The sequence below is a fragment of the Helicobacter pylori genome, from assembly GCF_016755635.1.
Taxonomy (GTDB): domain Bacteria; phylum Campylobacterota; class Campylobacteria; order Campylobacterales; family Helicobacteraceae; genus Helicobacter; species Helicobacter pylori_CQ.
Window position 1 is genome coordinate 922,744 of record NZ_CP051500.1, and the last position, 115,343, is coordinate 1,038,086.

At 39.5% G+C, this 115,343-nt stretch carries 89 protein-coding genes, 6 tRNA genes, 2 rRNA genes and 5 pseudogenes (1 of these 102 running past the window's edge); 41 read left to right on the forward strand and 61 right to left on the reverse strand.

Features of this window, described 5'->3' with window-relative positions:
- Positions 1-79 precede the first annotated feature (79 nt).
- From murJ to HG567_RS04310, 3 genes are all read left to right on the forward strand, one after another.
- Positions 80-1,540, forward strand: a complete 1,461-nt coding sequence (gene murJ, locus HG567_RS04300) for a murein biosynthesis integral membrane protein MurJ (protein ID WP_202163668.1) — start codon at positions 80-82, stop codon at positions 1,538-1,540.
- Complete coding sequence (gene cysS / locus HG567_RS04305) at positions 1,541-2,938, forward strand: cysteine--tRNA ligase (RefSeq protein WP_202163669.1); 1,398 nt, start codon at positions 1,541-1,543, stop codon at positions 2,936-2,938.
- A 285-nt stretch (positions 2,939-3,223) separates the two neighbouring features.
- Entirely contained in the window at positions 3,224-7,165 is a 3,942-nt protein-coding gene (locus tag HG567_RS04310) for a vacuolating cytotoxin autotransporter (RefSeq protein WP_202163670.1), read from the forward strand.
- A gap of 55 nt (positions 7,166-7,220) precedes the next feature.
- Here the strand turns inward: HG567_RS04310 and HG567_RS04315 are convergent, their stop codons facing one another.
- From HG567_RS04315 to HG567_RS04325, 3 genes are read right to left on the reverse strand one after another with little or no spacing between them, the layout of a single operon-like run.
- Positions 7,221-7,988, reverse strand: a complete 768-nt coding sequence (locus tag HG567_RS04315) for an ABC transporter ATP-binding protein (protein WP_000242349.1) — start codon at positions 7,986-7,988, stop codon at positions 7,221-7,223.
- Positions 7,988-8,968, reverse strand: coding sequence for a FecCD family ABC transporter permease (locus tag HG567_RS04320; RefSeq protein WP_000921461.1), 981 nt, complete (start codon positions 8,966-8,968; stop codon positions 7,988-7,990). The genes HG567_RS04315 and HG567_RS04320 overlap by 1 nt, the downstream gene beginning before the upstream one ends.
- The gene (locus tag HG567_RS04325; RefSeq protein ID WP_202163671.1) at positions 8,961-9,824 is read right to left on the reverse strand and encodes an SDR family oxidoreductase; all 864 of its coding nucleotides are present in this window, start codon (positions 9,822-9,824) and stop codon (positions 8,961-8,963) included. Before HG567_RS04325 ends, HG567_RS04320 begins: the two co-directional genes overlap by 8 nt.
- 139 nt (positions 9,825-9,963) lie before the next feature.
- Here HG567_RS04325 and HG567_RS04330 point away from each other — a divergent pair, with 139 nt between their 5' ends.
- Positions 9,964-10,488, forward strand: a complete 525-nt coding sequence (locus tag HG567_RS04330; RefSeq protein ID WP_001135623.1) for an acyl-CoA thioesterase — start codon at positions 9,964-9,966, stop codon at positions 10,486-10,488.
- A gap of 104 nt (positions 10,489-10,592) precedes the next feature.
- Here HG567_RS04330 and HG567_RS04335 read toward each other — a convergent pair.
- The 7 genes and pseudogenes from HG567_RS04335 to HG567_RS04365 form a co-directional block, all read right to left on the reverse strand.
- Positions 10,593-10,860 (reverse strand): annotated as a pseudogene (locus tag HG567_RS04335) (HP0892 family type II toxin-antitoxin system mRNA interferase toxin).
- Positions 10,847-11,158, reverse strand: coding sequence for a type II toxin-antitoxin system antitoxin (locus tag HG567_RS04340; protein WP_202163672.1), 312 nt, complete (start codon positions 11,156-11,158; stop codon positions 10,847-10,849). Before HG567_RS04340 ends, HG567_RS04335 begins: the two are co-directional and overlap by 14 nt.
- A gap of 77 nt (positions 11,159-11,235) precedes the next feature.
- Complete coding sequence (locus HG567_RS04345) at positions 11,236-11,496, reverse strand: type II toxin-antitoxin system RelE/ParE family toxin (protein WP_202163673.1); 261 nt, start codon at positions 11,494-11,496, stop codon at positions 11,236-11,238.
- Positions 11,483-11,854, reverse strand: coding sequence for a type II toxin-antitoxin system HP0895 family antitoxin (locus HG567_RS04350; RefSeq protein WP_202163674.1), 372 nt, complete (start codon positions 11,852-11,854; stop codon positions 11,483-11,485). Before HG567_RS04350 ends, HG567_RS04345 begins: the two co-directional genes overlap by 14 nt.
- A 490-nt stretch (positions 11,855-12,344) precedes the next feature.
- On the reverse strand, positions 12,345-14,570 hold the full coding sequence (babA, locus tag HG567_RS04355; protein WP_202163675.1) for a Hop family adhesin BabA: 2,226 nt from the start codon (positions 14,568-14,570) through the stop codon (positions 12,345-12,347).
- A gap of 202 nt (positions 14,571-14,772) precedes the next feature.
- A tRNA-Met gene (locus HG567_RS04360) sits at positions 14,773-14,849 on the reverse strand.
- Between the two features lie 26 nt (positions 14,850-14,875).
- Positions 14,876-14,950 (reverse strand) — tRNA-Gln (locus tag HG567_RS04365).
- On the opposite strand from HG567_RS04365, the gene HG567_RS04370 reads away from it, so the two are divergent.
- Positions 14,925-15,551, forward strand: coding sequence for a hypothetical protein (locus HG567_RS04370; protein WP_202139321.1), 627 nt, complete (start codon positions 14,925-14,927; stop codon positions 15,549-15,551). The genes HG567_RS04365 and HG567_RS04370 overlap by 26 nt on opposite strands.
- Here the strand turns inward: HG567_RS04370 and hypD are convergent.
- From hypD to pta, 7 genes and pseudogenes are all read right to left on the reverse strand, one after another.
- A complete protein-coding gene (gene hypD, locus HG567_RS04375) occupies positions 15,502-16,614 on the reverse strand; it encodes a hydrogenase formation protein HypD (protein WP_202163676.1) in 1,113 nt (370 codons plus the stop codon). The genes HG567_RS04370 and hypD overlap by 50 nt on opposite strands.
- Positions 16,615-16,619: 5 nt before the next feature.
- The gene (locus HG567_RS04380; protein ID WP_202139323.1) at positions 16,620-16,853 is read right to left on the reverse strand and encodes a HypC/HybG/HupF family hydrogenase formation chaperone; all 234 of its coding nucleotides are present in this window, start codon (positions 16,851-16,853) and stop codon (positions 16,620-16,622) included.
- On the reverse strand, positions 16,853-17,581 hold the full coding sequence (hypB, locus tag HG567_RS04385) for a hydrogenase nickel incorporation protein HypB (RefSeq protein ID WP_000003589.1): 729 nt from the start codon (positions 17,579-17,581) through the stop codon (positions 16,853-16,855). The genes HG567_RS04380 and hypB overlap by 1 nt, the downstream gene beginning before the upstream one ends.
- A 111-nt stretch (positions 17,582-17,692) precedes the next feature.
- Positions 17,693-17,821 carry a hypothetical protein gene (locus HG567_RS07885; RefSeq protein WP_079353619.1) on the reverse strand — a complete coding sequence of 43 codons (129 nt, stop codon included), beginning with the start codon at positions 17,819-17,821 and terminating at the stop codon, positions 17,693-17,695.
- Positions 17,822-17,831: 10 nt separating this feature from the next.
- Entirely contained in the window at positions 17,832-18,131 is a 300-nt protein-coding gene (locus HG567_RS04390; RefSeq protein ID WP_078304330.1) for a cupin domain-containing protein, read from the reverse strand.
- 97 nt (positions 18,132-18,228) lie between these two features.
- Positions 18,229-19,429, reverse strand: a pseudogene (locus tag HG567_RS04395) (acetate kinase).
- Between the two features lie 17 nt (positions 19,430-19,446).
- Positions 19,447-20,998 (reverse strand): annotated as a pseudogene (pta, locus tag HG567_RS04400) (phosphate acetyltransferase).
- Between the two features lie 217 nt (positions 20,999-21,215).
- On the opposite strand from pta, the gene fliK reads away from it, so the two are divergent.
- The 8 genes and pseudogenes from fliK to alpB all read left to right on the forward strand — a co-directional run bounded on the left by fliK (position 21,216) and on the right by alpB (position 33,411).
- The gene (fliK, locus tag HG567_RS04405; protein ID WP_202163677.1) at positions 21,216-22,760 is read left to right on the forward strand and encodes a flagellar hook-length control protein FliK; all 1,545 of its coding nucleotides are present in this window, start codon (positions 21,216-21,218) and stop codon (positions 22,758-22,760) included.
- A gap of 50 nt (positions 22,761-22,810) precedes the next feature.
- Positions 22,811-23,806, forward strand: coding sequence for a flagellar hook assembly protein FlgD (gene flgD, locus HG567_RS04410; RefSeq protein ID WP_202163678.1), 996 nt, complete (start codon positions 22,811-22,813; stop codon positions 23,804-23,806).
- A pseudogene (locus tag HG567_RS04415) lies at positions 23,803-25,619 on the forward strand (flagellar hook protein FlgE). The gene flgD and the pseudogene HG567_RS04415 overlap by 4 nt, the downstream one beginning before the upstream one ends.
- A gap of 51 nt (positions 25,620-25,670) precedes the next feature.
- Entirely contained in the window at positions 25,671-26,252 is a 582-nt protein-coding gene (locus HG567_RS04420) for a restriction endonuclease (protein WP_202163679.1), read from the forward strand.
- A gap of 9 nt (positions 26,253-26,261) precedes the next feature.
- The gene (locus HG567_RS04425) at positions 26,262-27,407 is read left to right on the forward strand and encodes an Eco57I restriction-modification methylase domain-containing protein (protein ID WP_202163680.1); all 1,146 of its coding nucleotides are present in this window, start codon (positions 26,262-26,264) and stop codon (positions 27,405-27,407) included.
- 8 nt (positions 27,408-27,415) lie between these two features.
- Positions 27,416-29,443: an ATP-dependent helicase gene (locus HG567_RS04430; RefSeq protein WP_202163681.1), complete on the forward strand. Its 2,028-nt coding sequence runs from the start codon at positions 27,416-27,418 to the stop codon at positions 29,441-29,443.
- 820 nt (positions 29,444-30,263) lie between these two features.
- Positions 30,264-31,817, forward strand: a complete 1,554-nt coding sequence (gene alpA / locus HG567_RS04435; protein ID WP_202163682.1) for a Hop family adhesin AlpA — start codon at positions 30,264-30,266, stop codon at positions 31,815-31,817.
- 19 nt (positions 31,818-31,836) lie between these two features.
- Positions 31,837-33,411, forward strand: a complete 1,575-nt coding sequence (gene alpB / locus HG567_RS04440; protein WP_202163683.1) for a Hop family adhesin AlpB — start codon at positions 31,837-31,839, stop codon at positions 33,409-33,411.
- A 784-nt stretch (positions 33,412-34,195) separates the two neighbouring features.
- Here the strand turns inward: alpB and hofG are convergent.
- From hofG to HG567_RS04465, 5 genes are all read right to left on the reverse strand, one after another.
- Complete coding sequence (gene hofG / locus HG567_RS04445; RefSeq protein WP_187917917.1) at positions 34,196-35,740, reverse strand: outer membrane beta-barrel protein HofG; 1,545 nt, start codon at positions 35,738-35,740, stop codon at positions 34,196-34,198.
- Between the two features lie 319 nt (positions 35,741-36,059).
- Entirely contained in the window at positions 36,060-38,501 is a 2,442-nt protein-coding gene (locus HG567_RS04450) for a TonB-dependent receptor (RefSeq protein ID WP_202163684.1), read from the reverse strand.
- A gap of 173 nt (positions 38,502-38,674) precedes the next feature.
- Positions 38,675-39,106, reverse strand: coding sequence for a Sua5 YciO YrdC YwlC family protein (locus HG567_RS04455; RefSeq protein WP_202163685.1), 432 nt, complete (start codon positions 39,104-39,106; stop codon positions 38,675-38,677).
- Between the two features lie 4 nt (positions 39,107-39,110).
- Positions 39,111-42,368 (reverse strand): carbamoyl-phosphate synthase large subunit, encoded by a 3,258-nt coding sequence (gene carB / locus HG567_RS04460; protein WP_202163686.1) that lies wholly within the window; start codon positions 42,366-42,368, stop codon positions 39,111-39,113.
- A 99-nt stretch (positions 42,369-42,467) separates the two neighbouring features.
- Complete coding sequence (locus HG567_RS04465) at positions 42,468-43,160, reverse strand: Bax inhibitor-1/YccA family protein (protein WP_001240271.1); 693 nt, start codon at positions 43,158-43,160, stop codon at positions 42,468-42,470.
- A 142-nt stretch (positions 43,161-43,302) separates the two neighbouring features.
- Here HG567_RS04465 and gap point away from each other — a divergent pair, with 142 nt between their 5' ends.
- From gap to hopJ, 3 genes are all read left to right on the forward strand, one after another.
- Positions 43,303-44,298 carry a type I glyceraldehyde-3-phosphate dehydrogenase gene (gene gap, locus HG567_RS04470; RefSeq protein WP_202139334.1) on the forward strand — a complete coding sequence of 332 codons (996 nt, stop codon included), beginning with the start codon at positions 43,303-43,305 and terminating at the stop codon, positions 44,296-44,298.
- A gap of 80 nt (positions 44,299-44,378) precedes the next feature.
- Positions 44,379-51,944, forward strand: coding sequence for a vacuolating cytotoxin domain-containing protein (locus HG567_RS04475; RefSeq protein ID WP_202163687.1), 7,566 nt, complete (start codon positions 44,379-44,381; stop codon positions 51,942-51,944).
- 51 nt (positions 51,945-51,995) lie between these two features.
- On the forward strand, positions 51,996-53,096 hold the full coding sequence (gene hopJ, locus HG567_RS04480) for a Hop family outer membrane protein HopJ/HopK (protein ID WP_202163688.1): 1,101 nt from the start codon (positions 51,996-51,998) through the stop codon (positions 53,094-53,096).
- Between the two features lie 70 nt (positions 53,097-53,166).
- Here the strand turns inward: hopJ and HG567_RS04485 are convergent, their stop codons facing one another.
- A complete protein-coding gene (locus HG567_RS04485) occupies positions 53,167-53,373 on the reverse strand; it encodes a 2-hydroxymuconate tautomerase family protein (protein ID WP_202139337.1) in 207 nt (68 codons plus the stop codon).
- A 126-nt stretch (positions 53,374-53,499) separates the two neighbouring features.
- Between HG567_RS04485 and recR the strand changes: the two genes are divergently transcribed.
- The 11 genes from recR to HG567_RS04540 all read left to right on the forward strand — a co-directional run bounded on the left by recR (position 53,500) and on the right by HG567_RS04540 (position 61,333).
- Complete coding sequence (recR, locus tag HG567_RS04490) at positions 53,500-54,081, forward strand: recombination mediator RecR (RefSeq protein ID WP_001099625.1); 582 nt, start codon at positions 53,500-53,502, stop codon at positions 54,079-54,081.
- Entirely contained in the window at positions 54,078-55,223 is a 1,146-nt protein-coding gene (gene truD, locus HG567_RS04495) for a tRNA pseudouridine(13) synthase TruD (protein WP_202139338.1), read from the forward strand. Before recR ends, truD begins: the two co-directional genes overlap by 4 nt.
- The gene (gene htpX, locus HG567_RS04500; protein ID WP_237392950.1) at positions 55,210-56,142 is read left to right on the forward strand and encodes a zinc metalloprotease HtpX; all 933 of its coding nucleotides are present in this window, start codon (positions 55,210-55,212) and stop codon (positions 56,140-56,142) included. Before truD ends, htpX begins: the two co-directional genes overlap by 14 nt.
- On the forward strand, positions 56,143-56,685 hold the full coding sequence (gene folE, locus HG567_RS04505; RefSeq protein ID WP_000426968.1) for a GTP cyclohydrolase I FolE: 543 nt from the start codon (positions 56,143-56,145) through the stop codon (positions 56,683-56,685). It begins immediately after the preceding gene.
- A 15-nt stretch (positions 56,686-56,700) separates the two neighbouring features.
- Positions 56,701-57,612, forward strand: coding sequence for a polyprenyl synthetase family protein (locus tag HG567_RS04510; protein WP_128078787.1), 912 nt, complete (start codon positions 56,701-56,703; stop codon positions 57,610-57,612).
- Entirely contained in the window at positions 57,609-58,412 is an 804-nt protein-coding gene (surE, locus tag HG567_RS04515) for a 5'/3'-nucleotidase SurE (protein WP_202163689.1), read from the forward strand. The genes HG567_RS04510 and surE overlap by 4 nt, the downstream gene beginning before the upstream one ends.
- The gene (locus HG567_RS04520; protein ID WP_000041789.1) at positions 58,409-59,068 is read left to right on the forward strand and encodes a hypothetical protein; all 660 of its coding nucleotides are present in this window, start codon (positions 58,409-58,411) and stop codon (positions 59,066-59,068) included. Before surE ends, HG567_RS04520 begins: the two co-directional genes overlap by 4 nt.
- A 1-nt stretch (position 59,069) precedes the next feature.
- The gene (locus HG567_RS04525; RefSeq protein WP_202139340.1) at positions 59,070-59,672 is read left to right on the forward strand and encodes a 6-pyruvoyl trahydropterin synthase family protein; all 603 of its coding nucleotides are present in this window, start codon (positions 59,070-59,072) and stop codon (positions 59,670-59,672) included.
- Positions 59,669-60,424, forward strand: coding sequence for a 7-carboxy-7-deazaguanine synthase QueE (locus tag HG567_RS04530; RefSeq protein WP_202139341.1), 756 nt, complete (start codon positions 59,669-59,671; stop codon positions 60,422-60,424). The genes HG567_RS04525 and HG567_RS04530 overlap by 4 nt, the downstream gene beginning before the upstream one ends.
- A 91-nt stretch (positions 60,425-60,515) precedes the next feature.
- Positions 60,516-61,001 carry a GNAT family N-acetyltransferase gene (locus HG567_RS04535; protein WP_165535356.1) on the forward strand — a complete coding sequence of 162 codons (486 nt, stop codon included), beginning with the start codon at positions 60,516-60,518 and terminating at the stop codon, positions 60,999-61,001.
- Between the two features lie 89 nt (positions 61,002-61,090).
- Positions 61,091-61,333, forward strand: coding sequence for an outer membrane beta-barrel protein (locus tag HG567_RS04540; protein WP_000478805.1), 243 nt, complete (start codon positions 61,091-61,093; stop codon positions 61,331-61,333).
- A gap of 138 nt (positions 61,334-61,471) precedes the next feature.
- Here HG567_RS04540 and HG567_RS04545 read toward each other — a convergent pair whose 3' ends face one another.
- From HG567_RS04545 to HG567_RS04580, 8 genes and pseudogenes are all read right to left on the reverse strand, one after another.
- Positions 61,472-62,881, reverse strand: a complete 1,410-nt coding sequence (locus HG567_RS04545) for an MFS transporter (protein WP_202140240.1) — start codon at positions 62,879-62,881, stop codon at positions 61,472-61,474.
- A gap of 254 nt (positions 62,882-63,135) precedes the next feature.
- Positions 63,136-64,820 (reverse strand): annotated as a pseudogene (locus HG567_RS04550) (DUF262 domain-containing protein).
- Positions 64,821-64,882: 62 nt separating this feature from the next.
- Complete coding sequence (locus HG567_RS04555) at positions 64,883-65,596, reverse strand: amino acid ABC transporter permease (protein WP_202139342.1); 714 nt, start codon at positions 65,594-65,596, stop codon at positions 64,883-64,885.
- Positions 65,580-66,350, reverse strand: coding sequence for an amino acid ABC transporter substrate-binding protein (locus HG567_RS04560; RefSeq protein ID WP_202139343.1), 771 nt, complete (start codon positions 66,348-66,350; stop codon positions 65,580-65,582). Before HG567_RS04560 ends, HG567_RS04555 begins: the two co-directional genes overlap by 17 nt.
- 67 nt (positions 66,351-66,417) lie before the next feature.
- On the reverse strand, positions 66,418-67,551 hold the full coding sequence (gene alr / locus HG567_RS04565) for an alanine racemase (protein WP_202139344.1): 1,134 nt from the start codon (positions 67,549-67,551) through the stop codon (positions 66,418-66,420).
- A 6-nt stretch (positions 67,552-67,557) separates the two neighbouring features.
- The gene (locus tag HG567_RS04570) at positions 67,558-68,910 is read right to left on the reverse strand and encodes an alanine/glycine:cation symporter family protein (RefSeq protein WP_202139345.1); all 1,353 of its coding nucleotides are present in this window, start codon (positions 68,908-68,910) and stop codon (positions 67,558-67,560) included.
- A 40-nt stretch (positions 68,911-68,950) separates the two neighbouring features.
- The gene (locus HG567_RS04575) at positions 68,951-70,183 is read right to left on the reverse strand and encodes an NAD(P)/FAD-dependent oxidoreductase (RefSeq protein ID WP_202139346.1); all 1,233 of its coding nucleotides are present in this window, start codon (positions 70,181-70,183) and stop codon (positions 68,951-68,953) included.
- A gap of 21 nt (positions 70,184-70,204) precedes the next feature.
- Positions 70,205-70,582, reverse strand: coding sequence for a RidA family protein (locus tag HG567_RS04580; protein WP_000665787.1), 378 nt, complete (start codon positions 70,580-70,582; stop codon positions 70,205-70,207).
- 315 nt (positions 70,583-70,897) lie between these two features.
- Here HG567_RS04580 and HG567_RS04585 point away from each other — a divergent pair.
- The 6 genes from HG567_RS04585 (at position 70,898) to HG567_RS04610 (ending at position 73,673) form a co-directional block, all read left to right on the forward strand.
- Positions 70,898-70,972 (forward strand) — tRNA-Gly (locus HG567_RS04585).
- Between the two features lie 41 nt (positions 70,973-71,013).
- Positions 71,014-71,100: transfer RNA gene (locus HG567_RS04590), tRNA-Leu, on the forward strand.
- Positions 71,101-71,173: 73 nt separating this feature from the next.
- Positions 71,174-71,248: transfer RNA gene (locus HG567_RS04595), tRNA-Cys, on the forward strand.
- Positions 71,249-71,295: 47 nt separating this feature from the next.
- Positions 71,296-71,383, forward strand: a tRNA-Ser gene (locus tag HG567_RS04600).
- Between the two features lie 125 nt (positions 71,384-71,508).
- Positions 71,509-72,999: a Na+/H+ antiporter NhaC family protein gene (locus HG567_RS04605; RefSeq protein WP_202139347.1), complete on the forward strand. Its 1,491-nt coding sequence runs from the start codon at positions 71,509-71,511 to the stop codon at positions 72,997-72,999.
- Positions 73,000-73,310: 311 nt separating this feature from the next.
- Positions 73,311-73,673 (forward strand): hypothetical protein, encoded by a 363-nt coding sequence (locus HG567_RS04610; RefSeq protein WP_000953831.1) that lies wholly within the window; start codon positions 73,311-73,313, stop codon positions 73,671-73,673.
- Between the two features lie 398 nt (positions 73,674-74,071).
- On the opposite strand, the gene HG567_RS04615 is transcribed toward HG567_RS04610, so the two are convergent.
- From HG567_RS04615 to accD, 3 genes are read right to left on the reverse strand one after another with little or no spacing between them, the layout of a single operon-like run.
- Positions 74,072-75,085 (reverse strand): LapA family protein, encoded by a 1,014-nt coding sequence (locus HG567_RS04615; protein WP_202139348.1) that lies wholly within the window; start codon positions 75,083-75,085, stop codon positions 74,072-74,074.
- Between the two features lie 9 nt (positions 75,086-75,094).
- Positions 75,095-75,547 carry a 23S rRNA (pseudouridine(1915)-N(3))-methyltransferase RlmH gene (rlmH, locus tag HG567_RS04620; RefSeq protein WP_001203872.1) on the reverse strand — a complete coding sequence of 151 codons (453 nt, stop codon included), beginning with the start codon at positions 75,545-75,547 and terminating at the stop codon, positions 75,095-75,097.
- A 13-nt stretch (positions 75,548-75,560) separates the two neighbouring features.
- The gene (gene accD, locus HG567_RS04625) at positions 75,561-76,430 is read right to left on the reverse strand and encodes an acetyl-CoA carboxylase, carboxyltransferase subunit beta (RefSeq protein WP_000505062.1); all 870 of its coding nucleotides are present in this window, start codon (positions 76,428-76,430) and stop codon (positions 75,561-75,563) included.
- An 80-nt stretch (positions 76,431-76,510) separates the two neighbouring features.
- Between accD and recO the strand changes: the two genes are divergently transcribed.
- A complete protein-coding gene (recO, locus tag HG567_RS04630; protein WP_202163690.1) occupies positions 76,511-77,125 on the forward strand; it encodes a recombination protein RecO in 615 nt (204 codons plus the stop codon).
- Positions 77,126-77,134: 9 nt separating this feature from the next.
- The gene (locus HG567_RS04635) at positions 77,135-77,791 is read left to right on the forward strand and encodes a CinA family protein (RefSeq protein ID WP_202163691.1); all 657 of its coding nucleotides are present in this window, start codon (positions 77,135-77,137) and stop codon (positions 77,789-77,791) included.
- A 2-nt stretch (positions 77,792-77,793) separates the two neighbouring features.
- Here the strand turns inward: HG567_RS04635 and HG567_RS04640 are convergent, their stop codons facing one another.
- The 17 genes from HG567_RS04640 to glyS all read right to left on the reverse strand — a co-directional run bounded on the left by HG567_RS04640 (position 77,794) and on the right by glyS (position 99,561).
- A complete protein-coding gene (locus HG567_RS04640) occupies positions 77,794-78,360 on the reverse strand; it encodes a hypothetical protein (RefSeq protein WP_202163692.1) in 567 nt (188 codons plus the stop codon).
- Positions 78,361-78,424: 64 nt separating this feature from the next.
- A complete protein-coding gene (gene rdxA, locus HG567_RS04645; RefSeq protein WP_202163693.1) occupies positions 78,425-79,057 on the reverse strand; it encodes an oxygen-insensitive NAD(P)H-dependent oxidoreductase RdxA in 633 nt (210 codons plus the stop codon).
- A 10-nt stretch (positions 79,058-79,067) separates the two neighbouring features.
- Positions 79,068-79,907 carry a prolipoprotein diacylglyceryl transferase gene (gene lgt, locus HG567_RS04650; RefSeq protein ID WP_202139353.1) on the reverse strand — a complete coding sequence of 280 codons (840 nt, stop codon included), beginning with the start codon at positions 79,905-79,907 and terminating at the stop codon, positions 79,068-79,070.
- Between the two features lie 9 nt (positions 79,908-79,916).
- Positions 79,917-80,645 (reverse strand): RluA family pseudouridine synthase, encoded by a 729-nt coding sequence (locus HG567_RS04655; RefSeq protein ID WP_202139354.1) that lies wholly within the window; start codon positions 80,643-80,645, stop codon positions 79,917-79,919.
- 11 nt (positions 80,646-80,656) lie between these two features.
- Positions 80,657-81,838: a lipid IV(A) 3-deoxy-D-manno-octulosonic acid transferase gene (gene waaA, locus HG567_RS04660; RefSeq protein ID WP_202139355.1), complete on the reverse strand. Its 1,182-nt coding sequence runs from the start codon at positions 81,836-81,838 to the stop codon at positions 80,657-80,659.
- Entirely contained in the window at positions 81,839-82,618 is a 780-nt protein-coding gene (locus HG567_RS04665; protein WP_202139356.1) for a zinc ribbon domain-containing protein, read from the reverse strand. It abuts the gene before it with no gap.
- A gap of 9 nt (positions 82,619-82,627) precedes the next feature.
- Positions 82,628-83,359, reverse strand: coding sequence for a GTP cyclohydrolase I (locus HG567_RS04670; protein WP_202139357.1), 732 nt, complete (start codon positions 83,357-83,359; stop codon positions 82,628-82,630).
- A gap of 1 nt (position 83,360) precedes the next feature.
- A complete protein-coding gene (gene glyQ / locus HG567_RS04675; RefSeq protein ID WP_202139358.1) occupies positions 83,361-84,257 on the reverse strand; it encodes a glycine--tRNA ligase subunit alpha in 897 nt (298 codons plus the stop codon).
- Positions 84,258-84,270: 13 nt separating this feature from the next.
- Positions 84,271-85,209, reverse strand: a complete 939-nt coding sequence (locus HG567_RS04680; RefSeq protein ID WP_000401698.1) for an NAD(P)H-dependent glycerol-3-phosphate dehydrogenase — start codon at positions 85,207-85,209, stop codon at positions 84,271-84,273.
- Between the two features lie 132 nt (positions 85,210-85,341).
- Complete coding sequence (gene acpP, locus HG567_RS07890) at positions 85,342-87,210, reverse strand: acyl carrier protein (RefSeq protein WP_202139360.1); 1,869 nt, start codon at positions 87,208-87,210, stop codon at positions 85,342-85,344.
- Positions 87,207-89,537, reverse strand: coding sequence for a dynamin family protein (locus tag HG567_RS04690; protein ID WP_202163694.1), 2,331 nt, complete (start codon positions 89,535-89,537; stop codon positions 87,207-87,209). Before HG567_RS04690 ends, acpP begins: the two co-directional genes overlap by 4 nt.
- A gap of 2 nt (positions 89,538-89,539) precedes the next feature.
- Complete coding sequence (locus HG567_RS04695; RefSeq protein ID WP_202139362.1) at positions 89,540-91,186, reverse strand: dynamin-like GTPase family protein; 1,647 nt, start codon at positions 91,184-91,186, stop codon at positions 89,540-89,542.
- 554 nt (positions 91,187-91,740) lie between these two features.
- The gene (locus HG567_RS04700; RefSeq protein ID WP_108339378.1) at positions 91,741-92,022 is read right to left on the reverse strand and encodes a DUF3240 family protein; all 282 of its coding nucleotides are present in this window, start codon (positions 92,020-92,022) and stop codon (positions 91,741-91,743) included.
- A 10-nt stretch (positions 92,023-92,032) separates the two neighbouring features.
- Positions 92,033-95,092 (reverse strand): efflux RND transporter permease subunit, encoded by a 3,060-nt coding sequence (locus HG567_RS04705; RefSeq protein WP_202164025.1) that lies wholly within the window; start codon positions 95,090-95,092, stop codon positions 92,033-92,035.
- The gene (locus tag HG567_RS04710; RefSeq protein ID WP_202139363.1) at positions 95,092-96,171 is read right to left on the reverse strand and encodes an efflux RND transporter periplasmic adaptor subunit; all 1,080 of its coding nucleotides are present in this window, start codon (positions 96,169-96,171) and stop codon (positions 95,092-95,094) included. Before HG567_RS04710 ends, HG567_RS04705 begins: the two co-directional genes overlap by 1 nt.
- Positions 96,168-97,466 carry a TolC family protein gene (locus tag HG567_RS04715; RefSeq protein WP_202163695.1) on the reverse strand — a complete coding sequence of 433 codons (1,299 nt, stop codon included), beginning with the start codon at positions 97,464-97,466 and terminating at the stop codon, positions 96,168-96,170. Before HG567_RS04715 ends, HG567_RS04710 begins: the two co-directional genes overlap by 4 nt.
- Entirely contained in the window at positions 97,456-99,561 is a 2,106-nt protein-coding gene (gene glyS / locus HG567_RS04720) for a glycine--tRNA ligase subunit beta (protein ID WP_202163696.1), read from the reverse strand. Before glyS ends, HG567_RS04715 begins: the two co-directional genes overlap by 11 nt.
- 112 nt (positions 99,562-99,673) lie before the next feature.
- Here glyS and HG567_RS04725 point away from each other — a divergent pair, with 112 nt between their 5' ends.
- The 3 genes from HG567_RS04725 to gatC are packed head-to-tail and all read left to right on the forward strand — an operon-like array spanning position 99,674 to position 102,531.
- The gene (locus HG567_RS04725; protein WP_202164033.1) at positions 99,674-100,747 is read left to right on the forward strand and encodes a hypothetical protein; all 1,074 of its coding nucleotides are present in this window, start codon (positions 99,674-99,676) and stop codon (positions 100,745-100,747) included.
- 12 nt (positions 100,748-100,759) lie between these two features.
- Positions 100,760-102,235 carry a 2,3-bisphosphoglycerate-independent phosphoglycerate mutase gene (gene gpmI, locus HG567_RS04730; RefSeq protein ID WP_202163697.1) on the forward strand — a complete coding sequence of 492 codons (1,476 nt, stop codon included), beginning with the start codon at positions 100,760-100,762 and terminating at the stop codon, positions 102,233-102,235.
- Between the two features lie 14 nt (positions 102,236-102,249).
- Positions 102,250-102,531 (forward strand): Asp-tRNA(Asn)/Glu-tRNA(Gln) amidotransferase subunit GatC, encoded by a 282-nt coding sequence (gene gatC, locus HG567_RS04735; protein ID WP_097690609.1) that lies wholly within the window; start codon positions 102,250-102,252, stop codon positions 102,529-102,531.
- A 119-nt stretch (positions 102,532-102,650) separates the two neighbouring features.
- Here gatC and HG567_RS04740 read toward each other — a convergent pair whose 3' ends face one another.
- Positions 102,651-103,961, reverse strand: coding sequence for an adenosylmethionine--8-amino-7-oxononanoate transaminase (locus tag HG567_RS04740; protein ID WP_202163698.1), 1,311 nt, complete (start codon positions 103,959-103,961; stop codon positions 102,651-102,653).
- A 128-nt stretch (positions 103,962-104,089) separates the two neighbouring features.
- Here HG567_RS04740 and HG567_RS04745 point away from each other — a divergent pair, with 128 nt between their 5' ends.
- From HG567_RS04745 to ftsZ, 3 genes are all read left to right on the forward strand, one after another.
- Positions 104,090-105,553 carry a peptidylprolyl isomerase gene (locus tag HG567_RS04745; RefSeq protein WP_202139369.1) on the forward strand — a complete coding sequence of 488 codons (1,464 nt, stop codon included), beginning with the start codon at positions 104,090-104,092 and terminating at the stop codon, positions 105,551-105,553.
- 15 nt (positions 105,554-105,568) lie between these two features.
- The gene (gene ftsA, locus HG567_RS04750) at positions 105,569-107,050 is read left to right on the forward strand and encodes a cell division protein FtsA (RefSeq protein ID WP_079357189.1); all 1,482 of its coding nucleotides are present in this window, start codon (positions 105,569-105,571) and stop codon (positions 107,048-107,050) included.
- A 130-nt stretch (positions 107,051-107,180) separates the two neighbouring features.
- Positions 107,181-108,338, forward strand: a complete 1,158-nt coding sequence (gene ftsZ, locus HG567_RS04755; protein ID WP_000233623.1) for a cell division protein FtsZ — start codon at positions 107,181-107,183, stop codon at positions 108,336-108,338.
- Positions 108,339-108,693: 355 nt separating this feature from the next.
- Here the strand turns inward: ftsZ and HG567_RS04760 are convergent, their stop codons facing one another.
- The 9 genes from HG567_RS04760 to HG567_RS04800 all read right to left on the reverse strand — a co-directional run.
- Positions 108,694-109,587 (reverse strand): hypothetical protein, encoded by an 894-nt coding sequence (locus HG567_RS04760; RefSeq protein ID WP_202163699.1) that lies wholly within the window; start codon positions 109,585-109,587, stop codon positions 108,694-108,696.
- Positions 109,569-110,102 (reverse strand): hypothetical protein, encoded by a 534-nt coding sequence (locus tag HG567_RS04765; protein ID WP_202163700.1) that lies wholly within the window; start codon positions 110,100-110,102, stop codon positions 109,569-109,571. The genes HG567_RS04760 and HG567_RS04765 overlap by 19 nt, the downstream gene beginning before the upstream one ends.
- Before the next feature lie 164 nt (positions 110,103-110,266).
- Entirely contained in the window at positions 110,267-111,091 is an 825-nt protein-coding gene (mscS, locus tag HG567_RS04770; RefSeq protein ID WP_202139371.1) for a small-conductance mechanosensitive channel MscS, read from the reverse strand.
- Between the two features lie 134 nt (positions 111,092-111,225).
- Positions 111,226-111,420: a hypothetical protein gene (locus tag HG567_RS04775; RefSeq protein ID WP_128078825.1), complete on the reverse strand. Its 195-nt coding sequence runs from the start codon at positions 111,418-111,420 to the stop codon at positions 111,226-111,228.
- Positions 111,421-111,588: 168 nt separating this feature from the next.
- Positions 111,589-111,831, reverse strand: a complete 243-nt coding sequence (locus HG567_RS04780) for a hypothetical protein (RefSeq protein ID WP_164863120.1) — start codon at positions 111,829-111,831, stop codon at positions 111,589-111,591.
- 100 nt (positions 111,832-111,931) lie between these two features.
- On the reverse strand, positions 111,932-112,177 hold the full coding sequence (locus HG567_RS04785) for a hypothetical protein (protein WP_000735876.1): 246 nt from the start codon (positions 112,175-112,177) through the stop codon (positions 111,932-111,934).
- Positions 112,178-112,629: 452 nt separating this feature from the next.
- Positions 112,630-112,788, reverse strand: coding sequence for a hypothetical protein (locus HG567_RS04790; protein ID WP_001873329.1), 159 nt, complete (start codon positions 112,786-112,788; stop codon positions 112,630-112,632).
- 371 nt (positions 112,789-113,159) lie between these two features.
- Positions 113,160-113,277, reverse strand: a 5S ribosomal RNA gene (gene rrf, locus HG567_RS04795).
- 231 nt (positions 113,278-113,508) lie between these two features.
- A 23S ribosomal RNA gene (locus HG567_RS04800) occupies positions 113,509-115,343 on the reverse strand (it continues 1,051 nt past the right edge of the window).

Below are 115,343 nucleotides of genomic sequence, written 5' to 3' on the forward strand. Positions count from 1 at the left end.
AATGGTATAATATAAGAATTTGAAAAAAGAAATATGCTAACAAAAAAACACTGAAAATTAGGTAATAAATACAGCTAGTATGCTAAAAAAAATATTTTTAACCAATAGCTTAGGGATTTTATGCTCTAGGATTTTTGGCTTTTTACGGGATTTGATGATGGCTAATATTCTAGGGGCTGGGGTGTATAGCGATATTTTCTTTGTGGCTTTCAAATTGCCTAATCTATTCAGGCGTATTTTTGCGGAGGGTTCTTTTTCTCAAAGTTTTTTACCAAGCTTCATACGAAGTTCCATTAAAGGGAGTTTTGCGAGTTTAGTGGGGCTTATTTTTTGTGGCGTTTTATTGCTATGGTGCTTATTAGTGGCATTAAATCCCTTATGGCTAACCAAACTCCTAGCTTACGGCTTTGATGAAGAAACACTCAAGCTATGCGCCCCTATTGTAGCGATCAATTTTTGGTATCTTTTATTGGTGTTTATCACCACTTTTTTAGGTGCACTCTTGCAATACAAACACAGCTTTTTTGCCAGCGCTTATAGTACAAGCTTACTCAATTTATGCATGATTTTAGCTCTTTTTGTTTCTAAAGAAAAAACGCATTTAGAAGCGTTGTATTATTTGAGCTATGGCGTGCTTTTAGGGGGCGTGGCTCAAATTTTATTGCACTTTTATCCTTTAGTCAAATTGGGCTTATGGGCTTTATTGTTTAAAGGGTTATTGGGTTTTAAGACTAAAAACGCCGCCAAAAAAAAATACCGCTCTCAAAGAGTTAAAAGGGATTTGAAAGGGTTTTTCAAGCAATTCCTCCCCAGCGTTTTAGGCAATTCTACCACTCAGATCGCTTCTTTTTTAGACACCACGATAGCCTCTTTTCTAGCAAGCGGGAGCGTGTCTTATTTGTATTACGCTAATAGAGTCTTCCAGCTCCCTTTAGCGTTATTTGCTATCGCTATCTCTAGCGCCCTTTTCCCCAGCATTGCGATCGCGCTTAAAAACAACCAGCAGGATTTAATCTTACAGCGCTTGCAAAAGGCGTGGTTTTTTTTGGTGGGGGTTTTGCTTCTTTGCAGCATTGGGGGGATCATGTTAAGCAAAGAAATCACCGAGCTTTTATTTGAAAGGGGGCAATTTAGCCCTAAAGACACTTTAATCACTTCGCAAGTCTTTTCGCTCTATCTTTTAGGCTTGCTCCCTTTTGGGCTAACTAAACTCTTTTCTTTGTGGCTTTATGCGAAATTAGAGCAAAAAAAAGCGGCTAAAATCTCTTTAATTTCGCTTTTTTTAGGTTTAGCGGCTTCTTTGAGTTTAATGCCTTTGTTAGGGGTTTTGGGTTTAGCGTTAGCGAATAGTTTGAGCGGGTTATTTTTATTTGTTTTAACGATAAAAGCGTTTGGCTTTCAATTATTCTTGGGTATAATCAAGAATTTAAAATCATGGCTTGTAATCCTTTTTCTCGCTTGCGTGGAAATCTTATTACTCTTAGCGTTCAAATCGTGGGTTACACATTTATATTTATTTTATTATTTTCAAGGTTTTTAAATGTTTATTTATGATACCAAATCAAAACAAAAAGTCCCTTTTGAGCCTTTAATCCAAAATAAGGCGAATATTTATGTGTGTGGGCCTACGGTGTATGATGACGCTCATTTAGGGCATGCCAGGAGCGCGATTGCTTTTGATTTGTTAAGGCGCACGCTTGAATTGAGCGGCTATGAAGTGATGCTAGTAAGGAATTTCACGGATATTGATGATAAAATCATCAACAAAGCCCTAAAAGAAAACAAAAGCATTCAAGAACTAAGCAGTATTTATATTGAATCTTACACGAGGGATTTGAACGCTTTGAACGTGAAAAAACCCAGCCTAGAGCCTAAAGCGAGCGAGTATTTAGACGCTATGGTGCGCATGATTGAAACGCTTTTAGAAAAAAATTTCGCTTATAGAGTCTCTAATGGGGATATTTATTTAGACACGAGCAAGGATAAAGATTACGGCTCTTTGAGCGTGCATAATAGCAGTGTGGAATTTAGCCGTATTGGTTTGGTGCAAGAAAAACGATTGGAGCAGGATTTTGTGTTATGGAAAAGCTATAAGGGGGATAATGATGTGGGCTTTGATAGCCCTTTAGGCAAAGGGCGCCCTGGCTGGCATATAGAATGCTCTAGCATGGTTTTTGAAACTTTAGCGCTCGCTAACACCCCTTATCAAATTGATATTCATGCTGGCGGAGCGGATTTGTTATTCCCCCACCATGAAAATGAAGCGTGCCAAACCCGTTGCGCCTTTGGCGTGGAGCTTGCCAAATACTGGATGCATAACGGATTTGTGAATATCAACAACGAAAAAATGTCTAAAAGTTTAGGGAATAGCTTTTTCATAAAAGACGCCCTGAAAAACTATGATGGCGAAATTTTGCGCAATTACTTGCTAGGGGTGCATTATCGCTCTGTTTTGAATTTCAATGAAGAAGACTTGTTAATGAGTAAAAAACGCTTGGATAAAATCTATCGCTTGAAACAGCGCGTTTTAGGGACTTTAGGAGGAATAAATCCAAATTTTAAAAAAGAAATTTTAGAGTGCATGCAAGATGATTTAAACGTTTCTAAAGCGTTGAGCGTTTTAGAAAGCATGCTTTCTTCTACGAATGAAAAACTGGATCAAAACCCCAAAAACAAGGCTTTGAAGGGCGAAATTTTAGCGAATTTGAAATTTGTAGAAGAACTGCTTGGCATCGGGTTTAAAGACCCTAGCACTTATTTCCAATTAGGCGTGAGCGAGAGCGAAAAACAAGACATTGAAAACAAGATAGAAGAAAGAAAACGCGCCAAAGAACAAAAAGATTTTTTAAAAGCCGATAGCATCAGAGAAGAGCTTTTAAACCACAAAATCGCTTTGATGGACACCCCACAAGGCACGATTTGGGAGAAGCTTTTTTAAACGCCTCCCATTTTACCTTTTTACACATTCTAACCAAAATTTTCAGTAAGAGAGGCTTTTTAAGCTTTTCAAATTTTACCTTTTTACACATTCTAGCCCAAAATTTCAGCCATTTTACTTTTTAATCCTATGGGTTTTATATTCATTTATCTTAACTTAATAAAAATTGAACATTGGTTGTAGATACTGCATATTTATAACCTTAATCGTAAATGCAACAGAAATTTTCTAGTCTAAAGTCGCACCCTTTGTGCAAAAATCGTTTTACAAAAAGAAAGGAAGAAAATGGAAATACAACAAACACACCGCAAAATCAATCGCCCTATTATCTCTCTCGCTCTAGTGGGGGTGTTAATGGGCACCGAACTAGGGGCTAACACGCCAAACGATCCCATACACAGCGAGAGTCGCGCCTTTTTTACAACCGTGATCATTCCAGCCATTGTTGGGGGTATCGCTACAGGCGCTGCTGTAGGAACGGTTTCAGGGCTTCTTAGCTGGGGGCTCAAACAAGCCGAACAAGCCAATAAAGCCCCGGACAAACCCGATAAAGTTTGGCGCATTCAAGCAGGAAAAGGTTTTGATAATTTCCCCCACAAGCAATACGACTTATACAAATCCCTACTATCTAGCAAGATTGATGGAGGTTGGGACTGGGGGAATGCCGCTAGGCATTATTGGGTCAAAGACGGGCAGTGGAACAAACTTGAAGTGGATATGCAAAACGCTGTAGGGACTTATAACCTTTCAGGCCTTATCAACTTTACCGGTGGGGATTTAGACGTCAATATGCAAAAAGCCACTTTGCGTTTGGGCCAATTCAATGGCAATTCTTTCACAAGCTTTAAGGATAGCGCCGATCGCACCACGAGGGTGAATTTTGACGCTAAAAATATCTTAATTGATAATTTTGTAGAAATCAACAATCGTGTGGGTTCTGGAGCCGGGAGGAAAGCCAGCTCTACGGTTTTGACTTTGAAAAGTTCAGAAAAAATTACAAGCCGTGAAAACGCTGAAATCTCTCTTTATGATGGCGCCACGCTCAATTTGGTTTCAAGCTCAAATCAGAGCGTTGATCTATATGGTAAGGTGTGGATGGGCCGTTTGCAATACGTGGGAGCGTATTTGGCCCCTTCATACAGCACGATAGACACTTCAAAAGTGCAAGGGGAAATGAATTTTAGGCATCTCGCTGTGGGGGATCAAAACGCCGCTCAAGCGGGCATTATCGCTAACAAAAAGACCAATATTGGCGTGCTGGATTTGTGGCAAAGCGCCGGCTTAAGCATCATCACCCCTCCTGAAGGCGGTTATGAGAGTAAAACTAAAGATACCCCTTCTCAAAACAACCCTAAAAATGACACGCAAAAAACAGAAATTCAACCCACGCAAGTCATTGATGGGCCTTTTGCGGGCGGCAAAGACACGGTTGTGAATATTTTCCACTTAAACACTAAAGCCGATGGCACGCTTAGAGCGGGAGGGTTTAAAGCTTCATTAAGCACGAATGCGGCTCATTTGAATATCGGCGAAGGCGGCATCAATCTGTCCAATCAAGCGAGCGGGCGCACCCTATTAGTGGAAAATCTAACCGGGAATATCACCGTTGAGGGGACTTTAAGAGTGAATAATCAAGTGGGCGGTGCTGCTGTGGCAGGCTCAAGCGCAAATTTTGAGTTTAAGGCTGGTGAAGACACCAACAACGCCACAGCCACTTTTAATAACGATATCCATCTAGGAAAAGCGGTGAACTTAAGAGTGGATGCTCATACAGCTTATTTTAATGGCAATATTTATCTGGGAAAATCCACGAATTTAAGAGTGAATGGCCATAGCGCTCATTTTAAAAATATTGATGCCACAAAGAGCGATAACGGGCTAAACACTAGCGCTTTGGATTTTAGCGGCGTTACAGACAAAGTCAATATCAACAAGCTCACTACATCTGCCACTAACGTGAACATTAAAAACTTTGACATTAAGGAATTAGTGGTTACAACCCGTGTTCAGAGTTTTGGGCAATACACTATTTTTGGCGAAAATATAGGCGATAAGTCTCGCATTGGTGTCGTTAGTTTGCAAACGGGATATAGCCCGGCCTATTCTGGTGGCGTTACTTTTAAAAGCGGTAAAAAACTCGTTATAGATGAAATTTACCATGCCCCTTGGAATTATTTTGACGCTAGGAATGTTACCGATGTTGAAGTCAACAAAAGGATTCTTTTTGGAGCTCCAGGAAACATTGCCGGCAAAACAGGGCTTATGTTTAATAACCTGACCCTAAATAGCAACGCGAGCATGGATTATGGTAAAGATTTGGATTTAACCATTCAAGGGCATTTCACTAACAATCAAGGCACGATGAATCTTTTTGTCCAAGATGGGCGTGTAGCGACCTTGAATGCAGGCCATCAAGCAAGCATGATATTTAATAATTTAGTGGATAGCGCGACCGGGTTTTACAAACCACTCATTAAGATCAATAACGCTCAAAACCTCACTAAAAATAAAGAGCATGTTTTAGTGAAAGCGCGAAACATTGATTATAATTTAGTGGGAGTGCAAGGCGCTAGTTATGACAATATTTCTGCAAGCAACACCAATCTGCAAGAGCAATTCAAAGAGCGCCTAGCCCTTTATAACAACAACAACCGCATGGATATTTGTGTGGTGCGAAAAGGCAATCTCAATGACATTAAAGCATGCGGGATGGCTATCGGCAATCAAAGCATGGTGAATAACCCTAACAATTACAAGTATCTTGAAGGTAAGGCATGGAAAAATACAGGGATTAATAAAACGGCTAACAACACCACAATCGCTGTCAATTTAGGCAACAATTCTGCACCTACTGAGAATGGTGGCAATACCACAAATTTACCTACAAACACCACTAACAACGCGCGTTTCGCTAGCTACGCTCTCATAAAGAACGCTCCTTTCGCTCGTTATAGCGCCACTCCTAATTTAGTCGCTATCAATCAGCATGATTTTGGCACCATTGAAAGCGTGTTTGAATTGGCTGATCGCTCTAAGGATATTGACACGCTTTATACTCATTCAGGCGCGCAAGGCAGGGATCTTTTGCAAACCTTATTGATTGATAGCCATGATGCGGGTTATGCCAGAACCATGATTGACGCTACAAATACGAGTGAGATCACTCAAAGCTTGAATGCGGCCACTACCACTTTAAACAACGTAGCCAGTTTAGAGCATAAAACCAGCGGCTTGCAAACTTTGAGCTTGAGTAATGCGATGATTTTAAATTCTCGTTTAGTCAATCTCTCCAGAAGGCACACCAACCATATTGACTCGTTCGCTCAACGCTTACAAGCTTTAAAAGACCAAAGATTCGCTTCTTTAGAAAGCGCGGCAGAAGTGTTGTATCAATTTGCCCCTAAATATGAAAAACCCACCAATGTTTGGGCTAACGCTATTGGGGGAACGAGCTTGAATAGTGGCGGTAACGCTTCATTGTATGGCACAAGCGCCGGCGTAGACGCTTACCTTAACGGGAATGTGGAAGCCATTGTGGGCGGTTTTGGAAGCTATGGTTATAGCTCTTTTAATAATCGTGCGAACTCTCTTAACTCTGGGGCCAATAACACTAATTTTGGCGTGTATAGCCGTATTTTTGCTAACCAGCATGAATTTGACTTTGAAGCTCAAGGGGCACTAGGGAGTGATCAAGCAAGCTTGAATTTCAAAAGCGCTCTACTGCAAGATTTGAATCAAAGCTATCATTACTTAGCCTATAGCGCCACAACAAGAGCGAGCTATGGTTATGACTTCGCGTTTTTTAGGAACGCTTTAGTGTTAAAACCAAGCGTGGGCGTGAGCTATAACCATTTAGGTTCAACCAACTTTAAAAGCAACAGCACCAATCAAGTGGCTTTGAAAAATGGCTCTAGCAGTCAGCATCTATTCAACGCTAGCGCTAATGTGGAAGCGCGCTATTATTATGGGGACACTTCATACTTCTATATGAACGCTGGAGTTTTACAAGAATTCGCTCGCCTTGGATCTAATAACGCCGCATCTTTAAACACCTTTAAAGTGAACGCTACTCGCAACCCTTTAAATACCCATGCCAGAGTGATGATGGGTGGGGAATTGCAATTAGCTAAAGAAGTGTTTTTGAATTTGGGCGTTGTTTATTTGCACAATTTGATTTCCAACGCAAGCCATTTCGCTTCCAATTTAGGAATGAGGTATAGTTTCTAATACCAATCTAAAAACCCATGCTCAAAGCATGGGTTTGAAAAATCTTATAAAACCCCTACAACGCATACACGACAAGCTTATTGTCATGCCAGATCGCTTCTAAGGGCGTGTCATAGAGCGCGCTTAAATTGTGTGAAGTCATAGCGATTGGCGTGGAAGCTTGCAAAAAAAGTTTTTTATCTTTGAGCATGACCACATGCGTGGAGTGCCTGGCAACCAAATTAGGATCATGGATATTGACTAAAACGCTCAATTCTCGTTTTTTCATTTCATCTTTAATCGCATCAAAAAAAAGGGCTTGGTTTTTTAAATCTAAAGCGCTCGTAGGCTCATCCAGTAACAATAAAGGCGTTCTTTGCAACAAACTTCTGGCTAAAAGCACCATTTGCCTTTGACCGCCGGACAAATCATTGATGCCTTGATCTTTTAAGGACTCTAAATCCAAGCGCTCTAAAACGCTAGTCGCTTCTTTAATGTGCTTGGCTTTAGGCATAGCGAACAGATTCAAATGCGTCGCCTTCCCCATTAAGACAAAATCCAACACGCTGAAATTAAACGCATAATATTCCACTTGGGGGATATAAGCGATTAGTTTGGCTTTTTCATAAGGCTTTAAGGGTAAAATATCTTTGTTACACGCTTTAATTTCGGTTTCTTCTAAAGGCTTCAAAAGCCCTAAAAGGCATTTTAAAAGCGTGGTTTTACCGGAGCCGTTAGGCGCTAAAATGCTGGTGATGCTGTTTTTTGGCACGCTAAAACTCAACTTGTCTAAAATGAGTTTTTGAGAATATTTAAAGGACAGGTTTTTAACTTCTAAGACCATCACACCCCCCTAGTCCTGAATAAAAGCCACAAGAAAAAAGGCGCTCCTAAAACGCTTGTCGCAATGCCTACCGGTAAATCATAGGGGGTAATGGTTTTAGCCACCACATCCGCTAAAAGCAAGAAAAACGCCCCCATTAACAAAGAGCTTAAAAGCAATTTTTGTAAATTCGCCCCAAAAAACAACCTCGCCACATGCGGAATGACCAACCCAATCCAGCCGATCGTGCCGGACACGCTCACCGCTAAAGCGCTCGCAACGCTCACGCACACCAAACAAAGCGATCGCAACAACACCGGGTTAATCCCCAAACTCAAACTTTGCGCATCGCTCAAGCTCAATAAATTAATACGCCACCTTAACAAAAAGAGCGGGATAAAGCCCAAAGATAGCCCTATGAAAGCGATCAAACAATCCTTATAACTGCTTAAAGACAAGCTCCCTAAAAGCCATACGACAATCGCTTGCGCTTTTTGGGGGATCACAAAGAATTTGATCGCTCCAGCTAAAGCGCTTAAAAACGCGCTCAACACCACCCCTGAAAGCACCAACGAAAGGACGGAATTGCCTAAAACCCTATTCATCGCTAAGACAGCAAGGCTGGCTAAAATCGCCCCAAAAAACGCTAAAATCGCAATGTTAGACTCCACTACCGCTATCGCCATCGCCACGCCTAGCATCGCTCCGCTAGAAATTCCTAATAAAAAGGGATCGACTAAGGGGTTTCTAAAAATCGTTTGCATCACCACCCCACTCCCGGACAAACTCGCCCCCACCAAGAGCGCTAAAATCACTCGTGGTAGTCGTATTTCTAAAATAATAACACTTAAAGAGCTCAGTTCTTCATTGTGTAAAAAGTGGTTTTTCACATTCAGGCACACTTCTTGCCATTCTTCCAAACTCAAGGACTCCCCTCCAAACAACAGCACCACCACCGCTAAAATCACGCAAGCTAATGCAATATGATAGGTTTTAAGCATCACGCTTCCTTTTAAGAACAATTAATCTGAACAAAGAATCATACCAGCTACTCGGGAGGATTTGATACAACGCTAGTAACAATTGGGTTTTTAAGCCGATCAAATAGCGGGCCTTGATTTTTTGACTCATGCTAAGAAAAACGATTTTTTGCGCCACGGCTTTAGGGCTTAGGGCGTTTTGATACACGCCAGAATAAAAGCTTTTAGCCGCATTCACTTCTAACGCATAAACGCTATCTTCGCTCTCAAAATTCTCAACTGAAAAAGCGGTTTTTTCCCAATTGCTTTTCACCGGGCCTGGCTCAATCAAACACACTTGAACGTTAAAGGGTTTAAGCTCTAAACGCAAGGCATCGCTATAAGCCTCTAAGGCATGCTTACTCGCGCTGTAATGGCCTAAAAAGAGCATGCTCACACGCCCCGCTATGGAAGAAAGATTGAAAATCTTAGAATAGGGCTTGTTTTTTAATAAGGGCAAACAGAGTTGCACCACTTCACAAAGGGCGAAAAAATTCACGCTAAATTGCTTTTTAACCTCTTCAATGGGCGTGTCTTCTACGCTCCCAAACACCCCATAACCGGCGGAATTGATCAAAACGTCGCAATGATCTTCTTTAGCGCTGATGTTTGAAAACACTTCTTTTAAAGCGTTAGAATCGCTCACATCAATATCAATACTCTCGCACAACGCATGGTTTAACGCTACGCACAAAGTCGCATGCCTAGAGAGCGCATAGACTTTATACCCTTGATCTAACAGCATTAACGCACACTCTAACCCAATCCCAGAACTCGCCCCAGTGATAATTGCCACCTTTTGGCTTTCTTTTTTCTCTTCTTTCTCTCCAACGCCCATTATTTAACGCTAACCCTCTTATTATTTTTATAATTCCTCTAATATTCACTTAATATTACTTAATTTTTACTAACATATAGTTCTTGGAATGTTTTTTACAAAAAACATTTTTAACACCAATTTTAATTAAGGAGAAGCAATGCCTCAAATACAATCATCGCATTCTAGCCATTTTGATTTTACTATAGACACAGCGGATCGCACTAAATTATTGATGAGCTATTTAGTCGTGCCTACAACCGCTAATTTCAACAATGTCATGCATGGGGGGGAATTATTGAATTTATTGGATAAAGTGGCTTATGTGTGTTCGACTCGTTATTGCGCTAAAGGAACGGTCACTTTAAGCGTGGATGGGGTTACTTTTAAATACCCCATTCCTGTAGGGAATTTGCTCACTTTTTTAGCCAGCATCAATTATGTGGGGAACACTTCGTGCGAGGTGGGCATTAAGGTTTTAAGCGAAGACATTAAAACTCGTGAAATCACGCACACCAATTCATGCTATTTCACCATGGTGGCTGTGGAAAATGGCAAACCCACCCCCATGCCCAAATACGAGCCTAAAACAGAGGTTGAAATCCGCCGCTATGAAGGGGCTTTGAAACGCAAGGAAATGCGCACACGAGGGTATTTAAAAAGCGGGAAACACGAGGGTGTTTAAAAAGCCAAAAAGCGTGAGCGGTGTTTTAACCCTGAATTTTATCCTTAAAAAAGGGGGGTAGTTGGTGAGCGATTCATTTAAGCGTTATAAATTGTGTGGGTGGATTAAAACAACTCGCTATGACTGCCTAACCTTACTAAAGAGAGGGTGTTTTCTTGTTTTTTAAATAGACAAGCAATAAATCCGGTTTTAGGTGGCATTCCCTAAAATCTTTTAAATTGCCTTTGAGTGGGTGGTCTTTGTATTTGGGAGCTAGGGGTTGCTCTTTGGCTAAATTTCCAACCACTTTATATAAAAGCTTTAATCAAACCCGTTTTTAACAAGAATTTTAAGATCCTTATCAAATTTTTTACTGGTTTCAATCGTCAGCATTTTTAAATCTTAAGTTTTCACAATGCTTTTTAAAATCCTCTATGCTTTTAAAACAAAGGTGGTTCTTGGTATCTTTAGCCCTTACTAAGATTTCTCGCTCTTCTTCTATGGTGTATCCGTTTTCGGTTAAATGGAGCACTTTAAATTGGAGTGCTTTTTTGATTCTTTGTTTTTGAGCTTGGATTTCCTTCAATTTTTCTAACGCTCTTTTTTGTTTGGTCTTGATAGAATTTAAAAAGTTAAAAAGCTGTTTTTCGCTGTATTTTGTGTAGTCTTTTTCTGCGGTGGTGTTAGGCATGCTTATTCCTTTTTTAAAATATCAGCTCATTATAGCGCAAGCGATTTGGTTTAAGCGTTATAAGGGGTTTGGGTGGATTAAAACAGCTCGCTATGACTGCCTAACCTTAACAAAATCAGCTCATCATCTTCCACTAAATACACAAGCAAAATATCAGCTTTGATGTGGCATTCCCTAAAAGGCTTCCACTTTCCCTTTAAGGCATGATCTTGAAATCGTGGATCTAGCGGTTCTTTCTTTCTTAGAATGACTTCATTCAAAACGCTATCATCAAACCCGTTTTTAACAAGTTTTTTAAAGTCTTTTTTGAAAAAGATATGATGCCTAATTTTCAGCATTCACTTCCTTTTTCACTTCATTTGCCCATGCAGAAAAGTCTTCAATAGTTTCTAAGTTTTCGTCTTTTAACGCATCTCTCATGGCTTGTTGCGTTTCAATATTTGGGGTTTCATGCCCCAAACAACAATCTCTTTTATCATCAAAAGCTTGGCTGATTTTTTGCAAGAGTTCATTTAACGCGTCTATTTTATCCTTAAAGTTTTGATCCCTTTTTTCCAATTCTTTAGCCATTTTTTCTTTAAAAGAAACTCTATCATTTTGCATCTTTTTGATTTTTCGCTCTAATTGATGGATCAAATTAAAAAGCTGTTTTTCGCTGTATTTTGTGTAGTCTTTTTTGGCGGTGGTGTTAGGCATGCTTATTCCTTTTTTAAAAATATCAGCTCATTATAGCGCAAGCGATAGAGCAAGATTAAAAAGTTAGAAATCAAAACTCAAAGATTAAAAAGCGAAAGTAGTGGGGATCAGCAAAAAGAAAGATCAAAACCCCAAAAAAAAAGGGTTTAAAAACAAAGGGTTTAAAACAAACCCCTTAAAAAGAGAGTCTAAAAAAAAGAGAGTTCAAAGAAAAGAGAGTTCAAAAATTTAAAGAAAAAGGTTTAAAAACAAAGGGTTCTCCCTTAAAAAGGGAGTTCAAAAAAAGAAAGTTCAAAACAAAAAGGGTTCAAAACAAAAAAGGTTCAAAACAAAAAAGGTTCAAAACAAAGGGTTCAAAATAAGAAACCCCTTAAAAAAGAAATCCCTTTAAAAAGAAGCCCCCTAAAACAAAGGCTTCAAAAAAATTAAACCCCTCCAAAAAAAAAGAAAGTTCAAAAAAAACCCCTTAAAAAGGGAGTTTCATAAAAGCTTAATAAGCGAACACATAGTTCAAATACACGCTATAGAGCCTTCTGTATTTGAGTTCAGCCCCCATAAAGGAGTAGTAGTTCGTGTTGATGGTGGGGATTTTCACGCCTAGTTCAATGCCATGCTGAGCCGCATGATCGCTGCCTTTTTTCTTAGACCTGGCTAAATTCATCCTCACTCCCATGTTGAATAAGAATTGGAAATTAGCGGTGTTGATCTTAGCGTTATAGACATTATTCACGGTGGCTAAATTCACGTATTCAGAATTAAGCCATGAAGTGCCCGCTAACGCAATCCCACCAAAAAGCCCCACAGAAAGCTTGTTGTTTTTGCCTAAGAAATTGGTGGCTTTATCGTTGATGAAGTTATAAAGAGCGTCCGCTCCAAAACCATAAGTCCATACATCAGAAGCCGAGTTGAAAAAGCTGGATTTGATGAACGCATGGTTGTAGTCAAAAAAGCCGTAATACCTAGCGCCCCACTTTCTTTTTTGACCAAAAAATTGTTTGTAGCCCACTTGAATACCGATCCCATTCATCGCACCATTATTGGTTTGAGAACTAACAATACCCACTTTCCTAAAGGGGTTTCGCCCTAGTTCTTGGTTGATGGTTTGGACTTGGTTATAAGTGTTTTGATTCAAGTAATAATTGGTTTCTATGCCTTGCGGGCTATAGGGGTTATTCTTTTTGCTCACCACATTTTGCAAAGATTGAGCGTTAGGGACTTTGGAGAGCGCGGTGGTGATGCTGTTATAGGTGTTGCCCAATTCGCTGTATCTAGATTTGAAATGCACTAGAGTTTCAGCGATGTTTTCTGCTTGCTGTATCTGCTGTTCTTGAGTGCCAAAATGAGCGATGCTGTTGTTTAAATTCGTTATGGTTTCTTGCACATACGCGCAACCGGAAGCGAAAGTTTGAGTGGTCACTGTGCCAGGAGCTGAACCTTGTGTGCCACCAGTGCCAGCTGTTGAGGGGTTGTTGCATGTGGCTAAAAAGCCTGTAACAAAATTTCGAAAAGTCCCGCTAAGATTGTCAGGGTTAATGGTTTGCCCCACTTGATGGGATAAATCAAGCATTTTGGCTTGCGCGCTAGCGTTAGCGAGCATGCCTTGCGCAAAGCTAGCGTCTGTGAAAGGGTTGAATGTTTTTGCAGTGTCTAGGTTGCTCTGATTTTGCGCGTTTTCACTAACGATTTTGCTTTGCGCGACAAGATCTTGCGCGTCTGTGATCATCTTTTGGATCGCGCTGATTTCTTCTTTAAAAGTGCACAAACCCCCTGAAGTCGGGTTCATCTGTGGGCCACCATCTTTATTAGTTACTCGAAACCATGGGCATGCGTCGTTGATGGTGTTGATGAGCGTGCTCGCTTGCGCTAAGAGCGCTTGAGCGTTATCAGGCACTCCGCTTAATGTATTAGTGATTTCGGTGTAGGACACCCCTGATGTATTACCTACTGCATTACTATCAACGACTTTTGAACTGATCGTGGTGGTTACGCTTTTGCCGTCTATGGTTTGGGTTTTAGTTGCGCTTCCGCCATTTCTATCGCTGTCTGCTATACCAAATAGTGACGGATCGCAGTTATTATTCCCTCCCCCTGAGCATGTGTAGGTATATTTTACATCAACCTTCCCGTTGTTTTCTTTGAGTGCGGGTAAGCCTTGTTTTAACGCCGTTTGGAGGATTTGATAGGCTTCGTTAAGCTTTTTCATGTTATCAATACTCATAGGGCCGTAGTATCCAGGCGAATATCCGTTCAAAGAACAGGTGATGGAAGTGGATCGATACCCTGGCTCGTTGTTGAAGATGGTGGTTGAAGAAGTGCTTTTTTGATCACCATTACCCCCGCATTGCGTGGCATAGCCTAGAACATTCCAAAACCCCACCGCCGCATTGATCGCTAAAAGCACGGCTTGATAGGCCGGGGAATTTTTGGTATCGCCGATCAAGTTCTTCGCGCTCGCGCCCAGATTTTCACGCGCCGCATTGATCGCACTCGGATCAGAGGACAATCGGATAAGGTTGGTTAAGGTGCTGTATCTGGTTAAAAGGTTGTTCAAGTTTTCATAATTGTCTGAAAGCTGTTGGATGCCTTTGGTGTTGCTTACCATTTGAGCGGCTTCACCGATTTGATAGCCCGCGCTCATGTAAAAGCCGTCGTCTTCAGCGCTCAAAGTGGAAACTAAAAGCGAGCCTAAAGCTAATGAAAGGATGTGTTTTTTCATGTTTTCTCCTTGTTAAATTGGATTGGATTTAGTGTTAGGATTTCATACATTCAATAGAATGTATTTGGAGCATTATAACATAAAAGCGTTTTTTTTTTTTTTTTTTCATTTTGGAAAAATGTTGTCATTTTTTTGATTGTGACGCTTTTTGTTTCGTTTGGTGCGATCTGGTGGCGCGATTTGGTGGTGTGCTTTGAGAGAATGGTTGCGGAGAATGGATTTGAACCACTGACCTTTGGGTTATGAGCCCAACGAGCTACCGGACTGCTCTACTCCGCGCCTAAGCTTAATAAAAGGAAAAAAAATGGCTGGGGTGCAAGGATTCGAACCTCGGAATGCCAGGACCAAAACCTGGTGCCTTACCGCTTGGCGACACCCCAACACAAATACACAAATAATAAAAAAAGCATTATACAAAAGCTTTTTAAAAAAGTCAAGCTAAAATGCTATAATTTTCTCATGGAAAATGGATTTGACCCTCTCATTTATAAACGCTATCTAAAAAAGAAAGAAACCTTTTTGCTTTTTAAAAAAATCGCTCAGGTGTCTGCGTTTAAAAATCTAAAGCTCCAGCTCAAGCGAAGAGAAGTGATCAATCGTTATGTCGCTGGGATTTTAGGGGATTTAAAGAAAGGGTTTAGATACGCTAAAATTGAACACCAAATCCTAAAAATCTATTTCACGCACCCTAGCTATTTGAAAGCCTTTAAGATAGAGAAAGATCATTACACCAACAACCTAAAAGCCCATTTCAAAGAAACGCAAAAGATTCTAAAAGCCTTGAATTACCCTTTTGATTTTAAGGCCATCCAAGCGAGCGTGAAAAAAAGGGCTTATGAAAAACCGGTTGCAAAAAAAGAAAACCCCCCTAAAAGCGTGAATGTCAATTGCTGGGGTTTGAGCGATTTCACTAAAAAGCAATTTCTAAAGCTCAAACGCGCTTGTAACGATAATACGCCGCGCACGCCCCCTCAGAGCTGACCATGCAACTGCCGATCGGGTTTTGTGGGGTGCAAGTTTTAGCAAATAGCGGGCAGTCTAGGGGTTTAGCGATGCCTTTTAAAATCTCCCCACACTTGCATGCCTTGTTTTCTTTGGAGGTTTTGTGGCTTAAGTGTTCTTTAAAGACTTTTTCAGCGTCATAAGAAGCGAAGGTGTCTTTGAGTTTTAGAGCGGAGCGTTTGATATTCCCCAAACCTCTCCATTCAAAATTTTCCCTAACTTCCATGCATGCATTGACTAACTCTTGCGCTTTCACATTCCCCTCATAGCTAACCGCTCTTTTATACTGGATTTCTAGCTTGGCTTCTTTTTTTAAGGCTTGTTTGATGAGCATCAGCACGCTTTCTAATATATCCACCGGCTCAAAACCGCTCACAACAATAGGGAGTTTGAAGCGATCAATTAATGGAGCATAGATTTGAGCGCCGCTTATCACGCTCACATGGCTAGGGGCTAAAAGGGCGTTGATCTGGCATGCTGGATCTTTTAAAATCGCGCTCACGCTAGGAGGCACTAAAATGTGGTTGATGTGGAAAAAAAGGTTGTGGATTTTTTCTTTTTTGGCACTCAATAAAACGCTAGCGCTCATGGGCGTTGTGGTTTCAAAACCGATCGCAATATAAATGACTTTCTTATGCGGGTTTTCTTTAGCGATTTCTAAAGCTTGCATGGGCGAATACAAAAAGCGCGCATCTAGCCCCTTTTCTCTGGCTTGTATCAAGCTCCCATAGCTCCCTGGGACTTTCATCATATCCCCTAAGCTTAAGATGATGCTGTCTTTAATTGCAGCGAGTTCATAAGCTTCATCAAGGCGCGCTCTTGGCATCACGCACACCGGGCAGCCCGGCCCATGCACAAACTCTAAATTTTTAGGCATCAAATCTAAAAGCCCGTATTTCATGAGAGAATGCGTATGCCCTCCGCACACTTCCATGATGACTAATTTTTTTTCAAGTTTGGAAGCGAGTTTTTTGATTGCATTAGAGAGTGCTAAAATAATTCGCTTGTCTCTAAAGGGCGAAATGAGATGATCAACGCTCATTGTTTTTATTGCGTTTCGTTCATTTTGGCGATCATTTCTTGATAAAGCGCAATGGATTCTAGGGCTTCTTTTTCATCAATCTTGCTCATCACATAGCCGATGTGCAACAACACGTAATCGCCCACTTTAACGGACTCGCCCATTAAATCCAAGCTCGCCTCTCTTTGAACGCCCAAAGTCTCCAAAATAGCCACATTATCGTTAATGGCTATGACTTTAGAGGGGATCGCTAAACACATTAAAACGAATGCGTGGATTGGTAATTTTCACGCTTTTTTTCTAAAAGGAAATTTTTAAAATCTTCCAAGCTTTTAGGGTCTTTGGAGCTCATTAAAAAAATAGGCGCTTCAGGCTTTAATTTTTGCATGTCTTCTTTGACTTGAGAAACCCTAAAATTAAACACTTCAATCATATCCGCTTTACTGATAATGACCGCATCCGCACACATGAACATCGTAGGGTATTTTAGCACCTTATCATCGCCCTCTGGGACAGAGAGTAAAACGATATTCATCGCCGCCCCTAGATTATAGCTTGAAGGGCAAACCAAATTCCCCACGTTTTCAATGATTAAAAAATCGCTTTTTTCTAACGCTCCCTCATCTTTTAATAAATCAAACGCCCCCTCAATCATGCTCGCTTCCAAATGGCACGCTTCGCCGGTGGTGATCTGATGTGCACTCACGCCTTTTTTACGCAATCTGTCCGCATCTCTATTGGTTTGCAAATCGCCCTCTACCACACAAAACTTGAAGTCTTTAAAATCCGCTAGATTTTCTAGCATCGTGGTTTTACCGCTGCCAGGAGAACTCATGAAGTTTAACACATACAGCCCTTCTTTCAGGTAGCGCTCTTTCATTTCAGCGGCTTTAATGTCGTTCTTGCTCAAAATCTTTTCCACGATTTTGACATCTTTTTTACTCAAATTAGGGTTATTTTGTAAAGATTCTTTTCGTTGTTCGCTCATGCTTGTTCCTTTCTTTTAAAATTTTCGTATCGTAGCGCGCTTAATTAAACGACTATGATTTAAGCGGCTTTTTTTATCTTTTTGGCTCATTTTTTAGATCAAAAACATGCTTTACCCTAACCCCTTATCGTCGCTGTCGTCTTTATTTTTTAAAACTAACCTAATAATCCTCCAAATGATGATTAATAAAATGATGGTTAAAAGCAAATACCAAGTATTCATAAAAACAACTTTCATCATTTGATTTTCCTTATTTTTTACTCAAAGACAATCTTATAACGCTATTTTCTAAAGCGTCCAGACGATGCAAAACTTGGGCTTCTAGGCTGATTAACGCTCCCTTTGGCATTTCTATTTTTTCATCTCCCACTTCAAAAACGATTTTGCCCTCTAAAACCTGCACGCTAATCGCTCCCGGGGCCTTGTGTTTGTCCATGACAGCTCCTTTGGGCATGCAAATACGCATTTCCTTATTGGAAGAATTTTCACTCAACGCTTCAATGTGGAGCTTTTCAAAACAAACTCCCTCTAAAAAATTAACCACTTCCATCAAAAACTCCTAGTGTGATATTTTCTTAATTTAGAACTTAATTTAAGAAAGCTAATTTTTTACCCAAAAATTTCTTATAGATTTCTTAAACAATTCTTTATTTTGTTTTTTCCAAAACCTTTTTGGTTTGTAAAGCGATTTCTAGCTCTTCATCAGTGGGGATTCGTAAAACTTGGACTTTAGTGTTAGGCTGGCTCAAATTCACTAACCCACTGCCCGGCTCGTTATTAATGGTTTTATTCAAAACAATACCTAAATTTTCTAAGCCTTCACACACACTTTCTCTTAAAGCCGAGTAGTTTTCCCCTAATCCCCCTGTAAAGATGATCGCATCTACTTTTTTTAAGACCACCATGTAAGCTCCGATATACTTTTTAATGCGATAAGCGCACATTTCAAAAGCGAGTTTGGCTTCTTTATCGCCTTTTTCTTTTCTGGCTTCTATGTTTCTCATTATCCCCACAAATGCCTTTCAAGCCGCTTTCATGGTTTAACATTTTCATCACTTCTTCTAAGCTCTTATCAGCGCATTGCACGATGTATTCCACCACAGTGGGGTCAATATCCCCACACCTTGTGCCCATAATCAAGCCTTCTAGTGGGGTTAGCCCCATAGAAGTATCCACGCTTTTACCCTTTTGAATGGCGGCTGCACTTGAGCCGTTCCCTAAATGCAAACTGATAGCGTTAAATGCCTCATAAGCGATATTCAAAAATTTTGCCGCTTCTTTAGCCACATAATGGTGTGAAGTCCCATGGAAACCATAGCGCCGGATTTGATACTTTTCATACAATTCATAAGGTAACGCATACATGTAAGCGTAACTGGGCATAGTGGCATGGAATGCGGTGTCAAAAACAGCGATTTGAGGGATATGGGGGTGCGCTTTTTGAACGAACTCAATACCGGCTAAATTCGCCGGGTTGTGTAAGGGAGCTAAAATAGAAAGATTGCCAATTTCTCGCATGACTTTTTCATCCACTAACACCGGGGCATGGAATTTATCCCCCCCTTGAACCACACGATGCCCTATAGCGTCAATTTGGTTGAAATCTTTGATGATCCCCATTTTCGTTAAATTCTCACGAATCATTAAAAGCCCGCTCGCATGATCTTTAATCACAAGCTTTTCTTTAAGCTCTTGATCGTTATGGTGCAAATGCGATTTGATTTTCAACTGCCCTATTTCTTCGCCGATTTTTTCGGCTAAACCGCTCGCTAAGGGCTTGTTTTCTTTCATGTCAAACAACTTAAACTTAATAGACGAACTGCCCAGATTCAAAACTAAAATTTCCATCAATTCCTCCTAGTCAATTAATCTTGCGCTTGAAGGGCGCTAATCAAAACGGTGTTAATAATATCTTCCACTAAAGCGCCCCTACTCAAATCGTTAATGGGTTTATTCAAACCTTGCAAGATGGGCCCTATCGCCACGGCTTTAGCGCTCCGTTGCACCGCTTTATAAGCGATGTTTCCGGCGTTTAAATCCGGGAAAATAAAAACGCTAGCTTGCCCGGCCACTTGGCTGTTAGGCCTTTTTTTCTTGGCTACGCTTTTATCTATGGAAGCGTCAAATTGTAAAGGGCCATCAATTTCTAATTGGGGATCTAATTTTTGCGCGATTGTTAGGGCTTCGTTGATTTTGTCTATCATTTCGCCTTGAGCGGAATCGCCTGTCGCATAAGAAAGCAAGGCCACTTTAGGCACGATATTGAATTGTTTGGCGCTCTGCGCGGAAGTGGTAGCGATCTCAGCTAATTCTTTAGGGCTAGGGTTAGGGATAATTGCACAATCCCCAAAAACTAACACTTGAGTGTCCAAACACATTAAAAACACGCTTGAAACCAAGCTCACGCCAGGCTTAGTCTTAATGATTTGTAAAGCGGGTCTAATGGTCTCAGCTGTGATTGACCCCAGAAACCATGGCATGTGCGTAGCCCAAATGCACGAGCATGGTCGCAAAATAAGTCTTATCCAACACCAATTGCTTAGCTTCTTGCTCACTCAAGCCCTTTGATTTTCGCAATTCATACAAATTGTTAGCGAATTCTTCTTTATAATGAGAAGTGTTGGGATCAATGATTTCCACATTTTCTAAATTCAAGTTCAAATTTTTCGCTTGGGAATTAATAACTTCTTTATCGCCTAGTAAAATCAATCCTACCGCGCCCATGGCGTTCAAACGATGCGCGGCTTTTAAAATCCTTTCATCTTCGCTCTCTGGTAAAACCACTTTTTTAATCTGTTTTTTAGCCTTTTTTTCCAAACCCATTTGAAAGGCTAAAGGGGTGGTGATCTTGCTTTTTGTTTGCAACACGCTTTCTATCAGATCCGCTTCTAATTCGCATCGTTGCTTGCAAAAAGACGCACTTAAAAAATCCGGTTTTTCAAGCATTTCGCCCGCAAATAACCCTACAGCGAAAGGGGCTTCTTTGTTGAGAATATGAGAGTGCATGGCTTTCAAATATTCTAAACTCGTTTGCGCAACAGCCACAACAGGAGCGTTTAAATGCTTGGCTAAAGTGGTGTTTAAATCTAAAAGAGCGTTTAAGAAAAACTTCGGTGCATACCCTAAATTAATGACAAAGTCATGCGTGGTTTGTAATGCATCATAGCGTTTGAGAATCGTTTCAAAGAGTAACTCTTCTTGAGCAACGCTCGCAAGCTCTAAAGCCTTTTGTTGGTCTATGGCGCTATGAAACTCTAAAGAATTCAAGCCATCGCGCTCCAAAAAGCCCTCACACCCCCCATCAATGGGCGAAAACAATGCGATTTTTTGATAGCGCGGCTTTAGCGCTTTCAAAAGGCTCTTGCAAGCAACCCCTAAAACTTCTGTATCCTCTGGGTAAATCCACAAACCTTGCATGCCAAACTCCGTAAATTATCGTTTTTCGTTTAATTGTAGCAAAATTTAATTAAACCCAAACGAAACCATGATTTTGTAAAATGCTTTTGGCATTTTTTACCACACATAAAATAGCTTAACGCTAGTCAAGCGGTAGCTGATTAAAAAACAGAGTTAGGGAACTCTTTTTGCTTAACTCCCACCATGTAAAATAAAAGAGTTGTTTTAAAGGATAATCATGCCATCTCCTATTAATCCCATTCACACCAACGCAAGCGCCAACGCTTTAAATAGCGGAGCGAAAAACGAAGTTAAAGACACCAAAAACGCCCCTAAAGGCGCATCAAAGGATTTCAGTAAGATCTTAAACCAAAAGATCTCTAAAGACAAAACCACCCCTAAAGAAAATCCTTTAAAAGCCACGCCCAAAGACACTAAAGAGGACGCTAAAGAGCTTGAAAAAACCCCCACCCCACACCACCAACATGCTCAAAATCTCACTAAAGACCAACAAGCCCCTACCCTAAAAGATTGGCTCAACCACAAAAAAACAACAGCCCCACATGAGACTCAACATGAAACCCATGAGGCTAATGAAACTAACCCCAAAACCCCTAACGAAACTTTAAACAAGAATGAAAAAAAGTCTAATGGAGTTACTTCTAACGCTCATCAAACAAACTTGCCTAATAAAAACCCACTAACCCCCACTAACCACGCTAATAACGCTATCAAAACCCCCACAGCCCCAACCCATAACGCTAAAGATCCAAAAACCCTTAAAGACATCCAAACGCTCAGCCAAAAACATGACTTAAACGCTAGCAACATTCAAGCAACAACAACTCCAGAAAATAAAACCCCCTTAAATGCAAGCGATCATCTTGCTTTAAAAACAACGCAAACGCCCACTAACCACACCCTTGCAAAGAACGACGCTAAAAACACCGCCAACCTTTCTAGCGTTTTGCAATCCTTAGAAAAAAAAGAATCGCGCAATAAAGAGCACGCAACCCCCCCTAGTAACGAAAAAAAAACGCCCCCTTTAAGGGAAGCTTTACCAATGAACGCCATTAAAAGGGATAAAACGCTTTCTAAAAAAAAGCCAGAAAAAACCCCTACTAAAACCCAAACTACAGCCCCAAGCCCAGAAAATGCCCCTAAAATCCCTCTTAAAACGCCCCCTTTAATGCCTTTAATAGGAGCTAACCCCCCTAATGATAACGCTCCAACGCTATTAGAAAAAGAAGAAAAAACTAAAGAAGTGAGCGAAAATAAAGAAAAAACTAAAGAATCCACTAACAGCGCTCAAAGCGCACAAAACGCCCAAGCTAGCGATAAGGCAAGCGAGAATAAAAACGCTGCCCCTAAAGAGACGATCAAGCATTTCACCCAACAATTAAAGCAAGAAATCCAAGAATACAAACCCCCCATGAGCAGGATCTCTATGGATCTATTCCCTAAGGAATTGGGCAAGGTTGAAGTGATTATTCAAAAAGTGGGTAAAAACCTTAAAGTGAGCGTGATTTCTCACAACAACAGCTTGCAAACCTTTTTGGATAACCAACAGGATCTTAAAAACAGCCTGAACGCTTTAGGCTTTGAAGGGGTGGATTTGAGCTTTTCACAAGATTCTTCCAAAGAGCAACCTAAAGAGCAACTAAGAGAGCTATTCAAAGAGCAGGAATCAACCCCCCTAAAAGAAAACGCCTTAAAAAGCTACCAAGAGAATACGGACCATGAAAACAAAGAAACGAGCATGCAAATCACTCTTTATGCGTGATTTTAAGCAAGTTTGCTCTATAATAAGACATCTTTAATAAGGAAGAGATCATGGCCATTGATTTAGCAGAAGTTACAGGAGCTAAAGCCGCACAAGAAAGGAAAAAAGAGCAGCCCACCATCGCTAACGGGTTGGATAAAAACGCTTTCATGAAACTCTTTTTAGAGCAATTGAAAAATCAAGACCCCACCGCTCCTATGGAAACGGATAAAATCATCACCCAAACCGCGCAACTCACGCAAGTGGAAATGCAAGAAGAAAACAAAAAGACCATGCAAGAAGTCGCTAGTGCCATGAAATCCAATAAAGAAACTAACGAATCTTTAAAAGACTTTCAAGGCGCTTTAAAAGACACCATGGAAAACCTTAACAAGGGCATGGACGATAGCCTGAAGGCTAATAACGCTTTAAGGGAAGTAAGTGCGCTTAACTCTGTGAGCATGATAGGCAAAATCGCTGAAACCGATGTGAGCGGGGCGAATTTTGATGGCAATAACAAGCTTTCTTTTTCGCTCTTTTTTGATGAAAAAATTGACGCTTCTAAAGGAGTGCCAGCGATTCAAATCTTAAATGAAAACAATGAATTAGTCAAAACGATTCCTTTAAAAGATTATAACGGGCAAAAGGGGTATATCAATTTTGAATGGGACGGCACAAACGAAAAGGGCGAAAAAGTCCCTAAAGGCAATTACAAAATCAAGGCTGAATACAATTTAGACTCTCACAGCAAGCAGTATTTGCAAACTCGTATTGGTAGGGGCGAAGTGGAAAGCGTGGTTTTTGATAAAGGCAAGCCCATGCTAAGAATGGGCGAAATGATTTTACCCATAGACAGCGCGATAGAGTTTTATAAGCCGGATCAAAAGCCGCTTGATCAAAAACCGCTTGATCAAAAACCGCTTGATCAAAAACCGCTTGAACAAAAACCGCTTGAACAAAAACCGCTTGAACAAAAACCGCTTGAACAAAAACCGCTTGAACAAAAACCGCTTGATCAAAAGCCACTTGATCAAAAGCCTCAAACCCTCCCTAAAGAGACAGCATGAACGACACCTTATTAAACGCTTATAGCGGGATTAAGACCCACCAGTTTGGCATTGACAGCCTTTCAAACAATATCGCCAATGTCAATACTTTAGGCTATCGCTCCAACGATCCGGAGTTTAAGACTTTATTTTCTTCGCATTTAGACGCTTTGAACGCCAAATCCGTTGTGGCTAATGACCGAAATTATGGCGTTACAGGCTCAGGCAATGTCCTTTCTAATAAAGACGGGGAATACATGCCAAGCGAGGGGGAATTCCACATGGCGTATCAAGGCAAGGGCTGGTTTGTGATAGGGCCCAATAAAAATGGGGAAATAACCATTAATAAAGACGGCTTTAGCAAAAAACAGGATAATTTTCTCACGCGTGCCGGTAATTTCGCACGAGACGCTGACGGCTATTTAGTAACCCCTGAGGGCTATTATGTCTATGGCATTGATTTGAAAAAAATCAAAGACGGCACGCTCAATTCCACCGCTAGAGATGAAGACATTGAAAAATTGCATGGCAACACCCTTTCGCCCTTACAAATCCCCCAAGATTTGACTTACCAGCCCGTGCTTAGCACGAAAGTGGGTATTAGCGTGAATTTAAACCCTAAAGACCATTTAAAAGGCGTGCAAGATTTTTTCTTAAACGATAAGGGCGAGATCATTAAAGAGCGTTTTTTAAACCAGGACATTAACGCTTTGGCGAATGACGATAACGAGCCCATAGACGCGATCACTAATCGTAAATTGAATGTGAGTATCCAAAAAGAGAATGGCAAAAAAGAGGATTTTGTTTTCACTTATGGGGACGCTGAAAAAGGCGAAAACCAGTTCAAAACTTTAGGCGATTTGCAAAAACTCCTTAAAGAAAAAACCGGGTTAGACTTAAACCTCATCAAAAGCGAAAAAGACGCCAAAAGCCCCCCCTATTATTAGAGATCGCTAATCCTAGCCAAACGCCTATCACATTCAGCTTGAGTGGGGGCATTGCGGATAAATTGGGCTTGAAAGCGGACGGAATGGAATTAAAAAAAGGCATCAGCAGGGATTCAGTAGCGATTAAAATCCCTTATTACAGCACAGAAGTGGATATTTATGATAAAGCCGGGGATAAATACTTGCTCCAAAGCGAATATTACATGACCAATTCCAACGATCCCACATCAAGCCCCACGAGTAAAAGGAAAAACCAAACTTGGGAAGTGAAAAGCTATATTGTGGATCCCAAAAACAAAACCCCTATCAATGATCCCACTTGGGAAATTGTCGGCTTTGATTCAGCCACGCACAAAATGAAATCCGCCCCCATGACTTTGGATTTTAAAGGCAATAAGCTCACCTATTCTTTGGATAAGAGCGAAAACCATGATTCTAGCGATTTGTCTTATCAAGACTCTAAACTCTTAGAAGCGAGTCAAGACGGCAAGCCTAGGGGCATTTTTAGAGACATGCGCATTGAAGAAAATGGCGTGATTTCTCTAGCCTTTAGTAACGGGGTGGTAGAGCCGGTCGCTCGCATCGGTATTTTGGCTTTCACTAACGATCAAGGCCTAAGGAAAATCGGCGGTAACCTCTATGAAATGCAAGAAGGCACCATTAATGGCGAAAACAGACCCCTAAGCGGTAACCCCATTTTAGGGTGGGACGAAGAGGGCAAGCTCAAGTTTGGGAAAATCAGGCATAAATATTTAGAAACGAGCAATGTGAATGCCGGGAACGCCCTAACCAATCTCATTTTAATGCAAAGAGGCTATTCTATGAACGCTAGAGCCTTTGGTGCGGGCGATGACATGATTAAAGAAGCCATTAGCTTGAAAAAATAAGGGGCTAAAATAAGGAGTGTGGTAGAATACCCTTTTTAATAAGGATATTTAATGATACCCACACAGCTTAATGAGATTGCAGAATTTTTAAAAATAAACCCCTATAATTTGTCTCAACCCTTACAGGATGGACGCTTAAATTCATCTGTCAATGAAGAAGAAATTTTAAATATCATTAAGGATTATTTTCCTATCCAACTGCCAAAAGCCAGAGAGTGGTGGGATTTTAGTTTTGAAGAAAATAAGATTTTTTATCCTGTTAATATTAAAACCACCACCACAAAAACCGCTGACAATCTTAATGGTAAATTAGGGATTTATTACGCGTTGTGCGGCTTATTGCCGGAGTTTAATAACGAAATCGCATGGGAAAAATACTTTCAAAAACTGCATAAAGACTTAGGCAAAAACACCGATAGGGACTATTATTTTTTAATTATCAACAAAAACGATCCTAAAGATATTTTTATCAATTCCTTAAAAGGCATTCAAACTCTTCAGCCCAATAACTTGCCCTTTCAATGCAAGTGGGATAACAACAGAGAAATCGTTCAAAGAGACTTTGATGGAAGTAAAAATTTCATCTTAAGCGCTTTAGCTAAAAGTGTAACTCTAAGGGCTAATATTTATTAAGAGAAGTTTTTGGAGAATTTTTTGAATAATTTAGACATTAAAACCTTAGGGCAGGTTTTCACCCCTAAAAAGATAGTGGATTTCATGCTCACTCTCAAACAAAATCATGGGAGTGTTTTAGAGCCAAGCGCGGGCGATGGGAGTTTTTTAAAGTGCTTTAAAAAGGCTGTAGGGATTGAAATCGATCCTAAAATCTGCCCTAAAAATGCCCTTTGCATGGACTTTTTTGACTACCCTTTAGAAAATCAATTTGACACCATTATCGGTAACCCGCCCTATGTCAAACACAAGGATATTGCACCAAGCACAAAAGAAAAACTCCATTACAGCCTTTTTGATGAAAGGAGTAATCTATACTTGTTTTTCATAGAAAAAGCGATCAAGCATTTAAAACCTAAAGGCGAATTGATTTTCATCACCCCAAGGGATTTTTTAAAATCCACTTCTAGCGTGAAATTAAACGAATGGATTTACCAAGAAGGCACGATAACGCATTTTTTTGAACTGGGCGATCAAAAGATTTTCCCAAACGCCATGCCTAATTGCGTGATTTTTCGTTTTTGTAAAGGCAATTTCAGTAGAATCACCAACGATTGTTTGCAATTCGTGTGCAAAAAAGGCATTTTATATTTCCTCAACCAATCTTACACGCAAAAATTAAGCGAGGTTTTTAAGGTTAAAGTGGGGGCAGTGAGCGGGTGCGATAAGATTTTTAAAAATGAAAAATACGGGAATTTAGAATTTGTCACCTCAATCACGAAAAGAACCAATGTTTTAGAAAAAATGGTTTTTGTCAATAAGCCTAATGATTATTTACTCCAGCATAAAGATAGCTTGATGCAAAGAAAGATCAAAAAATTCAATGAAGCCAACTGGTTTGAATGGGGTAGAATGCATCACATATCCCCTAAAAAACGCATTTATGTCAACACCAAAACGCGCCAAAAAAACCCTTTTTTCATCCACCAATGCCCTAATTATGACGGCTCTATTTTAGCGCTATTCCCTTATAACCAAAACTTGGATTTACAAAGCCTCTGCGATAAACTCAACGCTATCAACTGGCAAGAATTGGGCTTTGTGTGCGGCGGGCGTTTTTTGTTTTCGCAGCGCTCTTTAGAAAACGCCCTTTTGCCTAAAGACTTTTTAAACTAGGATAAAACTTGCTAGAAACCTTACAATTAAACCCTGAGCAACGAAAAGCGGCTTCGGCTTTGCAAGGGCATAATTTAATCATTGCGAGCGCTGGCACGGGAAAAACTTCTACCATTGTGGGGCGCATTTTACACCTGCTAGATAACGGCATCAAGCCTGAAGAAATCTTGCTTTTGACTTTCACCAATAAAGCGAGTAATGAAATGATCGCTAGGGTGGCTAAATATTCCAAGTTAAGCTCCAAAATTGAAGCGGGCACTTTCCATGCGGTGGCGTATCGCTACTTAAAAGAGCATTACCCAAACTTAAGCCTGAAACAACCTAAGGAACTGAGAAAGCTTTTAGAAAGCATTGTGGACACTAAAAACGCCATAGATGACGATAAAAAGCCCTACACTTCGCAGCATTTATACGCCCTCTATTCTCTTTACACTAACGCTCTAAAACAAGAAGATTTTAGCGCTTGGCTTTCTCATAAAAACCCTGAACACACGCCATACGCCGCCCTTTATGAAAACATTTTAGAAGAGTTTGAAAACACTAAAAAAAAGCATGATTATATTGACTATAACGACTTACTGCTGCTGTTTAAAAAGGCGATGCTAGAAAGACCCAGCCCCTATAAAGAAGTGCTTTGCGATGAATTTCAAGACACTAACCCCTTACAAGAATCCATTTTAGACGCCATCAACCCCCCTAGTTTGTTTTGCGTGGGCGATTACGATCAGAGCATTTACGCTTTTAATGGGGCGGATATTTCTATCATTTCTAATTTCACTCAAAAATACAAAAACGCCCAGGTTTTCACGCTCACCAAAAACTACCGCTCTTCTAAAGAGATTTTAGATCTCGCTAATCAAGTGATACAGCATAACGAGCGCATTTACCCTAAAAATTTAGAAGTGGTGAAATCAGGGAAATTCAATAAACCCACGCTTTTAAATTACAACGACAATATCGCGCAATGCCAAGACATCGCTAAACGCATTGTGATGCGGAAGGATTTTAAAGAAGTGGCGGTGATTTTTAGGAATAACGCCAGTGCGGATCAATTAGAAGCCGCTTTAAGAGCCCACAATGTGCCAAGCAAAAGAAAAGGGAGCGCGAGCTTTTTTGAATCCAAAGAAGTGGCGTTAGCGTTAGATATTTGCGCGCTACTATTTAACCCTAAAGACATTATGGCAGCGATTCACATTTTAAGCTATATCAGCGATATTGGCTCTAACACCGCTAAAGACATTCATGAAGCCTTGATGCTTTTAGGCAATGGCGATCTCAAACTAGCCCTAACCCACCCAAGCAAAGAAGCTAAAATTTACACCAAGAAAAAAGAAATCACCTCCATGGGGCTTTTTGAAGAAATTTTTGCCCTAGAAAACAGCTCAAGGTTTAATAGCGTGATGGATAAGGCGTTTCATTCGCACCCGGTGTTGATGCATTCTAAAATCTCACTCAATGGGGCTAAAATGCTCAGCGATTTTTTCATTCTTTATACCAAAGCCCCTATTCATTCCCCTAGCGCTTTAATCAAACACATTCTAGAAAGCGCGTTTTTTCAAACCTTTAAAACACGCCTTTTAAAAGAGCGATCCAAAAATAAGGACGGCTCTTATAACGAATTTAAAAAACTCCAAGCACAAAAACGCTTCAATGAAAAAATGGACTTGCTGAGTTCTTTAGCGAAAAATTACCAAAATTTAGGGCGTTTTTTAAACGGCACTTTAATAGGCTCAAATGAAGCCACGCAAGGCTGTGGCGTGAATCTGTTGAGCGTGCATGCTTCTAAAGGCTTAGAATTTAAAGATGTTTATATTATAGATTTAATGGAGGGCCGTTTCCCTAACCATAAGCTCATGAATACCGGTGGAGGTATTGAAGAAGAGCGGCGGCTTTTTTATGTCGCTATCACAAGGGCTAAGGAAAATTTATGGCTTTCTTATGCGAAAAACGAATTGAGAGAAAACGCCAAACCTAAAGAGCATAAGCCTTCGGTGTTTTTGTATGAAGCGGGGCTTTTGAAACCCGATTTAAAATAAAATTGGTTTTTGTATTGTTTGTTTAAGCAAAAGATGATATGATTATAGCGATAGTTAAGCCCCTAAGAGCTAGGAACTCTTAAGAGCTTGTTTTTAATAAAGTGGCAGTGTTAAGATAACCACTAAAACTATCGCTACAAAAATGAATTTCATGGTAGTGCCTCCTAACGGAGTGCCACCCACTGCAATCTCCCAACCCATTAGATCAGAAACTACTAATTGCTCCAAATTCGCTTAACACTAGAATTACTACCATGTCATATCATTGGAGTATTATAATGGGATTTTTATGAGATGTAAGAAGAATACAAAAAAACGCTAGTAAGATTTTAACTCTAGCTTGTGCTAGAGCCAAAATTTTAGTATAATGGTGTCGCTAGGACCATTAAAACTATGATTGCTAATAGTAATTTCATAGTTGGTTATCTCCTTTCGGGGTAACCACCCACTATCACCCCAAACCCTAACATGCTCCAAATTTTCACAACAAAAGAGATAACTTAAAATGACTATTTGCGTTGGCGTGATTATAGTTTAAAAACCTAAAAATGCCAAAAAGCGTTTTTAAAACCCCAAAAATTTAAGGCTAATCCCCCCATGAAATCTTGTTTTTTTTTTTTTGTAAAAAGCGCTCCAATTGTTGTAACTTTATTGCTTTATAAGGGGTCTTTAAGGGGATTTTTAAGGTTAGTTTAATTTTTCTTATGTGAAAATACTGTCAATTACATCTAACAATTTGTATTACTAAGCATTATTTACTGATGTAACTTAAATCCCAAATTTAACTCAATCAAGGAGCATCCCATTGATAAGGAAAATCATGATGAAGAAAAATAGAACGCTGTTTCTTAGTCTAGCCCTTTGCGCTAGCATAAGTTATGCCGAAGATGATGGAGGGTTTTTCACCGTCGGTTATCAGCTTGGGCAAGTCATGCAAGATGTCCAAAACCCAGGCGGCACTAAAAGAGACGAACTCGCAAGAGAGCTTAACGCTGATACAACGAACAACATTTTAAACAACAACACCGGAGGCAATGTCGCAGGGGCGTTGAGTAACGCTTTCTCCCAATACCTTTATTCGCTTTTAGGGGCGTATCCAGAGAAACTCAATGGTAACGATGTGTCTGCGAACGCTCTTTTAGGGGGTGCGGTAGGCAGTGGGACTTGCGCGGCTGCAGGGACGGCTGGTGGCAATTCTCTTAACACTCAAAGCGCTTGCACCGCTGCGGGCTATTACTGGCTCCCAAGCCTTTCTGATAGGGTTTTAAGCACGATCGGCAGCCAGACTAACTACGGCACGAACACCAATTTCCCCAACATGCAACAACAGCTCACCTACTTGAATGCGGCGAATGTGTTTTTTAATGCGATGAATAAAGCTTTAGAGACCAAAAATGGAACTAGTGGAGCTGGTAGTGCGACTGGTCAAAATGGTCAAACTTACTCTGCACCAGCTATTGCTTACCTTCAAGGCCAACAAAATATTCTCAATAACGCAGCTAACTTGCTCAAGCAAGATGAATTGCTTTTAGAAGCTTTCAACTCTGCCGTAGCCGCTAACATTGGGAATAAAGAATTCAATTCAGCCGTTTTTACAGGTTTGGTGCAAGGCATTATTGATCAATCTCAATCGGTCTATAACGAACTCAGTAAAAACCCCATTAGCGGGAGCGCGTTTAATAGCGCTACAGATGGCAAACTAACTAACCAAGCTAACGCTGTGCAAGGGCGCGCTAATCAGCTCTCTAACGCTCTTTATAACGCGCAAGTAACTTTGGATAAAATCAATGCGCTCAACAATCAGGTTAGAAACATGCCTTACTTGCCCCAATTCAGGGCCGGGAACAGCCGTGCGACGAATATTTTAAACGGGTTTTACACTAAAGTGGGCTATAAGCAATTCTTTGGGAAGAAAAGGAATATCGGTTTGCGCTATTATGGTTTCTTTTCTTATAACGGAGCGAGCGTGGGCTTTAGATCCACTCAAAATAATGTAGGGCTATACACTTATGGGGTGGGGACTGATGTGTTGTATAACATCTTTAGTCGCTCCTATCAAAACCGCTCTGTGGATATGGGCTTTTTTAGCGGTATCCAATTAGCCGGTGAGACCGTCCAATCCACGCTCAGAGATGACCCCAATGTGAAATTGCATGGGAAAGTCAATAACACGCACTTCCAGTTCCTCTTTGACTTCGGTATGCGGATGAACTTCGGTAAGTTGGACGGGAAATCCAACCGCCACAACCAGCACACGGTGGAATTTGGCGTAGTGGTGCCTACGATTTATAACACTTATTACAAATCAGCAGGGACTACCGTGAAGTATTTCCGTCCTTATAGCGTTTATTGGTCTTATGGGTATTCATTCTAAGAAAGGGGGGATCAGACAAATGAAACAAAATTTAAAGCCATTCAAAATGATTAAGGAAAATTTAATGACACAATCTCAAAAAGTAAGATTCTTAGCCCCTTTAAGCCTAGCGTTGAGCTTGAGCTTCAATCAAGTGGGCGCTGAAGAAGATGGGGGCTTTATGACCTTTGGGTATGAATTAGGTCAGGTAGTCCAACAAGTGAAAAACCCGGGTAAAATCAAAGCCGAAGAATTAGCTGGCTTGTTAAACTCTACCACGACAAACAACACCAATATCAATATTGCAGGCACAGGAGGCAATGTCGCCGGGACTTTAGGCAACCTCTTTATGAACCAATTAGGCAACTTGATTGATTTGTATCCTACTTTGAATACTAATAGTATTCATCAATGTGGTAGCACTAATGGCGCTACTACTGCTGCTGCTACTAGTAATTCTGCTTGTTTCCAAGGTAACCTGGCTCTTTATAACGAAATGGTTAGCTCTATCAAAACTTTGAGTCAAGACCTCAAAAACAATATCTTTCAAGGCAACAACAACACCACGAGCGCTAATCTCTCCAACCAACTCAGTAATCTTAACACCGCTAGCGTTTATTTGGCTTACATGAACTCGTTCTTAAACGCCAATAACCAAGCGGGTGGGATTTTTCAAAACAACACTAATCAAGCTTATGGAGATGGTGTTACCGCTCAACAAATCGCTTATGTCCTAAAGCAAGCTTCAATCACTATGGGGCCAAGCGGTAATAGCGGGGCTGCCGGTGCGTTTTTGGACGCCGCTTTAGCGCAACATGTTTTCAACTCTGCTAACGCTGGGAATGATTTGAGCGCTAAGGAATTCACTAGCTTGGTGCAAAATATCGTCAATACTTCTCAAAACGCTTTAACGCTAGCCAACAACGCTAACATCAGCAATTCAACAGGCTATCAAGTGAGCTATGGCGGGAATATTGATCAAGCGCGCTCTACCCAACTATTAAACAACACCACAAACACTTTGGCTAAAGTTAGCGCTTTGAATAACGAGCTTAAAGCTAACCCATGGCTTGGGAATTTCGCTGCCGGTAACAGCTCTCAAGTGAATGCGTTTAACGGGTTTATCACTAAAATCGGTTATAAGCAATTCTTTGGAGAAAACAAGAATGTGGGCTTACGCTACTACGGCTTCTTCAGCTATAACGGCGCGGGCGTGGGTAATGGCCCTACTTACAATCAAGTCAATTTGCTCACTTATGGGGTGGGGACTGATGTGCTTTACAATGTGTTTAGCCGCTCTTTTGGTAGCCGAAGTCTTAATGCGGGCTTCTTTGGGGGGATCCAACTCGCAGGGGATACTTACATCAGCACGCTAAGAAATAGCCCTCAGCTTGCGAGCAGACCTACAGCGACAAAATTCCAATTCTTGTTTGACTTAGGCTTACGCATGAACTTTGGTATCTTGAAAAAAGACCTAAAAAGCCATAACCAGCATTCTATAGAAATCGGTGTGCAAATCCCTACGATTTACAACACTTATTATAAAGCTGGCGGCGCTGAAGTGAAATACTTCCGCCCTTATAGCGTGTATTGGGTCTATGGCTACGCCTTCTAAAAAAGCTCAAGGCCTTTTATAGGCTTTGATTGAACCCTTTAACCCCAACCTTAAAAAACAACATAAAATCCCTATCAAATGTTATCAAATAATGGGATTGACCCCCTAATAACGCTTGATTAAAAGCTAGCATTCACAAAAAGCTTAACTCTCAAGGCTTATTGAGATTTTAAAACGCTTGATTAAAAACTTTTAAAAAGCTTTAGCGCTTCAAAATTTTTATACTTAGAAAAACAACCCAAAATCTTTATCAAATGTTGTCAAATATTGAGATTATCCCCTAAGAACGGCTTTAATGGTAAAGGTGATCAAACGCTAAAGATATTTAGGATTTCTGTGGTTAAAAACTTTGTTTTGTGGTTCTAAATTTTATGGTAAAACCCATTTTTTAAGGGGATAGGAGTATTTTGAAACCCCCCCCAAAACTAAATCCCCCTAACCCAAGAAAACCGCTTTTAAAACCCCCAAGCAGAAATCCTAAACATCTTTAGTGTTTGGGGTGAATGCCGCTAATTTGCAGTATAACACCCCCATACATTTGCATCTAGCGTAGGAAGCGTGCAAAGTTACGCCTTTATAGATATGATGCGTGAGAGATGTAAGGAATGCGTTGGAGTTCAAACTCTGTAAAATCCATTAGGCACACAGAACAAGAACCAAACTCTCCCCCAACATCAGGAAGCCCAATCGTCTTTAGCGTTTGGGTGCTTCACAAAACGAGCCACGCAAAGTATTAGATTTTAAAAAATGCTTTGGAGTGTTTTTAACTTGCTGTGATCGGAAATCAAAACTTCAGCGTGAGGTTGGTCATCATGTAACTTCTGTCTTGGTAATTAGCACTAAAATCGCCATCAGGGTTATTGAACTTGGGCGCTCCAAAATACCCTGCTTGATAGCCTTTATTGATCCTAGCCCCATAATAAGTGATCCTAAAGTTAAGAAGAACCGATTCAGTGAACGCATAGCTCGCATTGAATTGCAAGGAATATTCATTAGCCCTCCCCACTTGCCCTAGTGCGTTTTTATTCGCATGAGAGACGCGCCCAAAAACATGCCATGCAAAACGCTTATGGATCCCTCCAACAGAAGTGTAAAAAGTGAAAGTGTTAGCGTTAGTGATCGCATCAGCCAGCCCATCATAAGCCGTATTATCCCAAAAATCATAGCCAATCATTCCGGCATGCCTGGTCGTTACTGAGATTTCACTACCGATATAGGAAGTGTTATTACCCCTTGGCATCGTGTGAGAGCCTAAAAAAGCGTCCGAATTGCCAAAGGTGTTATAAAAGCCAATGGACCAGTTGAAATTATCCCACCAAAAAACCTGGCGGATATTTAAAGTAACGCCATTCCTCCCTAACAACGAGCCATGAGGCGTGCTGTCTTCTAAGCTATAAGTGTTTGTCTCTGGGTTATACCACCCCCTATAATATAAAGGGAAAGTTGTCATGATCATGCTTTGAGAGCGAAAGCCTACGTTTTCAAAATTCCTATTCGTGTCATAGACTAGTTTAAAACCGGGAGCGTTATAAGTCTTAGGTGCAAAATAATAAAAAAATTGAGCGTCTAAGCCTTTATAAGAATAAGTCGTGGTGATCCCATGCCAGCCGTAATTGATGAAATCGTTGCTGTTACTAGGGTTGCCTCCCTTTTTCAAATAAGGCACTGTCGCAAAAAACTCATAAATCCAAGAGTTAAACGCTAAACCTCTCCCAAAAGAGCTCCACCACCAAAATCTTAACCTTTGCGTCTCAGTCTTATAGGGCTGATAATACACTTCCCACCCTTGATTCGAACCGCTCATGAAATCAATATTCGCCTCATAACGCCCCGCCTTAAACCCAAAAACATCTTTGTAATCGTATCGTAAAAAAGCGGTATCCACCACATAAGGCCTTGCATGATAGCTCGCTGATTGAGAAGTCCCCGCATAAGCAGGGCCAAGATACTTATTGAAAAAGTATCCATGATAGCCCCCAATGAAATTCTCCACAATTGAGCCAAAAACCTTCCCATTAGCCTGGTTAATATCATACTTAGTCTTATCATAAGGAATGGCTGCAATCGCCCCACCCAAAGAGACAGAGAGCCTGTGGTTTTCAGTGCCTTTAGGGAGTAAATTGACTTTGACTTGCGCTAAAGTTACAATATCTATAAAACTTTCAGTAGGATAAATCCCTTTTTTAGTATTGATTTGAGAATTGTTAAAACCAATCTTAGAAAAGTTCTCCACACGACCACTAAAGCGATAATCAAAAGCTTCTACAGGACATAATAAAAACGATAAAAGCGATAAAGAAGAAGTCAAAAAATACTTTTCTTGCCTCACTAAACTCTCCCTAATTTTAATTGTATGATCTCTTTTGTTGAGATTATAATTATAATCAAAAATAACATAAAATTAAAATATTAATTAAAATCCGCAACCCTATTTTACAAAAAATAACCTTTTATTTTAAATTGGTTTAAAATTAAAGGATTAAAATCATACATTTGTTACTTCTAAAGAATGCGTTATTTTTGATTGGGCTTATTACCCATGAAATTCTCGCTTCTTTTAACCCTCCTTTTTTGTTTTTGCGTGGGCGTTTTTATTTCTTCACTTCTTTAATCGCTTCAAAGAAAATAGCCCCCCACGCGCTCAAATTTTAAAACTTATAAGAAATTTCAAACCTAGCGTTAAAGCCAGGCTCTGCCATGCCCCTTGCATATTTGTCTTGATTAGGCTCATCAGGACTCATCACCGGGCTTGCTTGATCAATATATTGTTGGTTAAAAACATTGTTAAACACAGCGTTCAGGCTCAACCCTTTGAGTTTTTTATAAGTAGGCTTGTAAGTGATAAAGAAACTGCTCACCCCATAACCCGGTTTATGCACATGAAAAATCCCGGGCGTTTTAGGGCAATCGCTAGGCCGTCTGTCAATATCCGTAGGGCCGTTACGATAAGGGCTATAAGAGCAATAACTCAAATCCGTAACGAATCGTGAAAGCCAAGTGATGCTAAGGCCGGTGCGTGGGATCGTATAACTTGCCGTTAAAATAAACACATTGCCGGTTGTAGCCGCCAATTCATACACATCAGCGATCAAACGCCCCTTTAAAGAAGGCCATGATCGCGCCACGCTCAAGCCTAAAGAAAAACCCTTGTATTTAGCCGTCCCTGAAACTTCATAACCCGGCACATAAATAATATCTTGCGCGGGCAAGTTGGTGACAAAAAGCGTTGAAGAAAATTGATTGATGTAATTAGAAATCAATTGGACAAAACCGGCAGCTCTGAAATCAAAATACTTACTGCTGTATTCGGTGTTAAATTCCACATTTTGCCCAATTTCTGGCTTTAAATTGCGGTTGTAGCGCAAATTATCTTGACGCATCCACACCAAACCTCCAGGCATAGGACCTCTGGTTACATACGCATAAGAAAGCCTGAAATTCAAATTTTCTAAAGGCGAGACATTTAAAGCCGCGCTAGGGCTAAACCCTTGGGTTATGTGCAATTGCCAGTCTTTATCCACTAAAGTATAGACATCATAACGAGTCCCTGCTCCTAAAGTTACCATAGGGTGCAAGGTGTAATTCGCTTGCGCATACACCCCAACCACATTCGCCGTAGCGCCATTTCGTTGGCAACGCCCGTTCATGTTAGGATCATTAGGGCCTCTAACCCTTAAGCATGCATCAGGGGCATCGCCGGGTTTGACTAATTCGCTATTAGGGATCGCTTTATCAAAAGTGGTTAAGTTTTGGTAATTCAACCCGTATTCAAAAAGATTGTCATTCTTATGATCTATGGTGTGGATCACATTCGCATTAAACCCGGAATTGATGATGAATAAATTTTTATTAGCCACCACAGAACCTCCTCCAAGGCTTTTAAAAGTGATGGAGCAAGTTTGTTTAGTAGTGTCATAAATACCCCCTTGCACCACGCATTCATTTTCTTCGCCAAGTTCTGGGTTTGGGGTGAAAGGAATGATAGCCGCTATATCGTTAGGCCTAAAAAGCGGATCAATTTGGACATTCCTAATGCTTGTATAACCATTGATTTTTAATTTAGGATCACCAAAACGACTCCCCCCTTCTCTTTCATAATTCAAACTCACATTATGCACCAAATTGACGCTATAAGTTTTAAACAAACTAGCGTCATTTTCAAACAAGCAATCGCTAGGGTTTTTCTCGTTAGGGAAAGCGTTAAAATCACCGCAAGAATAGGGTAAAAAAGTGCCTGTAAAATTCGCTCTTAAAGGGCGATTAGCGTTATCTCTGGTCATGTTATAACTGAGCGTTAAGGTATCCCTTTCGCTCAAATAACCATTGATCTTAGCCATCACATTGTTTTGCTCGCTAGGACTTCCTGTAACTTTATTATCCGTTTTAGGATCAAAAAGATTTTTCATCGCATTATCCCCATCACGATAATAGAAAATATTTTGATGCGTGTAATACAAAAGAATATCAAAATGATTGTTACGATAAGCGCCCATCACGGTTTCTCGATCCCCAAAGTTGGTCAAAAAAGTGGCAGCCCCACTCATGGCGTAGTTTTTACCTTTAGGGATAAAATCGCTCGCGCTTCTAGTTTCCATTCTAATTGCGCCAATCAAAGCCATAGGCCCCGCGCTCGCTTGAGCCGCCCCCTTAGTAACCACCACGCTTTTGAGCATTCCAGGGTCAATAATCGTATTGCCTTGATGCCCATAGCTTGCGCCCATTTGCGCTGCGCCATCCACCGTAACCCTAGCCAATCTGTCTTCAATACCGCGCACATAAATTTTTTGCGCTATAACCGCGCCACCGCCCACATTGATATTAGGGTTTCTTCTGAACATGTCGCTGATTTGGTTGGCTTGCCTTCTTTCTAATTCCTTACTTGAAATGGTTGTCTGGTTGTTGTAATTAAAGATTTTAGCCGCTTGAGTGGTAACCTTACCCAGAGTGTGTTGGGCGTTCTTTTCTTTATCTTTTTTCCTTTCTGTCTTTTTTTCTTCTTTTTCTTCTTCTTTAGCCTCTAATTCAAACGTTCCTAATAAGGACAAAAAAATAGAAAAACTCCAATATTTTCTAAAACGCTTGTCATTCATTCTTAAAATCCTGCTTATAATAATTTTTCTTAAAAAATAAAGGTGTTATTATAATCAAAAAAATATTACAACCACCTTAAAAGAGCTAGCCATTTTTGATAAACAAATGATAAACTTTTAGAAAAATCCCACAAAAACCCCTTTCAAAACGCGCAGAATGCGAAAGGTCTTTTCTACCTCACCCTCACTTTTTTATCTTTATAGAGCCTGAATATTTTAGAGCTAGAGCTTTCAAACAAACCCCTTTCATCGCTCACAATCACATCAGCGAGCTTGGAAGCGATCTCTTCATCATAGGCGCATTGGGTGAGGTTGGCTGAGGTGCTATAGAGCGTTTTAAAACGCTTTAAAAAATCCCCATGCCTGCCCCTAACCACACGAACGGCCTTAGAGTTAGGATAAATAAAAGTGGTTTTAGCGCTTCTTCTGATGAGGTTTTTAAAAGCGTTGGGTGCGCGCACCAGGCTTTTTAAGGTGGTAAAATCAGCGCTTTCTATTAAAACGCTTTGATTTTTAGGGCGGCCTTTTAAGGCGTTGAGTTTTTCGCTGTCTTTAGAAAGCAGTCCTATAGTGGTATCGCTTTGAGCTAAATACACTAGCGCCATCAAATTACTTCAAATAATCTTGTAAGGCTAATAACTCGTCTTTTTGAGAGCTTTCTTCTAACGCTAAAAGTAAGACTTCTATCGCGCTTAAAGTCGTGAAATAACTCACATGGTTTTTAAGCACAGAAGCGCGAATGAGTTTGGCGTCATCTTGAGATTTGTGATCGCTGGTGTTGATAGCCATGCTGATTTCCCCATTCATCATTAAATCCATGATATTGGGGCGGCCTTCGGAAATTTTAAGCACTTTTAAAGACTTTACCCCAGCTTTTTCCAAAGCTTTATGCGTGCCTTCTGTAGCGCACAATTCAAAGCCTAACTGAACCAATCGCTTCATTAAAACGCATGCTTCTTCTTTATCCTTATCTTTAATAGAGACAAAAATAAGCCCCTTGTTTTTAATGGGGTTAAAGCAAGCCGTTTGAGCCTTGAAAAAAGCCAACCCTAAAGATCTAGCAATCCCCATCACTTCGCCGGTGCTTTTCATCTCAGGCCCTAAAATCAAATCCGATCCATAAAGTTTATTAAAAGGGAAAACCGCTTCTTTTAAAGCCACAAAATGGGGCATTTTAGGCTTATAAACGCCTTTAGAATATTCTACGATATTTTTTTTATCATAAAACTTCAAGGCTTCTTTCAAATCTTCTAACACCATAACCCTAGTCGCAACTTTGGCTAAAGGAACGCCTAAAGCCTTGCTTAAAAAAGGCACGGTTCTGCTGGCTCTGGGATTGACTTCAATCAAATACAGCGAATTTTCATAAACAGCAAATTGGATATTCAATAGCCCTACCACGCCTAAATGCAGAGCGATTTTCGCGCTCACTCGCTCAATTTCATCTAAAATTTCAGGGCTTAGAGTGGAAGGGATAAAGCATGCCGAATCGCCTGAATGGATTCCGGCTTCTTCAATGTGCTGTAAAATGCCGGCAATATAGACCTCTTTTTTATCGCAAATAGCATCCACATCTAATTCCACCGCTTTTTCTAAAAACTTATCAATGAGGAGCGGATTTTTAGGGCTAACCTCTAAAGCATGCGTAACGCTTTCTAAATAATGGTGCAGTTCTTCAATATTTTCTAAAATTTGCATGTGTTGGCCGCCTAGCACATAACTAGGGCGCACGATAATAGGGAAACCAATCACATTAGCGATGCTATAGGCTTCATCAACGCTTTTAGCCATGCCGTTTTTGGGCTGCTTGATGTCAAGCTCTTTTAAAAAGAGGGAAAATTTTTCCCTATCTTCTGCAATATCAATCACCTTAAAAGGCGTGCCAATAATGGGGGCTTGCATTTTAGCTAGATCTTTAGCGAGTTTTAAAGGGGTTTGTCCCCCAAAATGCACGATAATGCCATCCACTCGCTCCCTTTGAATGATGCTCTTCACGCACTCAAAATGAATGGGTTCAAAATAGAGCGTATCGCTTGTATCATAATCCGTGCTCACGGTTTCTGGGTTGCAATTGAGCATGACGCTTTTGATGTTTAAATCTTTTAAAGCAAAGCTCGCATGCACGCAACAATAATCAAATTCAATGCCTTGACCGATACGATTAGGCCCAGAGCCTATGATTAGGATTTTCTTTTCTTGTTTTTCTTGTTTGTTTTCAACAGGGGGCAAAGGATTGGGGGCATAGGTGGAATACAAATAAGGCGTGAGCGATAAAAACTCCGCCGCGCAAGTGTCCACTTCTTCAAAATGGGGCGCGATTTGCAAATTCATTCTGGCTAATTCCACTTCAAAAGGACTCACCTCTAAATTTTCATTTTCTTTGATTTTAGCGGCAATCCTAGCATCGCTAAAGCCTAAATTTTTAAGCCCTCTTAATTTTTTGGCGTCCGTTAAAACGCTAGAATTGATGCTTTCTTCTGCTTTGACTAGCTTTTGGATTTGAGATAAAAACCACCTGTCAATCTGGCATAATTCAAACACTTCATCAACACAAACGCCAAGCCTGAACGCATCAGCGATATAGAGCAAGCGCTTGAAATTCGGCCGGCGGATTTCCTTTTTTATCATTTCTAAATCTTTGCTTAACGATTCAAACCCTAGCCAATTGTTTTCCAAAGAGCATAACGCTTTTTGTAGGGCTTCTAAGAAATTCCCCCCTATCGCCATCACTTCGCCAATGCTTTTCATAGAAGTCCCTAAAGTGCTAGAAACACCGGCAAATTTTTCAAACGCAAAGCGAGGGATTTTCACCACGATATAATCTAAACTAGGCTCAAAACTCGCCGGGGTGTTGGTAATATCGTTTTTGATTTCATCTAAGCTAAAACCCACCGCAAGCATGGTAGCGACTTTTGCAATAGGAAACCCGGTCGCTTTTGAAGCTAGAGCGGAGCTGCGGCTCACTCGTGGGTTCATTTCAATCACAACCATTCTTAAAGTCTCTGGGTGGATCGCAAATTGCACATTACTCCCGCCCGTATCCACGCCAATTTCTCTCAAAATCGCAAAGCTCGCATCGCGCATGCGTTGGTATTCTTTATCGGTTAAGGTGAGGCTTGGAGCGATCGTGATGCTATCGCCGGTATGAACGCCCATGGGATCAATGTTTTCAATGCAGCACACAATGATGCAATTGTCCTTGCTGTCTCGTATGACTTCCATTTCGTATTCTTTCCACCCCAATAAGGACTCTTCAATCAAAATTTCATTAATGGGCGAAGCGTCTAGGGCGTTTTTAGCCAATTCTTGAAACTCTTCAATATTATAAGCGACCCCACTCCCTCCCCCAGCTAGCGTGAAACTCGCTCTAATAATGGCTGGAAAGCCAATTTCATTAATGGCTTCTAGGGCTTCTAACTCGCTATAAGCGTAACGCCCTTTAGGCAAATCCATCCCGATTTTTAACATCGCTTCTTTGAAAGCCTGCCTGTCTTCGCCTTTTTTAATCGCTTCAATCTTAGCCCCTAAAAGCTCCACGCCTTCTAACATGCCCTTTTGATGCATCTGCATGACCGCATTCAAAGCGGTTTGCCCGCCCATTGTGGGTAAAATAGCGTCAATCTTTTCTTTTTTGATGATAGCGGCGATATTTTCTGGAGTGATGGGTTGGATATAAGTTTGATGAGAAAATTCAGGGTCAGTCATCACGGTGGCCGGGTTAGAATTGATTAAAATCACTCTATAACCTAAAGATTTTAAGGTTTTACAACTTTGAGTCCCTGAGTAGTCAAATTCGCAAGCTTGCCCGATCACAATAGGGCCTGATCCTATCAGTAGAATGTTGGAAATATCGGTGCGTTTAGGCATAACTAATCCTTAAAGAAAGAATATAAAATGAAGCGTTATCAATATTTTAAAATATTTTTTATTAGGTTTTTGCGTGGTATCCCCCCCTATTTTTTCAAACTACTTGTCTCTGTCTGAAAAAATACCAATGATTTGCAAGATAGAAATGAAGACATTCAAAAAGTCTAAATACAAGCTCACCGCCGCATCAATGGGGCTATCATACATGCCTTTAACGATGTTTTGGGTGTCATAAGCGATATAAAGACTGAATAAAATCGCACTCGCTCCCGCAATGACGACTTGGAACATGGGGCTACCCAAAAACAAGTTAATGAGCGAACACACCACCACCACAATCAAAGCGATAAAGAGCATTTTACCCATGTTCGCTAGATCGTTTTTAGTTTTAAGGGCATACACGCTCATCAAACCAAAAACAATAGTCGTCATGCCCAAAGCTTGCCAAATCGCTCCTAAACCAGCTTTTGCAATCACCATACCCAACAAAGGCACCAAAGTAACCCCTGATAATGAAGTGAAAGCAAACAGCATGAATAAATTCAATCCGGGTTTAGATTTAGAAAACATCAAACCAAAAAACGCCGCAATTTCAGCGATAAAAAACACCCATTTATACTGCACTACGGCTTGAAAGTTCATTAAACCTAGTAACGCCCCGATAGTCGCTAATAACAAACTGCCCGCAAAGAACTTGTAAGTCGTTTTAACAAAACCCACCAGCTCGCTTTCATGCAATAAAGAATCTTCTGCATACGCGTTACGAGAATTCGCTCTGTCATACAATGCCATGTTTTACTCCTTGATTTCAACTCAATAAATAATTTTAATTAACCTACAGCTAGGTCCAATATAATAGCGCAAAATGTAGTAAAATACCAAACAAAACCCCCTAAAATTGAAATTGAAGTCTGAAAATAGGATAATAGTTGCAATGAAAATTTTTATCAATGGATTTGGCCGCATTGGGAGATGCGTTTTAAGAGCGATTTTAGAGCGTAGCGATAACCCTCACTTAGAAGTGATAGGCATCAATGACCCTGCTAATTGGGAAATCCTCGCTTATCTTTTAGAGCATGATAGCGTGCATGGGCTGCTCAATAAAGAGGCGCGTTATTCTAATGGTAGGCTTATTATCGGCTCGTTAGAAATCCCTGTTTTTAATAGCATCAAAGACTTGAAAGGCGTGGATGTTATCATAGAGTGTTCAGGGAAGTTTTTAGAGCCTAAAACGCTGGAAAATTACCTTTTGCTTGGGGCTAAAAAGGTTCTGTTATCCGCTCCCTTTATAGGCGAATACGATGAAAAACAATACCCTACTTTGGTGTATGGGGTCAATCATTTTCTCTATCAAAACCAGGCCATTGTTTCTAACGCCTCTTGCACGACTAACGCTATCGCGCCCATTTGCGCGATTTTAGATAAAGCTTTTGGCATTAAAGAAGGCATGCTAACGACCATTCATAGCTACACGAGCGATCAAAAACTCATTGATTTAGCCCACCCTTTGGATAAACGGCGTTCAAGAGCAGCCGCAAGCAACATTATCCCTACCACCACTAAAGCCGCTCTAGCCTTGCATAAAGTGTTACCCAATCTCAAAAATAAAATGCATGGGCATAGCGTGAGGGTGCCTAGCCTTGATGTGTCCATGATAGATTTGAGTTTGTTTTTAGAAAAAAAGGTCTTTAAAGATCCGATCAATGATTTATTGATGGAAGCTTCTAAAGGGGTTTTAAAAGGCGTGTTAGAGATAGATTTAAAAGAAAGGGTGAGTTCTGATTTCATTTCTAACCCTAATAGCGTTATCATCGCGCCTGATTTGACTTTCACGCTAGAGAATATGGTCAAAATCATGGGGTGGTATGATAATGAATGGGGGTATTCTAATCGTTTGGTGGATATGGCGCAGTTTATGTATCATTATTAAGTCATTTTGCGAATCTTTTTGAGTTTGTTTAACATCAAATTGTATAATGTGGGATTTAATAAAAACGATTGGAGTTTTAAATGGCGTTTAAAAAGGCCAGATTGATTTCTAGGTTTATTTCAAAGGGATCTTTCAAATTGAGTAAGATCTCAAAGAAAATTTTCACATTGAATCAAATCTTAAAGCGTGAAAAGCCCTTAAAACGCCATAAAAAAACAAAATCCATTAAAAAGCTCTCTAATCGCAACAAATCTTTTTTAAAAGCTTCGGTTTTATTGATAGGAGCGTTGGGGGGATTATCTCACCTAAGGGCTAACGAATGCCGTTATTGGTCATGGTCGTTTTGGAGTTATCAAGATAATATTGAAAGCGGTCCTAATTCACCCACGCACAACTCTTATTGCCTTTTTAGCAGCGCTCAAGGCTCTGGGACTTATTATTTGAACACCCTTACCACTTATAGCGCTGGTGGGGCTAGTTTCACGCAAAAATTCAATGGCGGCACGCTTAATGTGGGAGGGAATATCCGCTTTGGAGGCACAGGTATTAATGGGGGTGATGTAGGCTATATCACAGGCACTTATGACGCTCAAACGATTAATTTTAATTCTAGCCATTTAACAACCGGAAACTCATACGCTGATGGTGGTGGGGCCACGCTCAATTTCAATGCGGCCAATAATATCACTATCAATCAAGCGAGTTTTGATAACAGCGATGCAGGGACGCAAAAATCTTACATGAATTTTAAAGGCTCTAATATCAAGGTCAGTGGCTCTAGCTTTAAAGATGACACTGATGGGGGCTTTAATTTCAGCGGTAGTAACAATAATAGCGCTATCTCCTTCAATCAAACGAGCTTCAATCAAGGCACTTATCATTTTAGTAACAGCACAAGTTCAAGCTTTGATAATAGTAGTTTCAATCAAGGGAGTTATCACTTTAATAGCACCCAATCCACTTTTGAAAACAGCAATTTCAATCAAGGCACTTATAATTTTAATGACAATACTAGCTTTAATAACAACACCTTCAATCAAGGCACTTATAATTTTAATACCAGCAAGGTGAGTTTTTCAGGCATTAACACTTTAAATTCAAGTTCGCCTTTTGCTAGCCTTAAAGGCAGTGTGTCTTTTAATTCTGGTGCGATCTTTAACCTCAATCAAACCCTTAATAATAATCAAACCTATGATATTCTCACTACAAACGGAGCGATCCAGTATGGGGTTTATCAAAGCTATTTGTGGGATCTAATCAATTATAAGGGCGATAAGGCTATCAGCCATGTTGAAGTGGGCAATAACACTTATGATGTAACCTTTGACATTAACGGGCAAGATGAAACCTTACAAGAAACCTTTAGCAACCAATCCATTACCACTCAGTTTTTAGGCGACAATTTACAACAAGAAGCCCAACAAACCTATCAAGAGGATGTAGCTCATTCCCAAAACGCTTTGAATAATGTTACTAGCGACAACACGATCGCAAATAACGATACAAGCTACACTCAAAGCAAAAATGCTACTGTAGCTAAAGACGCTCAAAACTTAGAAAACACCAACCAACAAATCCAACAAGATGAGCAAGCCTTAGAAAAAGATTTAGCTCAAATCAAACAATTATCCAACTCCACCACAGGCTTTAACGAGCAAGCCTTCAATCAAGCTCAAAAACAAGAACAACAAGATGAACAAACCTTACAAAATGATGAAAACGCTTTTAATACTGAACAAGATAGTTTAAATAAAGCGATACAACAAGCGCAAGCCCAACAACAAAAACAAGAACAAGCTCAAGCCCAACAAACCTATCAAGAGGATGTAGCTAATTCCCAAAACGCTTTGAATAATGTTACTAGCGACAACACGATCGCAAGCAATGATACAAGCTACACTCAAAGCAAAAATCCCACTATCGCTAAAGACGCTCAAGGTTTAGAAAACACCAACCAAAAAATCCAACAAGATGAGCAAGCCTTAGAAAAAGATTTAGCTCAAATCAAACAATTAGCCAACTCCACCACAGGCTTTAGTGAACAAGCTTTCAATCAAGTGCAAAAACAAGAACAACAAGATGAACAAACCTTACAGAATGAAGAAAAGACTTTTAATAGCGAGCAAGAGGGATTGAAACAAGCGATAGCTAACGCTAAGCCTACAAGCCCCACACCCACTCCTACAAAACACACCACGCCAAACACTCCCCCTAATAAAGTCCCGCCCACACCCCCTACTCAAAATTTACCCACAACGAATGTGTGGAATGGAGTTTATTGGCTTCAAAATCAAACTTACTCAAACAAAGGGGTTTATTATATTGATCCCAATCTTTCAGGACAGAGCGGTCAAAGCGGCAACACGCTCAGCACCTATACAGCTAATTTGTTTGGAAGAAGTTTTGGCGTGAATATCCAAAATGGCACTTTAGTTATAGGGAATGACACAGAGAGCGTGAATGATAATGGGTTGATTTGGATAGGGCATGGAGGCTTTGGCTATATCACGGGAACTTTTAATGCGGCTAACATCTACTTGACCAATAATTTTAAAACCGGTGAAGGCGTTTCAAATTCAGATGGTGGGGGAGCGAACATCACCTTTAAAGCAAGCGATAATATCACTATGGATGGCTTGAATTACAATAACGCTGAAACCGTTACTAAAATGATTCAAACGGGGGCCAGTCAGCATTCCTATGCCGCTTTTGACGCTCTAAATAATATCAGCGTAACCAATTCCAATTTTAGCGATATGACTTGGGGGAAATTCAGTTTTAGTGCTAAGAATATTTCCTTTTCTAACGCTTCGTTTAGCGGCTTTACAAACCCTGGAGGATCAAGTGTTATCAGCGCTAACGCTTCTAATTCTTTAAGCTTTAACAATTCTCGTTTGAATGGGGGAGCGATCTATAATTTGCAGGCTAATAGCCTTATTTTCAACAACACGCAAGCGGTTTTTAATGTCTTGTATTCTAGGGGGACAAGCAATTTTAACGCTACCACACAGCTTTTGGGCAACACGAGTTTTACGCTCAGCTCTCAAAGTTTGCTGAACTTTAATGGCGATACAACCTTGCAAAACAACGCCAATATCACGCTTGGCAATAAAAGTCAAGCCACTTTTAAAAATTCTTTAACGCTTAATGATAATTCTAATTTAAGTTTAGACAATCAAAGCGTTTTGAACGCAAGCGGTGCGAGCGCTTTTAACAATCAAGCGAGTCTCAATATTTATAATGGGAGTCAAGCGGCCTTTAATAGCCTCTTTTTTAATGGCGGGACACTCAGTCTTAATGCGAATAGCAAGCTCAACGCTTCTAGCGCTAGTTTTTCAAACAACACCACTATCAATTTAGACGATAGCGTTTTATCAGCCAATAACACAAGCTCTTTAAACGCTAATATCAATTTTCAAGGCGCAAGCCAGGCTGATTTTGGAGGCAACACGACTATTAATACAGCAAGCTTTAATTTTGACAGCGCAAGTTCATTGAGTTTTAATAACCTTACGGCTAATGGAGCGTTAAATTTTAATGGTTATACGCCCTCTTTAGCTAAGGCTTTAATGAGCGTTAGCGGGCAGTTTGTTTTAGGGAATAATGGGGATATTAATTTATCTGACATCAATATTTTTGACAACATCACAAAATCTGTAACTTACAACATCCTAAACGCTCAAAAAGGGATTACTGGCATTAGTGGGGCTAATGGCTATGAAAAAATCCTTTTTTATGGCATGAAAATCCAAAACGCTACCTATAGCGATAATAACAACATTCAAACTTGGTCGTTTATAAACCCTCTCAATTCTTCTCAAATCATTCAAGAGAGCATTAAAAATGGGGATTTAACCATAGAAGTTTTAAATAACCCTAACTCGGCTTCTAACACTATTTTTAATATCGCTCCTGAGCTTTATAATTACCAAGCTTCTAAGCAAAATCCTACCGGCTATAGCTATGATTATAGCGACAATCAAGTAGGCACTTATTACCTGACAAGCAACATTAAAGGCCTTTTCACCCCTAAAGGCTCTCAAACGCCTCAAGCCCCAGGCACTTATAGCCCGTTCAACCAGCCTTTGAGTAGTTTGAATATCTACAATAAGGGTTTTTCTAGCGAGAATTTAAAAACGCTTTTAGGGATCCTTTCTCAAAATTCCGCTACCTTAAAAGAAATGATTGAATCCAACCAATTAGACAATATCACTAACATCAATGAAGTGTTGCAACTCTTAGACAGGATTAAAATCACCCAAGCGCAAAAGCAAGCGCTCCTAGAAACGATCAACCATTTGACTGACAACATCAATCAAACCTTTAATAATGGGAATCTAATTATAGGCGCTACCCAAGATAATGTTACAAACTCTACTAGCTCTATATGGTTTGGGGGCAATGGCTATAGCAGTCCTTGCGTGCTAGATAGCACCACTTGTTCTTCTTTTAGAAACACTTACTTGGGGCAATTATTAGGCTCAACTTCCCCTTATTTAGGCTACATTAACGCTGATTTTAAAGCTAAAAGCATTTATATCACTGGAACAATTGGAAGTGGTAACGCTTTTGAAAGCGGAGGGAGCGCGGATGTAACCTTTCAAAGCGCTAATAACTTAGTGTTGAATAAAGCTAACATAGAAGCTCAGGCTACAGACAATATCTTTAATCTTTTGGGTCAAGAAGGGATTGATAAAATCTTTAATCAAGGGAATTTAGCGAATGTCCTTAGTCAAGTGGCTATGGAAAAAATCAAGCAAGCCGGCGGTTTAGGGAACTTTATAGAAAACGCTCTAAGCCCTTTGAGTAAGGAATTGCCCGCTAGCTTGCAAAATGAAACCTTGGGCCAACTTATAGGTCAAAATAACTTAGATGATTTATTGAATAATAGCGGAGTCATGAATGCAATCCAAAATATTATCAGTAAAAAACTAAGCATTTTTGGCAATTTTGTTACCCCATCCATCATAGAAAACTACCTTGCTAAGCAGTCTTTAAAAAGCATGCTAGACGATAAAGGGCTTTTGAATTTTATCGGTGGGTATATAGACGCTTCTGAATTAAGCTCTATTTTAAGCGTGATTTTAAAGGATATTACTAACCCCCCTACAAGCTTGCAAAAAGACATTGGTGTGGTAGCGAATGACTTGTTGAACGAGTTTTTAGGACAAAATGTCGTTAAAAAGCTAGAAAGTCAAGGATTAGTGAATAATATCATTAATAATATTATTTCTCAAGGCGGGTTAAGCGGCGTTTATAATCAAGGTTTAGGGAGCGTGTTGCCGCCCTCTTTACAAAACGCGCTCAAAGAAAACGATTTAGGCGCTCTTTTATCGCCTAGGGGCTTGCATGATTTTTGGCAAAAAGGGTATTTTAACTTTTTAAGCAATGGTTATGTTTTTGTCAATAACAGCTCTTTTAGCAACGCTACAGGGGGCAGTTTGAATTTTGTCGCCAACAAGTCTATTATTTTTAATGGCGATAATACGATTGACTTTAGCAAGTATCAAGGCACATTGATTTTTGCTTCTAATGATGTTTCCAATATCAATATCACCACCCTAAACGCTACGAATGGCTTAAGCCTTAATGCGGGTTTGAATAACGTGAGCGTTCAAAAAGGGGAAATTTGTGTCAATTTAGCCAGTTGCCCCACAACCAAAAACAGCTCTTCTACAAACTCTAGCGTAACCCCCACTAATGAATCTTTAAGCGTGCACGCTAATAACTTCACTTTCTTAGGCACAATCGCTTCTAATGGGGCTATTGATTTGTCTCAAGTAACAAATAACAGCGTCATAGGCACGCTCAATCTTAATGAAAATGCGACCTTGCAAGCCAATAATTTAACGATCACTAACGCTTTTAACAACGCCTCTAACTCTACGACCAATATTAATGGTAATTTCACCTTAAACCAACAAGCGACTTTAAGCACTAACGCCAATGGTTTGAATGTCATGGGGAATTTTAACAGCTATGGCGATTTGGTGTTTAACCTTAGCCATTCAGCTAGCCATGCCATTATCAACGCTCAAGGCAGTGCGACAATCATGGCTAATGACAATAACCCTTTAATCCAGTTCAACACTTCTTCAAAAGAAACAGGCACTTACACGCTTATTGATAGCGCTAAGGCCATTTATTACGGCTATAACGACCAAATCACAGGAGGCAGTAGCCTAGATAATTACCTTAAGCTTTACACGCTCATTGATATTAATGGCAAGCACATGGTGATGAGCGACAACGGCTTAACCTATAACGGGCAAGCCGTGAGCATTAAAGATGGCGGTTTAGTTGTAGGCTTTAAGGACTCTCAAAATCAATATATTTACACTTCCATTCTTTATAATAAAGTGAAAATCGCTGTTTCTAATGATCCTATCAATAACCTACAAGCCCCCACTTTAAAACAATATATCGCTCAAATTCAGGGCGTTCAAAGCGTGGATAGTATTGATCAAGTTGGAGGCAGTCAAGCGATTAATTGGCTCAATAAAATCTTTGAAACTAAGGGAAGCCCTTTATTCGCTCCCTATTATTTAGAGAGCCACTCCACAAAAGATTTAACCACGATCGCTGGAGATATTGCTAACACTTTAGAAGTCATCGCTAACCCTGATTTTAAAAATGACGCCACCAATATTTTACAGATCAACACCTACACGCAGCAAATGAGCCGTTTAGCCAAGCTCTCTGACACTTCAACTTTCGCTCGTTCTGATTTCTTGGAACGCTTAGAAGCCCTTAAAAACAAGCGATTCGCTGATGCGATCCCTAACGCTATGGATGTGATTTTAAAATACTCTCAAAGAAACAGAGTCAAAAATAATGTGTGGGCGACAGGAGTTGGAGGGGCTAGTTTTATTAATGGAGGCACTGGGACTTTATATGGTATCAATGTAGGGTATGACCGATTTATTAAGGGCGTGATTGTGGGGGGTTATGCCGCTTATGGGTATAGCGGGTTTCATGCAAACATCACTCAATCAGGCTCTAGCAATGTCAATATAGGTGTTTATAGCCGAGCGTTTATCAAAAGAAGCGAATTAACGATGAGCTTGAATGAGACTTGGGGATACAATAAAACTTTCATCAACTCTTATGACCCACTACTCTCAATCATCAATCAGTCTTATAAATACGACACTTGGACGACTGACGCTAAAATCAATTATGGCTATGACTTCATGTTTAAAGATAAAAGCGTTATTTTTAAACCCCAAGTAGGCTTAGCCTATTATTACATTGGCCTATCCAGTTTAAGGGGTATTATGGATGATCCTATTTACAACCAATTCAGAGCCAATGCTGACCCTAATAAAAAATCCGTTCTAACGATCAATTTTGCCCTAGAAAGTCGGCACTACTTCAATAAAAACTCTTATTATTTTGTGATTGCGGATGTGGGCAGAGATTTATTCATTAATTCTATGGGGGATAAAATGGTGCGTTTTATTGGTAATAACACCCTAAGCTATAGAGATGGTGGCAGATACAACACTTTTGCTAGCATTATCACAGGCGGGGAGATAAGGTTATTCAAAACCTTTTATGTGAATGCGGGCATTGGGGCTAGGTTTGGGCTTGATTATAAAGATATTAATATCACCGGAAATATTGGTATGCGCTATGCTTTTTAATGGTATCATTAAGCCCATTTTTAACAAGCCCAATTCATAGCAGGATCAACCATGCAAAAAACCTTATTTTCTTTTTTATCTTTATCTTTATTTTTATCTTTTGGTATCGCTGAAGAAAATGGGGCGTATGCGAGCGTGGGGTTTGAATATTCCATTAGTCATGCTGTTGAGCATAATAACCCTTTTTTGAATCAAGAACGCATCCAAATCATTTCTAACGCTCAAAACAAAATCTACAAACTCAATCAAGTTAAAAATGAAATCACAAACATGCAAAACACCTTTAATTACATCAACAACGCTTTAAAAAACAACTCCAAATTAACCCCCACTGAAATGCAAGCCGAGCAATACTACCTCCAATCCACCCTTCAAAACATTGAAAAAATAGTCATGCTTAGTGGGGGCGTTGCATCTAACCCCCAATTAGCCCAAGCGTTGGAAAAAATGCAAGAACCCATTACTAACCCTTTAGAATTAGCAGAAAACTTAAAAAATTTAGAATTGCAATTCGCTCAATCTCAAAACCGCATGCTTTCTTCTTTGTCTTCTCAGATCGCTGCAATTTCAAATTCTTTGAACGCGCTGGATCCTAGCTCTTATTCTAAAAACATTTCAAGCATGTATGGGGTGAGTTTGAGCGTAGGGTATAAGCATTTCTTTAGCAAGAAAAAAAATCAAGGGTTTCGCTATTACCTGTTCTATGACTATGGTTACACTAATTTTGGTTTTGTGGGTAATGGCTTTGATGGTTTAGGCAAAATGAATAACCATCTCTATGGGCTTGGAATAGACTATCTTTATAATTTCATTGATAACGCAAAAAAACATTCGAGCGTGGGTTTTTATATAGGCTTTGCTTTAGCGGGGAGTTCGTGGGTAGGGAGTGGTTTAGGCATGTGGGTGAGTCAAAGGGATTTTATCAACAATTATTTGACGGGTTATCAAGCTAAAATGCACACGAGTTTTTTTCAAATCCCTTTGAATTTTGGGGTTCGTGTGAATGTTAATAGGCACAATGGCTTTGAAATGGGCTTGAAAATCCCTTTAGCAGTCAATTCCTTTTATGAAACGCATGGCAAAGGGTTAAACGCTTCCCTCTTTTTCAAACGCCTTGTCATGTTTAATGTGAGTTATGTTTATAGTTTTTAGGGGGGGGTAGAAATAAGCACCCCCTTAAATGTTTTAGCGTATCGCAATCTTTGAATTTTAAAAACTAGATTTAGTTTTTTTGCCTCAAATGATGGACGCTCTCGCCCCCAAGACCATAATTATTAGAATCAACCTCATCTATAATGACCACAATAGAAGCCTTATTTTTGTTTAACACCTTAACCATCAAATTTGAAACCTCTTCAATCAATTGCTGTTTTTGCTCGTTTGTTGGCCCTCCATTTTCTGGCACAAGTTTGATATTGATAAACGGCATGTTATTCCTTAAAATTGAGATAACGCATTATAACGCTTTTATCCATAAATTTGAAACGATTTTTTAAAAAACAATGAATAAAAACCCTTTTGATCCCTTTGGAGTTAAGTTTGATATACTAACAGAATGAATACTTATAAAAACAGCTTGAATCACTTTTTAAATTTAGTGGATTGTTTAGAAAAGATCCCCAATGTGGGTAAAAAGTCCGCCTTTAAAATGGCGTATCATTTGGGTTTGGAAAACCCTTATCTGGCGCTCAAAATCACGCACGCTTTAGAGAACGCGCTAGAAAACCTTAAAACATGCACATCTTGTAACGCGCTCAGTGAGAGTGAGGTTTGTGAGATTTGCTCTGATGAGAGTAGGCAAAATTCTCAGCTTTGCATGGTTTTACACCCAAGAGACGTGTTTATTTTAGAAGACTTAAAGGACTTTTTAGGGCGCTATTATGTGTTAAACTCTATAGAAGAAGTGGATTTTAACGCCCTAGAAAAACGCCTGATTGAAGAAAACATTAAAGAAATCATTTTTGCTTTCCCCCCCACTTTGGCTAACGATTCTCTAATGCTCTATATTGAAGATAAATTACAACACCTCCATCTCACTTTCACCAAAATCGCTCAAGGCGTGCCTACTGGAGTGAATTTTGAAAACATTGACTCAGTCTCGCTCTCAAGGGCGTTCAATTCAAGGATCAAAGCATGAATTTAAACTTTATGCCCTTATTGCATGCTTATAACCATGCGAGCATTGATTTTCATTTCAATTCTAGCGCTAGGGATTTTTGCGTGCATGAAGTGCCTTTGTATGAATTTAGCAACACGGGCGAACATGCCGTTATTCAAGTGAGGAAAAGCGGTTTAAGCACTTTGGAAATGCTTCACATTTTTTCTCAAATTTTAGGGGTAAAAATCGCTGAATTGGGTTATGCGGGCTTGAAAGATAAAAACGCACTGACGACTCAATTCATCTCACTCCCTAAAAAATACGCCCCTTTATTAGAAAAAAATACGAGCAACTTTCAAGAAAGAAACCTTAAAATCCTGTCTTTGAATTACCACCATAATAAAATCAAATTAGGGCATTTGAAAGGGAATCGCTTTTTTATGCGTTTTAAAAAAATGACCCCCCTAAACGCTCAAAAAACAAAGCAGGTTTTAGAACAAATCGTGCAGTTTGGCATGCCTAATTATTTTGGCTCGCAACGCTTCGGGAAGTTCAATGACAACCATAAAGAAGGGTTAAAAATCTTACAAAATAAAACGAAATTCGCCCATCAAAAATTAAACGCTTTTTTAATTTCAAGCTATCAAAGTTATTTGTTTAATTCGCTTTTAAGCAAACGATTAGAAATCAGTAAAATCATTAGCGATTTTAGTATCAAAGAAAATTTAGAATTTTTTAAACAAAAAAATTTAAGCGTCCATTCAAGCACCCTAAAAACCCTTAAAAACCAAGCCCACCCCTTTAAAATCTTAGAAGGCGATGTGATGCGCCATTACCCTTATGGGAAGTTTTTTGACGCTTTAGAATTAGAAAAAGAAAGCGAAAGGTTTTTAAACAAAGAAGCTGTGCCTACTGGGTTACTAGATGGCAAAAAAGCTCTTTATGCAAAAAATTTGAGTTTAGAGATTGAAAAAGAATTCCAGCATAACCTTTTAAATAGCCATGCTAAAACGCTAGGATCCAGGCGGTTTTTTTGGGTGTTTGCAGAAAATGTAACTTCTCAATATATCAAAGAAAAAGCGCAATTTGAATTGGGATTTTACTTGCCTAAAGGGAGTTATGCGAGCGCGTTGCTCAAAGAAATCAAGCATGAGAAAGGAGAAAATGATGACGAATTTTGAAAAGATTATCGCGCAAAACAGGCTCAAAACGAACGCAGTTTTAGCCACTTATTGCGTGATTTTTGCTTTTATCGGGTTGTTGGTGGATGCTATTAGAATCAACGCTAATGATTTAGGCATAGCCCTTTTTAAACTCATCACTTTTCAAATTTTTCCTGCAATCACCATGATTATGTTTTTAGTGGCTTTTGTCATTATTGTTGTTTGTATCCAAAATTTTAGCTCTATCATGTTAAGCGGTGATGAATACAAGCTTATTGACACAAGCAAGGTTTTAAGCTCTAAAGAAAATCAAATCCATCGCCTTTTGTTAGAGCTTTTAGAAGAGGCTAATCTTCATTTTGAGCCTAAGCTTTATATCATTAACGCCCCTTACATGAACGCTTTTGCGAGCGGGTGGGATGAATCTAATTCTCTTATCGCTCTTACAAGCACTTTAATAGAGAGGTTGGATAGAGATGAATTGAAAGCCGTGATCGCTCATGAGCTCAGCCACATACGGCACAACGACATCCGCTTGACCATGTGCGTGGGGATTTTAAGCAATATCATGCTGTTAGTGGCTAATTTTAGCGTGTATTTTTTCATGGGGAATCGCAAGAATAGTGGGGCGAATTTAGCCCGAATGATTTTATTACTCTTACAGATCATTTTGCCTTTTTTAACGCTTATTTTACAAATGTATTTGAGCCGCACACGAGAATACATGGCCGATAGCGGGGCGGCGTTTTTAATGCATGACAATAAGCCCATGATTAGAGCCTTACAAAAAATTTCCAACGATTACACCAACAACGATTACAAGGGCATAGATCAGAACTCCACCCGATCAGCGGCCTATCTTTTTAACGCTGAAATGTTTAGCACCCACCCTAGCGTTAAAAATCGTATCCAATCCTTAAGAAAGCGTGTGATCTAAATGGAAAATTTTTTCAACCAATTTTTTGAAAATATCGGCGAAGACAAGAATAGAGAAGGTCTAAAAGAGACGCCTAAAAGGGTTCAAGAATTATGGAAATTCTTGTATAAAGGCTATAAAGAAGACCCTAGAGTGGCTTTAAAAAGCGCGTATTTTCAAGGCGTTTGCGATGAAATGATAGTGGCTCAAAACATTGAATTTTACTCCACTTGCGAGCACCATTTGCTCCCTTTTTTTGGGAATATTAGCGTGGGATATATCCCTAAGGAAAAGATTGTAGGCATTAGCGCGATCGCCAAACTCATTGAAATTTATAGCAAACGCTTGCAGATCCAAGAAAGGCTGACCACTCAAATTGCAGAAACTTTTGATGAAATCATAGAGCCAAGGGGCGTGATCGTGGTTTGTGAAGCCAAGCATTTGTGCATGAGCATGCAAGGGGTGCAAAAGCAAAATGCGATCATTAAAACAAGCGTGTTAAGAGGCCTCTTTAAAAAAGACCCTAAAACCAGAGCTGAATTTATGCAACTCTTAAAATCTTAGGTTATAATTCTGTGCATGAATAACCCTAATTTATCCTTTTATTATAATGAGTGCGAGCGTTTTGAAAGCTTTTTAAAAAACCATCATTTACACCTTGAAAGCTTCCACCCTTATTTGGAAAAAGCCTTTTTTGAAATGGTGCTTAATGGAGGCAAAAGGTTCCGCCCTAAGCTTTTTTTAGCCGTGCTTTGCGCGTTAGTGGGTCAAAAAGATTATTCTAACCAACAAACAGAATATTTTAAAATCGCTTTAAGCATTGAATGCTTGCACACTTATTCGCTCATCCATGACGATTTACCATGCATGGATAATGCCGCTTTAAGGAGAAACCACCCCACTTTACACGCTAAATACGATGAAACCACAGCCGTTTTAATCGGCGATGCACTCAACACTTACTCTTTTGAATTGCTTTCAAACGCTTTACTAGAAAGCCATATCATTGTGGAATTAGTCAAAATCTTAAGCGCTAATGGGGGGATTAAAGGCATGATCTTAGGGCAGGCTTTGGATTGCTATTTTGAAAACACGCCCTTAAATTTAGAGCAGCTCACTTTCTTACACGAGCATAAAACCGCTAAATTGATTAGCGCGAGCTTGATGATGGGGCTTGTTGCGAGCGGTGTTAAAGATAAAGAGCTTTTTAAATGGCTTCAGGCTTTTGGGTTAAAAACGGGTCTTTGTTTTCAAGTGTTAGATGATATTATAGATGTTACACAAGATGAAGAAGAAAGCGGTAAAACCACTCATTTAGACAGCGCTAAAAACAGCTTTGTGAATTTATTGGGGCTAGAGAAGGCGAATGATTACGCTCAAACTTTAAAAACAGAGGTTTTAAACGATTTAAATCTACTAAAATCCGCTTATCCTTTATTGCAAGAAAATTTAAACGCATTATTGAACACTCTATTTAAAGGCAAAACATGAAAAAAATTCTACTCACCAACGATGATGGCTACCATGCAAAAGGCATTAAAGCTTTAGAACAAGCTTTAGAAAACATGGCAGAAATTTATGTGGTCGCCCCCAAGCATGAAAAAAGCGCATGCTCGCAATGCATCACGATCACCGCGCCTTTAAGAGCGGAGAAAATTAAGGGCAAAGAAGGCCGGCATTACAGGATTGATGATGGCACGCCAAGCGATTGCGTGTATTTGGCGATCAATGAGCTTTTTAAACATGTTTGTTTTGATTTAGTGATTTCAGGGATCAATCTTGGATCTAACATGGGCGAAGACACGATTTATTCGGGAACGGTGGCCGGAGCGATTGAAGGCACCATTCAGGGCGTGCCTTCCATTGCGATTTCTCAAATCCTTTCTAACAAAAACAAAAACACTCCCTTAAGTTTTGATCTAGCTCAAAAGATTATCCAGGATTTAGTCCAAAACATTTTCACCAAAGGCTACCCCTTAAAGGGGCGCAAACTCCTGAATGTGAATGTCCCTAATTGCTCCTTACAAGAATATAAGGGCGAACGCATCACCCCTAAGGGCTATAGGCTGTATAAAAAAGAAGTGCATAAACGCACAGACCCCAAAAATGAAAGCTATTTTTGGCTAGGGTTACACCCTTTAGAATGGCAAAAGCGCGAAAATGAAGACAGACTCTCTGATTTTGACGCTATTGCTTCAAACCATGTTTCTATCACGCCTTTAAATTTAGACTTAACCAGTTATGATGATTTGAAAAATTTGGAATCTTGGCATAAGGGAATGTTAAAGTGAGTAAAAATCACCGCTTGGCTTTTTTAGGGCTAATTGTTGGGGTGTTTTTTTTCTTTAATGCATGCCAGCACCGCTTGCACATGGGGTATTATTCAGAAGTTACAGGGGATTATTTGTTCAACTATAACTCCACTATCGTGGTGGCTTATGACAGAAGCGATGCGATGACTTCTTATTATATCAATGTGATTGTTTATGAATTGCAAAAATTAGGCTTTTACAATGTCTTCACGCAAGCGGAATTCCCACTAGATAAAGCCAAAAATGTGATCTATGCGCGCATTGTCCGTAACATCTCAGCTGTGCCGTTCTACCAATACAATTACCAACTGATCGATCAAGTCAATAAACCTTGTTATTTTCTTGGGGGGCAGTTTTATTGCTCCCAAACCCCTACCGATTACTACGCTATCAATGGCTTTAGCGAGCAAATTTTAATGAGTGCTAATTCGCATTTTATTTTGGATTGGTATGATGTGGTGCTGCAAAAACGGGTTTTATATGTGGATGGGAGCGTGAGCGGGAGGACTTGTGGCTATCAAATGCTCTATAGGGATTTGATTAAAAGCACGATCAAACGCATTGATTTTAACCGCCCTGAACGCTACTACTACAATTTAAGACTGCCCCTTTATCAGCCATGTTATAGAGAATGAAATGGTTATCAGGCGATTGTATAAATTTTGCGCTAGCCATGTGGTGCGTAATTGCTCTTCTTTAAAATGCGCTCAAAATATCCATGGGCATAATTACGAAGTGGAAGTCTTTATTGAAACCAACCGCTTGGATAACGCGAACATGGCGTTAGATTTTGGGCTGATGCAACAAGAGATGCAAGTTTTCATTGAGTCGTTTGATCATGCCCATCATTTTTGGGACAAAGAAAGCGTTGAGTTCCAGCGTTTTATAGAAAATCATTGCGTTCGTTACGTGAAATGCTCGTTTAATTTGAGCGCGGAGAGTTACGCTCTTATGTTTTTATACTACCTTTCAAGGATTTTACAAAAAAGCGTTTTTTCTAATAATGAAGGGGAGTTAAAAGTCTCTAGCGTGCGCGTGCATGAGACTAAAAACGGCTACGCTGAAAGCTTTTTAAAAGATTTAGAAAACCCTCATTTTAAATCTTTAGTGCATCCAAATTGCGTCTCTTTCTCGCAAGGCATTCAAAGTTTGTGGCATGATAAGGATTTTTTCCATAAAATCATCAGCGATGAAAAACAATGCTTTTTTCACGCTAAGCCCTTACACCAAATCCCATGAAACTCCCGGTTGTTGAGAGCTTTTTTTCCTTACAAGGTGAAGGAAAAAGGATAGGCAAGCCCAGTCTTTTTTTGCGCTTAGGGGGGTGTAACCTTTCATGCAAGGGCTTTAATTGTAAAACCTTATTCAATGATGAAATCCTAACAGGTTGCGACAGCTTGTATGCGGTGCATCCTAAATTCAAAACATCTTGGGATTATTACAATGAGCCTAAGCCCTTGATTGAGCGATTAGTTAATTTAGCCCCTAATTATAAGGATTTTGATTTCATTCTTACAGGTGGGGAGCCAAGTTTGTATTTCAATAACCCTATTTTATTGAGCGTTTTAGAGCATTTTTATCGCCAAAAAATCCCTTTATGTGTAGAGAGTAATGGTTCTATTTTTTTTGAATTTAGCCCTATTTTAAAAGAATTGCATTTCACCCTAAGCGTCAAACTCTCTTTTTCTTTGGAGGAAGAAAGCAAGCGGATCAACCTCAAAGCCTTACAAAATATCTTAAATAACGCTAAAAGCGCGCATTTTAAATTCGTATTGGAGAGTCAAAACGCCGCTCAATCTATTACAGAGATTCAAAGCCTTTTGAAACAACTCTCCTTAAAAAATAATGAAATCTTTTTAATGCCCTTAGGCACAAATAACAACGAGCTAGACAAAAATCTAAAAACCCTAGCCCCCCTAGCCATAAAGCATGGTTTCAGGCTGAGCGATAGGCTTCATATCCGCTTGTGGGATAATCAAAAAGGGTTTTAAAACTATCATACAAGGCGTTGTTATTTTAAGCTAAAAATTGTTATCATTACGCTCATTAAGGGATCATTTCATCTTTGGAAGTTAGGAAATCATGACCATCAAAGTTTTTTCGCCCAAATACCCCACTGAATTAGAAGAATTTTATGCCAAGTGCATCGCTGATAACCCTTTAGGGTTTATCCAACGCTTGGATCTTTTGCCCAGCATTAGCGAATTTGTTCAAAAATTGCACGAGCATGGCGGGGAATTTTTTGGAATGAGAAAGGGTGAAAAGCTCATTGGGATCTGTGGGCTTAATCGTATCAATCAAACAGAAGCCGAGCTGTGCAAATTCCACATAAATAGCGCTTATCAATCCCAAGGGTTGGGTCAAAAACTCTATGAGAGCGTGGAGAAATACGCTTTCATTAAAGGCTATACTAAAATCTCTCTGCATGTGAGCAAAAGTCAAATCAAGGCATGCAACCTCTATCAAAAGCTGGGTTTTGTGCACATCAAAGAAGAGGATTGCGTGGTGGAGTTGGGCGAAGAGACTTTGATTTTCCCCACTCTTTTTATGGAAAAGATTCTGTCTTGATTGGTGCATCCATTTGACACACGCCTTTTCCCTACCAAACTTTGATTAACACAGCCTAATTAATGTTAAATAAACCCTAAAACAAACGCTTGTTTTTAAAATTTTGTTTTTCAAGCGCTTCGCAAAGTTTTAGAAGCCCTATTTTAGGGGTTAACGCTAAAATAGGCTATCAAAACTACTTTAATGATTTCATAGGATTAGCTTATTATGGCATCATCAAATACAATTACGCTAAAGCGAGCAGTGAGAAAGTCCAGCAATTGAGCTATGGCGGTGGGGTGGAATTGTTGGTGGATTTCATCACCACTTACTCCAATAAAAATAGGGGTTAGGGGATTTTAATGAGATTGCAGAGGGGAATATAATATCCCCCCACCCCCTTAAGAGTTTTACAATAAAATGAGATCCAAAACGAAAAAATTTTATCATCACCAAAACCCACCAACGCTATCGGCTAAATTTTGATTGAATCACTCAAAGGTTTGCGCATCCTTCATGCTGTCTGTGGGCGACCCTTCGTGTTGGGTATTAGATTTGTTGTAAATTGGCGCCATTAAAAGCGATACGATAAAAGCGATTAAAGCAACCACAAAAATATAAAAGCTTAAACCATAACTTTGCAAACTTTCAGGCGCTGCTATAGCTTTTGCGTTTAACCAGCTTGAAAGTTGAGGGGTAAAGCCAGCGGTTATAGCATAGGCTATGTTATAAGCGAAGGAAATCCCGCTAAAACGGATTTTGGCGCTAAACACATCGCTCATAAAAATGGGGCAAAAATTCATAATACCCGCGCAAAAGCACGCTAAAAAGTATAAAACTATGGTATTGACTAAACTTGGTGCGTTAGAATAAAATTCTTTGAAGAATAAAAAGCCAAAAAAGGCAAAGGCCACGCTAAAAGCCATGCAAACTTTGTGTGGTTTGATTTTATCGGCTAAAAACCCGGTTAAAACAATAGAACTTACAATACCAACAAGTCCTAAAATTTGAAAATAGGTTTTTTCAAAAGGAGTGAAATTAAAATTGGGATGCGTAAGGGTAAAATTGGGAACAAAAAGGATAAAAATCAAAATGCAAGCGGTTAAAACCCAAGTGATAAGCATGGAGATTGATATACCAAAGAGAGAGTTTTTAAACACCTCTTTAAGCGGGAATTTGACTAAGGCATCGTCTTGCTTCATTTGCTGAAAAACAGGAGTTTCTTCTAAAAAGCGTCTCAAATACACAGAAATGATACCAAAAATCCCTCCAAGCCCAAAGGCAACCCTCCAAGCCCAATCTTCAACAACAGGCTTGTCAAAAACCATGTAAATCCCCATATAAACCAAACTCCCAAGCAAAATCCCAGAAACTACAGAAGCGGTTAAAAAACCGATATAAGTGTTTTTTTGGCCTTGCGGGGCATGCTCATGGACAAAAACCCAAGCGCCAGGCAATTCACCACCCACAGCGACGCCTTGACAAATCCTAACAAACACCAAAAAAACAGGAGCTATGTAACCAAGATAATGAGCATTTTTAGGGGTAAGTCCCATGCTATCAACGCCAAAACCCACCAAATCATTAAAAGTTGGCATCAAAGCGAGTGCAAAGGTTGGGATCACCATTAGTAAAATAGAGAGCATGAACATGTTTTTACGGCCGAATTTATCCCCAAAGTGGGCCATCACTATGCCGCCAAGCGGGCGTGCCAGATAGCCTGCAGCAAAGATACCATAAGTGTTGATTTCAGACCAAATAGGGCTGAGCGTGTTTGGGAAAAAGTGTTTAGCAATGATACTCGTAAAAAATACAAAGATGATAAAATCGTAAAATTCTAAAGTCCCGCCAAGCGAAGATAACCCTAAGGTTCTTACCTCTTTTTTGCCTAAATGTTTTATTGATTATCCTTTCACTAAGGTTATCGCCCTTTTAAATTTTTCATTTTGAAACTAAGATTGATAAAATTAATATAGCTACATTACACCTTAACGGCATTTTTAGATAACAAGCAGTAAATGAAATTTATTAGCGTTCAAAAAGTGAATTATTCTATCTTTTTTATCATTAAACATCACTTAAACGATTTGACATTTTGTTACCCGTTTTGTCAAAACGCTTTACCCGATTATATCAGCCAAAAAAAACACTCCTATTAAGACTTAGGTAATAACACTTCTTTTAATTTTTTAATGATAGCTTCTTCTCTTGTTTCACGAAATGCCTTTATGTTTTCCCATTCTAATTTTAGGGTAGGGTCAATATAATTTCTTTTTTTATACTCTTCTATGGCTCGCTCATCTTTATATTCTTCTTTGAGCCACACTTCAGGGTCTTTATCCTTTTTGGCTTGGTTCTCTGTGCCTTCTAAAAGCTGGAGGTTGTATAAATGATTCTCATAGAAATCTTTATCCAATTTTTTATTTTTTTTAAACTTGGACTTTGGATAAATATGGTCTATATGAAAAGTGGTGGTTTTGCAGTTCAGGTTTGGGTATAAGATTTGTAAAATAGGAAAGACTCGGTCATGTCTACTAGAACACATCATGTCTTCTATAGCATCGTTAGTGATTTTTAAAGGGCTTGTTTGGTGTTTGGCTAAATTGTGGTTGAATGATTCAAAAGTTTTCACATCCTTCATGCTATTGGCTATGTTGTTTAATTTTGTATCCGTTGAAGGAGTAAAATAACTTGTGATTTGAGCGTTACGGACAAATTTTAGGGCTTGTTCTTTATCGTTCTCATTCATTTTTGGATTTAAAAAATAAAAATAAGCTAAACTGGATAAAATATAAGCTGAACCCAAATAGCCTGCATAACCAAAAGTTTCTAATAGTTTTGCAGCATTATAAATGCTTTCTGTAATTTTTTCCCAATTGTCTTCAATTTCTTTAATGTTTGGTTTATTAAAATTTTTTAATTCAAAAGTAGTGTCTTTACCAATGAGAAGCAAGCAGGTTTTTAGCACTTGGTCTTGCCCCACATTTGGAAAACCTTTCTCTTTTAAAGCATCCACTAGCTCATGCATTTTTTCTCTAATATCGCTTGAAAAGCTTGCTGTCAAAATAGACATCAATAAATCAGAATAGCTTAACTTGGCCCCACCGCTATTGACACGGATAAAGATATTTAAAACTTTATCAAGATCTTGTTCTGTTTCTTCAAAAAATGAAATGAGCTTTTCGGTGCAAAAAGCATTTTTTAGATTTTCTAGTAATGCTGACTCTTCACCATCTAATTCGTGTTCTCTCGCATAATTTATAACACTTTTCAATTCCAAAATATCCCCCACCTTAAACCAGAAATGTTTTTTATCATTCTCAGGCTTTTGAGCATGAAATTCAAACTGGTAATTGTCTTCTGGATTGTCCATGTTTGGCTGGTGTTTCAAATTCAAATACAAACGCTTCTCTTCATAAGCGTTATCGTATCTAGCCCCCTTTTTCTTAAGCGTTCTAGTGCCTTTAAGCCCAATATAAAGCGAGGTTAAGGCTGTTGGCCATCTAGGACAATACACAACTCATCACGTCTGATTTCTTCAATATAGATTTTTTCATTGTGAGGCTTTCGCTCATCGTAATTTGTAATGAATTTATAGAGTTGGAAATTGAGTTTATCGCTATCTTGTTCGTCGCTCTTGGCTATATCCTCTTTTTGTAATTTCCAAAATAAAAAAGAGCCGATAGGATAGCCCCTAAGAATGGAGTCAAAAAGTTGCTCTATCTTTTTTTCATCGGCTTTTTTGAGCCACACGTATTCACGCTGAATGTCAGGCAAAAAATAACGAACATTCAATCCATCTACCACTTCTTTAATGCTCTTATCTAAAAACATACCCATGAGAATTTCCTTATTTTGTATTATTTAGGCTGTATTATAATCAAATATTAGAATGAGCCAACCTAATTTAAGATTTTTTCCACGCGCTTTTGGACCGCTTCTAAAATCAAGCAAAAAAGCCAATAAATCAAAGCGGCTTCCAAATAAATAGGCAAAAAGTCATAGCTGGCGTTCGCTTTTTGTTGCGCGATTCTAAAAACCTCTGCGATAGTTACCACAGAAGCCAAAGAAGTTTCTTTAAAAAGGCTGATGAAAGTGTTACTCAGGCTTGGCGTGGCGACCTTGAGTGCTTGAAAAAAAATGACATGCCAAAAGGTTTGCAAGTAATTCAAGCCCAAACTCAAGCTTGAATCCCATTGATCTTTAGGGACAGAAAGAAAACTCGCCCTTAAAGTCTCTGAAGCGTATGCCCCCACATTAAAGGAAAACGCAATAATGCCTGCTGGGATTGGATCCATATAAACCCCAAGAGCGGGCAAACCATAAAACACCACCACGATTTGGACCAATAAAGGCGTGCCTCTAATGAGCGAGACATAGAAATTCACGCCCGCTAATAAAGCCTTATGAATGAAATGTTTTGGGGGCGCGATTTTAATGAGAGCCACCACAATGGCAATCAATAAGCCTAAAATAAAAGAGATAACCGCTAAAGGCAAAGAAATGCAAAAAGCGGCTTTTAACATGGGGTAGAAAGCTTCTAATAATAATTCCAAACGCTCCTTGCTCAAATCTAAAGATTCAAAAAACAAAGACAAATTAGGGCTGGCTGACATCTTTTCCAAAAAATTGTTCGCCTAAGCGTTTTAAAACCCCTTTATTGATCAATCTTTGCATCGCCTGGTTGATAAGCTCTAAGGCTTTTTCTTGGTGCTTGTTAATGACAAAGGAAGCGCCCCCATCTTTTTCTTTGGACTCCCATGCGATTTTAAAGGGGTTGTTTTTGTGGGTGTTAAGGTAGTTTAAGATCGCTAAAGAACTATTTAAGGTCAAATCGGCTCGTTTTTGCGCCACCAACAACAAGGCTTGCGCCATAGAATCCACCGAAACGATTTGAGCGTCGTATTTAAAAGCGATTTCCCCATAGGTGGAGCTTAAAGTGTTAGCCGCTCTCAAACCCTTAATGTCTTTAATGTCTTTAATGCGGTTTTCATCTTTTCTAACGAGCATGATCGTGCCTGAATAGCTATAAGGCAAGCTTTTATCAAAAGTTGCTTGGCGTTTTTTAGTCGTCAAACTCACCTGGTTAGCGACCATATCAAAACGCCCTGATTTCAAACCTGTAAGCATGATATCCCATGAAGTTTCGTGGAATTTGATTTTCACGCCAAGCTCTTTAGCCAACTCCCTAGCCACTTCCACATCATAGCCGGTGAGCTTGCCCTCTTTATCATGGTAAGTGAAAGGGGGGTAAATGCCTTCTGTGCCAACGCTGATAGTCTCTTTATTGACAAGCTTTTCATACAAGCTAGAAGCGTTCAAAAAACCCAAAAAAAGGCTTATTACCAATAAAAATAAAACTTTTTTCATTTTATATTTTAATCCTAAATTTTTTCAAGCATTCTAACACAAAATAAAAATTTTGCATGGTTTGATTTTAAATATAGACGCGCTCCAAGCGTTTGGATAGGGTGCTGATGGTTTCATAAGGAATGGTGTTTAAAAGTGTAGCGATTTCGCTTGCGTCATTAGCTTTAGCGCTTTTATCCCCAAACAAGATGACCTCATCGCCCTCTTTGGCTTCAATATTATTGAGTTTGACAAAGCACTGATCCATGCACACCTTGCCAATCAGGGGGGCTAATTGGTTATTGATCACTACTTGAATGCGATTGCCTAAAGCGCGCATTAACCCGTCTGCATACCCTAGAGCTAAAACGCCCACTAAAGTCTCTTCATTGGTGTAAAAATGCTCGCCATAGCCAATAAATTCGCCTTTTTTAACGCTTCTGATTTGAACGATTTGCGCTTTCAAACTGATAACATTTTTTAATATCGTTTGAGACGACTCTTTCATTTCATTAGAGGGGTAAAAACCATAGAGCATGATGCCTGGGCGATAGAGGTTTAACAAACGATTTTCATTCCCGTTACACAAAGAAAGGATACCGGCGGAATTATAAGCATGGCGGTATTGAAATTCTATTTTTTGATTTAAAAGCTGCTCTAAAAAAGCGTTAAAGGCTTTCATCTGGTTTTTAGCATGGGTTTTAATCTTAGCATCAGCGTTGCTTAAATGCGTGAATATCCCCTCTATTTCCAAGCCTTTTAAAGCGCGGATTTTTTTAACGATTTCTATGCTTTTAAAAGTAGGCTCTAAACCCAAGCGGTGCATGCCGGTATCAATTTTAAGATGAATTTTTAAGCGTTTTTGAGACTTTAAAGCCATTTGAGAAAAAACTTCTGCTTGTTCAAGGCTAAAAACCATAGCGCTCAAATCGTTATCAATCAGCATGGAAGCGTTAGCGTTAGGGCTATAGCCTAAGATCAAAATGGGGGTTTTAGAAAAATGAGAGCGCAATTCTAAAGCTTCATCTAAAGTTGCTACCCCTAAATAATTAGCCCCTTCTTGTAAAAAAATTTCGCTTGCCTTAATCGCCCCCGCCCCATAAGCGTTCGCCTTGACAACCGCCATGACACAAGCGTCTTTAGGGACAATGCTTTTGACTGCGCTAAAATTATGTCTTAAAGAAGCGGTATCCACTTCTACAAAACTCGCCCTTTTTAACATGTCATTTTACTTGTTAGAATGCTTGCTAAAATACCAACGAGTTTCAGAATAAACCACTTTATGCAATAAAATCAAAGCGATCAAATTAGGGATAGCCATAAGCCCGTTAGAAAGATCCGCTAAATTCCACACAAAATCAATTTTAGCCATAGCCCCCACCATCACGCTCGCTAAAAACACGAAGCGGTAATATTTCACTTTTTTTTCACCAAAGGCGTATTCAGTGCATTTTTCCCCATAATAAGCCCAACCAATAATCGTAGAGTAGGCAAAAAAGATCATGGTCAAAAAAATCACCACCGCCCCTAATGATCCTAAAAAATACTCCGTGCTTTTTAAAGTGAGCAAATTAGCGCTTAATTTTTCCCCATTAGGGAGCAAGGTGTTGTATTCTGGAGCCATTAAAATCACGCTCGCTGTCGCCGAACACACTATTAAGGTTACAATAAAGGTTTGGAGCATGGACACTAGGGCTTGACGCACCGGGTGGCGCGTTTGAGCGCTTGCGGCAATAATGGCTGAGCTCCCTAACCCCGCTTCATTAGAATACAACCCCCTAGCCACGCCGGTTTTTATCATCGTCGCCATTAACGCGCCTGCCGCTCCGCCCACAACGGGTTTAGGGTTAAAGGCTTCTTCAAAAATGAGTTTGATCGCTTGAAGGGCTAAATCAAAATGGCTGACAATAATATAAATAATAGCGATCAAATATAAAAGCACCATCACAGGAGCCAAGTAAGAAGTGAATTTACCAATGGATTTAATCCCCCCAATGACAATGAAAGCGGTTAAAATCGTGAGCAGTAAGCCTGAAACCCAATTAGGCAGGTTCGCTTGTTCGCTCAAAATGGAAGAAACCGCATTGGATTGCGTCATGTTACCGGTGCCAATGCTTGCAATAATCGTAAAAATCGCAAACGCCATGGCGAGTTTGGGCATGTTAAGGCCGTTTTTGATGTAATACATAGGCCCTCCGTTGTATCCAAACGCCCCCTTTTCCCGGTATTTCACCGCTAAAATCCCCTCAGAATACTTAGTCGCCATGCCAACAAGCCCAGTAACCCACATCCAAAACACCGCTCCTGGCCCTGCAATGCTGATAGCGGTCGCTACGCCTACGATACTCCCAATGCCTACAGTCGCCCCTAAAGAAAGCATGAGAGCGGAAAATTGCGAAATGTCGCCCTTAGATTGGGACTCTTTGTCAAAAAGGATTTTGATCGCATAAAAGATCTTACTGAATTGCAAACCCCTAAGATAAAAGGTTAAAAACAAGCCGGTGCCTACTAATAAAATTTGCATGGGAATCCCCCACACAAAATTGGATAATAAACGCACCACCGAATCAATCGTTTCCATAAAAACTCCTTAACAAACTAGGGTTTAAAAAAGAAATTCCTTAATCCCTAAAAAATGCAGAAAAAAGCATAATATCGGCATTTTTTTCATTCGCTCCGTCTTGGCTTAAATTGGCGATGATTTTACCAATGGCCGGGCCAAAAGTGATGCCAAGCCACCCAAGCCCTGTCGCATGGATTAAGTTTTTATAGCGTTTGTCATAGCCCAAATAAGGAATATCATTAGGGGTTAAGGGCCTGAAACCGCACCACTCTATGGCGTCTTTCATTTCAAAAGGCTGCGTGAAAGCGGCTAAATTCTTTTTCATGTTAGCGATTTGCTCTTTATCAATGAGGGCGTTGTTGGTGTTTAATTCTAGTTTAGAGGTGATCCTAACGGTGTCTCTTCGTGGGGTCATTGCCATGAAAATATCCGCAAACAAAGAAGAGGTTTTAGGCTTTAATTCTTCAGGCATTTTAAAGGTGATGCTATAGCCTTTAGCCCCCATCATTAAAAAATCGTTCTTGGTTTTTTTAATGAGGGTAGGGTTAGCCCCAGTGGCTAGAATGATTGTTTCTGCTTGGATTTTTTCCTTATGCGTGATAACGCCCTCAATAAGGTTGTTTTTAAACTCAAAATCAATCACTTCTTCATTATAAAGGAACTCCACACCCGCATTTTGCAAATATTCTTGTAAAGAGCGCATCACTTCGCCCGGATCCACATGCACGTTTTCCGTTAAAAGCACGCTCCCGCAGATATTGTCATTAACAACGGGCATGTATTCTTTGGTCTCTTTCACACTAAGGATTTTATAAGCACCGCTGTCATCGCAAGTTTTAAGCTTTTTTTCAAAACTTTCTTCTAAAGTGTAGATCATTAAAAGCCCGTCTTCTTTATACCAAAAATCCATGCCGTCTTTTAGCATTTGATGATAAATATCAACACTCAGCCACCCGTAGCGTTCAAACAACGCCATGGTGCGGTGCGTGGATTTGGCGTTCGCGCTTTGCATAAACTTTAAAATCCATTGATAGAGCTTTAAATTAAGCCCAAAATGGAATTTTAAAGGGGCTTGGTTTTTGAGCATGAGTTTTAGGGTGTCTAACACCACACCAGGGCATGAGAGCGGGGCTTTTTTAAACGCAGAAATGAGCCCGGCATTCCCAAAAGAAGTGCCGTTTGCGCCATCGCTTTTTTCAATCACGCAAACCTTATGCCCTAATTTATGCATAGAATACGCGCAAGAAAGCCCTACAATCCCACCGCCTATTACCACGACTTCTTTTTTCATGCTGATAGTCCCTTTAATAGATTACTTAATGGCTATCGCTTCAATTTCTACTAAAGCGTCTTTAGGCAGTTTAGCCACTTGAAAGGTCGCTCTGGCCGGATAAGGCTCTTTAAAATAACTCCCATAGATTTCATTCACCACCGCAAAATCGTCTAAACTTTTCAATAAAATAGTCGTTTTAACCACGCTATCCATCCCTAACCCCGCTTCTTTTAAAATCGCTTTGATATTTTCCATTGACTGCGTGGTTTGAGAATGAATATCCGCGCCTTTAAATTCACCGGTACTCGCATCAATGCCTAATTGCCCAGAGACAAAAACAAGATCGTTAGTAGCGATAGCTTGAGAATAAGGGCCTATCGCTTTTGGGGCTAGCGTTGAATGAATGACTTCTTTCATGATTGAAACTCCTATGATGATGTGTTATGTCAGCTATTATTATGCAATCAAATTAATAAAGAAATAAAAAATGAGCGCAAAACGCCATGAATTTTCATCTTATTATAAGGTATTGTATATTTTTTACCCATATTTAGAAATTCTTAAACGGGTTTTGTTTGAATGGAAACTCAAAACATTATTGTTCATTTTTTAAATAAAAGGGATTTTGGCTGTTTTGATTGGTTTTAAAATCAGTTTTGAAATTTTTCATAAGCCCTTGACTTTTATTATTGAGTTTAGATACAATAACAATCGTCTTTTTGAATAAAGAGTGCGGGAATAGCTCAGTGGTAGAGCACGACCTTGCCAAGGTCGGGGCCGCGGGTTCGATCCCCGTTTCCCGCTCCATATTTTGATTTAACTTCTAGAGCATGGTTTCTATTTAGTTTGCCCAGGTGGTGGAATTGGTAGACACAAGGGACTTAAAATCCCTCGGTAGCAATACCGTGCCGGTTCAAGTCCGGCTTTGGGCACCATCGTTGCAAATTAAACCAAATTAAACATGGTTTGATTTTGTTATCTCAATAGATGTGCTATTGTTAAATTTAAGGCGACATAGCCAAGTGGTAAGGCATGGGTCTGCAAAACCTTGATTCCCCGGTTCGAATCCGGGTGTCGCCTCCATATTGTAGTCATTTAGGGACTTTTGTAAGGGACTTTTATGAAAATAGCGGGAGATGGCTGAGTGGTTGAAAGCGGCGGTCTTGAAAACCGTTGAGGGTCATACCTCCGGGGGTTCGAATCCCTCTCTCCCGGCCACTTGATTAAAATCTTTTAAGCGATTTGTTTTGGCAAATTCATCTCTTCTTTTAACAAAGAATTTTGTGAATATTGATTGTCTCTTTTAATTGAAATTTAAAGATTAGTTTAAAGGATTTTATTCGGTGGGATTGTCAGCATCAAGCCTCATTGTTCCTCTTAGCGTTATTTTAATGGTGGTTTTCACTAAAAGAGTCGCGCTCTCGTTGTTTGTGGGCATTTTAGTGAGCGCTGTTTTAATGCATTCGTTACACCTTTCTTACATCGTAGAATATGCCTATATCAAAATCACTTCCGTTTTTTACACTTACAAGCCAGAAAAAGGGCTTCATTTCAATCTTTCCAACCTTTATGTTTTTGGGTTTTTAATCTTTTTAGGCGTCTTAAGCCAAGTGATTTTAAAATCCGGTAGCGTGCAGAACTTTGTCAAAAAAGCTAAAAAATACTCTAAAAACGCTAAAACCCCTGAATTTATCGCCTTTTTTTCAGGCATCATTATTTTTGTAGATGATTATTTTAACGCCCTAACCGTGGGGCAAATCTCAAAATCTTTAAACGACGCCCATAACTCCACACGAGAACGCCTAGCTTATATTATAGACTCCACTTCAGCGCCGGTGTGCTTATTAGTCCCTATTTCTAGCTGGGGGGCATATATCATGGGGATCATGAATAACGACAGCTCGCCCTTATTAAAAGATAGTTTTTCGGTGCTTGTGCAAAGCTTAAGCAGTAATTATTATGCGATTTTTGCGCTCATTGCAGTCTTTCTCACCATTTTATGGCAAATCAACCTCCCTGGCATGAGGAAGTATCAAAACATAGGCGTGAAGGATTTTTATAGCGAACAAGAAGAAAGCTCTCCAAAACTAGCCCCCTTAAGCCTGTTACCCCTTTCTATTTTATTATTGATCGTGTCCATTTCATCATTGATTTTTTATACAGGAGTGGTCTTAAAAAACACTGATGCGAGTTTTTCGCTCTTTTATGGGGGGCTGTTTTCGCTCATTATCACCTATCTTCTAGCTTATAGGTTTTTAGAAAAAGGGAGTTTTTTTAAACTCATTGTTGAAGGCTTTAAGAGTGTGGGACCAGCGATACTAGTCTTAACGCTCGCTTGGGCTATCGGGCCTGTGATCAGAGATGACGCTCAAACGGGGATTTACTTGGCACAAGTGAGCAAGGGATTTTTAGATAGCGGGGGAGGCGCGTATATGCCTTTAATCTTTTTTTTAATTTCTGGGTTTATCGCCTTTTCTACCGGCACAAGCTGGGGAGCGTTTGCGATCATGCTGCCCATTGGAGCGGGCATGGCTAATGAAAGCGATATTATTTTGATTGTTTCAGCGATCCTTTCTGGGGCGGTTTATGGGGATCACACAAGCCCCATTTCTGACACGACTATACTATCGGCTACGGGGGCAGGGTGTTCGGTGCAAAGCCATTTCATCACACAATTCCCTTATGCAACTATAGCGATGCTTTGTAGCGCGGTGAGTTTAGGGGTGGCAAGTTTTATGCATTCGCGCTTTCTCGCGCTTGTAATCGGTGCGGCTTTGCTTGTGGGGGTGTTCTATCTTTTAAAAAAATTTTATGGTGAAAATCTAAAAACTTGAATATTCTTAAGAAAAGCTTAAAAATCCCATTTTTTAAAATTAAAATAAGGTTTGAGCGATCCATATTTGACTAAAAAAGAGTCTTATTTCATTATCAATCAATTAAAAAAATTATTCAAAAATAACCATCAATTATAAAAATCTTCACAAATCCCTAAAGAGTAACGCTTTTTAAAAAAATACATTTTTTTTAATTTTTTAATCAATCGTTAAGGTGTTTTAAGTTAAATTTCCTTATCTGTTAAACATACGGATAATGTTATATCTTAAGGAAAGAAAATGGGGTTAGGACACTAATAAGTTTAGGGATTTTGTTGAGCGTTTTGAGTGGCGATGATCTGAGATTGTATTCAAAGCCTTTAGTCTATTCGGCTGGAAGCGGGATGATTGGGATTGATATTGACAAACGGACATTTTACAAACGAGCGTTCGCTTTCACGATGAAATCGTTGTTCGGTGAAAACTTGCTTTTGTTTGTCAAATTAAAGCATTCTGCGTTGACGAGCAAACACATGAAAGGGCCTTTAGAAAACCGCCATCACCATTCTTTCACTAAAAATTATGAAAAAGCGGTTAATGGTTGTCAAAAGTATTTCCATATCAAATTGCCTGAAGGCGCTCCTAGCAACTTCAAATCAGGTTCATACATGGCCACTATGGTGGTGCGTTTTTAAAGCGTTATTTGGGGTATTCTTTAATACCCTTATCGTCTTTAAAATATCATCTTTCAAAAGCACAAATTTATTTTTTAGCCCTTTTTTTAAATCTTCTTAAAACTCTTTTGTTGTATTGATTGAGCAAAGTATTTTTAAAATACGGATAAAATTCATAAAAAATTTAAAAAATAAAAAAGCTCTGTTTTCATCAAATACGGGTTACTAAAACTTTTTATGGTGGGTTATAGCGTATTTTTGGCTTTAGTTGTTTCTTTTTAGGATTAGTTTAGGTTTAAAGCATCACTCTCTTTTTTCTTATCATTTGGCGCTAAAAGCGACTCAATTAGCCCATTCCTTGATGATTGATTTCTTTGTAACCATCTAATCTGCCCTAAAGTTGAAGCAAAACAAACCCCCTACAAAAACGCTTCTAATTTATAAGCTTTTTTATGCTCTTGTTTCAAATCCATGTAAGCGTTTAAAAGCATGTATTCTTCAAAGGATAAAACCGCTAGATGCTCCTTAGCGAGATCGTTCATTTCTAATTCTAACAACACGAATAAAAAGGCTTTTTGCGCCTTATCGTCTTCTTGGCTTAAAATCTCAAAAAATTGGAACCATTGATCAGGGACAAGAAATTTTTGCGCTTTTTGCGCGAGCTTTAAATAATCGTTCTTGTCATAACCCACCTTTTTGCAAAGCTCTGAAATTTTTAAAGTGTCTGCGTTTAAAGATTTCTCAAAAAAGACTTTTAAAAAAGACTTCACGCACTCTTTATCTAGGTTATCTTGCATCGCATTCAAAGCCTTTAAAACCTCTTTTTTGCTGCCTTTTTGGGCGATTTCTATAAAAGCGTAGCGTCGTAATTCCAAAGGGATTTGCGCGTTTGTTAAAACTTCAAAGGCGTTTTTCAAATCGTTATGAATGAAAGCTTTCAAGCGTTTAGAAAAATAAGCATGATCATAAGCCAAAGAGTGTTTATCGTGATCTTTAGGCTCAAGGGTGTTATTTTCTATATTGTGGTAGTGCTTAAAAAGGTTATCCACTTTTTCGCACCCGCTACTTGGCGTGTTTAAATCGGCCTTTAAATCATAGCGGGCTAAGATTTGAGAGAGGTTTTTAGCGAGATCGCTTTTAAATTTCGTTTTTAAAAAAGTCTTTTGAGTGTCTTGAGACAGGATTTGTTTGAGTAATTTGTCAAAATCCCTTTTTTCATGGTATAAGCGGATTTTATGGCTGAGATTGTGCTTGAATAAAAAAACCCATGAAAAAAAAGCGAACATGCCCAAAACGCCCATAAGCCATACGGCAATGGGAAAATTAAAGCTGTAACTCCCTAAATTGAAAGCATAAGCTTGCGGATCGATGCTATAAACAAACACGCCAAAACCCACAATGAACAAAAATGTAAAGATAATGTAAAAACGCATGCGCACCTCCTATTTATGGTATGGATGCTTAAAAATAATGCTTAAAGCCCTATAGATTTGCTCGCATAAGACAATTTTAGCCACTTCATGGCTAAAAGTCATCTCGCTCAAACTCCAAGCTTGACAATCCTTTAAAAAATTTTCTTCAAACCCATACGCTCCAGCGATAAAAAAATTAATATTAAGATGATTTTCTAACATTTTACTAAACGCAAAGCTATCGCCCCCTTGAGCTTTAGGGTGTAAGGCAATATTTTTTGCCTTAGGGTTTAAATACGGCTCAAAGGCTAGAGAATAGCTTTTTTGAGCGAGTTCTTTAGAAACTTTTTGAGCGTTGGCGGTATTTTTAGGGAATAAATCCACTAATTCCAGCTCGCAATCAAATTGCTTGCATTGCTTTTGATAGATTTTCACTAACTCTAAAGGCGAACTTTTAGCGATAGAATACACCACGCAACGCATCAGTATTAAAACTTTAAAAAATCTTTGAAGTCTTATGCATCATCATAGCGATGAGATCGCTCAAAGTTTTTTTCAAATCCTTCCTGTGCACAATCATATCAATCAAGCCATGCTCTAATAAAAATTCCGCTGTTTGAAAGCCCTCAGGCAAATCCGCCCCTATCGTTTGCTTAATCACCCTAGGCCCTGCAAAACCTATCATCGCCCCAGGCTCTGCGATAATGAGATCCCCTAAAAACGCAAAAGACGCGCTAACGCCCCCATAAGTGGGATCGCTTAAGAGCGAAATGAAAGGGAGTTTGGCCTCACTCAATCGGTTCAAAGCCGCGCTCGTTTTAGCCATTTGCATGAGCGAATAAGTGGATTCTTGCATCCTAGCCCCCCCACTCGCTGAAACAATCAATAACGCTTCTCTTTTAGCGACCGCGCGATTGATCGCTCTTACGATCTTTTCCCCCTCCACAGAGCCTAAACTCCCCCCCATAAAGCTAAAATCAAACACCACGATCTGCAAAGGCATGCGGTTGATTTTAGCCTCACCGCTGATCACGGAGCTTGGGCGGTTAGTCCTTTTTTCGTATTTTTTAATGCGTTGTTTATAACTCTCTTTATCCACGAAATTTAAAGGATCATTAGGGCGTAAGTGCTTGTCAAACTCTTCAAAACTCCCCACATCGCATAAAAATTCAATCCTTTCAGTCGCGTTCATGCGGAAATGGTAATGGCATTTCAAACACACGCTGTATTTACTAAACACTTCTTTATGATACATTAACGCATAACATTTAGGGCATTTCACCCAATGGCTTGGCTGTTCTTCCTTACTTGGTGCTGTCCGCAATTTATTGATCTTAAAATTTTTAAAGAAATCTGCAAATCCCATGTTTTTCCTTAATTTTGCAGTTTTGTTAGGATTGTATCCAAGTTTTGCTTATAATAAACAAAATTAGCTTAAGAGTAGTGATGCAAGGGTTTCTTTTACAAACACAAAGCATAAGAGATGAAGATTTGATCGTGCGCGTTTTAACCAAAAACCAGCTCAAAACCCTCTATCGTTTCTATGGCAAACGCCATAGCGTGCTGAATGTGGGGCGTAAAATTGATTTTGAAGAAGAAAACGATGATAAGTTTTTACCCAAGTTAAGGAATATTTTGCATTTAGGCTATATGTGGGAAAGAGAAATGGAGCGCTTGTTTTTTTGGCAACGCTTTTGCACTCTCCTATTCAAGCATTTAGAAGGCGTGCATTCTTTGGATAGTATCTATTTTGACACTTTAGATGATGGGGCTAGCAAACTCGCCAAACAGCACCCCTTAAGAGTGATTTTAGAAATGTATGCCACGCTTTTGAATTTTGAAGGGCGCTTGCAAAATTACAATTCTTGTTTTTTATGCGATGCAAAATTAGAGCGTTCTGTCGCTTTAGCGCAAGGGTTTATTCTAGCGCACCCCTCTTGTTTGAAAGCTAAAAGCCTGGATTTAGAAAAAATCCAAGCTTTTTTTCGCACTCAAAGCACGATTGATTTAGAAATAGAAGAAGTGGAAGAATTATGGTGCACGCTGAATTTAGGGTTTTGAAAGGTTAAAATGAAATTTAAATTTTTGAATATGGATAATGAGAGCGGTTTTATTTTGATTGAAAAAGAATTGAAACGATTAAACATTCTCGCTCAAGTCAAAGAAGATTGTATTGAATTAAAAGGCGACAATATCAAACAAGCAAGAATCTATCTTAAAACGCTTTTTAACTCCAATATTGTGGAATTAGACGATCATCAAAAAAGCGCAAACGCTTTAATAGAGCGCTTGAAATCTTTAGGTTTAAAAATTGCGGTGGCTGAAAGCTGCTCTGGGGGGTTATTATCGCATGCATTCACTTCCATTAGTGGGGCTTCAGCGGTTTTTATGGGGGGTGTTGTGTGCTACAATGAAGAGGTTAAGCGCGAATTATTGAAAGTCAATGCCACGACTTTAAAAGTCTTTGGGGTTTATAGCGAAGAATGCGTGAAAGAAATGCTACTAGGCGTGTTTTTGAATTTTAAAGTGGATTTAGCGCTTGCGATAAGTGGGGTGGCTGGCCCTAATGGAGGGAGCAAGGCTAATCCTGTAGGCACGATTTATATTGGTGCACAAAAGTTAGGATCTCAAGCTTTAATTGATCGCTGTTTTTTTGAAGGGAACAGAGAAAGCATCCAAAATAAAAGCGTAGAGCATGCCCTAAACATGCTCGCTAGAATGCTATAAAACTACCTTAACGCGCAAACGCTACCAAATTCTTTTTGAGCGACCTTAGCGATGTAAGCGATTTCATTATCGTTAAGGTTTTCAACGCTCGCTTTTAAATACCTTTTGATTTGCTCAATCTGGCAACCCTCTAGCTTGATTTTCACCACAGCCACCCCAGATTTTAAATTCGTATAGGTGCTGGACACTTGAATCTTAGTCGCTAGGTAATTATAGATAGCGTAGCTGATATTCGTAGCCGTTTGCTCGGACTCATGGAATTGCTCCATGAAGCGTTTTTTATACTTCAACATGATTTCATGAAAAACCACGATCAAGCTCAATTTAGCGTTTAAGGTCGCTTGCTCAATCCCTAAATATTTGTTATTAACAGGGATATACGCCACGCCCATTTCTTCGTAGGGGACTTTAGGGTCTTCAAAAACCCAAGCAGGAGCATCAGATAGTTCTGATTTCATGCCCTTTAAATCAGAAACTAAAATCCCATCATCTCTTAAAAGACTCTTAGCGCTTAATGAAACGCTTGAAAACACCCCTAAAAGAGCGATTAAAACCATTCTTTTAAACAAAATGCCACTCCTTAAACTTTAATTTAGGTTTGATTATAGTTAAAAAGTTTTTGATTTTGTTTAATCACAACCAAGTAATTGCATCAACTTTTGATTTTCTTGATTTTTGGCTCGCTTCTGCCACCCTCTTGCCCAATGCGATCAAGCATGCGATTTTAGGCTTATTGATACGCTCTTCTAAAATCTCGCCCACTTTTAAAGGATCAAAGCCTCCAATAATGCAACTATCCAATCCCATTAGGCTCACGCCCATGCAAATTTGCCCCACAGCGATATAGCATTGCTCTAAAATATAGCTTTCTAATTTTTGCATGCTGTGGTTGAATCTCACGCCAAGCATTTGAGTAAAAGAGGGGATCACTCTAACTTTATAAGACTCCGGATAGAGATTTTGCATGTAATGACCAGTGGGCAACAACTCGCTGGGTTTTAAAGAGCATACCACCATTAACGCTGAAGCGCTTTTAATCATTTCTTCATTGAAATAGCTGTGTGCTGCAATTTGTTTTTTTAAATCCTTATTGGTAACCATCACAAAACGCCATGGCTGCGTGTTGTAAGAGCTTGGCGATAGCCTGGCGATTTCAGCGATTTCTTCTAATTCTGTGCTAGAAAACTCATAATGGCTGTCAAACATCTTGCAAGAATGGCGCTCGTTCAACAATTGTCTTCTTTTTTCGTGATCCAAAAATTTCATTGATTTTCCTTTATTTTTTTAGAATTTTTGTAGCATACAATAAAATCCCTAACGAAACAATTACCATAAGTAAGCTTAAAATCTGCCCCATGCTCAAATTCAAAAAATAAACCCCCATTTGGCTGTCTGGCTCCCTGTAAAATTCCGCAATAAAGCGCATCAAGGAATACCCCAAACCATAAACCACAATGAGCAACCCATGCGTTTTGGTGTGTTTTTTAGCCCACATTACCATTAAAAACACGACAACCCCCTCTAAAAACGCTTCAATCAACTGGCTGGGATAACGCAACTCGTTATCCACCATAATGCCTATAATTTGCCCTAAATGGCTGTCTTTGGGGACAACCCTCCCCACAAGCTCCTGATTTAAAAAATTCCCAATCCTCCCAAAAACATACCCTAAAGGCAAACTAATCGCAATCAAATCCAAATAAATCAAAAGCTTTTTCAAATCCTTACGGCTATAAAGATACGAAGCGATCAAAAACCCCACCAACCCCCCATGATAGCTCATCCCACGAATGCCTATAAAATTCCCATGGCTATCAAAAGGGTTAAAGATTTGCCAAAAATGCGTCAAATAATAGCTGGAATTAGGCTCATAAATAAGAACGTATCCTATCCTTGCCCCTAGCACAATGCCAAGCTCCGCCCATAGAAAATAGCTCTCAAATTCCTTCCTTTCAATGGGGAATCGCTTGGGGTCTTTTTGGATCATTCTTAACGCCATATAAAATGCGACAACAATCGCACACGCATACGCCAAACCATACCAATGCACATCAATACCGCCAAGACTAAAAGCGATAGGGTTAAATTCATCATAAATCGTATTCCAAGCGTTCATGATCAATCCTTAAAATTCAAATTCTTTAGGGGGGATCGCTTCAAATTCATACCCTAGTAACGCGATTTTATGTGCATGGAGCATCAAGCGTTTGGCGGAGTGTTGGCTATCGCCATAGATTGTATCGCCTATAATGGGGTGGTTGATATGCTTTAAATGGACTCTGATTTGATGCGTTCTTCCGGTTTTGATCCCCACTTTTAAAAGGGTTTTTTTGTTGATGATTTTTAAGGGCGCAATGATCGTAACCGCTTCTTGCCCTTTTTTAGAGATTTTACTGAAAGCTTTAGTGGTTTTAATCGTGAGAATGGGGGCGTTGATTTCTCGCTCTTCTTCTATAATCCCTTGAACGATCGCTAAATACTCCTTTTTAACCGCCCTGTCTTTAAAAGCCTTTTTAGCTTTTAAATGGAATTCTGAATTTTCTTTCACCAATAAAATCACCCCGCTTGTTTCTTTATCCAAGCGGTGCAACAAAACCCAACCTTTGAAAAAAGAGGCTAGATCATAGCTCTCTATAAAGGGGGGTTTAAAAAGGGCTAGAATGTTTTCATCTTCAAAAATCACGCCGGGTTTTTCAACCTTTTGGACGCTAAAACGCGTGTTTTTGGGGAGTTCTTTTCTGGCAACCATCAATTTCTTCCCCCCTATGCTCACTAACCCCAAATCAATCAAAGCTTTGGCTTTTTTATGCGAAATGTTTTCTTGAACGCTCAATATTTTATAAGCTTTTTCCATGTTTATCCTTTTTAATATTTGATGAATGCGAGCAATTCGTTTAAATCATGCCCGTTTTCTAAAAAACGCGCCACGCCTAAATTTTTGTAATCTAAAAGAGCGCCTAACAGATCCTCTTTTTGAACGATTTTATAAGGCTTGACTAATTCAAACAACGCTACTTGGTTGAAAAGATACTCCCCTGTGATTAGGCGTGCATTAAAAAACGCCGGCTCTAAAGGGTTATGCCCCCCCATTTTGACAAACGAACCCCCTAAAATGACAATGTCTGCGATCGCATAGAAGTTATTCAATTCCCCCAAGCTATCCACTAACAAAATATCGCATTCCACAAAACCCTTTGAAGAAAAACACTCCCAACTAAAAGGCGTCGTTTTTAAAGTATCTTGCAATAAATTTTGCACGCTTTTAAAACGCTCAGGGTGGCGCGGCACAACAATCAGTCTTGCGTTTTTAAAAGTCTTTTTCAATTCTAAAAACGCTTTTAACCCCAATTCCTCTTCGCCCTCATGCGTGCTGGCTAAAACAATGTTTAAAGCGCTTGGGTTTTTAGGGTAAAACGAAGTGATCACAGGCTTTGAAAAACGCTTGATATTCAAAAAATCCACCACTTTTTTAGCCCCTAGATTCAACAAGCGCTTTTGATCGTCCTTGCTTTGCACCAAAATCAAATCAATGCGTTTGAATAAAAACGCATAAAAGAAAGAAAAACGCTGGTATTTAGGGTAAGAACGAACGCTGATGCGAGCGTTAATGAGCATGGTTTTTGCCCCTAATTTTTGAGCCGTATCAAACACATTAAACCACAATTCCGCTTCTGTAACCACCAAAGTTTTCAAGCGTTTTAAGTTTTTTTCCCATGCGAATAATAGGGTTTCAAAAGGCAGGTAACGCACTTCTATATGCTTAGAATGCTGATAAGTTTGAGCGGCTAATTCAAAACCGGTATTAGTGGTAACGCTAATTAAAATCGGCTCTTTTAAAGCTTGAATGATTGGCTCTAAGGATTTGACCTCCCCATAAGAGCATGCATGAAACCAAAAAACCGGCTCGCTTTTTAAAAGATTGTCTTTGAGAAAAAAACGAGCCTTTAAAGAATGGCGGTATTTTTCTTTAAAACTCCAAAAAAAGATGAAAGGCACACCAAAAAGATGCCCCAAAGTTAAAAATAAAAGGTAGAAAAACTTAAACAATCAAACTAATTCTTGGCTTTCTTCTTGACTTTCTTTTGGTTGGCTTTCTTTTGGAGGTTGAGTGCTGTTTTCATACGCGCCCTCAGCGTATAAAATACGCCCGCAATACGGGCAAGTGATCATATCCCCACTCGTTAGCACTTCAGTATAAATCTTATCGTTCAACCGAATAAAACAACCCCCACAAGCCTGTTTTTTGATCATTACAATGCTCGTGTTTTTCGCCCATCTTCTGATCCTTTCATAAAAGCTATAGATTTTAGGCTCGGTTTTTTCCACGAGTTCTTCTTTCTTTTTAAAGATGATCTGTTGGGTTTCTTTGATATTTTTGACTTCGTTTTCCACTAAGTTTTCCAATTCCAGTGCTAATTTTTCAAGCTCTAGCATTTCTTTTTTCAAATCCTCTTGTTTTTCGCTTTTGTGCTTGATTTCATTTTGCAGGTTTTCAATTTCTCTGTTGGCTTGGTTGGATCGCTCTTTAGCAATATCTTCTTCAATGTTTAAAGAACGCAATTCCCTTTCGGATTTGATCTCGCTCATTTTCTTTTGGATACTGGCGATTTTAGCGTTCGTGTCTTGTAAGGTTTGCTCGTTTTTAGAAACCTGTAATTTTAGGGCTAATTTTTCTTCTTCTAAATTCAAAATCGCTTTATTTTTAGCTTCTTTATCATTCAAGGCCTTATCCAAGTCTTTTCGTTTTTCTCTGATCAACGGCTCTAAAGAGTCAATTTCTTTATCCAAATGCGAAATTTCAATCAATTGTTTGAGGTGGGTGTTCATCGCTTTCCTTTAAATGATTTGCAAGGGGTTTTTAAAATTCTCTATTGTAACCAAATAATTAAAAGAATGCAAAATTTCAGCCACAATCAGCGCAAAACCCCTTTCGCTATAATAATGCGTGGCGTCAATCAAGCTTATCCCTAAAGATTGAGCGATCATAGCGTCATGGTATTTCACATCGCCTGTAACTAAACAGCTTTGCGCTTTTAAAGAAGAGAACATGGACGCCCCCGATCCGCACACAAACGCTACATCTTTAATGATTGGAGAACTTTTGACGCATGCTAATTGTCCCACCCCTAAAGAAGATTTGATTTTTTTCACCAACGCATCAAATTCCATATTAGCGTTTTCTTTCACTAACATAAGGCCTTTTTCCATCAAGCCATCAAACCCTAAAAGCACACTAGCAAAATGCTTGTTTAAATGCGTTTTGTCAAAATTCGTGTGCATGCTGATGACTGAAATGTTTTTTTGGATTAAGATTTTTAAAATATTCCCCGGATAAGCCTCATCATTAAGCGTTTTTAAGGGCTTGAAAATTAAAGGGTGGTGCGTGATGATTAGGGCGTTTTGTGGCGCGTTTAGAGCGATTTGAAGCGTGATTTCTAAGCATGCGATAATTTGGCTAAATTCATGGTTTTCACTCCCCACATTCAACCCACTATTATCCCACAATTCTTGGAGTTCAAAAGGCGAAAGGCGATTCAAAACTCCCAACACTTCCTTGACTAACGCCATTTTAAGCCTTTGTTAAAGCGTTTTTTAGGCGCTCTTCTCTTTCTTCTTCTTGCTCTTTATAAAGAATGGCACACCCTTTGGCTAAATCCCTGATTTGTAAAATATAATTTTGCCTTTCAGCCACCGAAATCGCTTTTTTGGCGTCTAAAATATTGAAAAAATGTGAGCATAGCATCACGAAATCATAAGCCGGTAAGGGGAGTTTGTTTTCCAAGCAATGCAAGGCTTCGGCTTGGGCGTTTTTAAACATTTCTAATAGCCTTGTTACGCTCGCTATTTCAAAATGATATTTGCTGAATTCGTATTCGCTTTCTAAATGCACTTGCGCGTAACGCACGCTGTCATGATTGTTTTTAGCCCATTCAATCTCTAGGATATTTTCCACTTTTTGGACATACATCGCCAATCTTTCTAAGCCGTAAGTGATCTCCACCGGAATAGGACTACAAGCAATGCCCCCCACTTGCTGGAAATAAGTGAATTGCGTAACCTCCATGCCATCAAGCCACACTTCCCAGCCAAGCCCCCATGCCCCTAAAGTCGGACTCTCCCAATTGTCTTCTACAAATCGTATATCATGCTCATTAAGGTTTATCCCTAACACTTCTAAGCTTTTTAAATACAATTCTTGGATATTAGAAGGGCTGGGCTTGATGACCACCTGAAATTGATAGTAACTCCCCAAGCGGTTAGGATTTTCCCCATAGCGCCCATCAGTAGGCCTTCTAGAGGGCGCGACATACGCCACATTCCACGGCTTTTTATCCAAACTCCTTAAAAGCGTGGCCGGGTGGAATGTCCCAGCTCCTGCAGGAATATCATAAGGCTGGATCACCAAACAGCCTTGATCTTTCCAATACTCTTGTAATTTTAATAATAAACTTGAAAAATCTTGCATGCTCTCTTTCCTTTTAAGCGCGTCTGATCAAATCGTTCATGCTCTCTAGCACACTCTTACCCTTTAAAAGCAAGGCTAATTCGCTCGCAATGGGCGTATAAATGCCGTATTTTCTAGCGATTTCCACAATGGCGTTGGTCGTTTTCACCCCTTCAGCCACTTCGCCCAATTCTTCTAAAACCACCTCTAAAGGCTTGTTTTGGGCTAGTCCCAAGCCCACACGATAATTCCTAGATAAAATAGAATTAGCGGTTAAAAACAAATCCCCAGCCCCAGAAAGCCCTAAAAAAGTCTCTGTCTTGCCCCCAAAGAACGCCCCAAAGCGTTGCATTTCCACTAAACCCCTAGATAATAAACTCGCTTTAGCGCTATTACCTAATTTCAAGCCATCACAAACCCCCCCAGCAATGGCTATCACATTTTTATACGCCCCGGCGATTTCACCCCCTATGATGTCTTGTTGGGCGTAGGCTCTGATAAAAGAGGGGGTTTTATTGGCAAATTCTAGCGCTAAAGCCTGATTATTGGAATGAATGACTAGCGCACAAGGCAAGCCTTGAATGATTTCAGCCGCAAAACTCGGGCCCGCTAAAAAACACAAAGAATTAGGATCGATAAAATCCTTTGCGATCTCGCTCACAAACGCCTTATTTAAAACCTCTATCCCTTTAGAAGCGATTAAAACCTTAGCGTTTTTGGGTAAAGAAGCGTTTTGAAACCATTCCCTCAAGTGCTGCACGCTAATAGCGATGACATAGAGCGCCGCTTTTAAGCCTCTTTGTAAATCCACTTGCTCTATGGGGGCAGAACCTTTAGAAATCAAGGCGTCATTGAGTTTTTTTAGCGGCTCGTTTAGATCGCGCCTTGAAATGATTTTGACTTCATTCTTTTCTCCAAAAGCAAAGGCTAAAGCCCTCCCCCACGCCCCGCCACCAAATACTGCAATTTCCATTAAATTCCTAATCTCATTGATTGTAAAACTCACCATTTTACAATAATTAAGTTTAAAATAGCCCTTACATTCAAAACGCTGTCTTTGATTAAAACATATACATATTAAATAATATTTTAAAATTAAAAAGCGTTAAATTAGTTGTTTCTCAATATATCTCATTGCATCGCCCACATTGACGATTTTTTCCGCTTGCTCATCAGAAATCTCAATGCCAAACTTTTCTTCTAACGCCATGATTAATTCTACAATATCTAAAGAGTCCGCACCCAAATCCTTCACAAATTTCGCTTCTGGCGTAACTTGTGATACATCTATTTCCAACTGCTCAGCAATAACTGCCCGAATAGTTTCAAATAAATTCGTATCATTCGTATTGAAAGTTTTATTGTTGTTTTGTTGATTTTTTTGACTCCTCCACTCCCGCAATTTTTTTTGAAGCTCCTCATTGTTTAAGCACTCTTGATAATTTTCATTATAGTTTTCTTTGAATTCCCTAAGCGTTTGCAAATTTCCTAAAGAATAGTCTAATTGGAACAGTTCGTTAAAATAATCCACACTTTTTCTGAATCTTTTGGTTTCTTCTTGGCTCAATTCATACCAATCCAAGTAAAACAAACTGCGATCCCTAAAATACAGCGCCATTTTTTTGATTTCTTCAAATTCCCTGTAGTTTGCCTCATCGTCCTCTTCATCGTCGTTTTGTTCTTTGTATTTTTCCCAAGTGAAAGCGCTCACGCGATCAAAAACCTTATCAATACTTTCTTTAAACAAATCAATCACTTCGTTCAATTGCACTAAATTCTCTCTTTTGGATTCTTCTTTCTCAGAAAATTCTTTTTTGAGCGATTCCATTCTATTAAAAACATCATCATTAAAATCATCAAAGCCTTCTTGTATCAAATCCAATTTAACAGAATGCAAAGCCTTTTGGTAGCGTTTGAATTGGTTAGCGTCTTGCTTAATAGCCTTTTCATACATCCCATGCACCTCGTATAAAGATTCTAAAATTTCGTTTTGTTTCTCGCTCCTTTGATTTAACTTCATTAAAAATTCCTCAAGCGAGTTAAAAACTTTGCTTTTTTCGCTGAATTCTTTAATTTCTAGATGCCTTGTAGCGCTATAAGCGCCAATCCCTAAAAATTCAATGCCATTATTCTCTAAAGTCTCTTTAATTTGTTTAGCGACTACTTCTAATTGGCTTTTGGTGCGCCTATCAGCCCTACTCAATACGATAAAAACCTGCTTGCCTTCTTCGTATAGTTCTTGCAAAAACTCTAAATCATCGCTTTCAATGCCCCCACGCTCGCAACTAACGAGCCATAGAATGTGTTTGGCGTGTTTTAGGGATTCTTTAGAGGCTTCTTTGTCCCCACCCGTATAGCCTTGATTACTGGGGTTATAGCCAGGCGTGTCTATAAAGCATAAAAATTCAAAAGGCACGCTAGGAGCGCTCAAAAGCATGAAAGGCATGATTTCTTTCAAATTAAAGCCAAGGGATTTTAAAAACTGATGATCAAAAGCGAGATGTGGTAATTCCACCATGCCCCCATTTTGAGAAAACCCCATTAAAACTTCTCTTTTACCCTTTAAGCAATAAGTGGGGATGGCTGTGGTGGGATCTATGTCTTCAGGGAGTTTTAATTTCAAGCCCAACAAGTTGTTTAAAAAGGTGGATTTTCCCGCGCTAAACCCTCCCCCCACCGCAACGATGGTTTTTTGGAACAAACTAGGATAGCTCGCCACTAATTGCAATTCTTTTTTAATTTCTTGGAGCGTTAGTAACGCTATTTCCTTTTCTTTGAGCGAATCCACGCCGCTAGCGAACTCTAAAAACTCGTTGTCTAAAATGCTCTGGTATTCTTCTAGCCCTTCATTTTCCATTTTAGCGTTTAAAATACGAGCGATTAAATCGTAGCGTTCTTTTAAACTCTCTGTATTGTGGTGGTTTTCAGCCCTGCTATTGTCATTAAAAATGCCCTTAAAAAAATTAACGCTCATTGAATCCCCTTTAAAGCCTTGATTTGTGCATCTAATTGAGCGATGGATTGCACTTTGTTTTGCACTTGATTTTGCAAATTTTGCATGTTTTCTTCAAGTTTTTTAAGCGTATCGCTGGCGAAGTTTTGCCTTTCTAAAGCCTCTCTTAAACCTTGGATATAGCCTTTCATATCTTTTTTAGCCTCAGATTCAAAATTCCTCACATAATTCCCCACGCTTTGTATAAAAGCATTAGCTTCATCGCCTTTTAAAAAGCCCGTTTTCCCCCTTATCTCGCCAGGAAGCTTATCGGCATAATCAAACTTTTTAAATTCAATGCGATCTAAAACAGCCATCACGCTTCTTTTGAAAGCCATCTCATCAATCAAATCATCAGAGATGATTTCGCGCAATTGAGAAAAGACTTTAGCGTAGAGTTCTTTTTTGAAAACGACTTTAAAAGAATTAGCACTGTCATTCAAAGCGCTTTCGCAGCGTTCATGCATCTCTGTCAAATAATCAAGCACCGCTCCGGCTTTAATGGTTGCTCTTGTGCGTTCTACTTCATTATAGCCCGCATCATCATCAGCCCACCACAAAAAATTTCTTTTAAAGCTCCCCAAAAAACCGCCTTGCTTCACTCTTTCAATATAATGCTCTTCTTCCTCTTCTTCTCTAGAGCGCGTTTCAGCCGTTCGGATAGCTTTCGTTAAGGTTTCATTCAAGCCATCTCTAGTGTTTTTGATGAAATGCAAGATAAATTCTTCATACACCCCATCAAACCCTGTTTCAATCTCATTAGAGAGGTTTTGATAAACCACTATTTGCTCTTTGATAGCGCTAATGTCAGCGTTTTTAACCCTCTTTTTTTCTTCTTCCAAATCTTGCAACAACTGCACTATGAATTTATGGAGGTTGTTCGCTTGGCTCTCTGCATAACTTTTTTGAGAAATGATTTTTTCTTTCTCTTTGGCGGCTTTTTTTAAACGCTCTTCAATCGCGCCCATATTGCTTAAAAAGAGTAAGCTTTCTTTAGACTTATCATCGCTACTAAAAGCGCCAGGGTAAGAATCTTTTAAATTCCGTAAGGCGTTGTGATACTCTTCTGTTTTTTGGCTTCTTTCCCAAGAAGCTTGGTTTTCAAAATCTTTATGCATGCTAAAGCAAACCCCTGAAGTCAAAATGACGCCATTTTTGATTGCTTTTTCAAAAACCTCTCGTTGGTTAGGGTAGGTTTGAATCAATTTTCCCATGATATTATTCAATTGAGATGAAAGGGATTTTTGTGCGTTTTCTAAGGCTGTAGGGAGGTGTTGGTTGGATTTTTCCACTTCACTCATAGAAAGAACAGCGCTGTCGGCTTGGCTTGCCACAAAATAAATTTCTTGAAGGCCTTCTTTATGAGAAACCCTGTCAAACAAACTCATATCGCTATCCGTTAAAAACTGATTAGAAGGGCTTATGATAAACACCACATCGCAATCTTTCAATAAGGCTTTGGTGCGCTCTTCCCTGGAAGCGATCGGATCGTTCACTCCTGGGGTGTCAATCACTTCCAAATCTTTAAGATTGGGGTTATTCAAAGAAATTTGCACCGCTTTAGTGTAGGGCATATACTTCCCATCCGCGCCCACGAATTGGAGCAATTTCTGATTCAGCTCTTGCAGGCTGTTGGCTTGAATGTGCGGATCTAATTTTTCCGTGTTGAGCAATCCGCTTTTTTTTATTTTTTCGCATTGATCGTGTGATGAAACGAGTCTCGCATCCTTTTCTAACTCGTTTTTAGCGATCCTTTCAGCCCTTTTCACTATTTCTTCATCGCTTAAAATATTCTCTTTGGGCACTACTTCAGTGCTTTTATTTCTGCTAAACTTGTTGCCAAAACTCTTAAATCCCTCTCTAGCTCTGTTTGAAAGACTTTGTTTTTCTTTTTGTTTTTTGACTTCTTCATCAACAATCCTGTTAAACTCCCTTACATACCTTTCATGTTCGTTTTCAAGCTCTGCAATATCCTTTGGGCTATAAAACTCCACTTCAGCGCTCAGATTTTGAGCGTATTTTAAAACAGTGAGGCTAGCGGTCATGGGCGTTGCCGCTTTGGGTAAAACCTCTACACCCTCAAAAATCAAAGCGTTTAGAAGCGAGCTTTTGCCCGCTTTCACGCGCCCGATGATACCGACTTTAAGATCCCTATTTGTATCTTGCAACTCTTTTAGCGTTTTCTCTAACTCTTCTGCTTTGATCACAGCGTTTTCGCTGATAAAAGGCCTCGCTCTTTCTTGCAAGCCTTGTTCTTTTAGCGTTTTTTCAATTAAAGCACTTTTTTTAATGAGTTCTTGTGCGTTCATTATTAATCCTTTAAATATTGTTGTTCCAGATCGCTTAAAGCGTTGATCTTGTTTTCTAATGCTTGTTTTTGCGCTTCTAGATCGTTTAGGTGTTTTTCTTTTTCCTTTTGAGCGAGCGCGATTTCTTGTTTTTTATGCGTGATTTCCAGTTCGCACCGATCTTTTAAACCTTTTAGGGAATTTTCCAAGCATTCATTAAACAAGCCCGGTAAAACTTTTTTAAGATTGTATTGAACCTCTGGTATCACTTTTGCTTCAATCAGATTTTCTAATTTCGCCCGCTCTTTTTCCTCGTTTCTAAAGAATGAAGCGATGATATTAGGCAGTAACGCCAATAATTCTTTTAAAAGAGGTTTTAACCCTTGCAAAATCAGCGCGAAGGGTCTTGTAACCGGGTTCTTGGCTAAAATCACGCTTAAAGCGTTGATCCCTAATTCAAGGCTATGCTCTAAATTTACAGAAAAGCCGCTAGAAAGCTGCGTGTTGTTCAAGCTTGCAAATTCCGTGCAAAAATCTTTTGAAAAAGAAAGGTTGATCTTTTCAATCTCTAATTTAGCGTTTTTGATCAAGCTTTGTTGCATGATGCTTTCTATTTCGCTATTGAACTCGTTAGGTTTGTTGATTAAAGAGGCTAAATAGGATTTTTGCTCCCTGACCTCTTCTATGACTTTTTTAACCACAGATCCCACAGCCACGCTAGAATATTCTTCTTCTAAATTAGCCCTTAATTTTTCATAGGTTTTTTCAATGTCTTTAACGCCCAAATCCAAAGATTGTATTTCTTCTAAAGCCTTTTCTTTAGAGTAATCAAAGCTTTCCATCACGCTTTTTAGGCTATTTTGTAACTGGGAGTTTAAAAACTTCAATCGTTTCAAATATAAAGCGCTAAAAAGCTTTTCAGCGTCTATTTTATCCGCTACTTCTAAAAGGGCGTTATTGTCTTTATTGGAATAAATAAGATGCGTTGTCAAATCAAGGTGATCTTGGATTTGCTCTTGAATGTAGCGAGAGATTTCTCCCACTTGCGAAGGCGTTCTTAAATTCGTTTTACTCAAAATAAAGCTAAGGCCTTTGTCAAACTCCAAAAGGTTTTTCAATTCCCTAACCATGCGTTTAGTAAGGTTACCCTCTTCTACGCTTGTGAGAATGACAAAATGCACGCCCCTTTCCAAATATTCCAAAATGGCATGGGTGTGGCTTGAAATAGGGCTATCAAACCCGGGCATATCCACAAACACCAAAGGAGTGCTATCTTTTAGCGCTTCATTATTCAAATAAACCTTAAGGTAGGAATACTTCGTGGCATTGTCTTTAATCGCCTCAAAACTTTGCTCATTCAGTTCAAAACTCTCTGTTTTTTCATCATTACTTGAAAAAGCCTCTATGCGTTCGTTAGCGCTATAGTGCAACTCAGTGGCTAAAGAAGTCTCTGGTGTGATACCGGTAGGCAAAACGCTACTGCCTAAAAAGCGGTTTAATAGCGTGCTTTTGCCTGCACTAAAATTCCCCACAACGGGTATCACTAGCTGTTGTTTTTGAATGCTTGCTAAAAGAGTAGAGCATTCTGTTTTATCGATCTCCACTTCTTTTAAAACTTCTAAAACCTGTTCTAAAAACTCCATAAAATTTATCTGTGCGCGTAAAATCATTACCAATCCTTTAAAATTAAAAATTAAAATCTAAACAAAACGCAAAAATCCCTAAAATATAGATAGGGTTTATATGGGTATGGGTTTATATGGGGGTGAAAAGATAAAACGGCTGACTAGAGAGAGAAAGAGAAAGAGAAAGAAAGAGAAAGCGGATTTTTAAAAATAATAGTCATTGCAAACTCCTAGCACCATTTAATGGCTCTCATTATACTCAATTTTGATACTCTATTCAAGGTTCTTTTTATTAATCAAAAACTCGTTTTTTCTTTCATTTTGATATGGTCAAACTTCTTTCCTTAAGGGGATGAGGGGGGATTTTGCGATAACCCCCCCTTAACCCCCTTAAAAACCCCCTATCCCCCAAGACCGCTTAAAGAATTATCGCTTGATTAACATCAAGCTCTTTTGATATTTGATTGCAAAAAATGCTTCAAGCATTTTTATTGCCTTACATTTTATTTGATTGTAGAAATTTTTTATAAAGCCCGATTTCTTTCTTTTTAGCTCAAACCCTTCCCCCACTTTAAGAAACTATCGCTTAAACAAGTATTCTACAACCCATGCGTTTGAGAATAAAACAATTTCATTTCTTTAGAAGCGAACTGATTTTTTAAATCTTTTGCTAGAGGTAAAGCGACTTTCTCGCTTAAAAAAAGCTTGAATTTAGCGTAGTCTTTACGCCCGCTCACCTGCTCTTTTTGGCTTAAGAGCAATGAAGAAGCGGCGTATTTATAGCATTCCACATAAAAAAAATCATCAAAGCCTTTTTCAAACAAGTAATCTATTAAAGCGTCTTTCAAACAAATATCAATATAAATTTCTAAAGCGAGCATGTGAAATCCCTTAATTGATTTTAATCTTTTTAGCGATGAGCATGAACATGGGCGGCAGTAAGAGTAAGGTTAAAGCGCTTGAGGTGACTAAGCCTCCAAGCACCACGATCGCTAAAGGTTTTTGGACTTCTGATCCCACGCTATGAGAAAATAATAAAGGGAGCAAACCCAAACCGGCAATGCAAGCGGTCATTAAAACCGGCCTCAAGCGCCTTTTAACGCCCAATAAAACGCATTCTTCTACGCTTTTCCCTTGTAAGAGAAGCTCTTTAAAATAGCCTATCATCACCACGCCGTTTAAAACCGCAATCCCAAAAAGAGCGATAAAGCCCACGCTCGCTGGCACTGAAATATACTCCCCTACCGCAAACAACGCAATAAGGCCTCCGGTAACCGCAAAAGGGATATTCAAAAGAATGAGCAAGGCTAAAGGAATGCTTTTAAAAGTGAAAAAAAGAATGAAAAAAATCGCTAAGATGCTTAAAGGGATAACGGTAGAAAGCCTTTTGTTGGCCCGTTGCTGGTTTTCAAACTGCCCCCCATAAGTGATATAGTAGCTAGGAGGGAGCTTGATGTTTTGAGCGATCACTTTTTTAGCCTCTTCTACAAAAGAATTCAAATCGCGCCCCACCACATTACTGCGAACCACGCTCATGCGCATTGAATTTTCACGCACGATAGAAACAGGGCCATCCACTTCTTCAATTTTGGCGATAGAAGTGATAGGCACTAAAACGCCATATTTTGAAGTCAAGGCTAAACTTTTGATTTTAGTGATAGAGCTTGCAAAATCGCTCTCTTGGCGGATCATCACCGGGGTTCGTGAAATCCCTGTAGGGATCACATCCACGATCAAACCCTCTAAAGCGGATTTTAAAAACTTGGAAAATTCATCGCTAGTGATCCCCACATCCGCCATCGCTTCTTTATTAGGGGTTACATACAAATAATTCACGCCCTCATTAAGCGTGGTTAAAACTTCACTAGATCCTTTAATCCCTTTTAAAGCTTGCGCGATTTGAAAGCTCAATTTATTCAATTCGCCAATATCATCTCCAAAAATCTTAACCGCTAAATCCCCCCTAACCCCTGTAAGCATTTCAGAAATCCTCATTTCAATGGGTTGGGTGAAAGAAAAATTAATCCCCTTAAAGTCTTTTAAAGAATCTATGATTTTTTCTAATAATTCATCTTTGGTTTTAACGCTCCATTCTTTTTTAGGAATAAAAGAAATAAAAGTATCGGTTTGATTCAATCCCCCCAAATCCAGCCCTAATTCATCGCTCCCTGTGCGCGCGACAATGCTTTTAACTTCCTTGACATGCTTTTTAATCGCGCTCTCAATGTTTAACATGAGATCTTTAGATTGATCTAAAGAAATAGAAGGGGTGGTTTCCACGCTCAAAACCACATCGCCCTCGTCTAAAGCGGGCATGAAATTCTTCCCCACAAAAGGGAATAAAGAAAGGCTTGCGATTAAAAAAACAAACGCTCCTAAAATCACTTTTTTAGGGTTACGCACAAAAAAATCCAATAAAGGAGCATAGATTCTGTTTAAAAACCTCGTTAAAAAGGTTTCGCTATGGGGTGTGGCTTTTAAGACAAGAGAGCTCACTACAGGAATGATAGTGATAGATAGAACTAAAGTGCCTAAAAGTGCATACACAATGCTTTGCGCTAAAGGCCTAAACATCTTACCCTCTAACCCCTGCAAGGTTAAAATCGGCACAAAAAACACAATAATAATCACCACCCCGCTCACCACTGAAACAGCGATTTCTTTGCATGAGCGATAGATCGCATGGAGTTTAGTGGTTTTAGTGTTAGCGCTCAATTTTTCAAAAGCGTTTTCCACCACCACCACGGCTGAGTCAATGAGCATGCCTATAGCGATAATCAACCCCCCCAAACTCATCAAATTTAAGGTCAGATCGCTAAGTTTGATAAAAATAAACGCCACAGACAAGCTTAAGGGTAAGATCACCCCCACAGCCACGCTCGCCCTCAAATTCCCTAAAAATAAAAAGAGCGTGATGATGATTAAAACAACGGCTTCAATGAGCGTTTTAGAAACGGTGGCAATGGCTTTTTGCGTGAATTCTGAGCGATCATAAAAAACATTAATGGACACGCCGCTCGGTAAAAAGGGTTTTAATTCTTCTAGTTTTTGATACACTTGAGTGATGATTTCTTTGGTGTTAGCGTCTTTTAAAGAAAGCACCAAGCCCTCTGTGGTCTCGCCCACGCCATCTTTAGTAACAAACCCCAAACGGGTGCGAGACTGGCTGATGACTTTCGCAAAATCCTTAATGTGCAAATGCCCTAAATTAGTGGAAACGGTGATTTTGCCAATGTCTTCCAAACTCAAAGAAGCGGTTTGGATTTTGACTAAAAAGGTTTCGCCATCTCTATCCACGCGCCCCGCTCCGCTGTTTCTTAAATTCACTCTTACAGCCGATTCTAAATCAGAAATACTCACCCCAAGCCTTGCCATGTCGTTAAAATCCGGCACGATCACAAACGCCCTGCTAAAGCCTCCAATAGAATTGACATCCGCCACACCGCTAATCATTCTTAATTGCGGGCGGATCACAAAATCTAAAAGCTGTCGTTTTTCTATTTCGGTGATATTGCCATCAATGGTGAACATAAAAATGTCTGATAGCGGCGTAACAATGGGTGCCATGCCCCCTTCAACCCCCACGGGTAAATCTTTCATCACGCTGCTCAAGCGTTCATTAACAATGTTTCGCGCTAAATAAATATCCACGCTGTCATCAAAATCTATCGTGATGTCTGAAATAGAATATTTTGAAATACTTCTTAAAGATTTTTGCCCTTTCAAGCCTAAAAGCTCCAATTCTAAAGGGCGCACGATGTTGTTTTCCATTTCTTCAGGGCTAGAGCCGGGGAGTTTTAAAATGATTTTAACTTGAGTGGGCGAAATATCCGGAAAAGCATCCACTGGAGTGTGGATAAAACTATAAGTCCCAAAAAACAAAATAAGAATCGCACCAACAATCACAATCACCCGCTGGCGTAAGGAAAATTCAATGATAGAAGCGAGCATCATTCTTCCCCTAAATTGTTGATCATGCCTTTTAACCCTATCAATGACCCCACTGCCACGCTGTCATTAGGGTGTAAATTTTGAGCGTTCACGATAAAAATCTTGCTGCGCTCTTCTAAAACTTGAACCACCACAGGCTTAAAACCTTTAGGCGTTCTCACAAACACTAAGTAATCCTTCCCATTTCTGATTAAAGCGTTTGAAGGGATTAAAACCGAGTCTTTGGGTTGTGAGCCTTGAATATACATTTCTACCATTTCCCCCACATGGTAATTGCCCTCATCTAATAAAGCGGTGGCTAAAATCGTGTTAGAGCCTTTGTCTAACACCACCGAAACGCTTTGGATTTTCCCGATTTTTTCCCCCTCTTCATTATAGACCGGCGAATCCCTTTTAATGGTTTTAGAAACGCCTACAGGTAATTTGATTTGAGCGATCAAATCATCGCTTTTTGAAATACGCACATAGCTAGTGAAAGCTAAAATCTTCTCGCCCACATTTTTAGGCGCTAACGCTAAAAGACCGCTGTCTCTAGCCACAATCCTAAAACCATACTGCCCTTTAGGGTTTTTGGGATCCACGCCAAAGCTTTTAAAAGTGCTTTCTAGTTGATTGACTTTTAAGCCCATTTCTTCGCTGGCTAGAAAGCTCGTTTGATACTCCCTTTTAGGGATCACACCGGCCCTATAAAGCTCTAAATCTTTTTTAGTGATATCTTTAGCGATTTTTAATTTATTTTGGTTGTTTTGCAATTCAAAATACAAATTGCTCAAATCAATAGAGCTCACTTCACAGATCGCATCTCCAGCCTTCACCTGCTCGCCCTCTCTTTTATAAACAGCGACCACAGATGCATCAAAACTCAAGCTCTGCACCACAGAGCTTTTGCTGTCAAAATCAATATAAGCGTTAAAAGGAAGCCCTTTACTAAAAATTTCTTTATCTAATTTAATCACCTTTAACCCCATGGGTTGCAAGTTTTTTTCTTCTAAAACAATTTCTGGATACTCTTTGGCTTTTAAAGAAACACCCATTGAAAAAACGCCCATTAACATAAGCCACAATAACGCCCGCTTCAATGCAATACTCCTAATCTGGTCAAGCTCTCCCCTAAAGTCTCTTCTAAAAGCGCGCTAATATCAATGTATTCGATCTTAGCTTCCGCTAGGGTGATGAGGGCGTCCATGTAAGAATTTTGATAAATCAAGTATTCAAAAAGCCCGATTTTTTGGGCTTCATAAGCGATGCGCCCCATTTCCATCAAACGCTTCTTATTGGCAATGGCTTCTTTTTGGGTTTCAATGTATGCTTCTTTGGTTTTGAGCTGGTTTAAGTAGGAGTTGGCGTTGATTCGTATGTTTCGCTTCATCACTTCATTTTGCGCGAGCGTCCCGCTTTGCAAATCCAAGAATTTACGCTTTTGATAGATATTTTTAGGCGTTACCGGTAAAGGGATATGCACTTCTATAGAAAGATTGGTTGAAGAGTTATAGCTTTCAGAGCCAATCCCAAATTCAAATGCATTAAACACGTCTCTATTAGCCAGTTTCGCATTCACTTGATAATCTTTAGCCGTTAGATCCAAAATGTCCACATACAACGAGCGATCCAATTTAAACTTTAAAGCTTCAGGTTCTAACCGCATGTATTCAAAATCCAAACCGATCACCTTGACATCATGCAAATGGTTTAAATAAGTGTCAAAATGCGCCCCCTCTTTGACTGGCTCCACAATCGCTAGCATCGTGTCTAGCATTTTTTCTAAATCTATGAGTTTGGTTTCCACATTGGTTTTAGCGAGTTTGGATTCCAAATAAGAATTCTTAAAGTTGATGTAATCCTTTTCGCTCATGCTACCGGCTTTAACTTTTTCTTTAGCGATTTTGAGCTGCGAATAAAAGTTCGCTTCTCGTTGCACATACACCTGATACTTTTCCTTAGTCATCACATAAGTCAAATAAAGGCGTTTAGCGCCAATAAAAGCGAGATTTTTATTCAATTGATAGCTTTTATCGTATTGAATGGTTTTGATAGAAAGGCTTTTGGATAAAAGCGAACTCACCCATGGGAGCTTGGGCCTTACCATTAAAAGGGTTCTGGGCTGCGCTTCTACAATGCCTTGGAAGTTTTTCACCATAGAAGTTTCATTATAAATATAGGGGAAATCCCAAGCGTTCACGGAGCGTTGCTCATTCAAACGGCTTTTAAAATCGGCTTTTTTGCCGATCAACTCCATTGAATTAATTTCTACTTCTTTAAAAAATTCTTGTAGGGTAAAGATTTTCGCATCAAGCATGCCCGCACTAAACATGCTCATTAAAAAAGTTACCCCCAAAAAACGCTGGATTTTGCGTTTGATAGCATTAAATCGCAATTTCTTTAATATCCCCAATTTCTAAGAAACTTTGATACACGCCCCATAAGAAATTTTTACGATTTTTTTGGATTTCTATGTCTTTATCCATGACTAGCACGCTTTTAAAATATTCTTCTAAAGGCGCATGCAAACCAAAATAAGCCTCTATTTTGCTATCCAAACTCTCAAAAGCACTCATTTTGATCGCGTTGAACGCTTCAAAAAGGGCATGCTCTTCTGGTTCTTTGAAAAGACTCGTAGAAAACCCGCTTGATTCGTTAAGGTTTCTGTCTTTATTGATATTGGCTAAGCGTTTGAAAGCGCTAAAAAGCAACTCTTTTTTTTGAGCGTTTTTAGGATCGTCTAAAAAGCGTTTTAGTGCTTTGACTTTCTGGATGATTGTAACAATGCCTCGCTCGTTGGTGTTTAACACGCTCCTTATAATAGAGGGATTACAATCTATTAAATTATGAAAGCGTTCTAGTAAAAACTTTTCTAAAATTTCTAAATCAAAGCTCTGATAAACGCCCACTTTTTCAAAGAGATTTTTTAAATCCGCTTTCAAATCAAATTCTAACCCGTAATGCGCGATGATTTTCAATAATCCAAAACTCAAGCGCCTTAAAGCAAAAGGATCTTTAGATCCGCTAGGGATTTTACCCACGCTAAAAAGAGAAAACAGGCTGTCTAATTTCAAGCTCAAAGCCACGATTGAACTAAAAACGCTAGAGGGCAAGGGGGCGTTTTCGCTTGCGGGCAAATACTGCTCTTTCACACTCAAAGCGACTAACTCGTTTTCGTTTTGTTTTAAAGCGTAGTAATAGCCCATGATCCCTTGAAGCTCGCTAAATTCATACACCACTTCACTGAGTAAATCCGCCTTAGCGATTTGAACGGCTCTTTTAACCAACTCAAGGGCTTTTTCTAAAGGCATGTTTAAAGATGAAATATATTTTTGCGTCAAGTATTGGGCGATGATTGATTCGCGCTCCATTTTATCTTTTAAAGTCCCTAAACCTTGCACAAAAACCACGCTCTCTAAAGGGGCGTTATCTAAGGGCTTTTTGAGATCGTTTTCATAAAAGAAAACCGCATCGCTCAAACGGGCTTTTAAAACCTTTTGATTGCCTAAAATGATTTTTTGCTTGTCTTTATTGATAGCGTTACTCACCACAATAAAGCCGTTGTGCAATGTTGGGCTTTCTTCTTGGCTTTTTTGACAAAAGGTTGCAAAATAGCGTTGGTTTTCTTTCATGGAAGTGGTGATGATTTCACTGGGTAATTTTAAAAACGCCTTGTCAAACTCCCCTAAAAGCGCGCTGGGGTATTCCGTGATCGCTACAACCTCATCTAATAGATCCCTATCCATTTCTACGATGATGTGGTGCTTTTTTTCCAATTCTTTAATTTCTTGCAAGATTTTAGCTTCGCGTTTTTTAGGGTCTAAAATGACATGGTTTTTTTCTAAAACTTCAAAATACGCTTTAGGGCTATCCACTTCAATAAAATCAAAACCCTCTTGTCGGTGCGCTTTTGTGGCTTGCTTGGTTTTAAAACCATACTCTTTGACTTCAATATCGTTAAAATTTTCCCCATTAAACAACACGCAAATATTATGAATGGGTCTGATAAAGCTTTTTTCCACATTGCCCCAACGCATAGACTTCCCGAAATTCAAACCCTCTAAAAACTCTAACACAATGGGCATGATTAAATCTTTTGTAGGCTCTTTTTCATGGATTTTAGCATGATAAAGCACCTCTTTATTGTTTTTAAACGCTGTTTGGAAATGCTTGGGATCCTTTAGTCCTAATTTTTGATAAAACCCTAAACCTAACGCGTTCAAGCCTTGCGTTTTATCTTGATGATTGCATGCGATTTTAACGGGAGGCCCAAAAAATTCCTCTTTAGTTTCTTGGGTTAAAAGAGGAAAATCTTTGATGAACAAACACAAGCGCCTAGGGGTGTAAAAAACCTCTATAGTTCCCACTTCTAAAGCGCGTTTTTGAAAAAGAGCGTGGAGTTTTTTAGGCATTTCTTTATATTCATTCAATAACGCTTGTGCGGGCAATTCTTCAACTAAAATCTCTACTAACAATTCATCTGAATGCAAAATCTCAATTCTCCCTAAAAAACAAAATCACTTTTAAGACTAAATCATGTTAGAATTATACTTGAATTTATTTTTAGTTTAGTTTATTTTTTAAATACAAAAGGTAGGCGTTTTGAAACATTTGACCCCACTCACTCACACCCTTTTTAAAGCCTTATGGCTAGGTGCAGCCTTAAATGCATCTTTAAGCTTAGTTGCAGCAGAAAGCCCCACTAAAACAGAGCCTAAGCCCGCTAAAGGGGTTAAAAACAAGCCCAAATCGCCCGTTACTAAAGTCATGATGACCAATTGCGACAATCTTAAAGATTTTAACGCTAAGCAAAAAGAAATTTTAAAAGCCGCCTATCAATTCGGCTCTAAAGAAAATTTAGGCTATGAAATGGCAGGCATTGCATGGAAAGAATCATGCGCAGGGGTTTATAAAATCAATTTTTCCGATCCGAGCGCGGGCGTGTATCATTCTTATATCCCTAGCGTTCTAAAAAGCTATGGGCATAATGATAGCCCCTTTTTGCGTAATGTGATGGGGGAATTGCTCATTAAAGACGATGCGTTTGCTTCTGAAGTGGCTCTAAAAGAGTTGCTCTATTGGAAAACACGCTACCATGACAATCTAAAAGACATGATTAAATCTTACAACAAGGGCAGTCGTTGGGAAAAAAACGAGAAGTCTAACGCTGATGCTGAAAAATATTATGAAGAGATACAAGACAGGATCAGGCGTTTGAAAGAATCTAAAATCTTTGATTCGCAGTCCAGTAATGACCAAGAATTGCAAAAAAGCGCTAATAGCAACCTGGATTTAGACCCTATCGGCAACGCCATGCCCCAAACTTTAGCCACCCAAAAATCTCAAATAGAAAAATCTCAAATAGAGGAAACCCAAGCAGAAAAACCACAAGAAATGAAAGAGGCAACTAGCGAGCAAACAAAGAGTAAGCCAGAAAAAGCAAAAGATAAACCCATGTATTTCGCTCAAATCAACAGCACTGATTTCACACCCGCTAAAAAAAGCCCAAAAAAACCGGCTAAAGTGAGTCCAAAACGCTCCTCTAAAAATAACACTAAAAGCCACGCTAAAACCGCTTCCAAAAATTCCAAAAATAAAGAAATGTGCAAAAATTGCTCTCCAGGGCAAAGGAATGCGATTTTAGCTAACCACATCACTCTCATGCAAGAGCTTTAAAAAGTCCTAAAAATGGCGCAAAAAACTCTTTTGATTATCACTGATGGCATTGGGTATCGTAAAGATAGCGATCATAACGCATTCTTTCATGCTAAAAAACCCACTTATGACTTGATGTTTAAAACCTTGCCTTATAGTCTGATTGATACGCATGGCTTGAGCGTGGGCTTACCTGAAGGGCAAATGGGAAATTCTGAAGTGGGGCATATGTGTATTGGGGCTGGTAGGGTGCTCTATCAGGATTTAGTCAAAATTTCTTTAAGCCTTCAAAACGATGGATTAAAAAACAACCCCGCTTTTTTAAACACGATCCAAAAAAGCCCTGTGGTGCATCTTATGGGTTTGATGAGCGATGGAGGCGTGCATTCACACATTGAGCATTTTATCGCTCTGGCTTTAGAGTGTGAAAAATCCCATAAAAAAGTCTGTCTGCATTTAATCACCGATGGGCGCGATGTCGCTCCTAAAAGCGCTTTAACTTATTTAAAACAAATGCAAAATATCTGCAATGAAAACATTCAAATCGCTACCATAGGTGGCCGTTTTTATGCCATGGATAGGGATAATCGCTTTGAAAGGATTGAACTTGCATATCATAGCCTAATGGGGCTTAATCACACGCCTTTAAGCCCTAGCGAATATATCCAAAGCCAGTATAATAAAAATATCACCGATGAATTTATCATGCCCGCTTGTTTTAAAGATTATTGCGGCATGCAAGATGATGAAAGCTTTATTTTTATCAATTTCAGGAATGATAGGGCTAGAGAAATCGTGAGCGCTTTAGGCCAAAAGGAATTCAGTGGCTTTAAGCGCCAAGCTTTTAAAAAACTCCATATCGCTACCATGACGCCTTATGATAACACTTTCCCCTACCCTGTTTTATTCCCCAAAGAAAGCGTTCAAAACACGCTCGCTGAAGTGGTCTCTCAACACAACCTGACCCAAAGCCATATCGCTGAGACTGAAAAATACGCGCATGTAACCTTTTTCATCAATGGCGGAGTGGAGACGCCTTTTAAAAATGAAAACCGAGTGCTTATCCAAAGCCCTAAAGTTACCACTTATGATTTAAAGCCTGAAATGAGCGCTAAAGAAGTAACCCTTGCGGTGTTAGAGCAAATGAAACTAGGCACGGATTTGATCATTGTGAATTTTGCTAATGGCGATATGGTGGGGCATACGGGGAATTTTGAAGCGAGTATCAAAGCGGTAGAAGCAGTGGATGCATGCTTAGGGGAAATCCTTTCACTGGCTAAAGAATTGGATTACGCCATGCTTTTAACCAGCGATCATGGGAATTGCGAGCGCATGAAAGATGAAAACCAAAACCCCTTAACCAACCACACCGCTGGGAGCGTGTATTGCTTTGTTTTAGGGAATGGAGTCAAATCCATAAAAAACGGAGCATTAAACAATATCGCTAGCAGCGTGTTAAAGCTCATGGGCATCAAAGCCCCAGCAACGATGGACGAACCCCTATTTTAAACTAAAGGAAAAGAATGCAAATTGATGATAAACTATTGCAACGCTTAGAAAAATTGAGCATGCTAGAGATTAAAGACGAGCATAAAGAGAGTGTTAAAGGCCATTTAGCGGAGGTTTTAGGCTTTGTAGAAAACATCTTCGCTTTAGAAACTAATAATCTAAAAACAGATACGCATCTTAGCACCCCTTTAAGAGAAGACGAGCCTAAAAGCCAACCTAACATTGCCAAAGAGATTTTAAGCCACAACAAACACAGCCAAGATCATTACTTCGTTGTGCCCAAAATTATTGAATAAGTTTTATTGAATAGGTTTGATTGAATAGGCTTAATATCAAGTGAAAAGCTTGATTTTTAAAATCAAAGAGAAAAAGAGGCTATCGCTTGACTGAAATTCAAGCTCTTTACTATTTGTTTTCAGCCTTTTTTTAACTCATCAAGAATTTCCACTAACCCCGCAACCGCCTTTGTGATTTCTTCATGCGTGATAATATAAGGGGGCATGAGGTAAATGGTGTTGTTTAAGGGACGCAACAACAAACCTTTAGTTAGAGCTTTTTTAAAAACCGCCAAACTCAAACGCTCTTTGGTTTGAAGAAAAACTTCAAAGGCAAAGACCATGCCCAAATGCCTTAGATTAGACACCACTTGCCACTCTATCAAGTCTTTTAACGCGTTTTGGAGCGTGCTAAAAATAAACCCGCTTAAAGCCTTGTTTTTTTCAATAACATTTTCTTTTTCAAAAATATCTAGCGTGGCGTTCGCGCATGCACATGCCAGGGCGTTTCCTGTGTAGCTGTGCGAATGCAAAAACGCTTTATTTTCTTCATAGGGGGCGTAAAATTGGTTATAGATTTCATTATGCGTTAATAGCGCGCTTAAAGGCAAATACCCCCCACTAATCCCTTTAGACAAGCATAAAAAATCAGGCTCAATTTCGCATTGTTCATAAGCAAACATGCTCCCTGTACGCCCAAACCCGGTAGCGATTTCATCAAAAATAATGTGGATGTTTTTTTGCTTGCATAATAAAACGGCTTGTTTTAAATATTTTGCACTATAAATATGCATATTCCCCGCGCATTGCAAAAGAGGTTCTGCAATGAAGGCACAAATTTCTTCACTATGCTTGTCTAACAAACGCCTTAAAGCGTTCAAACTATTTTCTATCTCGCTATCGTTTTTAGGCACGGGTGTGATGAGATTCTTGAGCAATAAGGGGGTGTAAGTGTCTTTATAAAGTTTCACATCGCCCACGCTTAACGCTCCCAAAGTCTCGCCATGATAGGAATTAGAAAGCGATAAAAAAAGCTTTTTGCGGCGCGTTTGATTCTTTAAAAAATGGGCGTGATAGCTCATTTTCAAAGCGATTTCAATACAAGATGAGCCGTTATCCGCATAAAAGCATTTATTCATACCGGTGAGCTGGCAAAGCCTTTGAGAGAGCGTGATAATGGGCTTATGGCTAAAAGAAGCCAAAAGGACATGCTCTAGATTATCAATTTGATTTTTGAGCTGCTGGCTGATGTAGGCGTTATTATGCCCAAAAAGATTCACCCACCATGAGCTGATTAAATCCATGTAAGCGTTATCATTAAAATCATAGAGATAAATCCCTTGAGCCTTTTTAATGGGGATAATGGGGAAATTTTGATGCTCTTGCATTTGCGAGCAAGGGTGCCAAAGATACTCCAAATCCAAAGCGGCTAAATTTTCTTGAAAATTCATGTTAAAAACTCTCTATAATAAGGATAATTTTAATAACCTTTGGTTAAAATAAGGTTATTTGATTTTACTATAAGGTTGTTTAAACCTGAATTTCACATTTTTGATTTTTTAAAGGGATTAGAGTTCTTATGATTGAATGGATGCAAAATCATAGAAAGTATTTAGTGGTTACGATATGGATAAGCACGATCGCTTTTATTGCTGCTGGGATGATAGGTTGGGGGCAATACAGCTTTTCTTTAGATAGCGATAGCGCTGCCAAAGTGGGACAGATTAAGATTTCTCAAGAAGAATTAGCCCAAGAATACCGCCGCCTTAAAGACGCTTATGCTGAGTCTATCCCCAACTTTAAAGAACTCACTGAAGAGCAAATCAAAGCCATGCATTTAGAAAAAAGCGCTCTAGATTCGCTCATCAATCAAGCCCTATTGAGGAATCTCGCTTTAGATTTAGGGCTTGGCGCTACGAAGCAAGAAGTGGCGAAAGAAATCAGAAAAACGAGCGTTTTTCAAAAAGATGGCGTTTTTGATGAAGAATTGTATAAGAATATCTTAAAGCAAAGCCATTACCGCCCCAAGCATTTTGAAGAAAGCGTTGAAAGGCTTTTAATCCTTCAAAAAATCAGCGCTCTATTCCCCAAAACCACCACCCCTTTGGAGCAATCCAGCCTATCGCTTTGGGCAAAATTGCAAGACAAATTAGACATTCTTATCCTAAACCCTAGTGATGTTAAAATCTCTCTTAATGAAGAAGAGATGAAAAAATATTACGAGTCTCATAAAAAGGATTTTAAAAAGCCCACAAGCTTTAAAACACGCTCTTTATATTTTGACGCTAGTTTAGAAAAACCTGATTTGAAAGAGTTGGAGGAATACTACCATAAAAACAAGGTGTCTTATTTGGATAAAGAGGGGAAATTACAGGATTTTAAAAGCGTTCAAGAGCAAGTCAAGCATGATTTAAGCATGCAAAAAGCGAATGAAAAAGCCTTAAGGAGCTATATCGCTCTAAAAAAAGCGAACGCGCAAAACTACAACACGCAAGATTTTGAAGAAAACAACTCCCCCTATACTGCTGAAATCACGCAAAAACTCACCGCTCTCAAGCCCCTTGAAATCCTAAAACCAGAGCCTTTTAAAGATGGTTTTATTGTGGTGCAGCTCATCTCTCAAATTAAAGACGAATTGCAAAATTTTAATGAAGCTAAAAGCGCTCTTAAAACCCGCTTGACTCAAGAAAAAACCCTTATGGCGTTGCAAGCTTTAGCCAAAGAAAAGCTTAAGGATTTTAAAGGCAAAAGCGTGGGCTATGTAAGCCCTAATTTTGGAGGCACTATCAGTGAACTTAACCAAGAAGAGAGCACCAAATTTATCAGCACCCTTTTTAACCGCCAAGAAAAAAAAGGGTTTATTACTATTGGTAATAAAGTGGTGCTTTATCAAATCACAGAACAAAATTTCAACCACTCCTTTAGTGCAGAAGAAAGCCAGTATATGCAGCGTTTAGTCAATAACACTAAAACGGATTTTTTTGATAAAGCGTTGATAGAAGAATTGAAAAAACGCTATAAGATAGTCAAATACATTCAATAAATGCAAGGGGAAATCATGGAACATAAAGAAATCGTTATAGGGGTTGATATAGGCTCTAGAAAGATTTGTGCGATAGTGGCTGAATTTAAAGAAGGGATTTTGCGCATCATTGGCACCGCCCATCAAGACTCTAAAGAAATCAATTCAAAAGCCATTAAAAGAGGGCGTATCAATAGCCTTGCTCACGCTTCTAACGCCATTAAAGAAGTGATTAATAGCGCTAAAAAAATGGCGGGTTTGAACGCTGATGAAGACAGAAATAACCCCATTTCATCCTTTAGAGAATCGTATTACCCTAAAACTAAGGCGATTGTTTCTTTTTCTGGGGCTTATACTGAAAGCATTAGAGATATCACCGGTGTGGCTAGCACCAAAGATAATGTGGTAACCATTGATGAAATCAATCGCGCTATCAATAACGCATGCGCTAAAGCAGGCTTGGATAACGATAAACATATTTTGCATGCCCTCCCCTATCGCTTCACTTTAGACAAACAAGAAGTGAATGACCCTTTAGGGATGAGCGGGACTCGCTTGGAAGTCTTTATCCACATTGTCTATACAGAAAAAAACAACATTGAAAATTTAGAAAAAATCATGATCCAATCTGGGGTGGAGATTGAAAACATCGTGATCAATTCTTATGCAGCCTCGATTGCCACCTTGTCTAATGACGAAAGGGAATTGGGCGTGGCTTGCGTGGATATGGGCGGAGAGACATGCAACCTTACGATTTATAGCGGCAATTCCATACGCTATAACAAATACTTACCCGTAGGCTCTCACCATTTGACCACGGATTTATCGCACATGCTCAACACCCCATTCCCTTACGCTGAAGAAGTTAAGATCAAATATGGGGATCTTTCTTTTGAAGGCGGAGAAGAAACGCCCTCTCAAAGCGTCCAAATCCCTACCACCGGCTCTGATGGCCATGAAAGCCATATTGTGCCGCTTAGTGAAATCCAAACTATCATGAGGGAAAGGGCTTTAGAAACCTTTAAAATCATCCACAGAAGTATTCAAGATAGCGGTTTAGAAGAGCATTTGGGCGGGGGCGTTGTGTTAACCGGTGGGATGGCTTTAATGAAAGGGATCAAAGAATTAGCCAGAACCCATTTCACTAATTACCCGGTGCGTTTGGCGGCCCCTGTGGAAAAATACAATATCATGGGCATGTTTGAAGATTTGAAAGATCCTCGCTTTTCAGTCGTGGTCGGCTTGATTTTATACAAAGCAGGGGGGCATACCAATTATGAAAGAGACTCTAAAGGGGTTATCCGTTACCATGAAAGCGATGATTACACAAGAACAGCCCATCAATCAAGCCCTACCCCCCATATCCATTCATCGCCCACAGAAAGGAATTTGAGCGATTTAAAAACCCCTAACGCTCCTTTAAACACCGCTAAAAACGATGACTTCTTGCCTATAAAACCCACCGAACAAAAAGGTTTTTTTAAAAGTTTCCTTGATAAGATTTCTAAAATCTTTTAAGATACAGCCATTTCTTTATGCGATAAAAACGCCTTGATAGTTATCAAAAGCCAGAAAACATGGTATAATCCTTTAGCTATTTATCAAAGTTTAAGATTTGCAAAAATCGTATCTCAAGGGGAATGTGGCTATGGTTCATCAATCAGAGATGGAAAATTATAATATTGGTCAAGCGAGCATTGAAGAAGTAAGCGATCCAGCTTATAAAGGGGCTAAGATTGTCGTCATCGGTGTTGGAGGTGGGGGGTCTAACATGATTAAACACCTGGTTGAATACGGCGTGCATCAAGATGTTACCCCCATTGCAACGAACACTGATGGCCAACATCTCAAAAACAATCCCGCTCCGGTTAAAATCCTTTTAGGCAAAGAGTCTACTGGAGGTTTAGGCGCTGGAGGGGTTCCTGATATTGGTAGGAAAGCCGCTGAAGAAAGCGCTAATGAAATTAGAGAAGCGATTAAGGACGCCAAATTAGTCATTGTCTCTACAGGGCTTGGAGGAGGGACTGGGACTGGAGCCACCCCTACTATCGTTAAAATCGCAAAAGAAGTGGGAGCGCTCACGATTGCTATCGTTACCAAGCCTTTCAAATACGAAGGGTCTCAAAAAAGCAAGAAAGCCGAAGAAGGGTTAAAGGAGTTGGAGCAATCTAGCGATTCTATTTTGGTTATCCCTAATGATAAAATTCTTTTGACCATGAAAAAAAACGCCAGCACCAAAGAATGCTATAAAGAAGTTGATGATGTCTTGGTTAGGGCTGTGAGCGGTATTTCTACGATCATCACTAAACCTGGTGATATTAATGTTGATTTTTCCGATTTAAAAAGCGCTCTTGGTTTTAAAGGCTTTGCGTTAATGGGTATTGGTGAGGCCACTGGCGAAGAATCCGCTAAATTAGCGGTGGAAAATGCGATCCAATCGCCTCTTCTTGATGACGCTTCTATTGATGGGGCTAAGAGCATTATTGTCTTTTTTGAGCACCACCCTGATTATCCTATGTATGCTTATTCTCAAGCTTGCATATCTATTCAAGAACGAGCCAATCAAGATGTTGATGTTAAGTTTGGCCAACACACGAGCGAGAGTATCCCCATTGATCATGTGCGCGTTACTATCATTGCAACCGGTGCTGAAAGAAACAGCGGTGGAGCGGGTTTGGAATCTATCGCTACGCCCTCTCAGCCTGTGGTGAAACAAACAAGAAAAGTGGGTAATAGCGATTTTTTAAGAATCCCTACTGAAGAAGAACTATCCACACCCACAGCCATAAGGATCCAGCAAGATTGATTGTAGATCTTGCTTTTCTCCCCTATTTTTATAGGGTCATAATAAAGCGGTTTGTTGGGTTTGCTCTCATTCATTTTTAGAATAAAATTAAGAAGCTTTGATTTTAAAACTTTGATTTTTCGTTATGCTGATTTTTAGAGCGTTTAGAGAGATTTTAAAGTGCTTAAAGGGGAATATCCCAAAGCACCCCTAGTTAATGAAACGCTAGAAACCCATTTGGCAAAAACCGAGGGCTTTATTTTTCACACTCACCACCCCTGAAACTATACGCCCCATTATGAATTTGTGAGGTCAATGCATTTTTAACTTGATTGAGTTCTGCATTCTTAAGGACGGATTTGGGGGACTTCAATGACTAGATGATTGAACGCTTCACCGCTTTATCAATCTCAAAGATAAAATCATAGCGCTTATTTAAGCTGTTATAAGTGGTGTCTTTAATCAAAGCATAAACTAGGTCTATGTTTTCTGTTTGTCTTATCGCTAATAAGGTGTCGTGGGATAGTTTCGCGCTCACATTGATGAACTGATTGAGTAGGTCTTGTTCGTTAATAAAACAATACCCAGCGTTAGTATCAAATTGATTAGCTTTAAGGGGTTTGGGTTTGTATGTGTTATCTAGAACGCTATCCATAGTAAAGGAAGCGTTCAAGTCGTAGGAGTATCCAGGAACCCACTTGCTCCAATTTTCCCAACTACCCCTAGTTCCTCTTATTTTTCTCTGCCCGTTCTCTATCAAATTGGCTTTTAATTTAGCAAGAACACTGTTAGCGATAATGTCTTTTTGTTCGGTTGCCTTATAAGTTCTTGCTATACTTTCATAGGTAGAGAACCCAAACCTAGCGGATTTAGATTTATCATCTCTTTTGATTTTATCTTTTTTAGTTTCGCTGTAGCTGTGTTTAGCAACGCTACGCATAAACTCCGTGAAAGCAATCAAAAAATCAGGGTTTGACTGACCATTAGGTAAGGCTTCATCAGCGATAGAGTTCCTAAATTTAGGGTCTTTTAATTCAGCAAAGGGTTCTCCAAGTCTTGTTTTTTCCCCATCAAGCATCAAGTAGGGATAAGGGGTAGTGCATATTAAAGTGAATACAGCCCCACGCTTATCTTTAGGGCTGTTGATAATAATGCTGTCTTGGTTGAACTCCCTACCCAAATTCACTATGATGTCTTTGAACTGATTTTTATTATGGAATGGTTTGAGTTCAAAACAAATGAAGCTAGTTTCTATGTTAGCTTGTAGCATACCTGCTTCTCTGTATAACCTTTAACAATTTTGTATCCTATGTAGCCCTTGTATAGGTCTAGCTTTTTTCTCAACCACTTGGTTCTTTTTTCGTTATCAGTGTTAGTGAGCATAAAGGATTTTAAAAGGGCTTCAATTTCCTCTTTTTTCTCGCCCTCTGTTGTCGCATTCAGTTCTAAAATCTTGGTGGCTTCTTTTAATCCATAATCCGCAATAATGGCTTTATCGTTATAAGTCCTACAACCAGAGATAACTGCTACTGGGCGATTTAGTATCCGATCGCATAATCGGCTCATAGATAAAGCGGTGGTATTCATTTTTTGAGCCATAGTCAAATCATCATAATACACCAGGTTATTGTCTCTTTTTGACCTTGTGTTTAAAACGGCTCGTAACGCTGACTTTTTCTTATCATACTCTTTTAGCTGGGCTGATAGGGGTTGGTTAGAATTGACAGAGATTTTAAAGAGAGGTAGTTGGCTTCTAGTTTCCTTGCATTCCTTAAAGGCGAGCATCAATGAGAGATGATAACGAATGGGAATTGATAGGGTTTTTTTGCTATTAAGCTAACTTGGTGCGTTTAGAATTATCCGCACCGATGAAAATGTTTTTGAAATCGCTAGACACAAGGTCTCCTTTAAATTTTAAGTATCACTGCAATCAATGCGTCTCACACCAATCACTTAGAAGAGTCTTGATTTTTAATGGCAATATCTAGCTTGTTGAAAGGGATTTCAATGTGGTTAGCGTCTAGGGCGTTTTTGATGCGTTCAATGAGTTCGCTGCGCACATTAAAGATCCCGTCTTCAATCTTTGCCCAAACCCTAATGGTGAAATTCAATGAACTTTGTCCAAAATCCGTGATCCCAATAAAAGTGGGCATGTTTTTATCAATTTTTTCCATTGAGTCAATAACATCTTTTATAGTCTTATGCACCAGTTCAATATCGCTCCCATACCCTACCCCACAAACCCATTCAATGCGCCGACATGCCGTGTTATTGCTATTGATAATATTAGAATTAGCGACACTTCTATTAGGCAAAACCGCCAAGCGTCCGTCATGCAAGCGTAAAGAAGTGTTAAAAAAATTAAGCGCTTCTACTTTGCCCTCTAGGCCAGAGATTTCAATGATGTCTCCTTTTTTGAAAGGGTGTAAAATAATAAGGATTATCCCTCCAGCAATGCTTGAAAGATAATCTTTTAAAGCCAACGCCACAGCAATCCCCACCGTTCCTAAAACAGTGATAATAGAGGTGGTTTGCACGCCTAGCGTGCTGAGTGCAATGATTGTGGTGATGATAAGGATTAAGATAAAAGTAACCTGCGCGACAAAATTCGCTAAAATCTCATCCTTTTTGGATAAAAATTTCATGGTTTTGTTCCGTAAGAAAAACGAAAAATAAAAACCTATACAAAAGACAATGACAGCCTTGATCAAGATTATCCCAAAATGCTTTGCCTGCGGAAAAAAATCCACTAACAGCGTTTTAATTTCATCCATAAATTTTTCCTTGCAAATCACAAAATCGCTAAAAGAGACAAGATAACTTACCCTTATGTAGCTAATTTTGACATGTTAGCATGTTTAGGACTAACCTTATTACCACAACTCAAACGCTCAATCCGGTGCCAGTGTCAAAGGGATTGGCTTTTAGCACGCTGTCTAATGAAAAAGGGGGTTTTTTTAGTGTTGAACCTAGAGATTACTTTACGCACACCCCCTACTTGATGGCTACCGCTTACTTTATGGCAATGGTTTTTCCCTAGCTTGGCTTTAATGGATTTTATCGTTACGCTATCAACAGATACCGCTCTATAAGATTTTCGCATAAAGGCTATGGTGTGTTTAAAAGTCTCTGAGTAATTCTTTAAAAATTTAGGGGAGTTGGGGCTTTCTCAATTTTGGTCAATATTGATGTGGTTAGCAATCTTAATTTTTTGACCCCTTTTATAAGGCTTATAACCTTCACCCTTCCTTTTTCTCAAAGAATGCGGATTTTAAAGGGTAGTGAAATACAACCACGCTTCAGAGCTGTTGCTAGTAGAATACACCACGCTATCTTGTTCGTATTGGTATCCTAGCTCTCTAATGGTTGTCAATAAATCCACACCTAATGCGTAGATAAGAAAGCTAGGTTCTTTACTGCCTTGATAAACACCATTGACTTTAATGTAACCGATTTTTGGGTAGCTTTTTAATATCCGCTTCCAATTCCTTGTTTCTTTGGGTATTCTCTGCATAGCTCATTAGGTATTTAGAAAGGATAGTACCAACAGACCCACTTATAATAATCCACAATCATATCAGCGGCGGTATCAAACCCGTAATCTTGCCATAAGCTCAACTTAAACTCTCTGTTAGCTGAAAGACACAAGCACTCATCGTTATATAGATGTTTATACAATCTAGAAAGGAGCGGTTATGCTGTATTTTTCTTTTTTTAGTCAGCTCATCAAACGCCTTTAAGTTAGGGTTATTCATAGCTTCACTTAAGGTCGTTTTTAAAGTCGGTTTGATTTTGTAAGTTTTCATAGCATTGATAAGACTTTGACTGACTTTATCGCTTGTAATATTAAGTTTTTTCATGGGTTAGTTCCTAGAACGCTATCCAACCTGAACGCCTTTTTTATATCCACATAACCGGAAAGTGCCTATTACCCCACCCGTTGCGCTAGTTTTCATTCTATTAGCGTCAAGTTTGGCTTTTAAACTCTGTAAGGTGTTTTCGGCTATTTGTGTGGGTTTGTAGAAAAAGAACTTTTTGACATATAGTTTGGAGTAAGCTTGTTGGAACTCTTTAGTATTAGGATTTATACCGCTCCCCAAACTGACAAGCTCTGATTTTCCTATTAACTGACCGAATTTATATTTCCTGCGTATTTTGCCAGAGAAGTCATAAGCCTCAACCCCATCAAGGTTTGGTGTGGTGCAAATAAGACTAAATCTAGCATAAACCTTACCGCTTTCTTATATTATCTTAGGACACCACGCAATGCTGTCTTGCTCGAATTTGTTTCCTAATTTGATGAGTTCTGCTCTTAAATCAAAGCGATGGTCTTTGAGCGTATAGACAAAAAAGAAACTTCATTACTAGGAATATCGCTAGCTTTTTCTTGGCAAGAACCTTGAATAGTAATAAATCCCACTTCAGGGTATAAGGCTCTTAAGAGAGACTTGAGGTGTTTAGTCCGCTTCATATTGGTTTCTCTAGTATAACTTCCCCTGAATGCTGAAATAGTTCCGCATTGACCCTCCGTCATATGCTCATACAACCTAGATAGACCCGCAGCACTCAAGTCAGCTCTTTCTGCTTCTGTGAAAGCTATTGTTCTTTTTAAGTTAGGGTTACTCGCTCTCAATTTAGCGAATTTTTCAGCCGTCCCATAATGATTAATTCAGGTTCAGTGCCATTCTTTAACGCAAACTAAAATCTTTGAATAAAACAATAAAATCCCAAACCAAAACAACTAAAAATAAAAGAAATGAAAAAAACAACAGAAAAATAAAGCACTAAAATACAATCAATAATGAAATAAGATAAAAAGCAAGACTAAAAAACATTTCCCTATCCCTGCACCGACCTACATTCCCACTCTTGAAAAGAGCAGTATTATCAGCGATGAAGAGCTTGACTTCCAGGTTCGGAATGGTTAACTGGGTAGTTCCTCTTCTCTAAAGGCACAAGGAAAAGGGAGCTAAAGATAAAAACGCATTTACCCTTAACTCCCCTTTCTCTTTATAGGGAGCTGTTTTTCAACAAAGAAGATCGTTAATAGCCTTTAGCTTTAAACCAGAGAATATCTCATTTTAATTAAAGTTTATCCTATAAAAGTTTTTATAAAACTCCAACTCTCTTACACTCAGTAAGGCAGTGGTAACTTATCCATGCTCTATTGCCGTTATCTTATCAAAAAGCAAAAAACAAGCCAAACGCTCTATTAGTAGTAGTCAGCTAAATGCATTACTGCACTTACACATCTACCCTATCAAGCACATAGTCTTTGTGCGAGCTTCAGGGAAAGTTCATCTTGGAGTTGGCTTCCTGCTTAGATGCTTTCAGCAGTTATCACATCCGTGTGTAGCTACCCAGCGATGCTCTTGGCAGAACAACTGGTGCACCAGTGACACATCCATCCCGGTCCTCTCGTACTAGGGACAGCTCTCCTCAACTTTCCTACGCCCACGGCAGATAGGGACCGAACTGTCTCACGACGTTCTGAACCCAGCTCGCGTACCGCTTTAAATGGCGAACAGCCATACCCTTGGGACCTGCTCCAGCCCCAGGATGCGATGAGCCGACATCGAGGTGCCAAACCTCCCCGTCGATGTGAGCTCTTGGGGGAGATCAGCCTGTTATCCCCGGGGTACCTTTTATCCTTTGAGCGATGGCCCTTCCACACAGAACCACCGGATCACTATGACCGACTTTCGTCTCTGCTTGACTTGTATGTCTTACAGTCAGGCTGGCTTGTGCCATTACACTCAACTTGCGATTTCCAACCGCAATGAGCCAACCTTTGCAAGCCTCCGTTACTTTTTAGGAGGCGACCGCCCCAGTCAAACTACCCACCAAGCATTGTCCTGCCTGTGGATAACACAGGCCAGTTAGCTAACAGAAACATCAAGGGTGGTATCTCAAGGATGGCTCCATAAGAGCCAAAGCCCTTACTTCAAAGCCTCCCACCTATCCTGCGCATGATATTCCCGTTAGCAGTGCTAAGTTGTAGTAAAGGTCCACGGGGTCTTTCCGTCTTGCCGCGGGTAGGAGGAATTTTCACCTCCACTACAATTTCACTGAATCTCTGGTTGAGACAGCTCCCATCTCGTTACGCCATTCATGCAGGTCGGTATTTAACCGACAAGGAATTTCGCTACCTTAGGACCGTTATAGTTACGGCCGCCGTTTACTCGGGCTTCAATTCAACGCTTCATCTTGCGACTGACGCATCCTCTTAACCTTCGAGCACCGGGCAGGCGTCACACCTTATACTTCCTCTTACGAGTTGGCAAAGTGCTGTGTTTTTGGTAAACAGTCGGGAGGGACTCTTTGCTGAGACCACATCGCTGTGGCACACCTTATCGCGAACTTACGGTGCTAGTTTGCAGAGTTCCTTAACCAGAGTTCTTTCACGCGCCTTAGAATACTCATCTCATCTACCTGTGTCGGTTTGCGGTACGGACGACTATGGATATGCTTAGAGGCTTTTCTTGGCACGACGGTATCAGCGATTCTCCCTTTGTCCTAAAAGGACTCAAAGAGCCTGTTTGGGTTTCAAATACAGAGGTGGATTTGCCTTCCCTCCAATCTACGCCCTTAGACTAGCGCTTCCATCAGCTAGCTCGCTTAACCCTATGCGTCCCCCCATCACGCTCCATGAGTCGGTATTGGAATATTAACCAATTTGCCATCACCTACCCCTTTCGGACTCGGCTTAGGACCCGACTAACCCTACGATGACGACCATCGCGTAGGAAACCTTAGATTTACGGCGGATACAATTCTCATATATCTTATCGTTACTCATTCCTGCATGCTCACTTCATACCGCTCCAGCACTCCTTACCGGTATACCTTCAACGCTGGTATGAACGCTCTTCTACCACTGTGTTTAACACAATCTACAAATTCGGTGTCTATCTTAGCCCCGTTATATTTTCAGCGCATGACCACTAGACCAGTGAGCTGTTACGCTTTCTTTAAAGGATGGCTGCTTCTAAGCCAACCTCCTGGTTGTTTGAGTAGCCACACATC

What these genes read in the sequence shown, in the direction of transcription:
- HG567_RS04350 (WP_202163674.1), bottom strand. Translation starts at nt 11,854, where the DNA reads ATGCCTAACACCACCGCCAAAAAAGACTACACAAAATACAGCGAAAAA.
- flgD (WP_202163678.1), top strand. Translation starts at nt 22,811, where the DNA reads ATGGCCATTGATTTAGCAGAAGTTACAGGAGCTAAAGCCGCACAAGAA.
- folE (WP_000426968.1), top strand. Translation starts at nt 56,143, where the DNA reads ATGGAAAATTTTTTCAACCAATTTTTTGAAAATATCGGCGAAGACAAG.
- HG567_RS04695 (WP_202139362.1), bottom strand. Translation starts at nt 91,186, where the DNA reads ATGATTTTACGCGCACAGATAAATTTTATGGAGTTTTTAGAACAGGTT.
- HG567_RS04345 (WP_202163673.1), bottom strand. Translation starts at nt 11,496, where the DNA reads ATGCTGAAAATTAGGCATCATATCTTTTTCAAAAAAGACTTTAAAAAA.
- HG567_RS04475 (WP_202163687.1), top strand. Translation starts at nt 44,379, where the DNA reads ATGGCGTTTAAAAAGGCCAGATTGATTTCTAGGTTTATTTCAAAGGGA.
- HG567_RS04690 (WP_202163694.1), bottom strand. Translation starts at nt 89,537, where the DNA reads ATGAACGCACAAGAACTCATTAAAAAAAGTGCTTTAATTGAAAAAACG.
- HG567_RS04680 (WP_000401698.1), bottom strand. Translation starts at nt 85,209, where the DNA reads ATGGAAATTGCAGTATTTGGTGGCGGGGCGTGGGGGAGGGCTTTAGCC.
- alpB (WP_202163683.1), top strand. Translation starts at nt 31,837, where the DNA reads ATGAAACAAAATTTAAAGCCATTCAAAATGATTAAGGAAAATTTAATG.
- HG567_RS04310 (WP_202163670.1), top strand. Translation starts at nt 3,224, where the DNA reads ATGGAAATACAACAAACACACCGCAAAATCAATCGCCCTATTATCTCT.
- HG567_RS04670 (WP_202139357.1), bottom strand. Translation starts at nt 83,359, where the DNA reads ATGGCGTTAGTCAAGGAAGTGTTGGGAGTTTTGAATCGCCTTTCGCCT.
- HG567_RS04740 (WP_202163698.1), bottom strand. Translation starts at nt 103,961, where the DNA reads ATGAATTTTCAAGAAAATTTAGCCGCTTTGGATTTGGAGTATCTTTGG.
- ftsA (WP_079357189.1), top strand. Translation starts at nt 105,569, where the DNA reads ATGGAACATAAAGAAATCGTTATAGGGGTTGATATAGGCTCTAGAAAG.
- gap (WP_202139334.1), top strand. Translation starts at nt 43,303, where the DNA reads ATGAAAATTTTTATCAATGGATTTGGCCGCATTGGGAGATGCGTTTTA.
- fliK (WP_202163677.1), top strand. Translation starts at nt 21,216, where the DNA reads ATGCCATCTCCTATTAATCCCATTCACACCAACGCAAGCGCCAACGCT.
- HG567_RS04530 (WP_202139341.1), top strand. Translation starts at nt 59,669, where the DNA reads ATGAAACTCCCGGTTGTTGAGAGCTTTTTTTCCTTACAAGGTGAAGGA.
- HG567_RS04700 (WP_108339378.1), bottom strand. Translation starts at nt 92,022, where the DNA reads ATGCTCGCTTTAGAAATTTATATTGATATTTGTTTGAAAGACGCTTTA.
- lgt (WP_202139353.1), bottom strand. Translation starts at nt 79,907, where the DNA reads ATGAACGCTTGGAATACGATTTATGATGAATTTAACCCTATCGCTTTT.
- rdxA (WP_202163693.1), bottom strand. Translation starts at nt 79,057, where the DNA reads ATGAAATTTTTGGATCACGAAAAAAGAAGACAATTGTTGAACGAGCGC.
- HG567_RS04535 (WP_165535356.1), top strand. Translation starts at nt 60,516, where the DNA reads ATGACCATCAAAGTTTTTTCGCCCAAATACCCCACTGAATTAGAAGAA.
- HG567_RS04330 (WP_001135623.1), top strand. Translation starts at nt 9,964, where the DNA reads ATGCCTCAAATACAATCATCGCATTCTAGCCATTTTGATTTTACTATA.
- HG567_RS04325 (WP_202163671.1), bottom strand. Translation starts at nt 9,824, where the DNA reads ATGGGCGTTGGAGAGAAAGAAGAGAAAAAAGAAAGCCAAAAGGTGGCA.
- HG567_RS04485 (WP_202139337.1), bottom strand. Translation starts at nt 53,373, where the DNA reads ATGCCGTTTATCAATATCAAACTTGTGCCAGAAAATGGAGGGCCAACA.
- HG567_RS04705 (WP_202164025.1), bottom strand. Translation starts at nt 95,092, where the DNA reads ATGCTCGCTTCTATCATTGAATTTTCCTTACGCCAGCGGGTGATTGTG.
- truD (WP_202139338.1), top strand. Translation starts at nt 54,078, where the DNA reads ATGAATTTAAACTTTATGCCCTTATTGCATGCTTATAACCATGCGAGC.
- HG567_RS04570 (WP_202139345.1), bottom strand. Translation starts at nt 68,910, where the DNA reads ATGGAAACGATTGATTCGGTGGTGCGTTTATTATCCAATTTTGTGTGG.
- alpA (WP_202163682.1), top strand. Translation starts at nt 30,264, where the DNA reads ATGATGAAGAAAAATAGAACGCTGTTTCTTAGTCTAGCCCTTTGCGCT.
- htpX (WP_237392950.1), top strand. Translation starts at nt 55,210, where the DNA reads ATGACGAATTTTGAAAAGATTATCGCGCAAAACAGGCTCAAAACGAAC.
- HG567_RS04665 (WP_202139356.1), bottom strand. Translation starts at nt 82,618, where the DNA reads ATGAACACCCACCTCAAACAATTGATTGAAATTTCGCATTTGGATAAA.
- babA (WP_202163675.1), bottom strand. Translation starts at nt 14,570, where the DNA reads ATGAAAAAACACATCCTTTCATTAGCTTTAGGCTCGCTTTTAGTTTCC.
- HG567_RS04510 (WP_128078787.1), top strand. Translation starts at nt 56,701, where the DNA reads ATGAATAACCCTAATTTATCCTTTTATTATAATGAGTGCGAGCGTTTT.
- HG567_RS04340 (WP_202163672.1), bottom strand. Translation starts at nt 11,158, where the DNA reads ATGCCTAACACCACCGCAGAAAAAGACTACACAAAATACAGCGAAAAA.
- hopJ (WP_202163688.1), top strand. Translation starts at nt 51,996, where the DNA reads ATGCAAAAAACCTTATTTTCTTTTTTATCTTTATCTTTATTTTTATCT.
- HG567_RS04390 (WP_078304330.1), bottom strand. Translation starts at nt 18,131, where the DNA reads ATGGAAGTGGTTAATTTTTTAGAGGGAGTTTGTTTTGAAAAGCTCCAC.
- HG567_RS04380 (WP_202139323.1), bottom strand. Translation starts at nt 16,853, where the DNA reads ATGTGTTTAGCGATCCCCTCTAAAGTCATAGCCATTAACGATAATGTG.
- HG567_RS04760 (WP_202163699.1), bottom strand. Translation starts at nt 109,587, where the DNA reads ATGCTACAAGCTAACATAGAAACTAGCTTCATTTGTTTTGAACTCAAA.
- HG567_RS04775 (WP_128078825.1), bottom strand. Translation starts at nt 111,420, where the DNA reads ATGCGAAAATCTTATAGAGCGGTATCTGTTGATAGCGTAACGATAAAA.
- hypB (WP_000003589.1), bottom strand. Translation starts at nt 17,581, where the DNA reads ATGAGCGAACAACGAAAAGAATCTTTACAAAATAACCCTAATTTGAGT.
- cysS (WP_202163669.1), top strand. Translation starts at nt 1,541, where the DNA reads ATGTTTATTTATGATACCAAATCAAAACAAAAAGTCCCTTTTGAGCCT.
- gatC (WP_097690609.1), top strand. Translation starts at nt 102,250, where the DNA reads ATGCAAATTGATGATAAACTATTGCAACGCTTAGAAAAATTGAGCATG.
- accD (WP_000505062.1), bottom strand. Translation starts at nt 76,430, where the DNA reads ATGGGATTTGCAGATTTCTTTAAAAATTTTAAGATCAATAAATTGCGG.
- HG567_RS04450 (WP_202163684.1), bottom strand. Translation starts at nt 38,501, where the DNA reads ATGAATGACAAGCGTTTTAGAAAATATTGGAGTTTTTCTATTTTTTTG.
- HG567_RS04555 (WP_202139342.1), bottom strand. Translation starts at nt 65,596, where the DNA reads ATGTCAGCCAGCCCTAATTTGTCTTTGTTTTTTGAATCTTTAGATTTG.
- HG567_RS07885 (WP_079353619.1), bottom strand. Translation starts at nt 17,821, where the DNA reads ATGATGAAAGTTGTTTTTATGAATACTTGGTATTTGCTTTTAACCATC.
- recO (WP_202163690.1), top strand. Translation starts at nt 76,511, where the DNA reads ATGCAAGGGTTTCTTTTACAAACACAAAGCATAAGAGATGAAGATTTG.
- HG567_RS04420 (WP_202163679.1), top strand. Translation starts at nt 25,671, where the DNA reads ATGATACCCACACAGCTTAATGAGATTGCAGAATTTTTAAAAATAAAC.
- gpmI (WP_202163697.1), top strand. Translation starts at nt 100,760, where the DNA reads ATGGCGCAAAAAACTCTTTTGATTATCACTGATGGCATTGGGTATCGT.
- hypD (WP_202163676.1), bottom strand. Translation starts at nt 16,614, where the DNA reads ATGAGCGTTGATCATCTCATTTCGCCCTTTAGAGACAAGCGAATTATT.
- HG567_RS04575 (WP_202139346.1), bottom strand. Translation starts at nt 70,183, where the DNA reads ATGAAAAAAGAAGTCGTGGTAATAGGCGGTGGGATTGTAGGGCTTTCT.
- mscS (WP_202139371.1), bottom strand. Translation starts at nt 111,091, where the DNA reads ATGGATGAAATTAAAACGCTGTTAGTGGATTTTTTTCCGCAGGCAAAG.
- HG567_RS04785 (WP_000735876.1), bottom strand. Translation starts at nt 112,177, where the DNA reads ATGAAAAAACTTAATATTACAAGCGATAAAGTCAGTCAAAGTCTTATC.
- recR (WP_001099625.1), top strand. Translation starts at nt 53,500, where the DNA reads ATGAATACTTATAAAAACAGCTTGAATCACTTTTTAAATTTAGTGGAT.
- HG567_RS04525 (WP_202139340.1), top strand. Translation starts at nt 59,070, where the DNA reads ATGGTTATCAGGCGATTGTATAAATTTTGCGCTAGCCATGTGGTGCGT.
- HG567_RS04655 (WP_202139354.1), bottom strand. Translation starts at nt 80,645, where the DNA reads ATGGAAAAAGCTTATAAAATATTGAGCGTTCAAGAAAACATTTCGCAT.
- acpP (WP_202139360.1), bottom strand. Translation starts at nt 87,210, where the DNA reads ATGAGCGTTAATTTTTTTAAGGGCATTTTTAATGACAATAGCAGGGCT.
- surE (WP_202163689.1), top strand. Translation starts at nt 57,609, where the DNA reads ATGAAAAAAATTCTACTCACCAACGATGATGGCTACCATGCAAAAGGC.
- HG567_RS04320 (WP_000921461.1), bottom strand. Translation starts at nt 8,968, where the DNA reads ATGCTTAAAACCTATCATATTGCATTAGCTTGCGTGATTTTAGCGGTG.
- HG567_RS04765 (WP_202163700.1), bottom strand. Translation starts at nt 110,102, where the DNA reads ATGCTCGCCTTTAAGGAATGCAAGGAAACTAGAAGCCAACTACCTCTC.
- carB (WP_202163686.1), bottom strand. Translation starts at nt 42,368, where the DNA reads ATGCCTAAACGCACCGATATTTCCAACATTCTACTGATAGGATCAGGC.
- HG567_RS04560 (WP_202139343.1), bottom strand. Translation starts at nt 66,350, where the DNA reads ATGAAAAAAGTTTTATTTTTATTGGTAATAAGCCTTTTTTTGGGTTTT.
- ftsZ (WP_000233623.1), top strand. Translation starts at nt 107,181, where the DNA reads ATGGTTCATCAATCAGAGATGGAAAATTATAATATTGGTCAAGCGAGC.
- murJ (WP_202163668.1), top strand. Translation starts at nt 80, where the DNA reads ATGCTAAAAAAAATATTTTTAACCAATAGCTTAGGGATTTTATGCTCT.
- HG567_RS04465 (WP_001240271.1), bottom strand. Translation starts at nt 43,160, where the DNA reads ATGGCATTGTATGACAGAGCGAATTCTCGTAACGCGTATGCAGAAGAT.
- rlmH (WP_001203872.1), bottom strand. Translation starts at nt 75,547, where the DNA reads ATGCGTTGCGTGGTGTATTCTATCGCTAAAAGTTCGCCTTTAGAGTTA.
- HG567_RS04780 (WP_164863120.1), bottom strand. Translation starts at nt 111,831, where the DNA reads ATGCAGAGAATACCCAAAGAAACAAGGAATTGGAAGCGGATATTAAAA.
- glyQ (WP_202139358.1), bottom strand. Translation starts at nt 84,257, where the DNA reads ATGCAAGATTTTTCAAGTTTATTATTAAAATTACAAGAGTATTGGAAA.
- HG567_RS04315 (WP_000242349.1), bottom strand. Translation starts at nt 7,988, where the DNA reads ATGGTCTTAGAAGTTAAAAACCTGTCCTTTAAATATTCTCAAAAACTC.
- HG567_RS04790 (WP_001873329.1), bottom strand. Translation starts at nt 112,788, where the DNA reads ATGAAGCGGACTAAACACCTCAAGTCTCTCTTAAGAGCCTTATACCCT.
- HG567_RS04635 (WP_202163691.1), top strand. Translation starts at nt 77,135, where the DNA reads ATGAAATTTAAATTTTTGAATATGGATAATGAGAGCGGTTTTATTTTG.
- HG567_RS04745 (WP_202139369.1), top strand. Translation starts at nt 104,090, where the DNA reads ATGATTGAATGGATGCAAAATCATAGAAAGTATTTAGTGGTTACGATA.
- HG567_RS04615 (WP_202139348.1), bottom strand. Translation starts at nt 75,085, where the DNA reads ATGCGTTTTTACATTATCTTTACATTTTTGTTCATTGTGGGTTTTGGC.
- HG567_RS04455 (WP_202163685.1), bottom strand. Translation starts at nt 39,106, where the DNA reads ATGGCGCTAGTGTATTTAGCTCAAAGCGATACCACTATAGGACTGCTT.
- HG567_RS04580 (WP_000665787.1), bottom strand. Translation starts at nt 70,582, where the DNA reads ATGAAAGAAGTCATTCATTCAACGCTAGCCCCAAAAGCGATAGGCCCT.
- alr (WP_202139344.1), bottom strand. Translation starts at nt 67,551, where the DNA reads ATGTTAAAAAGGGCGAGTTTTGTAGAAGTGGATACCGCTTCTTTAAGA.